Origin of the sequence: Pararhodobacter oceanensis (genome assembly GCF_003076755.1) — a bacterium.
Taxonomy (GTDB): Bacteria; Pseudomonadota; Alphaproteobacteria; order Rhodobacterales; family Rhodobacteraceae; genus Pararhodobacter; species Pararhodobacter oceanensis.
This window is the reverse complement of the sequence record NZ_QDKM01000008.1, coordinates 1-112,090: the sequence shown is the minus strand read 5'-3', so window position 1 is coordinate 112,090 and position 112,090 is coordinate 1. Positions and strand designations below refer to the sequence as shown.

Below are 112,090 nucleotides of genomic sequence, written 5' to 3'. Positions count from 1 at the left end.
GAAATGGCGATCGAGATTGTCGACCCGCACCCCGAGGCGTTCGATATCCTTGTAAAGCTCGGCGAGTTCCTTGCGGATTGCGCCCGCCTGTTCGCGCATACGCGCATCCTTGAGCACCGCGCGCATCGTGTTCAGCGTCGCCATGCAGGTGGTCGGCGAGACGATCCAGACCCGCGCCGAAAACCCCTCGCGCACGATCTCGGGGAAATTGGCATGCAACTCGGCATAGACCGCCTCGGAGGGCAGGAACATCAGCGCGCCATCAGCGGTCTCGCCCGGCAGGATGTATTTCTCGGAAATCGCGCGGATATGATGGCGCAATGCCGCGCGCATCTGGCGGCGGGCCTCGGCGGTTTCCGCGTCATTGGTTGCGTTGCGCAGCGCCTCATAGGGTTCGAGCGGGAATTTCGCATCAATCGCAATCGCGCCGGGCGGCTTCGGCAGATGCACCAGACAATCGGCGCGTTTGCCGTTCGATAGCGTCGCCTGCATGGTATAGGAATCCGACGGCAGGGCGCGCTGCACAATGTCATGCAGCTGGATCTCGCCAAAGGCACCGCGGGTCTGTTTGTTTGATAGAATGTCCTGCAAAGACAGAACGTTGCCCGAGAGCTTTTCGATATTCGCCTGCGCTTTGTCGATCGCCTCTAGCCGTGCATGCAGATCGCCGAGCGAGCGCGCGGTGCGCACCGCATTGCCCTGCAGCGATTGCGCCATCAGGTCGGACACATCGGCAAGACGCTTCTCGACCATCTGGATCATCTGGCCCTGCGCTTTCGCCTGCGCCTCCGAGACATGATGCAGCCCGCCCGAGAGATGCTGCTGCCCGTCGGAAAGCGCCTGCACCCGCTGGCCCAATTGGCCCATCTGCCATTGCAAGGGCTGCACCGCGCGGGCGGCTTTTAGCGAGGCGCTGAGCACCAGCAGCAGGATCACCAGCAGAACCGCCGCCGCAATACCGCCCAGAACCAGCGGATCGGTCAGGTCAATCTCGCCGCTCATCGCCGCCCGAACAGCTTTTCAATGTCGCTGAGTTTGAGTTCGACATAGGTGGGCCGCCCGTGGTTGCATTGGCCCGAAAGCGGCGTGACCTCCATTTCGCGCAGCAATGCGTTCATTTCCTCGCCGCGCATTTGCCGGCCCGAGCGGATCGAACCGTGGCAGGCGATCCGGCTGAGCACCGCGTCAATGCGCGAGGCCAGCGTGCCCGAATCGCCCTGATCGGCGAGTTCATCGAGGATATCGAGCACCAGTTTGCGCGCATCCACGGTGCCAAGTTCAGCGGGGGTTTCGCGCACCGCGACCGCGTCGCCGCCAAAGGCTTCGATCATCAGGCCAAGGTCAGCGAGCGCCTCGGCGTGATCCAACAGGCGCTGGGCATCGGCGGCGGAGAGCGGCACGATCTCGGGGATCAGTAGCGCCTGTGATTTGACGCCGGATTGCGCGATCTGGCGTTTGAGGCGCTCATAGACCAGCCGTTCATGGGCGGCGTGTTGGTCGACAATCACGATCCCGTCGGCGGTCTGGGCGATGATGTAATTCTCATGCACCTGCGCGCGCGCGGCACCCAAAGGCGCCTCGGTCGGGCCGCTTTCGGGCTCGATCCGCGCATAGGGGGCGGGGGCACCAAAGGGGGTTTGCGCATCGGCGAAGCCCTGCGGCTCGATCACCCCGTCGGCGTCATGGTGCGGGGGCTCGCCGGTCGGGGCTTGTGGCGCCTGCGCGGCATAGGCGCTTTGCACGGAATTAAAGCTGGGGCGGCTGGCGTAATCCATCTGCCAGATGCGCGGACCCGAGGGTTCGGGGCGCATCGCGCCGAGGGTCGCGGCGGCGACGGTGCCCGAAGCGCGGTGACCGGCCTCGGCCAGCGCGTGGCGGATGCCCGAGACCAAAAGCCCGCGCACAATGCCCGGATCGCGAAACCGCACCTCGGCTTTGGCGGGATGCACGTTGACGTCGACGAGTTCCGGATCGCAATCCAAGAACAGCGCGGCGGCGGGGTGGCGGTCGCGCGGCAGAACGTCGGAATAGGCCGCACGCAGCGCGCCGTGCAGCATCTTGTCACGCACCGGACGGCCGTTGACGAAGAGATATTGTGCCACCGAGGAGCCGCGCGAATAGGTCGGCAGGGCGGCATAGCCGGTTAGCTGCACGCCCTCGCGCTCGGTGTCGAGCCGCAGCGAATTGTCGGTGAACTCACGGCCCATGATCTGCGCCAGACGGGCCTCGAGCGCGTCGAATAATTCGCCCTGCTCGCTGTCGAGACTGAGCACCGCGCGACCGGTGTCGAGGTCGGTCAGGCTGAAGCCGACAAAGGGTTCGGCCATCGCCAGACGGCGCAGCACATCGGCAATCGCCAGCGCCTCGGCGCGGTCGGTGCGCATGAATTTGAGCCGCGCGGGGGTAGCGAAGAACAGGTCGCGCAATTCGACCACCGTGCCCGCATTCAAACCCGCTGGCCGGACGCCCTCCATCCGCCCTGCGGTCACTGCGATCTGCGCGCCATCGCCCGATTCGGTGCGGCTGGAGATGCTGAGCCGTCCGACCGCGCCCAAGGACGGCAGCGCCTCGCCGCGAAAGCCGAAGGTGTGGATGTTCAACAGGTCCGAGCCGTCGATTTTTGAGGTCGCATGGCGGCTCATCGCCAGCGGCAAATCCTCGGCGCTCATGCCGCAGCCGTCATCGGTAACGCGGATCAATGTCTTGCCGCCGCCTGCATAATCGACGCGGATGCGCGTGGCGCCGGCGTCGATTGCATTCTCGACCAGTTCCTTGACTGCCGAGGCTGGACGCTCGACGACCTCACCCGCCGCGATGCGGTTGGCGGCGCTTTCGTCCAATTGGCGAATCAGAGCGCGGGTTTGGCTTATCTTGGGGCGGGTGGCATGCATGCCACTAGGAATAGCATGTCACCCGCCCGGATTAAAGCGGTCACTCAAGCCCTTCGGGCTGTCCGACGACGACAAAATGCAGCGCTTCGGGCTGTGCCAGACGGGCGGCAACGCGCTGGATATCCTCGAGCGTAACCGCGCGCACCAGATCGTTGCGGATGTTCACATAGTCGAGTGGATAGTCCTGAAACTGCATCGACGCCATGATGTTGGCGATCGAGGCGTTGCCGTCAAATCGCAGCGCATAGGCGCCGGTCAGATAGGTTTGCGCGCGGTCCAGATCCTCTTGCGTAATGCCGCCATTCGCCAGCCATTCATACTGCGCGCGGACCAGTTCAATCGCTTCGGCGGCGCTGGCATTGGCGGTGGAGAAGCGCCCGACATAGCTGTCGCCAAAGCGCGACGAGGCCAGCGAGGTATAGATGCCGTAGGTCAGCCCGCGTTCCTCGCGGAGTTGGGTCATCAACCGCGAGCTGAACCCGCCGCCACCGAAGACGGTGTTGATCAGATAGGCGGCCATGAAATCATCATCGTCGTAATGCATGCCCGCATGGCCGAACTGGATCACCGATTGCGGGCCGGGGAAGTCGATCACGGTGATCCCCGGCTCGGCGTCAAAGGCTTGATATTCGGGCAATGTGGCGGTGGATTGCGGCAGTTGGTCAAGGATGCGGTCGGTGATCGCGCCCAGTTCGGCGGCGGTGATATCCCCCGCTGCGCCGACATAGGCCAGATCGCTGGTGAAGGCGGTCTGATGGGCGTGCAGGATCGCGTCGAGCGAGAGCGCGGCGACGGAATCGGCGGTGCCGTCGCTGGGCCGCGCATAGGGGTGACCGGCATAGCCCAAGGCGGCGAAATTATGCTGCGCGATGGTGTTGGGATCGCGCGCGTCGGATTCCAGCGAGGCGACCATCTGGCCGCGCACCCGCTCAAGGCTTTGCGACTCGAAATGCGGGTCGGTGAGAGCGAGAATCGCCAGATCAATGACCTGATCGCGGTTCTCGCTGAGCGCGCGGATCGACATCGAGACACTGTCACGACCGGCGGTGAAACTGACGCTCCCGGCCAGCGCTTCGAGCGCCGCGGCGTAGTCTTGCGCGTTCAGATCGCCCGCGCCCTCATTGAGCAAGGCGGTCATCAGCGAGACCGCGCCGGACTGGCCCTCGGGATCAATCGAGGCGCCGCCGGTGAAAATTACCTCAATCGAGACAAAGGGGATCGAGTGCTCCTCGACCAGCCAGGCCTCATGCCCCGAGGGCGAGGTGACCGGCGTGATATCGACGGCGGCAGCCAAGGGCGTGGCGATCGGGCCGGTGAGCATCAGCGCGAGCGCGGCGGTGTAAATCAGGCGAATCATGCGTCTTCTCCCATCAGCCAGCCGGTCACCGAAGAGCGGCGGTCGAGACTGCGTGCAGCATTGATAACATCCTCAGGCGTGACCGCTTGCAGCACATTGATCCAGTCGAGACTGTCCGCCAGCGTCAGCCCCACCGCGAGGTCCGAACCGATGGCATTGGCGCGGCGTCGGGCGTCGTCTTGCTGATAGATCGCCTCGGCGCGGATCTGCATCTGCACGCGCTCGAACTGCGCGTCATCGACGCCGTTTTCAATGAAATCCGCCAGCACCGCGTCAAGCGCATCCTCGGCGTCTTGCAGGGAGACACCGGGCACCGGCATCACCCCCAGCGAAAAGGTGCCATTGTCGAGCCCGTCGCCGTTATATCCGGCCCAAGCGGTCAGGGCGATTTCCTGATCATAGGTCAGGCTGCGTTCCAGCACCGAGGTTTGTGAGCTGCCGCCCAAGAGCACCGCAAGCACCTGATAGGCGGCGGCCTCGGATTGGTCGCCCGAGCGGCGGATCGGCGCCAGATATTGGCGGCTGACATAGGGGTTGCTGACCCGTTCGTCATGCATGATCACGCGGCGTTCGGCCAAATGCGGCGGCTCGGTGGCGCGGATGCGTTCCGGTGTTTCAACGGCGGCGGGGATCGGCCCGTAATGCTCATTGGCCAGCGCCAGCGCCTCTTCGGCCTCGACATCACCGGCGACGATCAGAATGGCGTTATTGGGCGCATAGAAGCGGCGGTAGAACTCGGTGGCGATCTCGCCGGTTAGCTCTTCCATCTCATGCCGCCAGCCGATGATCGGGCGCCCGTAGGGATGGTTTTGAAACAGCGCTGCGCGCAATTGCTCGCTGAACTGGCGGTGCGGATTGCTTTCCAGCGTCTGGCCGCGCTCGCGCAGGATCACGTCACGCTCGGGCCGCCATGATGAGCGGTCGAGGCGCAGATTGACCATCCGGTCGGCCTCCATCTGCATCATAAGACCCAGCCGGTCGGCGGCAACCCGTTGATGATAGGCGGTATAATCCCATGAGGTGAAGGCGTTGTCGCGCCCGCCATTGGCCTCAACCACCTGCGAGAATTCGCCCTCTTCCATGGTCTCGGTGGCTTTGAACATCAGGTGCTCAAGGTAATGCGCGATGCCCGATTGACCGGCGGGATCATCCGCAGCGCCGACGCGATACCAGACCATATGCACCACCACCGGCGCGCGGTGATCCTCGATCACCACCACCTCCATACCGTTGTCGAGGGTGAACATCTGCGGCTCTTCGGCCAGCGCGGGCAGCAGTCCGAATGCGACCAAAGTGAGCGCAGAGGCAAAGAGGCGAAGGGGATGGATCATGGCGGCGGGCTCCAGTCTATGACTGTAGCAGGTTTACCGCGATGCACGGCAACGACAAGCGGTTATGGCGCGCTTGTGATTGCCGCGTTGTGTTTCGCTCTGGTTTTGGCGGTTGTGGCCCGGCGCTTAGCGTCCCGGAGGCGGCGCCGAAGGGGTGCGCACACCGCGTTCCCGCCAGCGGCGTAGCTCTTCCTGCGGATCGAGGATCTGCTCGGCATAGGCTTGGCGGTAGACATTGGTGTTGAACATCCGCTCCAGCACCCGCGGGCTGTTGTTGCGGCGGAATTGCAGGTCCTCGGCGGCGAGCGTGGCGCGGATATCCTCGGTGGAGCCTGCGCGCGCGGCATAACGCACGAGACCGGCGTCAGCGGCGGGGATGCCGCCAGCCTCGGCCGAGACGCGCCCGCCAAGGGCGGCCACGGCCAGTGCGCGGGCGTCGGGGTCAACGCGGTTGCTGCCACCGGGTGTCGGGGTCGGCAACTCGCTGAAATTGGGCGGTGCCTCAAGCGGCGCGGTCGGCACGATGGAGAATTCATCGGGCGAATCGCCGGGCGAGGCGGCATTCATCAGGAACGGTCCTTCGCCGCTGCGCGAACAGGCGGTGAGGGCCAAGATGGTGAGCAGGGCAAAGGCACAGAGTCGAAAAATCGTCATCCCGGGTCCCGATAGGTCAGAGCTTGCCCCCGTGTTTAGCGCAACCCCGACCGATCGTCACGGGGGGTTTTGTCGCCCGAGGCAAGGATAAGCCCAAAGGCGCCGATAAATATCGCGATATCAGCGACATTGAACGCCCAAGGGTTGACCCAGCCGCAGCAGGTGACGTTGAGGAAATCCGCCACCGCGCCCCATGTGATACGGTCGATGGCATTGCCCAAGGCGCCGCCAGCCAGAAAGCCGAGCGCCAGTTGCATCAAGGGCCGCGCGCCTTCGCGGCGCACCCAGAACCAGACCCAGCCGGTGACGATGAGCGCCAGCGCCACCAGTGCCACCCGCAGCCAGACGGAATCGGCAGCAAAGAGGCCGAAGTTGACGCCTCTGTTCCATGCCATGGTGAGGTTGAGGTAGGGAGGCAGCACCTCGATATACATCACCTCGCGCAGGTTGAGCCCGACGACGACCGCCCATTTGAGCGCTTGGTCCAGCGCCAGAATGATCAACGTGGTGATGGTGGCGATGCGCATGTCAGTGTTTGAAATGGCGCATGCCGGTGAACACCATCGCGAGGCCTGCCTCATCGGCGGCGGCGATCACCTCATCGTCGCGCATCGAACCGCCGGGCTGGATCACCGCGACCGCACCCGCGCCCGCCGCTTCCATCAGCCCGTCGGCAAAGGGGAAGAAAGCGTCGGAGGCGACCACCGAGCCTTTGGTCAGAGGTTCGGGCAGGCCGAGGGCTTCGGCCATACGCTCGGCCTTTTTGGCGGCGATCAGGGCTGAGTCGAGGCGGCTCATCTGGCCCGCGCCGACGCCCACGGTGGCGCCGTCTTTGACATAGACGATGGCGTTGGATTTGACGTGTTTGGCGACGGTCCAAGCAAAGCGCATATCGGCGAGTTGCGCCTCAGACGGGGCCAGTTTGGTGGCGGTTTTCAGATCATCGACGCGGCCATTGTCCTTGTCTTGCACCAAAAACCCGCCTGCGACCTGCCGCACCGAGGTGATATCCGCTGCGGGATCGGCCAGCCCGTCGGTGATCAGAAGGCGCAGGTTTTTCTTGGTGGCGAAGACCTCGATGGCGTCGTCATCGGCGCCCGGTGCGATCACCACCTCGGTGAAGATCTTCACGATCTCTTCGGCGGTCGCGCGGTCAAGTGGTTGATTGAGCGCGATAATCCCGCCGAATGCCGAGGTGCGGTCGCAGTCAAAGGCGCGCTGGTAGGCGTCTTTCAGCGACGTGCCGAGCGCCACACCGCAAGGGTTGGCATGTTTGATGATCGCGCAGGCGGAGCCATTGGCGGGGTCGAATTCCGAGACCAGTTCAAAGGCGGCATCGGTGTCGTTGATATTGTTATACGACAATTCCTTGCCCTGAAGCTGGGTTGCCGTGGCGACACCGGCGCGGTTTGAGCCATCGGTGTAGAAGGCCGCCGACTGGTGCGGGTTCTCGCCGTAGCGCAGCCCCTGCGCCAAGGTGCCGGCAAAGACGCGGCGGCGCGGGGTGTCCTGCCCGATGGCGCCCGCCATCCAAGTGCTGACCGCCGCGTCATAGGCGCCGGTGCGCGCATAGGCGGTCTGTGCCAGCGTCTGGCGGAAGTGCAGCGTGGTTTGGCCGGCGTTGGCGTCGAGTTCAGCGAGGAGAGCGGCGTAATCCTCGGGGTCGGTGACCACCGAGACAAAGCCGTGGTTCTTAGCGGCGGCACGGATCATCGCGGGGCCGCCGATGTCGATATTTTCAATGGTTTCATCATAGCCCGCGCCGCGCGCCACCGTGGCCTCGAAGGGATAGAGGTTGACCACCAAGAGGTCGATCGCCTCGATCCCGTGGTCGCTCATTGCCGCCGTGTGGCCCGCATCATCGCGCAACGCCAAAAGCCCGCCGTGGACCATCGGGTGCAGGGTTTTGACCCGCCCGTCCATCATCTCGGGGAAACCGGTCAGCTCGGAGACATCGCGCACGCTCAGCCCCGCGTCGCGCAGCGCTTTGGCGGTGCCACCGGTCGAGACCAGATCGACGCCGCGCGCGGCTAGTGCCTGCCCCAATTCGATCAATCCGGTTTTGTCGGAGACCGACAGCAAAGCGCGTTTGAGGGGGGCGAGGTTGGTCATGGCGGGGTTCCTTGGGCGGTCCTTGGGGCGGCTTTCAGTCCGTGGCAATCACATTACGTGGCAGGGCCAGATCATCATCGCGGCCAATGTCACGGATCGCCAGCGGGGTATCCTGCGCCTTGGCCAGTGTCCAGTTGATCTGGCTCGACTCGTCCAAAATTGCCGCGCGGATGATGATTTGCTGACACGGGCGCGGCGCCAGACGGCCGCGCTCAAGGTAGACCGAAGGCTCCAGAGACATTCGCCCCGGCCCGTCAAAGCGGAATACCCAGATCTCGCCCGAGGGCAGCGCCACCGAGACCGCAGTGCCGTTCATATCCAGCGAGGGGTCAACCTCGGGGTGCAGATGGAAGCGCAGCGCATAGCTGATGCCGCGCAGCTTGCCCGCGTCGAGTAGCTGGTTGAGCTGTTTGACATGCGCCGGATCGCGGGCGACGAGGATATCCTCACCCAAGAGCACGCGCCCGTCATGGCCCAGATCAAGGTTGCGCACATGGGTCAGCCCGTGGGTCGCGACATAGCCGTCATGGCTCAGCAGCAGCGACGCGCCATCGCGCTCGTCAGAGCGGTTCAGGGTGACCAGTTTCGGCCCGTCCATGAGCGGCGCGCCGCCATCCTCGGGGCGCGAGGCCTTGCCAAAACGGGCCGAGGAATAGCCGTCGATCGACAGGGTGGAATGCGAGTTGGTGGCGCGTCCGGCCTTCTCCCACTCCGGCCCGAAGGGCAGGCCCGAGCCCGAGTTGACGATCAACGGGCGGCGGTTCGAGGTCAGCTCAAACGCCAGCATCGAGGCATGGGCGGCATGGGCCGAGGCGCCGGCGGGGGGCAGTGCGGTGTCGACAATCAGCGAGGTGCGCCCGCCTTCGAGCCGCGCATAGCCCATCGCCTCGGGGGCGCGTGGGGTCACCGGCACCTCGGCCGCCGAGAGCGCGTATTCCAGACGGCCCTCCAGCCCGCGCCCGCCGCCGTGGAACCGCGCCAGCCCGCCGTCGGCATGGCGCAGCACCCGCAGGCAGGGGGCGATGCGGGCGATGGCGGCACCGATCTCGGGCGGCACCGCAAGTTCGGCGTCGCGCAGGGCCAGTTGCGCCCAGACCAGCAGGGTCAGAACCTCGAGCAGGTCTTCGGGGTTGCGGCTGTGGATGCCGCCGTCTGCGCCGATATCGCGGGCGCAGGCCAAGGCCAGCGCCTCGGTCGCGGGTTTGCGGTGGCGCTCCATCTCGAGCAGCGAGAGTGCGGCATACAAAAGGCCGGTCAGCGCCTCGAAACGCGGCAATCCCGGGGCGGCGGCTTTCCAGCGTTTCGACAGGAATTTGGTCTGGCGGCCCAAGGCGGCAAAGAACGGGCGGTTGTCGTCGCCGTCGCGGGCCGAGGTCAGGAACAGCGCGTGCTGGATCCAGCGCAACATCCGGCGACCGGTGAGATCCGGCTCCCAGCCCGGCCCTTCGCCCATGCCAAAGCGCTCGATCCAGTCAAACACCCAGCCCTGCGCCGCCAGCCGCGCGCCGCGATCGCCGCAGGCGGCCATATGGTCGAGCCATGCAAACCCGTGCAATTCATTGGTGAAACCGCTTGATGGCGGGTCGATATCCCAAGGTTCATGGGTTTCGACCATATGGCCGGCGAGCAGGAAATTCCCCGCCGAGAGCTGTTTGCCGCGAGCGAAATGGCCGACTGTGCGCGGCTCGGGCATCGAGACAAAGCCGCCCGCTGCCGGTGCCGAACGCGCAGCACGCGCCGCAAGGCGATTGCCCCACCGCCGTTTGCGCGCTGTCCAGCCCTGCGTCATGCTCATGCCCGTGTTTTATGTCGCCTCGGCTGCAAGGGATAACGCCAAGCGGTGGCGCTGTCATCCCACCTGCGTCAGTCGCGGCGAAGTTGCGCCATATAGAAACCGTCGTTTCCGCCCTTCAGGTCCATCGGCAGGGTGCGCCAGCCGCCCTCGGGCGTGGCGCGGCCAAAGGGCAGGGCGGGGAGGTCAACGGTTCTCAGATCGGGGTGACGTTCCAGCGCAGCAGTGATCTGCGCCTCGCCCTCGTCGGGGAGCAAGGAGCAGGTGCAATAGACCAGCCGCCCGCCGGGTTTCAGCAGCGTGAGCGCGCGGTCGAGCATCTGCGCTTGCAGGGTCAAAAGCGGCTCTATGTCTGCGGGTTTGCGCACAAACGGCAGATCGGGGTGGCGGCGGATGGTGCCGGTGGCCGAGCAGGGCGCATCGAGGAGCACTGCGTCGAACAGGGTGTCGGGTTGGTATTCCAGAGCATCGGCGCAGATCACTTCGGCAGTCAGACCGGTGCGCGCGAGGTTCTGGTGCACACGCCGGAGCCGCCCCTCGGAGAGATCGAGCGCGGTGACCTCGGCGCCCGTGGACGCCAGTTGCATGGTCTTGCCGCCGGGTGCGGCGCAAAGATCGAGGATACGCTCACCGGCTTGCGCGGCCAAAAGCGTCGCGGGAAGGGCGGCGGCGGCGTCTTGCACCCACCAGTGACCAGCGTCGAAACCGGGGAGGGCGCTGACTTGCACGCCTTGCGGTAGGCGCAGGGAACCGTTGGGCAGCGTCTCGCCCTCGGGGACCTCGCTGGCACCGGATTTCAGCGTCAGATCAATCGGTGCGCCGGCGTGATGCGCGGCTTCCATCGCCGTGACCACATCTTCGCCATAGATCCCGCGCAAACGGCGGCGCAGCCAGCCGGGCAGGCGCTGGACCGGCAGATCCGCCCAGCCCTGATACTCGGAGGCGCGGCGCAGCACCGCATTGGCCATCCCCGCCAGTTTTGCGGCGCCACTGGCGTTCAGCGCGGTGACGGTGGCGTTGACCACACCGTGCGGCGCGGCGCCCTGATCCAGCATCTCGACCACTGCAACGCGCAGCGCGGCCATCACCGCGACGGGTGGTTCCTTGCGCAGATAGGGTTTCATCACCGTATCGGCGCGACCCAGATTGCGCAGCGTGGCGCTGGCAAGGCGCTGGGCGCGGGCACGCACGGCGGGGTCGATATGGGCCAGCCCCGATTCCGTCAGCATCTGCCCCTCGGCGATCACCGCCAGCACGAGGTCGGTGGCCAGCAGTCTGGGGTCGTCTTGGGCGGGCTTGGGGGGCATATCTGTCTCCGGTCGGGAAGCGAGGGAAGGTCCGGCCTTGTCGGATGGGCGCGCGGACCTTAGTTTGCGCCTATCCTATCGCCCGATGCGAGGAAAGAGTGATGACTGACGAAACCACCCCCACTACCGCCGCAACCCCCGCCGATCTGCCGCCCGCCGCGCAGCGCGCGCTGGCCGAAGCCGCCGAGCGCCGCGCCAAGGCCGAGGCCGAAGCGCAGGCGATGCCCACCGAGTTGGGCGGGCGTGACGGACCCGAGCCGGTGCGCTACGGCGATTGGGAGCGCAAGGGCATCGCGGTCGATTTCTGACCGCCGCCGGACGGTGGGGGCTTAGAGCCCCAGCACCGCCATCATATCGTATTCGCCCGCCTCACGGCCCTGCGCCCAGAGTGCGGCCTTCAGCGCGCCGCGGGCAAATACCGCGCGGTCGCTGGCGATATGGCGCAGGATCAACCGTTCGCCATCAGCGGCAAACATCACGTCATGCTCGCCGATGATATCGCCGCCGCGCACCACAGCAAAGCCGATGCTGCCTTTCTCGCGGGCGCCGGTGATCCCGTCGCGCGCGCGCACTGCGTGATCCTCCAGCGACACGCCGCGGCCTTCGGCAGCGGCCTCGCCCAGCATCAGCGCGGTGCCAGAGGGGGCGTCGACCTTGTGCCGGTGGTGGCCTTCGATGATTTCAATGTCGTAATCGCTGTCGAGCGCTTCGGCGACCTTACGGGTCAGCGCGGTCAAGAGGTTCACCCCGAGGCTCATGTTGCCTGCGCGCACGATCACGCCAGCCTGCGCGATCTCTTGCAGCTCGGCCAGATGCGCGGGCGTAAAGCCGGTGGTGCCGATGATATGCGCCACGCCCATCTGCGCGGCGGTGCGGGCCAGAGCCACGGTGGCGGCGGGGGCGGTGAAATCAATCACCGCCTGCGCGCCCTTGAGCACCTGCGCGGGATCCTCGCCGACGATCACACTGGTGGCGGTGCCGCCGAGCATCTCGCCCAGATCCTTGCCGACCCAGGCATGACCGGGCCGCTCGAGCGCGCCGCAGACGCGGGCTTTGTCGCTGGCATTGATCACCTCGACCAGCATCCGGCCCATCCGGCCTGATACGCCGTTTACTACGATGGCTAATGGCTCACTCATGGCAGTCCCCTTGATTTGTCCCTCTCCATAGCCGGTTCGTTGCCGGTGGAAAACCATCCGCGCGCAGGTCACAGTGGCTTGTGGATGGATTGCGGCGGGCGCGCTTATCACCTACATGGGAGGGATGAGTGCAAAACGTTTCAAATCCGGCTCCGGCCCCTCGCAACGCCAGCTTCGGGTGGCAGAAGTCATCCGTCACCGGCTGGCTGAAATCCTGATGCGTGACGAGATCCACAACGCCGATCTGGCGCGGATGTCGATCACCGTCTCCGAGGTGCGGATCAGCGCCGATCTGGGCTATGCGACGGCCTTTGTCATGCCGCTGGGCGGGCGCGATGCCGAGGCGGCGCTGTTGGCGCTGCGCAAGAACAAGACCGAGCTGCGCAAGCTGGTGGTCAAAGGGCTGGGGCTGCGGCTGGCGCCCGATCTGAAATTCGAGTTGGACAAGAGTTTCGACGCGATGGACAACGCCCGCCGGATGTTTGCCGATCCGCGTGTGCAGGCCGATATCAACGCCCCTGACCGCACAGACGACACCGCCGATGCCGCCGATGCGGATGACGCAGATGATTCGGCCAGCTAAGGCGCTGCGCCGGACCCTCGCGGGTCTTGCGCTTGCTCTGGCGGCGGGGCCGGTTATGGCCGCCTGTGAAACCACTGAATTCGAGGGCCAGCCCTTCACCGCTTGCACCGCGCGCGCCGGTGATGATCTGCGGCTGTTCCTCAATGATGCCGAAGGGCAGTTGCTGGGCAGTTTTGCGCGGGTCGAGGCGGCGCTGGAGCCGGACGCGCGGCATCTGGTCTTTGCGATGAATGCGGGGATGTTCCACCCTGACCGGCGCCCCGTTGGTCTGTATATCGAGGACCAGACCGAGGCGGCGGGGATTGTGACGCGTGAGGGGCCGGGGAACTTTGGCATGCTGCCGAACGGTGTGTTCTGCGTGCTGCCCGAGGGGTTTGCGGTGTTTGAAAGCCGCGCGTTCGCTGAAGCGCCGCCCGAGTGCCGCTTTGCCACCCAATCCGGCCCGATGCTGGTGATCGACGGCGCGTTGCACCCACGGTTTCTACCCGATTCCACCTCGCTGTTTTTGCGCAACGGTGTCGGGGTCAGCGCAGACGGGCAGCGCGCGGTCTTGGTGATTTCCGACGCGCCGGTGAGCTTTCATCATTTCGCGCGGTTTTTCCGCGATGCGCTGGGCCTGCCGCAGGCGCTCTATCTCGATGGCAATATCTCGCGGCTCTATGCGCCCGAGATTGGCCGTGAAGATTGGGGCTTTCCGATGGGGCCGATCATCGGATTGGTCGCCCCTGATAGCTAGGCTTTTGCTGCGCGGGGGTGTCAAACCAGCGCCGTGACCCTATGTTAGGACCAGAGGTGTCCATGCAGAAAATTCCGTTCGATAACAGCTATGCCCGCGATCTTGAGGGGCTATATCTGCCGTGGCAGGGCGCGAAAGCCCCCGATCCGGCGATGGTCTGGCTCAATGAGCCTTTGGCGGCGGAACTGGGGTTAAGCGCCGAGGATCTGCGCAGTCCCGAGGGGCTGGCGATGCTGAGTGGTGGCGAGATGCCCGAGGGCGCGGTGCCGCTGGCGATGGCCTATGCGGGGCATCAGTTCGGCGGGTTCTCGCCGCAGCTTGGCGACGGGCGCGCGCTCTTGGTCGGCGAGGTGATCGACGTGCACGGGCAGCGGCAGGATATCCATCTGAAGGGCTCGGGCAAGACGCCGTTCTCGCGCGGTGGCGACGGTAAGGCGGGGCTGGGGCCGGTGCTGCGCGAGGTGCTGATCGGCGAGGCGATGCAGGCGCTGGGCATTCCCACGACCCGCGCGCTGTCGGCGGTCACCACCGGCGAGAGGGTCTGGCGCGAGACACCGCTGACCGGTGCGGTGCTGGCGCGGGTGGCGAGCAGTCATCTGCGGGTCGGCACCTTCCAATTTTTCTATGCGCGACAAGAGGTTGAGCGTCTGCGCCGGTTGGCAGATTACGCCATCGCGCGGCATTATCCCGAGTTGACCGGGAAGGATGACCGCTATCTGGGGTTCTTTCATGCGGTGATCGCGCGGCAGATGTCACTGGTGGCGAAATGGATGTCGGTGGGGTTTATCCATGGGGTGATGAACACCGACAATTGCACGATTTCCGGCGAGACAATTGATTATGGCCCTTGTGCGTTTATGGACCGCTATCATCCCGACACGGTGTTTTCCTCGATTGATACGCAGGGTCGCTATGCCTACGGCAACCAACCCCTGCTGGCGCGGTGGAATCTGGCGCGGCTGGGTGAATGCCTGCTGCCGCTGATCGCGCCCGAAAACCCCGATGCGGCGATGCCCGAGGTGCAATCCGCACTGGAAAGCGCCGAGTCGCGCTATGAGGCACTCCGGCGCAAGAAGTTCGGCGCGAAACTGGGGGTCAGCGCGGCGGATGACGCGTTGATTGACGGGTTTCTGGATATGCTGACCGCGCAGAACGCCGATTTCACCCAGGCGTTTCGCCATTTGATGCAGGCGGCGGCGGGGGATGAGGCGCCCTTGGTGGCGCATCTCAACAGCGATCCGGCGCTGGTGGATTGGTTGGCGGCGTGGCGCGCGCAGCTTGATGCGCCCGAGAAAATGGCGCTGGTCAATCCGGTCTATATCCCGCGCAACCATAAGGTCGAAGAGGCGTTGGAGGCCGCGCAGGCGGGGGATCTGGCACCCTTTGGACGGTTGATGGCGGTGCTGGCCGATCCATACACCGAACGGGCGGGGCTTGAGGATTTCGCCGCGCCCGCGCCTGAAGGTGAAACGCAATATGTCACCTATTGCGGCACCTGACGCGGTGCCGCAAATCGTGTCGGCTCAGAGCACCTGCGCCACGGCCCGCGCCACCAGCGGGATGTTGCGCGGGGTGAGACCGGCCATGTTCAACCGCCCGCCGCCGACGATATAGACGCCGAATTCATTGCGCAGACGCTCGATTTGTTCGGGCGTGCCGCCCAAGAGCGAGAACATCCCGCGCTGGTCGGCGAGATAGCCGAAACGGTCGGAATCGCAGGTGTAGCGCAGCGCATCGGCCAGCGCGCGGCGCAGCCCGTTGATCCGGTCGCGCATTTCGGTCAACTCGGCCTCCCAATCGGCGCGCAGGGCGTCATCGGTGAGGATCGTCGAGACAATCCGCGCGCCGTGGTCTGGAGGAAAGCTGACCGAGGCGCGGTTGATCGCGGCCAGAGTGCCCTGCACCAAGGGTTTTTCGTCTTCAGGGCAGATCACCAGCGTCAGACCGGCGCGCTCGCGGTAGAGGCCGAAGTTTTTCGCCGCCGAGGCCGAGATGATCACATGATCCAGCGTCGTGCAGAGATGGCGCACACCCTGCGCGTCCTCTTCCAGCCCGAGGCCAAAACCCTGATAGGCGGTGTCGAGAAACGGTACCAGATTGCGGGATTTGAGGAAATCGGCCATGTCGCGCCAGCCGTCCATCGTCAGGTCGGCGCCGGTCGGGTTGTGGCAGCAGCCGTGCAGCAAGATCACGTCACCGGCCTTGGCCTGCGCCAGATCTTCCATCATGCCCGCGCGGTCCACGCCGCCGGTTTCGGCGTTGTAATAGCGGTAGGGCTGCCACGACAGGCCGACAACCTCGGCAATCGCGTTGTGGTTGGGCCAGGTCGGCGCCGAAATCCACACCGTGGCCTCGGGGTTGGCCTTGCGGATCAGCTCCATCGCGAGGCGCACCGAGCCGGTGCCGCCGGTCGCCGCCGCCGCGGCGATACGCGCAGGCGCTACGCTATCGCCGAGCAGCAAATCGGTCATCGCGTCGAGAAACGCAGGGTCGCCGGTCATTGCGGTGTAGACCTTGCTGTCTTGGGTATCGACCAGCTTTTGTTCGGCGGCTTTCACCGCGCGCATCACCGGCGTGATACCGGCTTCGTTTTTATACACGCCGACGCCGAGATCGGTTTTATCCTCGCGGGTGTCGGCGCGAAACAGTTGCGAGACGGCCAAGATCGGGTCCGTCTTGGCGGCGGGCAGTTGCTTGAACATGATGGTTCCTTACAGAAGCGGTTGTTTGAACACCTGATCTTTGATCAGCACACGTGAGTGGATTTCGGTGCGCACAGGCGAGAACCCCATGCGCTGGTATTGTGCCAGCGCGCGCGGGTGATCGAGGGTGCAGGTGTTGACGGTCATTTTCTGGATGCCTTCGCGGTCCCAGCCGGTCATGATTGCCGATTGCAGCAACCATTTGCCCAGCCCGCGCCCGACAGCCTCGGGGACCAGCCCGAAATAGGCCAGCTCGCAGGTGCCCTCTTCGCGCCAGTCGAGCACAAAGAACCCCTGCGGCCAGCCCGCGCCGATCAGCGTATAGAGCGCCACATCGGCATGTTGGATCCACGCGTTCAACTCTTCGCGCGGTGTGTTGTGGCGGTCGGTCCAAGCGTAATCGCGCCCGACCGCATCATAGAGCGAGAGGAAATACCACCACGGCGGCGTATCGGCGCGCACCAGCATCGCCTCGCGGCCCACCGGCAGGCTGGGCCAGCCAAAGCTGGGACGCTGGCGCATTTCGAGCCAGGTCACCCGGTAGTCGACTTTGTCGCCGGCCTTGAACGCGTGCATGTCAGCCCTTTTCGATTCTCAGATCCGGATACATGCCCCATTCGGTCCAGGAGCCGTCATAGACCGCGTGTTTGCGGTGGCCGATACGCTCGAGCGCGAGGCTGAGGACGCAGGCGGTGACGCCCGAGCCGCAGGTGGTGATCACCGGCCTGTCGAGATCGACACCGGCATTGGCGAACAATTCGCGCAGCGTATCGGTGTCTTTCATCGTCTGGTCGTCATTGAGCAGATCGCGGAAACACAGGTTTTTGGAGCCGGGGATGTGACCGGCGCGCAGACCGGCGCGGGGCTCGTCAACCTCACCGCGGAACCGCTCACCGGCGCGGGCGTCGAGGATTTGCCAATCGCCCAGCTTCGAGGCCGAGGCCACCTGAGAGACGTCTTTGACCATATGCGCCTGCCGCTGCACGGTGATATGGCGGTCGCGCACCATCGGCGGCAGGTCTTCGAGCATGCGGCCCTCGGCCTTCCACTTCGGCAACCCGCCGTCGAGCACCGCCACATCCTGCTTGCCCATTAGCTTGAACAGCCACCAGACCCGCGGCGCCGAGAACAACCCGCTGCTGTCATAGACCACCACTTGATGCCCGTCGCCGACACCCATGGCGCGCATCCGGCTGATGAATTTCTCGACCGGCGGCGCCATATGCGGCAGCGCCGAGCGCTGGTCGGAAATCTCGTCGATATCAAAGAACCGCGCGCCGGGGATATGGCCGTCATTATATTCGGCCAGCGCATCGCGACCGGCGTCGGGCATATGCCACGAGGCGTCGAGGATCCGCAGATCGGGATCGTTCAGATGGGCTGCCAGCCAGTCGGTGGAAACCAGCGTGCGGGGGTCATCACTCGCCATGCAGTCTTTCCTTTCATGCCTTTATAAACCGTTACCTGCCTGCCTGACAGGGCGCAACCCTGCCTTCCGCCTCGCGCCGATGCAGGGTAAGGAAACCGGATGCGACAGACACTCACAGAGATGTATGATTCCCGAGTTGCCACTGGCGACTTGCGCCCCGATGCCATGCAGCGCGCGATCCTGCCGCAGCTTGAAGAGCGCCGCGCGTTTCTTGAGCAGCCGGTGAAGCGTGGCCTCTTGGGCGGGTTGTTCAAGAAAGCGCCGGAGGGGCCGAAGGGGCTGTATCTCTGGGGCGGGGTCGGGCGCGGCAAATCCATGTTGATGGATCTGTTTGCCGCGCAGACTGATCTGGAGGCCAAGCGGCGGGTGCATTTCCATGCCTTCATGCAGGAAATCCACGCCGCGATGCATGAGGCGCGCAAATCCGGGGTGGATGATGCGCTGGCACCAGTGGCGGCGCAGGTGGCCTCGGAGGTGCGACTCTTGGCGTTCGACGAGATGCAGATCAACGATATCACCGATGCGATGATCGTCGGGCGGTTGTTCGAGATGCTGATCGACGCCGGTGTGATGATCGTCACCACCTCGAATCGCCCGCCCGAGGATCTGTATAAAGACGGGCTGAACCGCGCCCTTTTCCTGCCGTTCATTGATTTTCTCAATGAGCGCATGGAGGTGGTCGAGTTGAAATCCGAGACCGATTACCGCCAGCACCGGCTCAGCGAGGCGCAGGTGTTTTTCCATCCCGCCGATGCCGAGGCGCGGCGCGCGATTGACGCGCTGTGGGTGGAGCTGACCGGCGGCGACAAGGGCACGCCTTTGGTGTTGGAGGTGCAAAGCCGCAAGGTGGAGGTTCCGCTGCATCACAACGGTGTGGCGCGGGCGGGATTTTGGGATCTCTGCGGGCGTCCGCTTGGCCCCGCCGATTATCTGGCGCTGGCTGGGGCGGTGCGGGTGTTGATCCTTGAGGGCATCCCGCGGCTGTCGTCGACCAATTACAACGAAGCCAAGCGCTTTGTGACGCTGGTTGATGCGCTCTATGAGGGCAATGTGCGGCTGATCGCCAGCGCCGCGGATCAGCCAGAGCGGCTGTATATGGAGGGCGCAGGCGCGTTTGAGTTTGAGCGCACCGCTAGCCGTTTGCGCGAGATGCAGGGCGCGGATTGGGGCGCGGAATAGACGCCGCCGGTGTGGGTTACGCCTCGGCCCGCCGTTCGATAGTGAGAAAGCGCAGCAGCCGTCCGTCGCCAGAGGGCTTCGTGCCACCGGGTTTGGCGCGCTGCTGCAGGATTTTCGCGGCGCGGCTGGGGCGGTTTGCGCGCTCGGCTTCGGCGTAACGCTTGGCGCGCTGGGCCGATCCGGCGTGGCCGTGGTCAAGGGGGTGTTTGCTCATTGCAGGTCTCCTTGCGTTGGGCGAGCGTCCCGAGAAGGAACGCTCTGCCACCCCGCGATGATACACGTATTTGGCGAAAAAGTCACGCGGCCAGCGCGGTGCTCTGGCGGGTTGCCAGCACTTCCGCGACCATGTGCTCAAAGCTGGTCGGGGTGAAATCCGGCAGGAGTTGCGCCAATCGTGTGCCCGAGAGCTCATGCGGTGTCTCATAAAGATAGCGCATTTCGCGCAGCTCGCGGGCCATCTCCCACAGCGGCGCGGCAAGGGTGAAAATCCACCACGGCATGTGGGTGATCTTCAGCGGTGTGCCGGTTTGGCGGGTGATCTCTTGCGCCAGGTCCTCGGTGGAAAATGTCAGCCCCGCCAGGGGGATATCGTTGAAAGCGGGCAGATCGGCGCGCTTTTCCGCCAACATCACCGCCGCGCGCGCCATATCGGGCAGCCAGGCATGGGCGCGCTTGATTGTAGGGTCGCCCATGGTGGTGATCTCGCCTTTGGCAAAGCCGCGCAGATAGGTCATATCGACATGCGAATCGCCCACCTCGGGGGCCAGAAAATCACCGGCGCGCAGCAGGATCGTCTGCACCCCCTCGGCGGCGGCATCGCGATACATGCCCTCGATCTGGCTGCGGATTTCGCCCTTGCGGCTGCAGGGCGCATGCGGGGTATGTTCCGACCAAGGGGCGGATTGCGCGCCGTAGACATAGACATTGCCGGGAAACAAAATGGTCGCGCCCGAGGCTTTGGCGGCTGTGATCACATCGCGGGTGAGCGCGGGCAGGATGCCTTCCCAATCGTGGTAATTGGGCGGGTTCATCCCGTTGACGATGACATCGCAGCCCTGGGCGGCGGTGCTCATATCGGTGCCGCGTTTATAGGCGCGGGTCTGCCAGCCAGCGGCGTGGAAGGCGGCGGTGAAATGGCGTCCGATCTTGCCGGAGGCGCCGAGGATGAGAGCGGTCTGTGCCATGGTGTCTGGTCCTTTGTTCAACATGGCCCAACTATCTGCCAAACGTGACGGCATAGGTATTGCCTAAATCTAACGCTCTGCTATTCATATTTGAATGATGAAAGCCGCCCCAGACTGGACCCTCTTGCAAGCCTTTCTCGCTGTGGCCGATGCCGGGTCGCTGTCGGCGGCGGCGCGGGCCACGCGGCAGAGCCAGCCAACGATGGGGCGCCATATCAAACAGCTTGAGGCGCAACTGGGTATCGCCTTGTTTCGCCGCATTCCCAGCGGGCTGGAGCCGACCGAAGCGGCGCTGCCCCTGGTCGAAGTGGCGCGCAGCATGGCCGAGAATGCGGCGCGGCTGACGCGGATGGCTGAGGGGCGCCAAGAGGGGCTGCGCGGCACCGTGCGGATCACCGCCTCGCGCATTCTGTCGCAATACACCCTGCCGCCGATCCTCGCCCGATTGCGCATTGCCGAGCCGGAGATCCAGATCGAACTGGTGCCCTCGGACACCTCCGAGAACCTGCTGTTTCGCGAGGCGGATATCGCGCTGCGCATGTATCGGCCCGAGCAATTGGACATCATCGCCCGCCATATCGCCGATCTGCCAATCGGGCTTTATGCGGCGAAATCCTATCTGCAGCGGCGCGGCACACCGCGCAGCGCCGAGGATCTGATCGACCATGATTTCATCGGCTATGACCGCGACGAGCGGATGTTGCGGATGATGCGGGCAATGGGGTTCGAGGTGAGCCGCGATTTCTTTGCGCTGCGCTGCGACGACCAAACGGTCTATTGGGAGCTCACCCGCGCCGGTTGCGGCATCGGCGGCTCGCAGGTGACGGTTGCCGAGGATGATCCGCTACTGGAGCGTGTGCTGCCCGATCTGGAACTGCCCGCGCTGCCACTCTGGCTGGCCGCGCCGCAAGCCCTGCGCAGCAATCCGCGCATCCGGCGGGTGTGGGATTTTCTGGCCGAGGCGCTGGGCGATTGAGCCGCACACAGCCCGTATCGCGCCCTCGCCGCCAACCCGCTGGCCCCGCGGGTAATCTTGACCACAGGGCAGTGACGCGCTAGGCGCGCAGGAGCATCCGAAAAACAAGGGAGTCCCCGGTGGCCAATCCTTCTATTCTTATCCTTGCAGGCGACGGTATCGGCCCCGAGGTCATGTCCGAAGTCAAAAAGATCATCAGCTGGTTTGGTGACAATCGCGGCCTGCATTTCGACCTGTCCGAGGATCTGGTCGGCGGCTGCGCCTATGACGCGCATGGCACGCCCCTGCACGACGACACCATGGCCAAAGCGCAAGAGGTCGACGCGGTTCTCTTGGGCGCCGTCGGTGGCCCGAAATATGACGCGCTGGATTTCAGCCTGAAGCCCGAGCGCGGCCTCCTGCGTCTGCGCAAGGAAATGGACCTGTTCTCGAACCTGCGTCCGGCGCAGTGTTTTGACGCGCTGGCCGATTTCTCCAGCCTGAAGAAAGACATCGTCGCCGGTCTTGATATCATGATCGTGCGCGAATTGACCTCGGGCGTGTATTTCGGCGAGCCGCGCGGTATTCATACCGAAGGCAACGAGCGCGTCGGCATCAACACCCAGCGCTACACCGAATCCGAGATTGCCCGCGTGGCGCGTTCGGCGTTTGAACTGGCCCGCAAGCGCGGCAATAAGGTCTGCTCGATGGAGAAGGCCAATGTGATGGAATCGGGCATTCTGTGGCGCGACGTGGTGACCGAAATCCACGCCAAGGAATACCCCGACGTAGAACTGTCGCATATGTATGCCGACAATGGCGCCATGCAATTGGTGCGCAATCCCAAGCAGTTCGACGTGATCGTCACCGACAACCTGTTCGGCGATCTGCTGTCCGATGCCGCCGCAATGCTGACCGGTAGCCTCGGCATGCTGCCCTCGGCCTCGCTTGGTGCGCCGATGGCCAATGGCCGCCCGAAGGCGCTCTATGAGCCGGTGCATGGTTCGGCGCCGGATATCGCCGGTCAGGGCAAGGCGAACCCGATCGCCTGCATCCTGTCGTTCGCGATGGCGCTGCGCTATTCCTTTGATCTGGGCACCGAGGCCGATCAATTGGAAGCGGCGGTCGAGAAGGTGCTGGCCGATGGGCTGCGCACCGGCGATCTGATGGGGCCGGACGGTGGCACGCCGGTGTCTACCAGCGAGATGGGCGACGCGATCATCGCCGCGCTGGCCGCCTGATCCGCCTAAGCGTTTACGCCAAATGAAACCCCGGTCTGCCGTGATGGCGGGCCGGGGTTTTTTGCTGCGCGTTATGGTGAAGTGGTTTGGTGATCTGCGGATTTGCCCCTAGGCTGGGTGCCTTGAATGTCTCTATTTTTGACAAAGGATATCCCATGCGTATTTTCGCTTTGCTTATTTCCACCATTCTTGGCCTCGCTGTTACGCTTCCGGCGCAGGCGCAGGTGGCCAATCCCCGCGATGCCATCCCGCCGATGATCGCCGCCGTCGAAGCCCGCGACGCCAATGCGATTGCCGCGCTCTATACCGAGGATGCGATTATTCTGGGCGCCGGTCGGCCGGTGGTGGCGGGGCGCGAGGCGATCCGCGATTCATGGATCCAGAGCTTTGCCGGTGGCTATAGCGTGCTTGAGGTCGGGCGACCGCGCACCGAGCGGGGCGCGGACCGGGCGTTGATGGTGTTTCTGTGGCAGGCAACAATTCAGCCCGAAGGCGGCGAGGCGCAGCAGGTAGTCGGGCGCTCGATGCTCTATTTCACCCGCGTGGAGGGCGGCTGGCTGATCTCGGCGGATATGTGGCAACCGGCGGGATAAGCGCCGGCTGCCGGTGCGTTATGGGCGCTCGATGGCGATGGCGGTGCCTTCACCGCCGCCGATGCAGATCGCCGCGACGCCGCGCTTGAGGCCGCGGTTTTCCAGCGCGTGCAGCAAGGTGACGATGATCCGCGCCCCCGAGGCGCCGATGGGATGACCCAGTGCGCAGGCGCCGCCGTTCACATTCATTTTCTCGCGCGGGATGTTCATCTCGTGCATGAAGGCCATCGGCACCACGGCAAAGGCCTCATTGACCTCCCATAGATCGACGTCATCAACCGACCAGCCCAGCCGGTCCAAGAGCGATTTCGCCGCTGGCACCGGCGCGGTGGTGAACCAGCCGGGCGCCTGCGCAAAGGAGGCATGGCCGCGGACAATCGCGCGCACCGGTGCACCGGCGGCCTCGGCGGCACTGCGCGAGGCCATGATCAGCGCCGCCGCCCCGTCCGAAATCGACGAGGCATTGGCCGCGGTCACCGTGCCATCCTTGCGAAATGCCGGACGCAGGGTGGGGATTTTCGCGGGCTGCGCCTTGCCGGGCTGCTCATCGGCGCCCACCGTCACCTCGCCTTTGCGGGTGCTGACGGTCACCGCCGCGATCTCGCCCTCAAAGGCGCCATTGGCCTGCGCCGAGAGCGCATTGGTCAGCGAGCCGCCCGCGTATTCATCCTGCGCTTCGCGGGTGAACTGGTAGTGATCAGCGCAATCCTCGGCGAAACTGCCCATCAGACGGCCCTTGTCATAGGCGTCTTCGAGCCCATCGAGGAACATATGATCCATCACCTGCCCATGCCCGATGCGCGCGCCGCCACGCATTTTCGGCAGCAGATAGGGCGATTGCGTCATGCTCTCCATCCCGCCCGCGACCATCACGCCGGTGGCGCCCAAGGCGATCTGGTCATGGGCGATCATCGCCGCTTTCATCCCCGAGCCGCACATTTTATTTAGCGTGGTCGCCGGAACATTGGCGCCGAGACCGGCGTTGAACCCTGCCTGCCGCGCCGGTGCCTGCCCTTGTCCAGCGGGCAGCACGCAACCCATCAACACCTCTTCGATCAGATCGGGCGAGATGCCGGCGCTCTCGATGGCGGCAAAAATCGCCCGCCCGCCCAATTCGGCGGCGCTGACATCGGTGAAAACGCCTTGGAACGCTCCCATCGGAGTCCGTGTCGCACCGATGATCACAACGTCATTCATGGTGTTCTCCTTTGGTCATGAACCATTTAGAAAGATTTAGCGGGTAGTATCGCCCGATAGTAGCCCGAAAACGGAGAATGACGTGAATATCACAACTCGCACAACAACGCAGGGACTGATCATCACCGTTCATGACACACGGGTCGACGCTGCCGTTGCCATCGAATTCAAGGAAGCGGTGCGCACCGAAGCGGCGGGCGGAACCGGTAAGGTCATCCTTGATCTGTCGCAGGTGACTTTCCTTGACAGCAGCGGCCTTGGCGCCGTTGTCGCAATTATGAAACTGCTTGGCAAGGAGCGTCCGCTGGAACTGGCTGGGCTGACCCCGCCGGTGGCCAAGGTCTTCCGGCTGACGCGGATGGACAGCGTCTTTACCATTCATGACAGCCTGCCCGACAACCTGAAGGCGGTGGGATAATGACAGCGCCCAGCCCCCCGGAACCTGCCGGATCGGGTGCGCCGGATGGCAACACCCCGATGGACCCGCCCAGCCTCGGCAAGATTTTTGCCGGCCGCTTTACCTCTGGCGATATGGCCACGCGCCGTGTGCTGGCGCGGGTGAAGCAGGGATTGACCAAGGCCGGGCTCGGCGAAGAAGACCTCGCGACGGTTGAACTGATCCTCGCCGAGGCGCTGAACAATGTTGTTGAACACGCCTATGCCGATGCGCCCGGCCCGGTGGAATTATCGGTGGCGCTGCAAAGCTATGGGTTGTCCTGTTCGATCATTGATAGCGGGCGCCCGATGCCCTCGGATGATGCGCCCAATCCTGATCTGCCGGTGATCGACCCGCCGATTGAAATCCCTGAGGGTGGGTTTGGCTGGCATATCATCCGCTGCCTGACCCGCGATCTGGAGTATCGACGCGACGGGATGCAAAACCGCCTGTCGATGACCGTCCCGCTGGAGGATCTGGAGCGCTAGGCTGGGGTGGCCGCGATGGGCTGAGTGCCGCCGCAATGGCTGCGCGTGCTCTACGTAGATGACTCTATGCGGCGCGCGGTGCAGACCTGCGCGGTGGGGCGATCAGTTCAGATCGACCTGAAGCGGGTAAAACCCGTCTTCGAAATCGCCGAACAACTCGGGCAGATCGGGATGATCCACCGGCTCGCCGGTCTCATCAGCGATCAGGTTTTGTTCGGACACATAGGCGACATAATAGCTGTTATCATTCTCGGCGAGCAGATGATAAAACGGCTGGTCCTTGCTGGGACGGCTGTCCTCGGGGATGGCGTCATACCATTCTTCGGAATTGGCAAAGATCGCATCCACGTCAAACACCACACCACGAAACGGATGCTTACGGTGGCGCACGACCTGCCCGAGCTGAAATTTTGCCAGTGAGGTAAGCATCATCTGTCCCATGCCTCGTTGTAACGCAACTCTGTGCGCCGCGTCCATACAATGACCGCGCGGGAGTTGGAAACAGTGTGGTGAAAATAGGCACAACAAAGGCATGATTGTGGCGATAAAGCGTCAAATCAGGTGGCCACCCGCGGGTTCGGGCAAGAAACACCGACACGTGAGAGCAAACCCGTTCCCACGAAGGTGAATTTCGGCTAGAAAGAAAAAAAACGACAAAAAACGGCAAAAAATGTCTGAGGCAGATTATGAGCAGCGTTCTCCGTTTCCTGGTGGTCGCGATATTATTGGCGTCCTGTGGCGGACGCGAATATTCGGCGCCCCGCAATCTTGACGACGCCTGCGCGCTTTCGCGTGAGCGTCCGGCCTATATGCGCGCGATGCGCGACACCGAGAGGCGCTGGTCGGTGCCCGTGCCGGTGCAAATGGCGATTATCCATGCCGAAAGCCGGTTCCGCGGCGATGCCCGCACCCCGCACCGCTATGCGCTGGGGGTGATTCCGATGGGTCGCCAATCCTCGGCCTATGGCTATTCGCAGGCGCTGGATGGCACTTGGGAGGAATACCAAGAGCAAACCCGCAGCCGCCGCGCCCGCCGTGATGATATTGACGACGCCACGGATTTCATCGGCTGGTATGCGCGCGAATCCTATGAGCGCAACAACATCCTGCCCACCGATGCGCGCAATCTTTACCTGGCCTATCACGAGGGGCAGGCCGGTTACCGGCGCGGCAGTTATAATGGCAAACCGTGGTTGGTGGCGCTGTCATCGCGGGTGGCGCAGCGCGCGCAGATGTATGACGAGCAATTGCGCTCTTGCGGGCGGCGCTAGGCCGCCCCGCGATTTCATACTTTAGCGGTCATTGACCATGCCGCGGCGCTGCAACTCGCTATCGAGGCTGAACAGCCGCGAGGCCAGCGACATGCCGGTCTGCAATGTGCCAAGGATCACCGTGGTTTCGCCGCCGCTGTCGTCGGTCACCACCCATTGGCGCAATTCGGTCGGTCCGGCGCTGAACACCAGACGGATATTGCCGTATTCCGGATGCTCGGGATCCTGCGCGACGACATTGGTGGTCGGCCCGTCCTCGAAATGGCGCACCACCATCCGGTCGCGCCCCAGGTCAACTCGGTTGCCAAGGATCAGCCCAAGCGGCGTGCGGTTCAAGGGATAGACCGCGGGGCCGGTGTTCGAGCGCGCATCAAAGATATTCACCGAGCCCGCGGTGGCCAGCACCAAAGTCGGATCGGGGGCGTCATATTCAAAGCGGATGCGCCCGGGCCGCTGGATCATCAGCCGTCCAGTGGACAGGCTGCCATCCGGGTTCACTTGGGTGAAATCGGCCTGCGCGGTGCGGAACGCATTAAAATACCGCGAGATTTCCGCAAGCGGGATCGGCTCGGCGGTCAGCGCGGCGGGCGAGAAGGCGGCAGCAGCGGCCGCCATGGTCAGGAATAAACGGCGTTTCATAGCAGACTACCTAGCGCGGTGAGGTGCCTCTTGCACCCCTCATTGCGATCACGGCGCAACACAAGGTTGCGAGACGAAAAAACCCGCCCGCACCAGAGGATGCGGACGGGCTCATCAGGGCGTTACAGACCCTACGACGCGCATTTACTGCGGCGCTTGGGTCTTGCGGATATAGGGCAGCGGAATGTCCAGCTTGCCGAATTTCGCCTGCGCATCCTCGGTCGACATCGACAGCGCGACGATCAGATCGTCACCCGGGCGCCAATCGGCGGGGGTGGCAAAGGGCTGGCCATCGGTCTGGCGCACCGCGTCAAGCGCGCGCATGATTTCGTCAAAGTTGCGGCCCACGCTCATCGGGTAGATCAGCATCACGCGGATTTTCTTGTCCGGCCCGATGATAAAGGTGGTGCGCACGGTGGCGGTGTCGGCAGGAGTGCGACCGTCGGGCAGATAGGCCTCGGCGGGCAGCATGTCATAGAGTTTGGCGATCTTCAGATCTTCGTCGGCGATGATCGGAAAGCTCATCTCGGTGCCGCCATAGGTTTTGACGTCTTCCATCCACTTGTGGTGGTCTTCGACGCCATCAACCGAAATCCCGGCCAGCTTGGTGTTCCGCTTGGCGAATTCTTCGGTCAGCTTGGTGGCTGCCGAAAACTCGGTGGTGCAGACCGGCGTAAAGTCTTTAGGGTGGCTGAACAGCACCACATAACCGTCGCCGATATAGTCATGAAAATTGATCGTGCCCTTGGTGGTTTCGGCGGTGAAATCCGGGGCGATAGAGTTGATACGTAGGCTCATGGCGTCCTCTTCTTGCTGGAATTGCATGCGTCTAAAACCGATATAGTCAGTGGTCGGCGGTTTGGTAACCCCTCCCCTTGCCCTTGTCTTGGTGGAGTGACAGTGTGACGCGAAATTATTCGTTTCAGGGAGATTGGTATGCAGGACAAACGCAGTTTTTACATCAACGGCGCATGGGTTGCACCGCTAGACGGCACCGATTTCGAGGTCATCGATCCTTCCACCGAAGAGCCCTGCGCGGTGATTTCACTGGGTGGTCAAGCAGATACCGATGCCGCCGTTGCCGCCGCCAAAGCCGCGCTGCATGATTTCATGTATGCCGACCCTGCCGAGCGTCTGGCTTTGGTCAAGCGCATTCTTGAGGTCTATAACGCCCGCGCCGAGGAAATGGGCGCCGCGATCTCGATGGAAATGGGCGCGCCGATTGATATGGCGAAGGCCAGTCAGGCGGGCACCGGCACATGGCATATCCAGAATTTCATCCGCGCATTTGACGAGGTGGAATTCATCGCCCCGCTGTCGGAGAAATCGCCGAACGACCGGATCATCAAAGAAGCGGTGGGCGTCTGCGCGCTGATCACGCCGTGGAACTGGCCGATGAATCAGGTCACGCTGAAGGTGATCCCCGCGCTGCTGGCGGGCTGCACGATGGTGTTGAAGCCGTCGGAAATTGCGCCGCTTTCGTCGATGGTCTTTGCCGATATCCTGCATGAAGCGGGGGTTCCGGCGGGCGTGTTCAACATGGTGAACGGCGACGGTGTGGGCGTTGGCACGCAGCTTTCGGGGCATGAAGACGTCGATATGGTCAGCTTCACCGGCTCGACCCGCGCTGGCACCGCGATCTCGAAGAATGCCGCATCGACGCTGAAAAAGGTGCATCTGGAGCTGGGCGGCAAAGGTGCGAATATCATCTATGCCGACGCCGACGAGAAGGCGGTGGTGCGTGGTGCGCGCCATTGCTTCAACAACACCGGCCAGTCGTGCAACGCGCCGACGCGGATGCTGGTCGAGCGGTCGATCTATGACAAAGCCGTGGAAACCGCCGTCGCGACAGCCGAGAAAACCAAGGTCGGCAGCGCCCATGAGGCGGGCAATCATATCGGGCCGGTGGTCTCGCAAGCGCAGTTCGACAAGATCCAGGGGCTGATTCAGGTCGGGATTGATGAGGGTGCCAAGCTGGTCGCCGGTGGCGTCGGGCGGCCTGACGGGCTGAACCGTGGCTATTATGTGCGTCCGACGGTCTTTGCCGATGTGAACAACGACATGACCATCGCGCGCGAGGAAATCTTTGGGCCGGTGCTGTCGATCATCCCCTTTGATACCGAGGAAGAGGCGCTGCGCATTGCCAATGACACGCCTTACGGGCTGACCAACTATGTGCAATCGCAAGACGGCGCCAAGCTGAACCGTGCGGCGCGGATGCTGCGCTCGGGCATGGTCGAGATGAACGGCACCTCGCGCGGGCGCGGCTCGCCCTTTGGCGGGATGAAAGCCTCGGGTCAGGGACGCGAAGGCGGGGTTTGGGGCATTGAAGACTTCCTCGAAGTCAAAGCCGTCTCGGGCTGGTCGAACGATCACGACTGACGCCGGCGCCACTGATCAACGACAACGCGCGCCGCTTGAATTTGCGGCGCGCCTGCATTTGGAACCTGTTAATCCCAAGGGTGACACCATGTCTTATGCCTATGATACCAACAACATTTTCGCCAAAATCCTGCGCGGCGAAATCCCCTGTAACAAGGTTCTGGAGACCGAGCATTCGCTGGCGTTCCATGACGTGCGCCCGCAGGCACCGCACCATATTCTGGTGATCCCCAAGGGCCCCTATGTGACCTTTGACCATTTCGCGCTGGAAGCCAGCGACGCCGAGCGCGCCGACTACGTGGCGGCGATCGGGCAGGTTTGTAAGGATCTGGGCGTGCAGCCGGGCGAGGGCGGGAATGGCTACAGGGTGATCTCGAACGCGGGCAATGACGGCGTGCAAGAGGTGCCGCATCTGCATGTGCATATCATGGCGGGCCGGATGCTGGGCCGGATGCTCGAGCGCGCGCCCGAGTAACCGGCCAAGCCCTGTTCGCCGGCGCGTCAGGTCAATCGAAGCGCGAGCGGCGCCAGCGGCAACCCGTCAAACCGCGCCTGCCAGGTCTCGCCAGCGGCAATCGGCAGCGCCTGCGTTAAGGTGCCGGTGCTGATGATCGCGCCGACGGGCAGCGGCGGGCAGGTGCTGAGGCCGAGCAAATGCCGCAGCACCGCCAGCGGCCCGCTGCCCAAAAGGTTGCTGGCCTGCCCCTCGTCGCGCAACTCACCATCGCAGAGAAGCGCGACCTTGAACCGCGTCAGCACCTCGGCCCAATCGGCGCTAACCGGCACAAATTCACCAAGCGCCAGTGCCCCGTGCATCGCGCCCGAGGCCACCGAATCCGCTGCGGTGATACGCCAGTCGGGGTAGATGGAATGCACCAGTTCGAACCCCGGCGCGATCGCCTCGACACAGGCCAGCAGCTCGGCGTCCTCCATCGAGGCAAAGGGTTTCGCGCCCAGTCTCAGCACGATTTCCGGCTCGATCAGCGGCTCCATAAAACGGCTGATATCCGCCGGATCCGTGGCCAGTGTGTTGTCGAACACCGGCCCGTGCACCGGCGCTTTGATGCCAAAGCGTGACCAGATTTGCGTGTTGGTAAAGCCGACCTTAACACCGATCTCACGCGCTCCACTGGCCACGCGCTTTGCGGTCAGGGCGCGCTGCACCTCATAACCGTTGGCCAGATCAAACCCCGTATCATCATCCGAGAACGGCTTGATTTGGCGCTTCTCGGCAAAGGCCTGCGCCAGTTTTTCGGCGGCGTCTTGCACTGTGGTCACTTTAATTCTCCTGCATTTTCAGCGCCATATCCAGCATACGGCAGGCGAAACCCCATTCATTGTCATACCAGCCAAAGACCCGCAGCATGCCGCCGGTGGTGACCCGCGTTTCCGGCAGTGCCATCACGATACTTTCGGGGCGGGCGCGCAGATCCGAGGAGACCAAGGGTTTCGCGGTCCAGCCGATCACTCCGCCCGCCTTTTGCAGGACCGCGTTGACCTCGGCCGCGGTCACCGTCCTTTTCGGCAACACGCAAAGATCCACCGCCGAGACGCTGGCCGTCGGCACGCGCACCGCCGCGCATTCGATCCGTCCCTCCAGCGACGGCAGCACGCGGCCCATCAATACCCCCGCCGAGGTCGTCGTCGGCACCATCGACAGCGCCGCTGCACGGTTGCGCGCCAGATCATGGCCGCGCGGCGCATCAATCGTCGGCTGGCTGCCGGTGTAGCAGTGGATCGTGGTCATCCAGCCCGCCTTGATGCCGATCGCGTCGTCCAACAGCCGCGCCAGCGGGGCCAGCGCGTTGGTCGTGCAGGAGGCGTTCGAGACTATGCGGTGCTCTGGCTCCAAAAGCTCCTCATTTGCGCCCATCACCAGCGTGATATCCGCCGCATCCGAGGGGCCCGAGATCAGCGCGCGGCGCGCACCTGCCTGCAGCCCGCGCTCGGCGGCGGCGCGGTCGTCGGTCTTGCCGGTGCACTCCATCACCAGATCGACACCGGCCAGATCCAGCTCGGAAATATCCGCCGTATGGGTCAGCAGAATGCGCCGCCCGCCGACGAAAAGAGCGCCATCCCGCGCCTCTACCCCGCCCTCTAGCGGGCCGAAAACACTGTCATATTCCAGCAAATAGGCGCAGGTCTCGGCGGGCGCGATGTCATTAATCGCCACCACCTCGATCTGCGGCCAGTCGCCGCGCAGCCAAGCGCGCAGCACTGTCCGCCCAATTCGCCCGAATCCGTCAATCATCACCCGCATGATATGCCCACCTTCGTTTTCGCGACGATAGAGCGGCGGCCCGGCAGGTTAAAGCGCAACTTCCAGCGCCAACCCACGCGCGCGGGCCAATTCGACGGTTTTTGCCGCCACCGCGATGTCCTGCAACCCGACGCCGGTGCCGTCAAACAGGGTGATCTGCGCGTCACTGGTGCGGCCCTGTGCGGCGCCGGTGATCACCGCGCCTAGGGGCGTGATGTCGCCCGCAGAAATCAACCCCGCGGCCGCCGCATGTTGCGCCTCGCCCAGCGTCAAGGATTGGGCCACCTCATCGGTGAATACGGCGGCGCGCGCGAGGATTTGCGGATCGACCTCCTGTTTGCCGATCGTATCGGTGCCCATACAGGCCAGATGCGTGCCCACGCTGACATGCGCCGATGCCAGCGAGAATTCAGGCGCCGAGGTGATGGTGATGATCACATCCGCCTCGACCATCCGCTCCAACGGCACCGCCTCGAAGGGCAGGCCCAGCTCTTCGGCGACGGTCGCCAGTTGCGGCAACATCTCGGGGTGGTAATTCCAGGCAATCACCCGCTCGAACTGCCGCACCTTGGCCGCAGCGCGCAGTTGAAACACCGCCTGATGCCCCGCGCCGACCATGCCCAGCACCCGTGCATCCTTGCGCGCCAACCGGTCAATCGACACCGCCGAGGCCGCCGCCGTGCGCAGCGCGGTCAACAGGTTGCCGCCCACCGCCGCTTGCAGGATTCCGCTCTCGGGATCGAAGAGGAACACGGTCGATTGATGGTTAATCACCCCCCGCGCCGCATTGCCCGGAAAATACCCACCCGCCTTGACGCCCAACGCCCCACCGGCGCGGTCGAGCCCGGATTTGAACCCGTATTGCCGCCCCTCGCCCAGAGCCTCGCGCACCACCGGAAAGTTATAGGCATCCAGCGTGGCCATCGCCGCGAACACTGCCTCGACCGCGGCAAAGGCGTCCTCCGCCGTCAACAAACCGGCAATCATGTGTTCAGGAACCACAAACATCGGCGCCCCTTTCATCTGTCCAAAAATATCCTCGGGGGTGAATTGCCGCAGGCAAGAGGGGGCAGATAGCCCCCTCACCTTTGGTCAATAGGCCTTGCCGCGGGCCGAGACCGGCCAGACCGTCTCGACCACCCCGCCGCGCACACCGACATACCAGTCGTGGACATTGGCCGTCGGGTCGCAGTGACCGGGGATCAGCCGCAGTTTGTCATTGACCTTGAGCACGCCCGAAGGGTCCGCCACCACCCCGTGTTCATCCGAGCATTTGACGTATTCCACATCGGTGCGGCCAAAAATCACCGGCAGCCCGCTGTCGATACTCTGTGCCTTCAGCCCCGCGTCAACGATGGCTTTATCGGCCTTCGCGTGGCTCATCACCGAGGTCAGGATGAAAAACGCATTCTCCCATTCGCCTGCATCGATCCGCTTGCCGTCTTGGTCCAGAATGCGCCCGTAATCGGCATCCATGAAGGCGTAGGAGCCGCATTGCAATTCGTTGTAAACGCCTGAATTGGCCTCGAAATAATAGGATCCCGTGCCCCCGCCCGAGACCAGATCGGTTTCGATCCCCTCGGCCTTCAGCGCATCAATCGCGTGGCTGACCTGCGCCACCGCGGCGTCGATTTTCGCCTTTCGGTCGTCAAAACTGTCCATATGCTGCATCGCGCCCTGATAGGCCTGAATGCCGCGGTAGGTCAGATTCTCCGCCGTGCGCAGGGCCTTGGCGATCTCGACCACCGCTTCGGTGGTGGTCACACCGCAACGCCCGGCGCCGCAGTCGATCTCGATGAACACATCCAGTTCGGTGCCACGTTTCTGCGCCGCTGCCGAGAGATCGGCGACATTGGCCACGTCATCGACACAGACAATCACCTCGCCGCCGCTGATTTTCGGCAGTCGCGCCAGGCGGTCGATTTTGGCCGGATCGCGCACCTGATTGGAGACCAATATCTCTTTGATCCCGGCGCGCGCGAAGACTTCCGCCTCCGAGACCTTTTGGCAGCACACGCCGACCGCGCCGCCCAACTCCATCTGCAATTTCAGCACATCGACGGATTTGTGCATCTTGCCATGGGCGCGGTGGCGCATGTTATGGGCTTTGGCGTAATCGCCCATTTTCTTGATGTTGCGCTCCAGCGCGTCCAGATCCAGCACCAGACAGGGGGTCTGGATATCGGCCTCACGCATCCCCGGTTTGGCGGGGATGTCATAGCCGACTTCATAAGCATCTAGGTTAATATGAGCACTCATGGCGCGGTCCTTATTGCCAGGGCAGCCTGTCGAGATCGACATTGCCGCCGGTGATGATGATGCCGACGCGCTGGCCGGCAAAGAGGTCAGGGTTTTTCAGAATCGTTGCCAGAGGCACGGCGCTGGACGGCTCCATCACGATCCGCAGCCGTTTCCAGATCAGCTTCATCGCATCGATAATCTCGGGTTCCGACGCCGTCAGAATATCGCTGACATGGGATTGCACGAAATGCCATGTCAGATCTTTGAGCGGCACTTTCAGCCCGTCGGCGATGGTCTCGGGTGCGTCGTCGGCGATGATATGACCGGCGCGAAAGCTGCGCGCGGCATCATCGGCCTGATCGGGCTCGGCGGCGTAGATTTTAGTGTTTGGCGCGATGTTCGACAGCGTCAAACAGGTGCCCGAGATCATCCCGCCGCCGCCAATCGGTGCGATCACCGCGTCCAGATCCGGCACTTGGCTATTCAGTTCCAGCGCGCAGGTGCCCTGACCGGCGATCACCCGCGGATCATTGTAGGGATGGACAAAATCACCGCCGGTCTCGGCCTGCACTTTGGCGAAAGTCTCTTCACGCGCAGAGGTCGAGGGGGCGCATTCGGTGATCTTGCCTCCATAGCGCCGCACGGTGTCCTTTTTCGCTTGCGGGGCGGTGCTTGGCATCACCACATGACAGGGAATGCCGCGCCGCATCGCCGCGTAACTCAAGCAAGACGCGTGATTGCCCGAGGAATGGGTTGCCACACCGCGCGCCGCCTGTGCTTCGCTCAAACCAAACACCGCGTTGGAGGCGCCGCGCACTTTGAACGCGCCCGGTTCTTGCAGGTTCTCGCATTTGAAAAACAACTCCGCCCCGGTCAGCGCATTCAGGTAATCGGACTGCAACACCGGCGTGCGGCGGATATGTGGTTTGATCCGCGCCTCGGCGGCCAGAACATCGTCAAAGCTCGGGATATACACCGGAATGTTCCTTCATCTTGCCCAAAATACTCAATAATCTCTAGGCGGTCGTGCGGTAATAGTCCTGCGCCGCCGCCACACCCGAGCCCAGCGTGATCGGCCAACCCAGATCCGCCATCACCATTTCCGCGGTGGCCAGACCAGACAGCATCATCACATCCGACAGCATCCCCAGATGCCCGATGCGGAACACTTTCCCCGCGACCTCGCCGAGGCCGACGCCAAAGGCGACGCCGTATTTCTCGGCGGCAAGCTGCACCACGGCGGTGCCATCAAACCCCTCGGGCGCGACCACGGCAGTGACGGTGTCGGAATAGAGGTCCGGCGATGTCGCGCAGAGCGTCAGCCCCCAGGCTGCCACCGCGCGGCGCACCCCCTCGGCGAGACGGTGGTGGCGGGCGAACACCGCCTCGATGCCTTCGTCTTCCAGCAGGGTGATCGCATGGGCCAGTCCGTTGATCAGCCCGACCGGCGGCGTATAGGGGTAGGCGCCAGCGGCGTAGCCCTTTTGCTGGTCGCGCAGGTCGAAATAGGTGCGCGGCAGGTCGGCGTTTTCCATAGCGGTCAAGGCCTTGGGCGACATGCCAACAATCGCCAGACCGGCGGGCAGCATAAAGCCCTTTTGGCTGCCCGCGACGGCGATATCGACGCCCCAAGCGGTGAACTCAAAGGGCATTGAGGCGATGGAACTCACGCCGTCGACCATCAAGAGGGCCGGATGCCCCGCCGCGTCCAGCGCTTTGCGCAGTCCTGCGATGTCGGATTTCACGCCGGTCGCGGTCTCGTTGTGGGTGGCAAGAACCGCTTTGATTTTGTGGGTGCTGTCGGCCTTCAGCGCCGCTTCGATCCGTGCCAAAGGGGCGCCCTCACCCCAAGGGGTTTCAAGGATCTCGACAGTCAAACCGTGGCGCTGGCACATGTCGATCCAGCGGTGGCTGAACATGCCGAACCGCGCGGCCAGCACCCTGTCGCCCGCGTTCAGCGTGTTGGTGATCGCGGTTTCCCAGCCGCCGGTGCCGGTGGCGGGCAGCAGGAACACCTCGCCCGTCTCCATTTTCAGCACCCGCTGAACGCCGGCGATGGCGGGGCGCAGCATCTTGGCAAAGGCCGGTGAGCGGTGGTCGATGGTCGCCACATCGCAGGCTTTGCGGATCGAATCGGGCATATTCGTCGGGCCGGGGATAAAAACCGGATTTTGAGCGGGCATGATGCACTCCTGTCTGTGTTGGGAGTAGATTAGGCCGCGCGCAGGTACTTCTCAATTTTTTTGAAATTGTTTTTCATAAACAGTGTTTTCATGTATTATATAGCAAAGGCAACCATCTAGAGTTTTTCACAGAATAAAACGGTTTTTAGTAAAGGCGGAAGATATGGCGCAGACACCCAAACGCGGACGGCCCCGCGCGTTTCATGACAAGACCGAGCAAAACACCGTGCGGGCGCTGGATCGGGCGATGGTGCTGCTGCAATCCTTGGCGCAATCGGACGGGATGACACTGAGCGAGCTGGCGCAATCCGAGGGCGAATCACCCGCCACCGTCTACCGCGTGTTGATCACTCTGGCGCAGCACCAGATGGTGGAGCTCGATCCTGTCGGGCAGATCTGGCACGTCGGCGCGGGCACATTTCGCGCCGGCACCGCGTTCTTGCGGCGCACCAATGTGGTCGAGCGCGCGCGGGCGCCGATGCAGGCTCTGATGCGCGCCACCGGCGAAACCGCCAATCTGGGGATCGCGCAGGATGGCGAGGTGCTGTTTCTCACGCAGGTCGAGACGCAAAGCGCGATCCGTGCGTTTTTCCCGCCGGGCACGCGCAGCCCGATGCATGCCTCGGGGATCGGGAAGGCGCTGCTGGCGTGGTTTCCGGCGGAGCGGGTCGCGGCATTGGCGCGTGGTGGCGCGCTGGCGGGGTTCACACCGGCGACGATCACCGCAATCGACGCGTTGCAAGCAGATCTGGCGCTGACGCGGGCGCGGGGGTTTGCGCTGGATGACGAAGAACGCGCGCCGGGCATGCGCTGCGTCGCGGCGCCGATCTTCAACGAACACGGCGAGGCGATTGCCGGTGTCTCGGTCTCGGGGCCGGTGTTTCGCGTTGGACCGGAGGCTGTGCCCGAGATCGGCGCGCAGGTTTCACAGGCCGCCGCAGCGATCACCGAGGCGATCGGCGGGCAGCGTCGCGGGGCGTGATTTTACGGGGTGAAAATTCGGCGTTGACATAGTTGAGTGAATTAGTCAGAAATGATGAAACAGCCTAACAGGACAGTCAGAGGTCACGTCATGAGCTATTCATCGCAAGCCGATTTCACCCGCAACCAGCCGGCGCAGATCACCGCGTTGCCGACCCATGTCGCGCGCGATTTGATGGAGGGCGGCACGCAGGCGCGTATCGAACTGGACGGCAAGATTTACGACCTGCGGATCACGCGGGCCGGAAAGCTGATTTTAACCAAGTAAATCAGTGATTTGATCTATGTGTCCGGGGTGATGAACCGCTGCCCGTAGCGGGCGAAAATCACCGTCAGGACGATCCGCGCGATATGGTGGATCGAGACATAGACCGCGCTCACATGCAGCGACAGGGCGACCAGCGACATCTCGCTGACGCCGCCCGGCGCGAAGGCGAGAATGATCGCCGAGACCGGCTCTCCGACCGGCGTTGTCAGCAGCAAAGCCACGCCAAGCGCTATCAGCAGCAAGAGCGACACATTCAGCGTCGACAACAGCCCCGCCAATCCGGCCTGCGCCTTGGTAAACCCTGCGAGGCGCACGCCGAGCGAGGTGCCCATCACCCATTGCGTGACCAAGATCGACCAGCCCGGCGGCGCGGCTTCGGTCAGGCCGGTGGCATGGGCCAAGCCGCTGAGCAATAGCGGGCCCGAGAGCATCGCCGCCGGCATGCCTAGCTTGGCGGCGATGAACCAGCCACTGCCCGCCAACGCCACCATCACCACGACATCAAGTGCGGTCAGCGGCGCGCCCGTGCCCAGAACCATACCTGCGGAACTGCCCACCGCATGGCCCTCGGCAATGGAAAAGCCGATGGGAATCATCACGATACAGAGGATCAGCCGCAGGAATTGCAGCATGATCAACAGCGGCATATCCGCGCCCGCCTTCTCGCCCATATCCAGTGATTCGATAAACCCGCCGGGCATCGCGGCGTAATAGGCGGTCGGCGGCGAGAGCTTGCCAACGCGGCGAAACAGCCCGTAGCCAAGCGCATGGGCCAGCGGAATGAACAGCACCAGCGCCGCCATGGTCACCCACCACTGCCGCGCTTGGGTCAGGAAATCTGCCGGAAACCCCGCGCCAATAGCCACGCCGATCACCGGCACCAGCACGAAGCGCCATTTTTGCGGCACCGCGGGGCGCTGGCCAAAGACCCTGAGCCCCAGCATCGGCGCAACCGCTGTCGCCACCATGCTGCCCAAAAGCACCGCCAGCGGCAATCCGGCTGCCATCGCCAGCAGGCCACCCGCGCCGCCAAGGGCAAAGGTCGCAATGATCACCCGCAGCGGTATGCCTGCGGTGAGTTGGCTCAGGCCGCGCATTGCCATGGTTACATTTGCCCGCCTGCGATCTCGATGGTCTGGCCGTTGATGCTGCCCGAGGCGGGATTGCACAGCCAATCGGCGGCAGTCGCCACCTCATCGGCGGTGATCAGCCGCTTGTGACGGTTGGTTTTCACCATCATCGCCCGCGCCTGTTCGGTCGGAATACCCGCCCGATCCGAGATAGACTGGGTGTTGCGGGTGACGATATCGGTGTCGACATAGCCGGGGCAGATCGCGTTAAAGGTCAGGCCCGAGCCGATATATTCCTCGGACAAACCGCGCATCAGCCCGATCATCCCGTGTTTCGAAGCGGTATAGGCGGGCGCGCCCTTGAGCCCTTTGAGACCGGCGATCGAGGCGACAAAGATCACCCGTCCCCAATTCTCGGCCAGCATCCCGCCCAGCGTTTCGCGCGCGGTCAGATAGGCGCCGTCGAGATTGATCGCCATCATATTGCGCCAGAAGGCCATATCCATTTTGGCCATGGATTTACCCTCGGCGATGCCGGCATTGGCGACGCAGATGGTGATCGGCCCGCGCGCGGCAATCGCCTCGGCGCAGCCTTTCACCACGCTGGCCTCATCGGCAACATCCATCACCAGCGCGTGCAGCCCCTCGGTCTGTGCTGCCGCCGCCTCGAGCACATCGGCGCGGCGGCCGGTGATCGTGACCTGCGCGCCATTCGCCGCAAGGTTCTGCGCGATCGCCAGCCCGATGCCGGTGCCGCCGCCGGTGACCAAAGCGTGACGCCCGTGATGCATGTTGCCCATAGAATTCTCTTCCCTGTGACCGATGCGCGCGTGTTTTTCTCGCGCTGCCTATAGTGGCGCAGGTTAGACCTGCTTTGTGCCCCTGCCTAGCGGCTAGACGGCTGACGTTGCGACGCCGCGCAATGGCTTAGCCGCGCGCGGGGTCTGCCGGATACGTGCCGAGGATTTTCACCGAATTGGTGAAATAGGACAGCTCATCCATCGCCAATTGCACATTGGGGTCCTCGGGATGCCCCTCGATATCGGAATAAAACTGCGTCGCGGTAAACGAGCCGTTGACCATATAGCTTTCGAGTTTGGTCATATTGACGCCGTTGGTCGCAAAGCCGCCCATCGCCTTATAAAGCGCGGCGGGAATGTTGCGCACTTCAAAGATGAAGGTGGTCAGCATCATATGCTCGCCGCGTCGCCGCGTATCGGGTTCGGGGGCCATGATCAGGAAGCGCGTGGTGTTATGGCCGTGATCCTCGATGTCACCGGCCAGCACCTCAAGCCCGTAGATCTCCGCCGCCAGTTCACTGGCCAACACGCCCTGCGACTTGTCAGGATGGGTTTTCAGCTCGGCGGCGGCACCGGCGCTATCTGCGGCGGCTTCGGCGGTAATCCCGTGCTGGTTCAAGAAGTTACGCGCCTGCGGCAGCAGCACCAGATGGGCGCGCACATGTTTGATATCCGCAAGTTTACTGCCCGGCAGACCCATCAGCGCGATCCGCACCCGCACGAAGGCCTCATCGACGATATGCAGCCCGCTTTCCGGCAGCAGCCGATGGATATCGGCGACGCGCCCGTAGGTGGAGTTTTCCACCGGCAGCATCGCCAGATCGGCGCGGCCCTCATTCACCGCGTCGATCACCTCGTCAAAGGTGCGGCAGGGCAGGGCCTCCATATCGGGGCGCGCGTTGATACAGGCTTCATGCGAATAGGCGCCGAGTTCCCCTTGGAAGGCAATGCGATTGGTCATTTGGTCCTCTTTTCGCTGGCCAAGCCCCGGTTTTGGAACCCGTTCGGCACTATACGTCGTTTCGTCGCGGTAACTATCGCTTGAATTCGTCAAGGGGAAGCGGGTAGAAGAGCCTGAATTCTGCTTAGGCACGGGACGCGACATGTTCGATACCATGGTTCTTACCAAAGTTGTGGCAGCACTCTGCGCGACTCTTCTGTTTTTCCTCGTTGGCAAATGGGCCGCCGAGACGATTTATTTGCCCGCGCATGGCGATCACCATGCGGCGGTCTATCCGATCATCGAAGAAGATGATGGCGCGGATGCGGTCGAGGTTGTCGAAGAAGCGGTCGACGTGATGGCGCTTTATGCCGAGGCCGATGCCGCGGCGGGCGAAGGCCTGTGGCGCAACTGCCGCGCTTGCCACTCGCTCGAAGAGGGCCAGAACGGCACCGGCCCGACGCTGCACGGCGTTGTCGGTCGCCCGATCGACGGGGTTGACGGGTTCAACTATTCCGGCGCGTTGCTGGCACTTGGCGACACCTGGACGGTGGAAGCGCTCGATACCTTCCTTGAGAACCCGCGCGAGGCCGCGCCCGGCACCCGCATGAGCTATCGCGGGCTGAGCAGCATCGACGATCGTCTCAACCTGATCGCCTATCTGGAAGCCGCGTCGCAGTAATAGCATCGCAGGATCTGCCAATTAGGGGCCGTCGCCGCAAGCGACCGGCCCCTTTTGCTTATCAAGGCGCCATTTCGGCCCCGCTCACGCAATCGCCACTTGAACCCTGTGATCGGGTGCACTTAGCTGTGTGCATGCTATCCGACCCAAAGAAGTCGGACGAAAAACAGGAGTAGCCGATGACAAGCGATGCCCAAGCAAGTGTTCTGCGCCACAACCCTGCCGCCGTGCTGTCAGGGTGTCTTGCCGGGGCTGCATTGGCGCTGGCCGCTGTCGGGGTGGCGAGTCCTGCACAGGGGCAAGAGCTGGCCTCGATGATCAATGCGCATGGCTATTCCTTTTACGGTGATCTGAGCTATGCGCCGGATTTCCCGCATTACCGTTATGTGAACCCCGATGCGCCGCAGGGTGGCGAATATTCCGAATGGGCGCCGGGCACCTTTGATTCGATGAATCCGTTCACGCGGCGCGGGCGGCCGGGGCGTTATTCCTCGTCGATGTATGAGAGCCTGTTGGAAATGGGCGGACCCTTTGGCGATTCCGCACCGGCGGATGCTTACGGCGAGTATTACTGCCTGCTCTGCGAGACGCTGGAATATCCCGAATCAAAGGATTGGGTGATTTTCCATCTGCGCGAGGGGATCACCTTTTCGGATGGCACGCCGTTGACCGCGCATGACGTGGTGTTTTCGCATGATCTGATTTTGGAACAAGGCCTGCCCAGCTATGCCGAGGCCGTGCGCCAGCGGGTGATCAGCGCCGAGGCGCTTGACGATCTGACCGTGCGCTTTGAATTCGCGCCGGATATCTCGCGGCGGAACCTGATTGATCAGGTGGGCTATCAATCGATTTTCTCGCAGGCTTGGTATGAGGAAACCGGCGCGCGGCTCGACGAATCGCGGTTGGAGATTTCGCCCGGTTCCGGCCCCTATATGCTGGACAGCTACGAGATCAACCGCCGCATCACCTATCGCCGCAACCCTGATTACTGGGGCAACGACCTGCCGCAAATGCGGGGGCGGCATAACTTTGATACCATCCGCGTAGAGTATTTCGGCGATGATGCCGCCGCCTTCGAGGCGTTCAAAACCGGCGAATACACCTTCCGCGCCGAGGGTAATTCGCGGCAATGGGCGATTGGCTATGACTTCCCCGCTGTCACCCGTGGCGATGTGGTGCGCGAGGAAATCCCCGTTGGCACGCCGCCCACGCCGACCGGTTTCATCTTCAATCTGGGGCAGGAGCATCTGCAGGACCGCCGTGTCCGCGAGGCGATCTCCTTGGCCTATAATTTTGAATGGACCAACCAGCAGCTGCAATACGGGCTGATGGCGCAGCGCTATTCCTATAGCCAAGGCACGCGGCTTGAGGCGCAGGGCGTGCCCGAGGGCGATGAATTGGCGCTGCTGGAATCGCTGGGTGATCTGGTGCCCGCGGAAATCCTGACCGAGCCGGCGCTGACTGCGCATAGCTCTTCGGCCGAGCGGCTGCGCGACCGGCGCAACCTGCGCCGCGCCAATCGCCTGCTGGAAGCGGCAGGCTGGGTGGTCGGCGATGACGGTGTGCGCCGCAACGCCGAGGGCGAGGTGCTGCGCATCGAGTTTCCCTTTGCCTCGTCAGGCTCGGCGACGCTGGAGGCGATCCTCGAGACCTTCGTGCAAAACCTGCAAGCATTGGGCATCGACGCGCAGAACCAACGCATTGATCCCGCTCAATATACCGAACGCCGCCGTGACCGCGATTATGATATGATCTTTGATCAATATGTCGCCTTTATCGACACCGGCACCGGCCTGCACCAGCGCTTTGGCTCCGAGGCGGCGGAGTATTCGCTGTTCAATCCCGCTGGTCTGGCCAGCCCCTTGGTCGACCGGATTATTGATATTTCCCTTGTCGCCGAAAGCCCCGAAGAGCGCGACACCGCCCTGCGCGCCCTTGACCGCGTGCTGCGCTGGGAGCGGATCATGGTGCCGGTCTGGTTCAGCGACAGCGAATGGGTCGCCTATTGGGACATCTATGATCACCCCGAAGAGTTCCCGCAGTTTTCCTCGGGCGCGATGGATTGGTGGTGGTTCGATCAAGAGAGCGCCGATGCGTTGCGCGCCTCAGGGGCGCTTCGGTAACCACGCATGAGTGCCTATATTCTCAGACGGCTGCTGCTGGTGATTCCCACGCTGATCGGCGTGATGATCATCAACTTCACGCTGGTGCAATTCGTCCCCGGCGGCCCGATTGAACAGATCATCGCCGGAATGGAAGGCCAGGGCGATGTGACGCGCGGCTTTTCCGGCGCCGGTGATGACGTGGCGGCAGGCGGTGGCGGTAATGACCGCTACACCGGCGCCCGCGGCTTGCCGCCCGAGTTCATCGAGCAGTTAGAGCGCGAATTCGGTTTTGACAAACCGCCGCTCGAGCGGTTTTTCGACCTGATGTGGAACTACATGCGGTTCGATTTCGGCGACAGTTATTTCCGCTCGATCTCGGTGATTGATCTGGTGATCGAGAAAATGCCGGTGTCGATCTCGCTGGGCCTGTGGTCGACGCTGATCGCCTATATGATCTCGATCCCCTTGGGCATCCGCAAGGCGGTGCGCGACGGCTCGCCCTTTGATACCTGGACCTCCGGCGTGATCATTGTCGGCTATGCGATCCCCGGGTTTCTGTTTGCGATCCTGCTGTTGGTGCTCTTTGCCGGTGGCTCCTATTGGCAGGTGTTTCCGGCGCGGGGCCTGACCTCCGAGGCGGATGTCTGGAATGAATTGTCTCTATTTGGCAAGGTGTTGGATTATTTCCACCATATCGCCCTGCCGACGATTGCCTTAACCATTTCCAGCTTTGCGACACTCACCTTGTTGACCAAAAACAGCTTTCTCGATGAGTTGCGCAAACACTATGTGATGACCGCCCGCGCCAAAGGGCTGGTCGAGCGCCGCGTCCTTTACGGCCATGTGTTCCGCAACGCCATGTTGATCGTGATCGCGGGGTTTCCGGCGGTGTTCATCGGTGCGTTTTTCGGCGGCTCGCTGATCATCGAAACGGTGTTCTCGCTCGACGGCTTGGGGCGGTTGTTCTTTGAGGCGGCGGTGGCGCGGGACTATCCGGTGATCTTTGGTACTTTGTTCATCTTTACCCTTTTGGGGCTGATCATCGGCATCATATCAGATCTGATGTATGTCTGGATCGACCCCCGCATCGACTTTGAAACGCGAGAGAATTGAGCATGTTACGCCTCTCCCCGCTCAATCGCCGCCGCTGGCAGAATTTCCGTGCCAACCGCCGTGCCTATTACTCGCTGTTCATTTTTCTGGCGCTCTATGTGGTGTCGCTGTTCGCGGAATTGATCGCCAATGACGTGCCGATCATGGTGCGGTATCGCGGCGAGACGCAGTTCCCGATTGTGCAATTCTACCCCGAAACGGCTTACGGCGGCGAGTTTCGCACGCAGGCGGATTACCGCATCGAAGAGGTGCAATGCCTGATCCAGACCGGCGGGATTGAGCTGTGTCTCGACGATCCGATCGAGGTGATGCGCGAGGCCAGTGAGCTGGGCACCGTCGAGGGCGAGCCGATTGAGGCTGGCTGGATGCTTTGGCCGCCGATCCCCTATTCCTTTGATACGATCAACAATTTGGGCGGTCCCGCGCCCTCGGCCCCCGACGCGGACCATTGGCTGGGCACTGATGATACGGCGCGCGACGTGCTGGCGCGGGTGATCTACGGGTTCCGCCTGTCGGTGACCTTTGCCTTTGTCGTGGTCGCCGCCGCCTCGGTGATCGGCATCGCGGCGGGCGCGGTGCAGGGTTTTTTCGGCGGTATCGTCGATCTGTTTGCGCAGCGATTGATCGAATTATGGGGCTCGGTGCCCTCGCTCTATGTGATCATCATCGTCGCCGCGATCATCCCGATGAATTTCTGGCTGCTTGTGGTGTTGATGGTGATGTTCTCATGGACCGCGCTGGTCGGCGTGGTGCGCGCCGAATTCCTGCGCGCGCGCAATTTCGAATACGTCCGCGCCGCCCGCGCCTTGGGCGTCTCGAACGCGCGGATCATGTTCCGCCATGTTCTGCCCAATGCGATGGTCGCCACCGTGACCCTGCTGCCCTTCATTGTCACCGGCGCGATTGCCGGACTGGCGACGCTGGATTTCCTCGGTTTCGGCCTGCCGTCCTCCTCGCCCTCCTTGGGGGAGTTAACCCTGCAGGCGAAAAAGCACCTGCAAGCGACATGGCTCGGTTTCTCGGCGTTTTTCACCTTTGCCATCATGCTCAGCCTGTTGGTGTTCATTTTTGAGGGCGTGCGAGACGCCTTCGATCCGCGAAAGACCTTTCGATGAGCCTGCTGTCGGTTAATAATCTGTCGGTCACTTTCCGGCAGGGCGCGACGCTCACCCATGCAGTGCGCGGCGTATCGTTCGAGGTGAGGGCGGGTGAAACCGTGGCCTTGGTGGGCGAATCCGGCTCGGGCAAATCGGTCACCGCACTCTCCACCGTCGGGCTTTTGACCGATGCGGCGCAGATCGAGGGATCGGTGCGCTTTGAGGGCGCCGAGATGGTCGGCGCCGATCAGGCCGAGTTGCGGCGGGTGCGCGGCAATGACATCAGCTTTATTTTCCAAGAGCCGATGACTTCGCTCAACCCGCTGCATACGGTCGAGCGCCAGATCACCGAGGCTTTGACCCTGCATCAGGGGTTGTCTGGTGAGCCGGCCCGCGCCCGCGCGCTCGAGTTGATGAACAAAGTCGGCATTCGCGACGCCGAAACGCGGCTTTCGGCCTATCCGCACCAACTCTCGGGCGGGCAGCGCCAGCGGGTGATGATCGCGATGGCCTTGGCGAACGGGCCGAAATTACTGGTCGCGGATGAGCCGACAACGGCGCTGGATGTGACGATTCAGGCGCAAATCCTTGAGCTTCTGGCCGATCTGAAGCGCGCCGAAGGCATGTCGATGCTGTTCATCACCCATGATCTGAACATCGTGCGCCGCGTTGCCGACCGTGTGTGTGTGATGCAAAACGGCGAGATTGTCGAACAGGGGCCGACCGAGCGCGTGTTCACCGCGCCCGAGCACCCCTATACCCGCAAGCTGCTGGAAGCCGAGCCGCAGGGGCAACCCAGTCCGGTGCCAACGGGTGCCGAAACCGTGTTGCAAAGCGATGGGCTGCGGGTCTGGTTCCCGATCCAGCGCGGATTTTTACGCCGCACGGTGGGGCATATCAAGGCGGTGAATGACGCTGAATTGACCCTGCGGGCGGGGGAAACCTTGGGCGTGGTGGGCGAATCCGGCTCGGGGAAAACCACGCTGGCGCTGGCCCTCATGCGGTTGATTTCCTCGCAGGGGCGGATCGAATTCGACGGCCGCGATATCTCTGGCTTGCGCTCCAAAGCGCTGCGCCCTCTGCGCCGCGAGATGCAGGTCGTATTTCAGGACCCGTTCGGCAGTCTGAGCCCGCGGATGACCATCGAGGAAATCATCGCCGAAGGGTTGGGTGTGCACGGCGTTCCCACGGGGCGTGCGCCGCGTGATGCGGTGGCGGATATCATGGTCGAGGTCGGGCTCGATCCGGCGACAATGGACCGCTATCCGCATGAGTTTTCCGGCGGCCAGCGCCAGCGGATCGCGATTGCGCGGGCGATGATATTGCAGCCCAAGCTGGTGGTTCTGGATGAGCCGACCTCTGCGCTGGATATGACCGTGCAGGTGCAGATCGTCGAACTGCTGCGCAACCTGCAAAAGCGCCACGGGTTGGCCTATGTGTTCATCAGCCATGACCTGCGCGTGGTGCGGGCAATGTCGCATCAAATCATGGTGTTACGCCAAGGCGATGTGCTGGAATACGGACCGGCAGAGCAGGTGTTCGACGCGCCGCAACATGAGTATACCAGCGCCCTTCTGGCGGCGGCATTTGACCTCAAAACCATCGGCCGCAGCGAGAGCTAAAGGGGAATGCGTTGAAAATCCTCTTCGTGCATCAGAACTTTCCGGGGCAGTTTTTGCACCTTGCGCCGGCGCTGGTGGAACGTGGCCATGAGGTGACGGCGCTGACCGATGAGAGCAACACGCGCAAATCACCGATCACCACATTTCGTTACCGCAAGCCCGAGCCACGCCCCGATCCCGCCGTCGCACGGCTGGGCACCACCTATGCCGAGATGACCAATCGGGCGCATCGCGCGGCGCGGGCGGCGGTGGTGCTGCGCGACCAGCACGGCTATGAGCCGGATGTGATTTTCGGCCATGGCGGCTGGGGCGAGACGCTGTTTCTGCGCGAGGTCTGGCCCGATGCGCGGCTGCTGGTTTACGCCGAGCTTTACTTTGCGCCGCGCGGGTTGGATGTCGGTTTTGATCCCGAGTTTGGCAAAGCGGGGGACGGTAAAGCGTTTTCGGTGGTCGCGCGGCAGGGGCATCAGGCGCTGATGATGACGCAGGCCGATGCGGCGCTGTCGCCGACCGAGTTTCAGGCGGATACATTTCCGGACATCTTCCGCGATAAAATATCGATTATCCATGACGGGATTGACACCGCGCGGCTGGCGCCGAACCCGCTGGCCAGTGTCACCCTGCCGTCGGGCGTCCGGTTCGATGCGGGTGACGAGGTGTTAACCTTCATCAACCGCAATCTCGAGCCCTACCGTGGCTATCATTCCTTTATGCGCGCGCTTCCTGCAGTGATGCGGGCGCGGCCCAATGCGCAGGTGGTGATCATCGGTGGCGATGACGTCAGCTACGGTGCGCGGCCCAGCGAGGGGATGACCTGGAAAGAGGTGTTTCTGGATGAGGTGCGCGACCGGATCGACCTGAACCGCGTGCATTTCACCGGCAAAGTGCCCTATGCGGTGTTTGTCGGCTTGATGCAGGTGACGCGGGTGCATTGCTATCTGACGGTGCCATTTGTGCTGTCGTGGTCGATGCTCGAGGCGATGAGCGCGGGCGCATTGGTGGTTGGTTCGCGCACGGCGCCGGTGGAGGAATTGATCACCGACGGGGTTAACGGGCGTCTCGCGGATTTCTTTGACACGGATAATCTGGCCGAAACCCTGGTGGATTCACTGGCCCGGCCCGAGGCGTTTGAGGCGCTCCGGCAAGAGGCACGGGCGCATATCATCGAAAATTACGACCTGCAGAACATCTGCTTGCCGCGGCTAATTGCCTTTGTCGAAGGGCGGCTTTAGGCGCGCCACTTAAGGCAATCACCGCACCAGTAGATCGGCATGAAGCGCGCCGGCGGCGTTGATCGTGTTGAGAATGTCGATCATATCGCGCGGCCCGACGCCAAGCGCGTTCAGGCCGGCGACGACTTCGGCGAGCGTGGTGCCGCCGCGCACTTCGGCCAGGCTGATGCCGGGATCATTGTCGATCGCCGCATCGGTGCGCGGCACCACAATGGTTTCACCCGCACTGAACGGATTGGGCTGCACTGCAAGCGGTGTTTCCTCGACCCGCAGGGTGAGCCCGCCCTGCGCCACCGCGACGCGGCTGATGCGCACCTCTTCGCCCATGACAATCGTGCCTGAGCGTTGGTCAATCACCACCCGCGCGCGGGAACCGGGGGCGACGACAAGGTTTTCGATGCGGCTGAGCGCATGGGCGGCGCTGGCGGTGCGGGTGGCGGCGATATCCACGACCACGGTGCCCGAATCCTGCATGGCGGCGACGGCGCGGCCGAAATGCCCGTTGACCGCCTGCTCAATGCGCAAGGCGGTGGTGAAATCGGCCTGTCTGAGCGCCAGTCTGACCTGCGACAGGCTGGCGAGGGTGAATTCGACCTCGCGCTCGACCCTTGCGCCGCCGGGGATCGAGCCTGAGGTCGGCACGCCGTGCACCACCTCGGCGGCCTCGCCACGTGCGGCCACGCCGCCCGCGATCACCGAACCCTGTGCGACCGCGTAAATCTGCCCGTCGGCGCCGTTCAGCGGGGTCATCACCAAAGTGCCGCCAAACAGGCTGTCGGCGTCGCCGATGGCCGAGACCGTCACATCCACCCTTGAGCCTGTGCGCGCGAAGGGCGGCAAGGTGCCGGTGACCAGCACCGCGGCGACATTGCGCGGGCGGAACTGTTCGCCGGTGACATTGACGCCCAAACGCTCGAGGATATTGGCCATAATATCCTCGGTGAAGGGCGCATTGCGGATCCCGTCGCCGGTGCCGTCCAGCCCGACCACCAGCCCGTAGCCGATCAGGTCATTGCCGCGCACGCCGTCAAATTCGACCAGATCCTTAAGCCGGACCTGCGCCTGCGCCAGCGAGGTGACCAGCACCAGAGCGCAGGTCAAAAACAGGCGCAGGATCATCGCAGATACTCCGTCAGCGACAGGCGCGAGGTGCGCGCGGTCACCGTATAGAGCGTTTCCAACTGCACCCGCGTTTGTTCCAGCTGCATTGCGGCCTCATAGGGATCGACGCCGATCATCCCCTGCCGCGCGCTGGTCAGCGCGTCGCGCTCGGTGGTGAATTGCACGGCCTGCGCATCGAGCCGCGCCTGTTCATCGCCGAGCCCGGCCTGCATGCCGGTGAGGGCGGGGCCAGCATCGATCAGGGCGAGCGCGCCCTGTCTGGCCAGATCCTGACGCGCGTCTTGGTCGATGGCGAGCGTATCATCAGCAAGCAGCGCCGCGATCACCAAGCCAGAGAGCGCCGCGCGGATCGGCGTGTCGGCGGCGGTGGGCAGACGTGCGGCATCGCCGGAATCCGCGCTGGTTTTGGCGCCCGGGCCCGCCTCGCTGCCTTGGTAGAAACTGGTGTCGAACAGCTCTCCGGCATCATGGAACGCTTTGTTCACCTCGGCGACAATTGCATCGGCGGTGGTCAGGGCGCCGACGCGCGCAGAGATTTCGCTCATGATTTGCGCCGCGGGCACCAAGGGCGCGCGGTCGGTGGCGGTGCCGGAAAAGGCCGTCTGGCCGGCAACACTCAGCGACAGCGCCGAGACCGCACTGCCAAGCGCATGGCTCGCGCTGGTGCCCAGACTGCGCAGCATATCCTCTGGCGCGCCGGAGTTCGGCGAGAGCAGTAATTTGCTGGAAATATCGCTGCGCGCAGCCTCCAATTGGCCCATAGCATTTTGCATCGCATCCACCCGCAGCGCCGTGGATTTGCTGCTTTGGGTGAAGGACTCGATACGAGCCAGCCGGGTCTCTATCGCGGCGAGCGGAGCGATATCGCCTTGCAAATGGCGCTGCGGGTTGGCGGTTTGACCGGTGGTCAACTCTTGCCCGAGGCGTGCCATATCGCTGCGCAGCGCCACGCCTTGGCGTTGCAATTGATAGGGGAGGGTTAGGGAGCCGAGGGAAAACCAGGACATAGTTAAATCTCCAACAAGCGGCGCAGCATGGCGTCGGCGGTGCTGATCACTTGTGCATTGGCCGCATAGGCCTGTTCGATCTGCAGCAAGCGCTGCATTTCCGCATCCGTATCAACGCCTTGGGCCAACATTTGCTCGGTCAATTCGCTGGCATGGGTGGCGCTATGGGTGGCGGTAACTTCGAATTGGTGGCGGTGCTGTGAGGTTTCTGCCGAAAAACTGCCCAAAGTATTGGCAAAATTCTGCTGCGCCGAACCGGGGGCGGGCGCGATCGAGCGCTCGAGCGCGTCGATCAGATTGTGGATCTGGCTGGCGTCGCCGACCGCGCCGGGCGTCGCTGCGGCGCCAAGCCCGTCACGCACACGCCATAGCTCGTTATGTCCGTCGGGCAGAACCAGATCGTTCACCGAAACCCGTGCGGCGAGGCCGACAGGGGCCGGGGTGGTCAGCGCGGCACCGGCATCGGTGAACAAGCCGGGCGCTCCGGCGGTGAGGGTCGGATCGGTGGCAGGGTCATCAAAGCGCGAGATCAGATCGCCGGCCAGCAAATCGAGATCATTCTGGGCGCGCACCCCGTCCTCATCGCGGATGGCGAAATTCGCGGCCAGACGGCCACCCTTGAAGGCGCCGTTCGGTCCGGTGTCGACGGGATGCCCGTTCACCGTCAGCCCCGAAAGACCGGTGGCGACCGTTTGTCCGGCGCTCATCGTCGAGGCGGCGGAAAAACCCAGTTTCTGCGGTTCGAGATCAAGCAGCAATTGCCCGCCCGCGGTGTAGAGGGTGACACGCCCGTTATCGCGCGGGTATTCGCGGATCGGCACGATTTCGGACAGGGTTGAAATTATCGCCTGACGCTCATCCTCGAGCCCCAGCGTCGATTGCCCGGCGGCGCGGGTTTTGACAATCGAGGCGTTCAGCGTGTCGATCTGCGCCAGACCGGCATTCAGCGTCTCGACATCACGGGCGATGGCAGCATCGGCATTGCCGCGCTGTACCTGCACCGAGGCGCTGATCCCATTGAGTTTGGCGGCAAGCTGGCTGGCGCTGGTGACGACGGCGGACAGGCGGCTGTCGAGATCGGGGCGGTCGCTGGCCTCGACCAGGGCGCTGTCAAACCCCGCCAGCGCTTGCGACAGCCCCGCGCCCGGCTGGCCGATCTGCGCCTCAAAGCTCTGCCAGAAACCGGCGCGGGCGGAACTGGCCTGCGATCCGGCCTGTGCGGCGCGGGTCAGGTCCAGAAGAATGGGATCGACCCGCCGCGTGACACCGGCAATCCGCACCCCTTGGCCGACGCCGCCCAGCGAGGAGGCGCTCAGCTCAAGTTGCCGCGCGGCGTAGCCTTCGGTCATCGCATTGGCCACATTTGACGAGACGACCTGCACCGCGCGGGCCGATGCGGTCAGGCCGGATGCGGCATTATATAGGGCGCTGGAGATACTCATCGCAGCCTCCGTTCAGGGTTAGCGTTTGATATTGGTGGTTTCTTGCAGCATCTCGTCGACCGTCTGGATCACCTTGGCGTTCGATGAATAGGCGCGTTGGGTCTGGATCATATTGGTCAGCTCTGCCGCGACGTCGGTGGTCGATTCCTCACGGGCAAAGCCGGCAATCTCGCCGGTCGGCCCGTCGCCCGCATCCCAAAGGAACATCGAGCCGCTATCGGGCGAGACGCGATACGCCTGATTGTCGAGCGCCTGCAGGCCGTTCGGGTTGGGCACATCGACCAGCGGGATCTGCGCGATGGTGCGGATCAGGCCGGAATCGTAATAGGCGTTGACGTAGCCATTGGGATCGACCTGCACACCGGCCAGCGATTGCACGGGGGAGCCGTCACGGTCGATCGAGACCGGCACGAAGTTATCCGCCATCTGGGTGATGCCGTCGGCGTCATTGGGCATGCCGATATTCATCGCGATATCCTGCCCGTCGATGGTCACGGTGAATTCGCCGGTGGCCGGATCATAGGGGCCTCCGGGGTTGGTGCCCGACGGGGTGACCGACGAGATCCGTCCGGCATTCGGTGGCGTATCGTCGAAGGTTACGATGTATTCACCCAAAGGCATGCCGGTTTTCGGATCAGTGACCGTAGCCTCCCATTCATTCGAAGCGCCGGTCAACGGAGGCACCGGCTCGACCGGCTTAAACTCCATGTTGAGCGTTTCTGTGGTGCCCATCGGGGTGTAATACTCCATCGAAACGTTTTGCGGAGAGGCATTGGCACCGAGATGGGTGCTGGTTGAGGGCAGGTTGGCTCGCACGGTGACCCGCGTGGTCGGGTCCGAGGCGAATTGGTTGGAATTGATCCGGATCGGCTCCAACCCGCCGATAGTATCGCGGGCGAAAGTGCCGATGGTGCCATCGGAATTCGCCGGCCAGCCCAAGAGCACCATGCCTGCGGGATTGCGCAGCATGCCGTCGGCATCGGGGCGGAACGAGCCGGTCGACATCAGCATCAACGGAAGATTGGTGTCGCCCGAGTTCAGCGCCGTGCTGGTGGTTACCGGCAAAAAGCCGCGCCCGCTGACCGCGAGATCCGTGGCGTTGGAGCTGCCGGTCACCGCGCCGCGTTCATCCACCAGTCGTGTCGTCGACGCGCGCACGCCACCGGCAATATAGGGGCCGTAATGCGAGCCCGAGACGACCATCGAATCAAATGAGGCGACGACCCGTTTATAGCCGATGGTGCCGGTATTCGCGATATTGTCAGAGATCGCCGACAAACGCGTGGCGTTCGCGTTCAGCCCCGAAATACCGGCATTGAACGAGGAATAAAGTGTGGACATGGCGTTAGCCTTTCGTGCTGATGCGAAACGATTGGGGCGAGTTTGACCGAAGGGCGTTAATGGCTGACTAACGGCGCTCGATTTACCCGCATTCAGTTCCTGAGCAGGATCAGTTCCAGACGGTTGTTGCGCACCGCCATCGGGTTTGACACCGCCGGACGCCGGTCGGCATGGCCGGTGACACGGGCGACGCGGGCCGGATCAAACCCCGACTCGCCGAGCATCCGCCGCACCTGATCTGCGCGCGCTGAGGATAGCGCCCAACGCGGATCGCTGGCCTGCACGACGGTATAGCTGCGGGTATGGCCCTCAATCGCCAGATCATTGACAACAATCGAGAAAACCTGCGTGAGGATCGAGCTGATCTGGCGCATGACCGCTGTCGGCTCATCGCTGTCACCGTCGAATAGCGGCATGCCCGGCAGGTCGAAGAGTTCCAGCACCAGCCCCTCGTCGGTCTGGCGGGTGATGATGTGGCGCAGCGCCTGATCAAGCACCGGGCTTTCACCGCCCAAACCGCTGAGCTGCTGGGTGACATTTTCAAATGATTCCGCCTCGGCCTGCATGTCGCTGTCCGCGTCGGCATCGGTGGTCGGGGGCGATTCGGGGCCCAATTGATCGCGCCGTTCAATGTCGGTGCCGCCGAACATCCCGTCCCCGCCCGAAGAAATCCGGTGCACCGGTATCGACGGATTGAAGTAATCCGCCAGCCCGCGGCGTTGCGATTCGGTTGTTGCGCCCAGCAGCCACATCATCAGGAAAAACGCCATCATCGCGGTGACGAAGTCTGCGTATGCAACCTTCCATGCGCCACCGTGGTGGCCGCTGCTTTTGACGATCTTTTTGCGCTTGATGATCACTGGCGCGACATTCGGTTGTCGGCTCATTCCCTCACCCTTTCGGTTCACCCGACTGCCGGTCTAGCAGCGAGAAGTGAATCCGACGTTAAGCGCTTTACGGGGTCAGGAGGGTGCGGCCAGTGTTGGTCAAAAGGTAGACTTCGGTGCCATGCGTGGTGCTTTCCACCACAATCGCGGTCAGTGGCCCGCCAAAGGCCGCGCCGCTGTCGATATTGACGCGGTTGCCGTAGTGGCGCGGCTCGGGCACCGGCGTATGGCCGTGAATGACCAGCCAGGGATGCGGGTCGGTATAGTCGTGGAAGGGTTTGCGGATCCAGCAGAGGTCGGCTTCGGTCTGGTCTTGCAGCGCGCGCTCGGGGCGGATGCCGGCATGGACATAGAGCACCGGCCCGCGGCGGTGATAGAGCGGCGCGTCAAGCAGGAAGCTGCGGTGTTCATTGGGGATTTTCTCGCGCGCTTCGGTCTGGATATCGGCAATCGGGCGGCCCTCGGAGAGGTCGATCCCGTATTCTGCCAGCGTCGTGCTGCCCCCGATGTTCTGGTGCAGGTAGTCCAGCCCCTCACGCAGCACCGGATCGCGGTAGCCATCGGGGAAGCGCGCAAACATCGTGTCGTGATTGCCGCGCAGCACGATCCAGGGCTTGCCGGCGATCTGCCCGGCGAGGAGCGTCTCGATCACCCCGCGCGAGTTCGGGCCGCGGTCGACGAGATCCCCGAGATGCAGCACCGGCGCTTCGGCGTCGCCGGTGCGGGCGCGGTCGGCCTCGATCCGCTTGTGGGCGAGGTGGAGCAGGTCGAGATGTCCGTGGATATCGCCGATCGCGTAGCTGCGCATGTCTGGGGTCCGCCTGTGGGTTGCCGGTTCGGGGCAGGTTAGCCAAGCGCGGACGTGGGGGCAATCGGATGGCGGAGTTTTGCCCCGCGCGGAGTCAAGGCGCAGCCGCCGCGCATCGTCCCATTTACGCGGCAGGTGATTTTCTGTGGAAAATCGCCGAGAGCGGGGACCGCCCCCGGGGCTGGCGATTTGGCTGGGGTTGGTGCTCCGCTTGAATGTTGGGAGTGGAGCGCACCAAAAAACGCGCCGCTTTAGCGTCGGGTCGCCATCCCGCGGTATGGCTTTGTCATCGTTGGATATTTGCCCTGTGCGGAATCAAGGCGTTAGCCGCCGCACATCGCCAGACCGCCCACGGGGCTGGCGATATGGCTAGGGTTGGCGCTCCGCTTGGAAGTTGGAAGTGGAACGCACCATAAAGTGCACCGCTTCCACGTCCGGTCGCCATCCCGCGGTCTGGCGATGTGCTCTGTTGCGCGACATGGCTAGGTCAGGAGCAATGGCGATGTGCGGCTCGCCCAATAAGAAAAGGGAGGCCGAAGCCTCCCCTTGAACTCAGTAGCGGTAATGCTCGGGCTTGAACGGACCCTCGGGCGTGACCCCGATATAGGCGGCCTGTTCGGGCGCGAGTTCGGTCAGCTTGGCGCCAACCTTCGCCAGATGCAGCCGCGCGACCTTTTCATCCAGATGCTTGGGCAAGATATAGACACCGGGCGCATAGTCGTCCGGCTTGGTGAACAGCTCGATCTGCGCCAGCACCTGATTGGTGAAGCTCGCCGACATCACAAAGCTGGGGTGGCCGGTGGCGTTGCCGAGGTTCAACAGGCGGCCTTGCGACAAGAGGATCATGCGATTGCCCGAGGGCATCTCGATCATATCCACCTGATCCTTGACGTTGGTCCATTTGTGGTTCTTCAGCGCCGCGACCTGAATTTCATTGTCGAAATGGCCGATGTTGCCGACGATCGCCATATCCTTCATCTGGCGCATATGCTCGATGCGGATCACGTCCTTATTGCCGGTGGTGGTGATGAAGATATCCGCCTCACCGGCGACATCCTCAAGCCGCACCACTTCGAATCCGTCCATTGCGGCTTGCAGGGCGCAGATCGGGTCGATCTCGGTGACTTTCACACGGGCACCGGCCCCGGCCAAAGACGCCGCCGAGCCTTTGCCGACATCGCCGTAACCGCAGACAACGGCGACCTTACCGGCCATCATCGTGTCGGTGGCGCGGCGGATACCGTCGACCAGCGATTCCTTACAGCCGTATTTATTGTCGAATTTCGACTTGGTGACGGAATCGTTGACGTTGATCGCGGGGAAGGGCAGCTGGCCGTTTTTGTGCAGCTCATAGAGCCGGTGCACGCCGGTGGTGGTTTCCTCGGAGACACCGATGATCGCGTCGCGGGTCTTGGTGAACCAGCCGGGGCTTTGCGCCATGCGCTTTCTGATCTGCGCGAAGATCGCCTCTTCCTCTTCCGAGGTGGGCACCGCGATCAGATCATCCTCACCGGCCTCAACCCGAGCACCGAGAAGGACATAGAGCGTCGCGTCGCCGCCATCATCGAGGATCATATTGGCGCCGATGCCGTCTGCATTCTCGGCAAACTGGAACGAGCGGTCGAGGTAGTCCCAATGTTCGACCAGCGACTGGCCCTTGATCGCGAAGACCGGCGTGCCACCGGCGGCAATCGCGGCGGCGGCGTGGTCTTGGGTCGAGAAGATATTGCACGAGGCCCAGCGGACATCCGCGCCCAGAGAGACCAGCGTCTCAATCAGCACCGCGGTTTGGATGGTCATATGCAGAGAGCCGACGATCCGCGCGCCTTTCAGCGGCTTCGAGGTGCCGAATTCCTCGCGGCAGGCCATCAGGCCGGGCATTTCGGTTTCCGCGATATCCAATTCCTTGCGGCCAAAATCGGCAAGGGAGATATCTTTAACTACATAATCCGCCGACATCGCGGGCTCCTGTTGATACAAATATTTGACCGTGGGATACCATTGCCACCCCTTTGCGGCAATAGAGCGCTACGGGCGTGCCGCAAGGTCGGTGATACGGCACGAAAAAATGGCGGTCGGACCCTAAGCCCGCCGCCACCCGTCGATATATCCCTGCAAGTTGCCAAACAGGTTCGTTAACTGAGCTTTCAGCCCTGCGCCGCTACTGGCTTGTGGGCCTCGGTCAGGCTCTCGCTGCGCTCGGCGTGAGCGTCGCGCGGGGCCTTCAGGGCCACATGGTCGGCCTTTGTGCGCGAATGGGTCAGGGTTGCAACGCGGATCGTTGAGCTGAGAATTCCAAACATAGCCGTCCTCCAGTGTTGAGTTGATGCGCTCTCTATCGCGCAACCCGGCCATATTCGCGAGTCTGTATTGTTTTTGCGCTGTAAGCGGTGCTAACATTCACCATGGATTGGCGCTCTATCCCCTCACTTGCGGCGCTGCGTGCTTTCGATGCTTTGGCGCGCCATGGCAGCCTGTCGGCGGCGGCGCGCGAGCTGAATGTCACCCATGCCGCCGTCTCGCAGCATCTGCGCGCCCTTGAGGCTGACTTTGGCGAGGTGCTGGCGCGGCGCGAGGGGCAGGGGATGCAGCTGACCGAGGCGGGGCATGAACTGGCGATTGCGCTGGGCGAAGGCTTTGCGCGTATCGCCGATGGGGTGAGCGCGCTGCGCGACCGCAACGCGGTGCGACCGGTGGTGGTGGCGCTGACCCCGTCCTTTGCCGAGGCCTGGTTGATGCCGCGGATGGGCGGGTTCTGGGCCGCGCATCCCGAGATCGAAGTGCGGCTTGTTCCCGGTGTCACTTTGACCGATTTCCGCCGCGACGGCATTGACGTGGCGATCCGCTTTGGTGGCGGTGACTGGCCGGGGCTGCAGGCCGAACCCTTGGCCCTGAGCGCGTTTGTCGTGGTCGCGGCGCCGCATTTCACCAAGGCGCGAGACCTCAAGGGGTTATTGAAACTGACCGGACAGGATTGGTTTTTCTCGGGCGCTTCCTCGGAACAGCAAATCTGGGGCAAGGCAATCGGGGTTGATTTCAAAGCCATTGGCGCGCGCGAGATGGCCAATAACGGGCTGGTCGCCAGCGCGGTGCGCGCCGGATTGGGCGTGTCTTTGCAGGCGAAAACGCTGGTCGCGCCGGATCTGGCCTCGGGGCAGCTGATCTCACTACATGAGGGCGATCCCGAGGGGCTGGGCTATTACCTTGTCACCCGTCCCGACGGGCTGTCGCATTCCGCGCGGCTGTTCGTGCGTTGGCTGCGGCGGCTGGCGAAGGCCTGAGTTGCCTTTGGCCTCGGGCGGGTTCTAGTCGTGGCTCAAGCGCGGCAGAAAGATCGCAAAGATCCCCAGCGCGGGCAGGAAAGCGCAGAGCTGATAGACGAAATCAATCCCGTAGATATCGCCCAGCACCCCCAGCCCCGCCGCCGCCATGCCGCCAATGCCAAAGGCCATGCCAAAGAACACACCGGCGATCAGCCCGACGCGCCCCGGCACCAGCTCTTGCGCGAAGACGATGATCGCGGGGAAGGCCGAGGAGAGAATCACGCCGATGAACACGGTCATCACGCCGGTCCAGAACAGATCAACATGCGGCAGTGCCAGCGAGAAGGGCAGCACCCCGAGGATCGACACCCAGATCACCGCGCGGGTGCCGATACGGTCGCCGACAAGCCCGCCGATGATCACCCCCGCCGCCGAGGAGGCGAGGAACAGGAACAGCATGAGCTGCGCGGCTTGGGTGCCCAACTCAAAGCGCTCGATCAGGAAAAACGTGTAATAGGCGCTGATGCTGGCGAGATAGGCGTTCTTGGTGAACACCAGAATTGCCAGCAGCGAGATGGTGATGACAATCCGCCGCCGCGGCAATCCATTGCCGGTAACGGGGGCAGCCTTGCGTTTGTTGCGCTCTTGATTGGCATACCAGCGGCCAACCTGCGACAGGATCGTCATGCCGATCATCGCCAGCACCGCAAACCACGCGACCGAGGGGCGGCCCAGAGGCACCACGATAAAGGCCGCGAGCAATGGCCCCGCCGCATGACCAGCATTGCCGCCGACCTGAAACAGTGATTGCGCGGTGCCGAACCGCCGCCCGGCAGCGGCGCGCGCCACGCGGCTGGCCTCGGGGTGGAACACCGCCGAGCCGATGCCGATCAGCGCCGCGCCGGCCAAGAGCAGCGGATAGTTCGGCGCTTTCGCCAGCAGCAACAGACCCAGCATCGTGCTGCCCATGCCGAGGGTCAGCGACTGCGGAAACGGGCGTTTGTCGGTGATCACGCCGACCAGTGGCTGCAACACCGAGGCGGTGCCCATAAAGGCCAACGACATCAGCCCGATCTGGGTGAAGCTCAGCCCGAACTCATCGCGCATCACCGGATAGCTGGCCGACAGCACCGATTGCATCACATCATTGATGAAATGACACAGCGCGATCGCCAGAATGACGGTATAATGGGTGCGCAGCGGGTTGGCGGCGCCGGCATTGGGTGCTGCGGCAAATGCTGCGTCAGGGGTGGGCGTGGATTGCACGGTCATCGGGCGATCTTTCACATGTTCAGCGGCTGATTGCCTCAAGCTTACCGAAACTGTCAAGCGGGTGCACTGGCAATCATTCCCCGCAGGCTGCGAGACGCGACAAAATTGCAGCGTTTATTCGCCCACGGCGCGGTGGCGGGGCCGGAAAACCGCGATATATGGTTGAGCCGTTAGGGCGAGTGTGCGACATATTCTAAAAGGGCGGTAATATGAGGATGACCCGTTGAAACGCGCGAAAACCGGATGGTGGGCGCTTGCGGGAGCGACCGGGCAGCAATGGGCGGGGCGCAGCACAGATGCCGCGCGCCGGATGATGCTGGCTGTCGTCGCGGGAACACTTGTCGCCACCTCTGTTGCCAGTATTCCCTCCCCCGCCACGGCGCTGGAGCGGATGACTCTGACCGCGCCGGGCGCGCCCGAGGATCTGATCGAAACGCTGCGTCTGAGTTCGCTGCTGTTGGTCTCGCGCGATGAAGGGCATGTCGATTCCGGCAGCCTGATGGCCACCGCGCGGGCGGAATACGGGCGGTTGATCCCGCTGCTTTACGATCACGGCTATTACGCGCCGACGATCTCGGTGCTGATCGACGGGCGCGAAGCCTCGGAAATCTCGCCACTCTCGACGCCTGCGCAGATTGACCGTGTTGAGGTGATTGTCACCACCGGCCCGCTGTTCACCTTTGGCCGTGTCGAGATTGATCCGCTGGCCCCGGATACCGTGTTGCCCGAGGGGTTTGCCAGCGGTCAACCTGCGCGCAGCACCATGGTCCGCGCGGCGCTGGCCGAGGCGCTGGATGCCTGGCGCGGGCTGGGCCATGCGCAGGCCGATGTGCAGGTGCAGGATGTCGTCGCCAATCACAACACCGCCGAGCTGAACGTGCGGCTGGCACTGGCGCCGGGGCCGAGGCTGCGCTTTGGCGCGGTGGTGCCGCAGGGCAATGAGCGCACCCGCAGCAACCGGATCATCGCCATTGCCGGGCTGCCGCGCGGCGAGACCCATGACCCCGAGGCGATGGACGAGGGGCAAACGCGGCTGCGTGACACCGGCGCCTTTTCGAGCGTGGTGCTGCGCACCGCCGAACGCGCCAATCCCGATGGCAGCATCGACATTGAGGCGCAGGTGGTTGAAGCGCCGCCGCGGCGGCTGGGCTTTGGCGTCGAATATGACAGCGAATCCGGCGTGCAGCTGACCGGCTTCTGGCTGCACCGCAATTTCCTTGGCGGCGCCGAGCGTCTGCGGCTTGAGGCCTCGATCGACGGGATCGCCGCGCGCACTGGTGGTTTGGGCGTGACGCTGGATGCGCGCTATACCCGCCCAGCGACGATCAACCGCGACACCGATCTTGAGTTGGGCACCCGCGTCATGCGGCTGGATGAGCGCGACTATATGGCCGATGCGTTCGAGGCCGACGCCGCTTTGGTGCGCCGCTTTGGTGACAATCTTCTGGCCAGCGGCGGGGTGCAGCTGCGCTATGAACGCGCCGAGTATGGCGGGACAAGTTCGAACTTCGGCACGCTGGGGCTGCCGCTCTCGCTGACCTATGACAGCCGCGACACGCCGCTGAACGCCACCGAGGGGCATTACCTGTCGGCGACGATCATGCCCTATTTCGGCTTTGGCCAGACCGAGCATGGCGCGCGGCTGCGGTTTGATGCGCGCAGCTATGCCGATTTCGGCAGCGAAGGCCGCGTGGTGCTGGCCGGTCGCGCGCAGGTCGGGGCGATTGTCGGCAGTGCGCTGGATGCCACGCCGCGCGGCTTCCTGTTTTACTCGGGCGGCGGCGGCACCGTGCGCGGCCTGCCGTTCCAGTCGCTGGGCGTGGCCGGGCCACCAGCCTCGGGCGGGCGCGGCTTGGTGACCGCCTCGGGCGAATTGCGTGTGCGGGTCAATGACAGCCTGACGCTGGCGACATTTGCCGATGCGGGCTGGGTCTCGGCGGGGCCGTTGCGGGGCGCCTCGGACTGGCAGGCGGGCGGCGGCGTCGGGCTGCGCTATGACACGCCGATCGGGCCTCTGCGGCTGGATCTGGCGACGCCCCTGCGCCGCAATGCCAGCGCTTTGGGTAGCAGTTCCTATCAAATCTATCTTGGAATCGGTCAGGCATTTTGATGCGCATGCCAAGACCGTCTCCGCTGATGCGGACCGGGGCCGAGGTTGCCCGCCGATCCCGCAGGCCGGAGTGGTCGCTTTGGCGTTTCTGGGTGCCATTGGTGCTGATTGCGGCGCTGCTGCTTGGCGGTCCTGCGCTCTCGAACGAAGAAGACGAGGGGCTGCTGGCGCGGACCCTGCAGAACCTTCTGTCGGACGCCGGACGCGAGGTGATCATCCGCGGGTTTGAGGGCGCGCTGTCGTCGCGGGCGACGATGCGCGAGCTTTCGATTGCCGATGATGACGGGGTCTGGATCACCCTCTCGGATGTGGTGATCGACTGGAACCGCGCCGCGCTGTTCGAAGGGCGCGTCTCGGTCAATGAACTCAGCGCCGCGACCATCGACCTGTTTCGTCTGCCCAGCACCAGCAGCGCCAGCAACCTGCCCAGTGCGACCGCGCGTGAGCCGTTTTCGCTGCCGGAACTGCCGGTCTCGGTGCGCATCGGCGAAGTCGGCGCGGAACGGGTGCGGATCGACGCGGCGGTGATGGGGCAGGCGGCGGAAATCTCGTTGCAGGGCGAGGCGCTTTTGGCCGGCGGGCAGGGCGACGCGCGCTTCGAGGCGCGCCGTGTCGACGGGCAAGAGGGCGTCTTTGCCTTCGAGGGCGATTTCGACAATGCGACGCGGTTTCTGGATTTGAACCTTGAGTTGAGCGAGGGGCAGGGCGGCATCGCGGCCACCATTCTGGGCATCCCCGAACAGCCCGCGCTGGGGCTTTCGGTGCAGGGCGCGGGGCCGCTGACCACCTTTTCGGCGGATATCGAACTGGCCACCGATGGCGTGCCACGGGTGACCGGAGAATTCGCGGCCATCGACGCGGCGGCTGACGACTCCCCGATCGACGGGGCGGGGTTCGCGCTGGATCTCTCGGGTGATCTGCGGCCGCTGTTGTCGCGGGAATTGCATCCGTTCTTTGGCAATAACAGCCAGTTGCGCGCCAGTGGCCAGCGCAGCGACTCCGGTGAGGTCTCGCTGCCCGAACTCAGCATCAGCACCGAATCCATGAGCCTGAACGGCGCCGCCTCCTTTGCTGCCAGCGGGCTACCGCAACTGGTCCGGCTGACCGCCGCCATCGAGACCCCCGATGGCGAGCCGGTGCTGCTGCCGGGCACTTCGGGCGTGGGCTATATCACCCGCGCGACGCTGCGCATTGACCATGATGCCGAGCGCTCGCGCGATTGGCGGCTGCGCGGCGAGATCGACGAATTGGCGCTGCCGGAACTGCTGGTGGGCAGCGCGCTGATGGATGCACGCGGGCGTCTGAACGCCACCAGCACCGAGCCGCCGGATGCCGATTACAGCCCGCTGCCGGTGTTCGAGGGCGTGTTCGAATTCGCCGCGCGCGAGATCACCGCGCAGGATGCGGGGGTGCAAAGCGCCATCGGCTCCGAGCTTTTTGGCCTTGCCAGCATCGCTTGGCCCGGCCCCGAGGAGCCGATCGAACTGACCGGTCTCGCGCTGGAAGGGCAGAGCCTGTCGCTGACCGCATACGGGGCTATCGACGGGCTGGATTTTGACGGTTTCGTTGAGTTTTCCGCCCCCGATCTGGCGCGGTTCTCGGGTCTGGCGGGGCGCGCGCTGGGCGGCGCGGCTCTGGTCACCGCACAGGGGCAGGTGAACCCTTTGACCGGCGCGCTGGACCTTGAGGCCGATCTGACCACCAACAATCTGACGCTGGATATCGATGAAGCGGATTCGATGTTGGCGGGGGAGTCGCGGATGTCGCTGTCGCTGCGCCGTGACACCGAGGGCACCGCTTTGCGCGCCTTCACGCTGCGCGCGGGGACTGTCGAGGCCAGCGCGCAGGGTGAGTTGCGCCCCGGTGCCGTCGATCTGCAGGCGCGGCTGGCGGCGCTGGATCTGGCGCAGATGGGCGCGGGCTATGGCGGGCGGCTGGCGCTGGATGTGGCGCTGCAAACCGAGGTGGTGCCAGATTCCGAGCCGCAAGCGCAGCCAGCGCAAAGCGAAAATCTGGGGCAACGGCTGCGGTTCGACGGGTCGGCGGTGGACCTGCAACTGGCCGATCTGCCCGCCGGTGACATCATCAGCGGCATCTTCAGCGGCGCGACACGGTTGCACGGCGATCTTCTGTTGCACGGCGATCAGGCGGATATCACCGCGTTCACGGTGGCGGGGCCACGTGTGGAACTGACCGGCGCAGGCCGCTGGTCCGAGACCGATCCCGATCTGACCGTGGACCTGCAGCGGCTGGATCTGGCGGCGCTGGGCGAGGCGGGATCGGGCGCGCTGTCGGGTGAATTGCGGCTGACCGGCGCGGACGGCGGCGCGCGGCGGGTGGTGCTCGGGCTTGGCGGTGAGGGGCGGTTGCGCACCGGCAATGCCCAGATCGACGGGCTGCTCACCGAGGGGATGGACCTGAGCGCGGATGCCACGATTGCCGCCGATGGCGCGGTGCGGATCGACAGCGCGGGGCTTGCGGCGACCGGTCTGCAGGTCGATGCGACCGGCCTGCAATCGGCGGATGGCGCGACGCGGCTGGCGATTGAAGGGCGGCTCGACAATCTGGGCCGCGTGGTCGCGGGGATGAGCGGCGCGGTGGTGCTGAACGCCGATGTCGAGCGGCAGGTCGGGGATGATGGCTATGAGGTTCAGGCCGATCTCACCGGCCCCTCGGCGCTGGCTTTGCGCACCCGTGGCCGCATCGGCGATGACCTCGCGCTGGCGCTGGTCCTGCAGGGGCAATTGCAGGGCGCGCTGATCAACCCGCTGATCGAGCCGTCGAATGTGCAGGGGCTGATCCGGCTGACCGGTGCTGTTGAAGGGCCGCCCTCGATCGAGGCGCTGCGCCTGTCGGTGGCGCTGGAGGACGGGCGGTTTTTGCAGCCCAATGCGGCGATCGCATTTGAGGGGATCAACGGCGAGGCGCAGATCAACGGGCTGGACGCACAGGTCAATCTCTCCGGCCTGTCGCGGCAGGGCGGGCGCGGCACGATTGCGGGCGCGATCTCGCTGCGCGGCGATCAGCAGGCGGATCTGACGGTCAGTGTCGAGGATTTCACCGTGCGCCAGCCGAGCCTCTTTGATGCGCTGGTCTCGGGCAGCGTCTCGGTGGTCGGGCCGCTGTCCAATGGCGCCTTGGTGCGCGGTGATGTGCTGGTCGAAGAGGCGGAAATCCGCATCCCCAACTCACCGCTGGCCCGCGCCGGTTTCGGCCTGCAGGGGTTGCGCCACATCGGCGAGAGCGCGGCCAGCCGCCAGACCCGCACCGCCGCAGGTATTGCCTCGGGCACGCGAAACGGGCGTGCGCCGATCCCGCTGCGGCTGGATCTGACGATGCGTGCGCCGGGGCGGGTGTTTGTGCGCGGGCGCGGGCTGGATGCGGAAATGGGCGGCACACTGCGGCTGGGCGGCACCCTGAGTGATGTCGTGCCCTCGGGCAGTTTCGGGCTGATCCGCGGGCGGCTGGACCTGCTGGGCAACCGCTTTAACCTGACCGATGGTTCGGCCAGTATGATCGGGGATTTCATGCCCATCGTCAGTCTGGTGGCGACCACGGAATCCGACGGGGTGACCACCAGCGTGATGCTCTCGGGCCCCGCCAACGAGCCTGAAATCAGCTTCAATTCGGTGCCTGAACTGCCGCAGGATGAAGTGCTGGCGCGGCTGGTGTTCCGCCGCTCGCTGACCACTTTGTCGCCGTTTCAGGCCGCGCAACTGGCGCTCTCGGTGGCGACGCTGACCGGACGCGCCGAGAACTCGATCCTTGACCGCACACGGCAGGCGATGGGGCTGGATGATCTGGATTTCACCGTTGATGACGAGGGCAATACCGCGGTGCGCGCCGGTCGCTATATCGGCGAAGAGGTCTATACCGATCTCAGCGTTGACAGCACCGGACGCAGCGAAGTGACGATCAATCTGGACCTGACGCCGAATGTCACCCTGCGCGGGCGGGTTGATACCGACGGCCGCTCGGGCGTCGGTATCTTCTTCGAGCGGGACTATTAAAGCGCCGGTTACGCGTTCGGTTTGCTCAGAGCGCGGCGCAGCGCGGGCCGCTGTTTGAGCCGGTCGAAATAGGCCAGAAGCTGCGGCTCGGTGATTTCGAACTTCGCCGCTTTCGCCCAGATCAGACAATGGGTGAGCACGATATCGGCGATGGTGAACTCATCTCCGGCGACAAACTCGGCATCCCCCATCCGCGCCACCAGCCGCGCCTGATTGCGCGAGAATTCCCATCTCAGCGAATCCTTGACCGCGCCGACGCGCTTGTCTTCGGGCAGGATGAAACTATGCCGCGCGCCGGTCCAGAGCACCGCGTCGAATTCATCGAGCAGGCAATGCAGCAGCGAATCCTGCCGCGCGCGCTCGATGGTGCCGGCGGGGGCGGTGAAACGCCCGTGCGCATCGGCGAGATACTGGATGATCGCGGTGGAATCGCTGATCGGCTCACCATCCACCAGCAGCACCGGAACCTTGCCGCTGGGGTAATGCTCGGTCACATCCGGCGCATGCGGTTTCACCGGCACATGGGTGTAGCTCAGGCCCAGCTCTTCCAGCATCCAAAGCGGACGCGCGGCGCGGGTCTGGGCGGCACCGATCAGCGTATAATTCGGTTCGGTCATCATCGTCTCCCTGTCTTTATCACCGCATCAAGCCACGCAGAGCGCAGCGGTGCAAGCGGTGATGACAGGCAGGGGGCGGGTGTGGCTCAGCGGCGTCCGGCCATCCGCGACAGGCGGATCAGCGCGCGTTCGGCCAAAGCGCGGGTTGGCGCGCGGGTGGAAGAGCGCAGCGCCAGATCGGTGGCGGTCAGATCGCGCAAAGCATCCTCGACCCGTGGCAGCGACCAGTTCTGCGCCTGCCGCAACAGCCGGTCGCGGCGCTGGCCAAACACCGGCGGACGCAGCGCGCCGATGGCCTGTTGCGGGCCGCGCGGATCGCTGACCAGCGCGTGCAGCAGTTTGAAATGCCGCGCCGCACCGATGCAGACCGCGACCGGCTGCACGCCCTGCGCGGCCAGCCGTCCAAGGATCGGCGCCAGATCGCCCATCCGCCCCTCGGCCATGGCGTTGAGGATATCGTCGATCTCGGCCTCGGCGCTTTGTGGCGCCAGCATGGCGATCTCGTCCGGGCTCAGCGGCGTGTCATCGCCGATCTTATAGAGCGCAATACGGGTCAGGGTCTGGCGAAAATCACCGGGTTCCAGTGTCATCGCCAAAGCGCCGAGATCGCGCATCGCGTCTTGTGACAGGTTGGTTAATCCCTCGGCGGTGAGCATCTGTTCGATCTCGGCCCGGCCCGGCGGATCGTCATAGACCGCCAGCACCAGCGCGCGGCGGTCGGCTTCAAAAAGTTTGCGCAGTTTCGAAGTTTTTTTAAGCGCGCCAGCGGTGGCGACGATCATCGCGTCGCCCTCGGCCCAATCCTCGAGCGCGGTTTTCAGCGCGTCAAACGCGTGTTCATTGGCCTCGTCGATGACCACTGCGCGGGGGCCGGGGAAGAACCCTTGCGCGCGCGCCGCATCCAGCGCCGCCGCCGGATCTTTGCGCAGATCACTGCCCGGCATGCGGGTCAGGCGCATTTCCGATTCGGCTTGCGGCCCGACATGCGCCGCCACCAGTTTCGCGCGGCGCTCGGCCACACGCATGGCATCGGCGCCGTAAATCAGGATCGCGGGCACCTTGGGATCGGGTTTGCTGAGGAACCCGACGGCATCGCGGGGCGAGAGTTTCATGCCGGTATCGGTTTCATGTCGGGCTGAGGCCCGGTTCGGTATAAAGCCGCGTCGCCAGCGCCTCGGCGAGCAGACGCATCAGGCGCAATTCGGCGTCCTCTTTGGCGGTGAGCGTCGCCAATTGCGTGCTGGTCGTCGAATAGGTGGTGTTGTTGCGGATGTCGCCCGAGGCCACTTCGGCGCCGCTGTCCAGAGCGGTGACGGAAAACTCAAGCGTGCCAAAGACTTGTATCCGCGTGTCGCCAAGGTTTTGCACCGCGCCACCGCCGATTTCTTCGGTGGTGATGCTATAGGAAAGCGCATAGCGCGTGGCGGTCGGGCGGCCGAGAATATCCTCAAAGGCGGTGACAAACTGGAAATCATTGCGCGTGACCGGATCTTCCAGACGGATCGCGCCGCGCAGGGCGCGGCCTTGTCCCTGCGGGCCATAGACGGGCCGGAACCCGCAGCCTGCGGTGAGCGCCAGAACGCCCAACCCGGCCAAGAATCCCCGCCTATTCGTCAATCCCCGTCGCTCAGATAACCACATTCACGATCCGCCCCGGCACCACGATGATCTTTTTCGGCGTGGCCCCCGCAAGCGCCCGCGTCACAGCTTCGTCGGAGAGCGCGATTTTTTCAACCTCTTCCTTGCTGGCATCCAGTGCGACGGCGATCTCGGCCTTGCGCTTGCCGTTGATCTGCACCGGCAAGGTGACAGTGTCATCGACCAGAAACGCAGGGTCGGCCTTGGGCCATGCGGCCTCGGTCACCAACCCGTCGCCGCCCAACTGATGCCAGAGGTCTTCGGCCAGATGCGGCACCATCGGCGCCATCAATTGCGCCAACACCCGCGCCGCCTCTTTCTGCATTCGTGCCGAGGCTTTGGATTTCGACAGGGTGTTCGAGAACTCATAGAGTTTCGCAATCGCCTTGTTGAAGGCGAATCCCTCGATCATCGTGGTGACCTCATCGACGGCGCGGTGCATGGCGCGGGTCAGGTCGGCGTCATCGCCCGGCGCATCGGCAGGCATCGCCGCGATCCGCTCGCCCATCGCCCAGACACGGGACAGATGCTTGAAGGTCGCCTCGGCGCCCGAGCTGGTCCATTCGACATCGCGCTCGGGCGGGCTGTCGGACATCACGAACCAGCGCGCGGTATCGGCGCCGAACTGCTCGATGATATTGACCGGATCGACGACGTTTTTCTTCGATTTCGACATTTTCACCGAAGAGGTGGTCTCGACCGCCTCGCCGGTGGCGATGAGTTTGCCGTCCTCGACATCCTCGGGCAGATGATAGATCGGCCGCCCGCGCTCATCCTTGGTTTTGTAGATCTCATGCGTGACCATGCCTTGGGTAAACAGCGCGTCAAAGGGCTCGACGGCGCTGGCGGGCAGATGGCCGGTTTTATGCATCGCGCGGGCAAAGAACCGCGAATAGAGAAGGTGCAGAATCGCATGCTCGATACCGCCGATATATTGATCGACGTTCATCCAGTATTCAGCCTCGGCGGGATCGGTGGGGGTCGCGGCATGGGGGGCGGTGAAACGGGCGTAATACCACGAGGAATCGACGAAAGTATCCATCGTGTCGGTCTCGCGCCGCGCCTCCTTGCCGCAGGCGGGGCAGGCGCAGTTGCGCCAGGTCGGGTGCCGGTCCAGCGGGTTGCCGGGTTTGTCAAAGCTGACATCCTCGGGCAGGCGGATCGGCAGGTTTTCCTTTTTCTCGGGCACCACTCCGCAAGCGTCGCAATGCACAACCGGAATCGGGCAGCCCCAATAGCGCTGACGGCTTAGGCCCCAGTCGCGCAGGCGGTATTTCTCTTGCCCGACGCCGAGATCATGCGCCTCGAAATAGTCAATCGTGGCGTCGATCGCCTCTTGGCTGGTCGCTTTGGTGACGCCGGCGAAATGGTCGATGAAATCGACGGTCTCGGATTTCGGCGGCACCAAGGCCTCGTTTTCCACCTCGACCTCTTGGCCGGGCAGATAGAAGGCGTTGCGCACCGGCAGCCCGTATTTGCGGGCGAAATCAAGGTCGCGCTGGTCATGGGCGGGGACGCCAAAGACCGCGCCGGTGCCGTAATCCATCAACACAAAGTTGGCGACCCAGACCGGCAGCTCCTGATCAGGATGGATCGGGTGGCGCACGGTGATGCCGGTGTCGATGCCTTTTTTCTCGGCCTTCTCCATCGCCGCTTCGGTGGTGTCCATCTTGCGGGCGGCGGCGATAAAGGCGGCGAGTTCGGCGTTATCCTCGGCCAGAGCGCGCGAGACCGGATGTTCGGGCGAGATCGCCACGAAGCTGGCGCCGTGCATGGTGTCGGGGCGGGTCGAATAGCAGATGATCGGCGCTTCGCCATCGGTGCGGCGGAACGGAATGTCGATGCCGCGTGATTTGCCGATCCAGTTTTCCTGCATCAGGCGCACTTTGGCGGGCCAATGCTCCAGCGTATCGAGCGCTGCCAGCAGTTCCTCGGAGTACTCGGAGATCTTAAAGAACCATTGGGTCAGCTCGCGCTTTTCGACCTCAGCGCCCGAGCGCCAGCCCTTGCCGTCGATCACCTGCTCGTTGGCCAGCACGGTCATATCGACCGGATCCCAGTTCACCACCGCGTTCTTGCGGTAGACCAGACCGGATTTCAGCATATCGAGGAACATCGCCTGCTGCTGGCCGTAATACTCGGGGTCGCAGGTGGCGAATTCGCGGCTCCAGTCAATCGACAGGCCGAGGGGCTTCATCTGGCCCTTCATCACTTCGATATTGTTATAGGTCCAGGTCGCCGGATGACCGCCCTCCTGCATCGCCGCGTTCTCGGCGGGCATGCCGAAGGCGTCCCAGCCCATCGGGTGCAAGACGCTGAAACCCTGCGCTTTTTTATAGCGCGCGACGACATCGCCCATGGTGTAGTTGCGCACATGGCCCATATGGATGCGCCCCGAGGGATAGGGGAACATCTCGAGCACGTAATACTTGGGCCGCGAGGGATCGACCTTGGCCAGAAAGCATCCGGCGGTGTCCCAAGCTGTCTGCCAGCGGGGTTCGATGGTCTGCGGCTGGTAGCGGGCGTCGGATGGGCCTGGCATGGGATGTATCCTGAATTGAATTGGATATGAAAAAACCGGGCCACGGGGCCCGGCAATGTCTTACTATTGCAGCGCCGAGGGGTCCAGCCCGCCGCAAACGAGTTGCAGGGCGATTCTGCGGGCGGCACGCAGGGCGATTCGCATGGCGCGCGCCGTGAGCTGTTACAGCCCCAACTCGCGGATACGGATTTGCCGCGCGCGGGTCAGGATCGCATTCTCGACCGCGCGCACCGTCTCGGCGCTGGCCGGACCGCCGCGCGTGACCAGCGCAACATTGAGTGAGCGCGCATCAAGGGCGGCATCGCTCACCGCAATCGTGGCGCGGTAGGGGCGTCCGCCGCCCGGCGGGGTGCCGAAGCCGGTGGTGATCACGCCCGAGAAGGGGTCGACCGTTTCCACCGGCAGGAAGTCCAAAACCTCCAGCGAGGCGGTCCAGATATAGCGGTTGACGGTCAGCACCGTCGAGGGATCCTCGCGATTGGCAAACAGGCTCAGCACCGAACCGGTGATCCCTGACTCGGCCTGCTGCTGTTCCAGCGCATAGGCGTTCGATGCCTCCTGCGAGGCGGCGCGGTCGCCACCAAAGAAACTTCTCCCGCCACATCCAGAAAGAACCAATGTCGCGCTCAGCGCCACGATGATTGCCGTCGCCGGTTTTGCCGCCATTTGCTGCTCCCGTCCAAGCCGAAAAATGCCACGCATAAATAATGTATAAGGGATTTGCCCTATGCGCATGTATAGATGCCGTATCTAAACGAGGGGCGGGGATCGAACAAGCGGTTTGCACATGGGTCATGCGGGCCGCGCGCAAACACCCGCGCATTGGCACTGGCTGAGGCGAAAACGGCGGCAAAGCGGGGAGTTCGGGCGGTTGCGGCAGGGGCGGGGTGGTTGCGTGGCAAATCTGCACCACAAACAGCCAGAGTTCAGGGGGCCGTGGTCTCGTTGTTGCAAAGCCCCTGCAAAAACGAGAAATAGGGTCAACCCAACTTACTGACGAGCTGGGCTTCGATTTTTTAGTCTACGAGGGAAACCATGAAAAAAATTCTCCTTGCAACGACCGCTCTGGCTCTGTCGGCAGGTCTGGCAAATGCACAAGCAGTGACCATCAGCGGCGAAGGCCGCATGGGTATCGTTGGTATGAACACTGGCGGCGGCTGGACTTGGTCGCAGGAAAACCGTCTGCAGTTCAACTTTAACGTTGCTGTAGAATCCGACCACGGCCTGACGTTCGGCGCATGGTCGCGCGCACGCATCAACACCATGTCGACGGGTGTGTTTTCTGAATCGCGCGTTTGGGTTGAGTCGAACGGCCTGCGCCTGACCTTCGGTAACGTTGACGGTGCTATCCGTGGTGCGGGCACTGCATTCGGTTACGCTGGCGGCTGTTCTGTTGGTTATGTCGGTGGCAACCTCTGCGGAGACACCGCTGGTTTGGTTACCTATCCGGGCGTGACTCAGGGTCAGAATTCGACCGGCAATCTTGCAACCACACGTACTCGCATCGACTATTCGATGGGCGATACTCGCGTTGCAATTTCGCATGACCGTGTCGGTGCGACCGAAGTTGGTGCACGCACTTCCTTTGACGCCTTCACTGTTGCAGCAGGCTACACCACCTCGGGCACCGGCATCTGGACCGTTTCGGGCCACTACAATGGTGGCGCATGGGGCGTTGGCGCTTTGGTTGCACACGACAGCACTGCAACCAACTGGCAGCTCAGCGGCTCGGTTGCTCTCGGCGGTGGTGACCTCTATGCATATGTCGGTCGCGTTGCTGCAGCTCCCGGCAACACCCGTGCATATGGCCTGAGCTACGGCTACGGCTTGGGTGGCGGCGCCGTCTTGACCGCTGGCTACGAAGCAGTTGGCACCGATCGCTCCGCCACCATTGGCGTCGCATTCGGCTTCTAATTAGCCCACTGGTTAATTTGCGGAGAGCGGGCTTAGGCCCGCTCTTTTGCATTTCTGGACTGTGCAATTCCCTGAAGGCTTCGGCGAGAGATCGCGCAGTCACGCGCATTTTCATTCCTCGCCACCACACCCCATGGTAAATCGTCCACAGACTCAGGTTGGATGATGTATGCGCAGTTTACTGATGGCCCTTTCCGTGACGCTGGCGAGCCCTGCACTGGCCGATGTTACGCATTCCATCGACGCGCGGTTTGGCGTTGCCTATCAGTCCGATCCAAACTCCCCGAATGGCCGCGTCCAGACGCTCTATCAGGGGCGCTATACCTCGACCTATACGCACCGCGCCGACAACGGCCTGCAGTTCCGCTTTGAATTGGGCGTTGAGGTCGGCAATTTCGAGCCGCGCCGCCCCACCGCGCTGGCGCCGAATGCCTCCATTGGGGTGCAGTTCGACTGAACCCGCCTGCATCCTGGCTGATCCCTTCCCTTTTCGCGCGGTCTGTGGCTTTCTGCGGCAGATTTGAAAGGAGGGGCCATGACGCTTGCCACTATCACCGAACGCCTGCGCGCCGCCGAGGCTGAGGCCGGACGCGCGCCCGACTCGGTCACCCTGATCGCCGTATCCAAGGTGCAATCCGAGGACCGCGTGCGCGCCGTGTTGCAGCAAGGGCAGCGGATTTTTGGCGAGAACCGTGTGCAAGAGGCGCAGACCCGTTGGCCGGAGTTCCAGCAGGAATTCGAAGATATCTCGCTGCATCTGATCGGCCCGTTGCAAACCAACAAAGCCCGCGCTGCGGTCGAGATGTTTGACGCGATCCATTCGGTAGACCGCCCGCGTCTGGCCAATACCCTTGCGCGGCTGGCACAGGAGCGCGGCGCCTGTCCTGATCTCTTTGTGCAGGTCAACACTGGTGCCGAGCCTCAAAAAGCCGGTGTGCTGCCCGAGGATGCCGATGCGATGATCGCGCAGATGCGCGGGATGGATCTGCCGGTGATCGGCGCCATGTGCATCCCCCCCGCCGGTGAGGACTCGGCGCCGCATTTTCAGATGCTGGCGCAGATTGCCGAGCGCAACGGCCTAACCGGTCTCTCGATGGGCATGTCGGATGACTTCGAGACCGCCGTGGCGCTGGGCGCGACCCATGTACGGGTGGGTTCGGCGATATTCGGCGCGCGCGAGGGCTGAGGCGGGTTAGGGGGCGTTGCCCCCTCGGCCTGCGGCCTCACCCCCAGGATATTTTTGGACAGATGAGCGGGTCAGCCGCGCACGATCACGCGGCTGCGGGCGGTCAGGCGCGCGATGATCCACAGAAGATCGGCGCGTGAGAATGCGATGCAACCGGCGGTGGGATGGCCGGGGCGCCGCCATGTGTGGAGAAAGATCGCCGAGCCTTTGTGCGGCTCTGCCGGCGTGTTCCAATCGGTGGTCAGGATCAGATCATATTGCGGATCGGCGCGGCGCAGCACCTCGTGGCTGGCTTTGAATGGCGCGCGGACGTGCTGGTTATAGGCCGGATCATTGGGCGCGTCGCACCATAGATCCCGCGGGGTGATCGGGCGGGCATGACGCGGCAGCAGATGCGCGGGGATACGGTCGGGGCGAAACCAGAGGCCGGTGATCCGATGGGTGCCGGTAGGGGTGGCGCCATCGCCCTCGCGTTTATCGTGGATGATCCCGCCGCGCCCCACGGTGCAGGGCAGGCGCCGTTTTTGAAACAGCACACCGGTGGGGGTCAGCAGCAGGTCATCGCGGGTCACAGCAGATGCCCGGATTTCGCCGCTTTGGTGGCCAGATAGGCGGCGTTTTCTTCCGTCAGCCCGACTTTCAGCGGCACCCGCTCGGTGACTTTGATGCCGCCGCTCTCCAGCATCGCCTGTTTCTTCGGGTTGTTGGTCAAGAGCCGCACCTGTTCAAAGCCAAGCCGCCGCAGCAGTTCCGCACCGAGTCGGAAGTCGCGCTCGTCATCCTCAAACCCCAGTCGATGGTTGGCCTCGACGGTGTCAAAGCCTTGGTCTTGCAGCGAATAGGCGCGCATTTTATTGGCCAGCCCTATGCCGCGCCCCTCTTGGTTGAGGTAGAGCAAAACGCCCGCCCCCTCGGTCTGCATCGCCGAGAGCGCGGCGTGGAGTTGCGGGCCGCAGTCGCATTTCAACGAGCCCAGCACATCGCCGGTGAAACAAGCCGAATGCAGGCGTGCCAGCACCGGCGAATCGCGCATCGGGCGGCCGATCTCGATGGCGTAATGCTCGATGCCGCCGTCTTGCGGACGAAACACATGCAGGCGCCCGACACCGGCCAGTTGCATCGGCAGGCGCGCGGCGACAACCGGATCAAGGCGGGTCTCGGGGGCCTCGGTCTCACCGGCAGTGAGGCTTGTGAGGCCGTCCAAGCCGTGCGCCGCAGGCAGGGGCACCAGCACCGCCGCGGGCAGGAGTTGCGCGGATTTCACCAGCCGGATCGCGGCGCGGTGCAGGCCCGCATCGCCCTCACGCTGCGAGGTCAGCGGGCCTTTCATCGGATGGGTCAGGTCTTCGGCGGGATCGGCGAGTGCTTCGATCCAGCCGACACCGGCCTCGGCGGGCAGGACCACGCGGGACAGATCGCCGTCATAGACCCGCGCTTTGAGCGTCTGCGCGCGATGTGCGGTCAGCACCACCACCACCGTGCCGAAGCCGCGCATCGCTGCGAGCCGCGCCTCATCGAGGGTTTCGCTGGCGGCGACCAAAGCGGCATCCGTACCGTCGGTCAGGACCACCGGCAGGCCCATGCGCAGGTCGGCGCGGGCGCGATTGAGGCGTTCGAGGGGGCTGGGCGAGAGCAAGATCACGTCCTTGGCTGAAACATTTGCCCCTTGGATGTAAGATAGCTGGGGGCAAATTGAAACATAGCACCGCGTTTTGACACGTCCGCGTGAGAAAACCCGCCTGTTCTTGAAGGATCATGCCCGAAGCGTCACCTATGAGAGGAAGAACACGGCTAATCGAGGAGCGATAAGATGTCGAAACTGAACAAGATTCTGTTGGTCGACGATGACGACGACCTGCGCGACGCGCTGGCCGAGCAGCTGGTCTCGACCGAGGAGTTCGACACTTTCGAGGCCGATAGCGGCGCCTCGGCGATGGAGCGGGTGCGCGACGAGCAATATGATCTGGTGATTCTGGATGTCGGCCTGCCCGACACCGATGGCCGCGAGCTGTGTAAGCGGATGCGTAAAGCAGGGGTGAAATGCCCGGTGCTGATGCTGACCGGCCACGATTCGGATGCCGATACGATCCTTGGGCTGGAATCGGGTGCCAATGATTATGTCACCAAACCGTTCAAATTCCCGGTGCTGCTGGCCCGTATTCGCGCGCAGTTGCGCCAGCACGAGCAATCCGAGAACGCGATTTTCCAGCTGGGCGACTATCAGTTCAAACCGGCGCAAAAAATGCTGATCGACGGCAATGACCGTAAGATCCGCCTGACCGAGAAAGAGACTAATATCCTCAAGTTCCTCTATCGCGCGCCGGAGGGTCTGGCCCCGCGCGAGGTGCTGCTGCATGAGGTCTGGGGCTATAACGCCGGTGTCACCACCCATACGCTGGAAACCCATATCTACCGGCTGCGCCAGAAGATCGAGCCCGACCCGTCGAGCGCGCGGCTTTTGGTAACCGAACCGGGCGGTTACCGGTTGGTGCCGTAACATCACAGGGGGCGCGGCGTTTGCCTGCAGGCAAGGTTTTGCGTGTTGAGGCGTGCGCCCCACTAGATGTTGGTGAAATGGCATATATCCGCCTAATTACTCCGGGTTTTGCAACCTGAGGTTCTTTTTTGTTGCACAGGTGAATTTAATTTGGCTTACTCGTCGGTGGTCGGGATGGTTAGTCACCGGCCACTCCTTGTAAGACTTCGCCCCGATGGCATTTTGCCGCCGGGGCTTTCTTTTGGCCGCCGCCGTGATCTGTTATGTGAGGGCAGTGCCGCGCAGAACTGACGCGTCGGCGCAGAAATTTACAGGAGCAATCATGGCGTTCACGCTGGTCACATGGAACATCAATTCGGTCAGGCTGCGCGCGGGGCTGGTGGAGAAATTGCTCACCGAAGAGGCGCCGGATGTGCTTTGTCTGCAAGAGTGCAAAAGTCCGGTGGAGCTGATGCCCGCCGAGGCCTTCGCGGCTTTGGGCTATACGCATTTCGTTGCGCGCGGGCAAAAGGGCTATAACGGCGTGGCGATCATCTCGCGGCTGCCGATGCGTGACGCGGGCCATATTGACTGGTGCGCCAAGGGCGACGCGCGCCATGTCGCCGGCGAGTTGGAAAACGGCGTGGTGATCCACAATATGTATGTGCCAGCGGGCGGCGATGTGGCCGATCGTGAGGTGAACGAGAAATTCGGCCATAAGCTGGATTTTGTCGCCGAGATGCGCGACCGGTTCCGCGAGAGCCTGCCGGAGAAATCGATTCTGGTCGGCGATCTGAACATCGCGCCGCGCGAGGATGACGTCTGGAGCCATAAGAAGCTGCTGAAAGTGGTCTCGCATACGCCGATCGAGGTCGAGGCCTATCACGAGGCGCAGGAGGCGGGGAAATGGGTGGATATCACCCGTCAGGATATCCCCGAGGGGCAGCTTTATAGCTGGTGGTCCTACCGTGCCAAAGATTGGGACGGGGCCGATAAGGGGCGCCGGTTGGATCATATCTGGGCGAGTGGCGATATCGCGGCTGCGGGGCATAGCTCGCGGATTCTGCGTGCGGCGCGGGGCTGGGAGAAGCCGAGCGACCATGCGCCGGTGTTCGCGCGGTTTGATCTGTAAGCGAAGAGGGGGCGCTGCCCCCACCGCCTGCGGCGGCTCCCCCGGGATATTTATCGACAGATGACGTCGGGGGTTTTGCGCCATGGCGGAACTGGCGCGGGGTGAAAACCGCGCTCCTTGCGCCGAATACGCGGGCAAACCAGAGCGCAGCGACGCTTGCCCCTTGGCGTCAGGGCTTTGTGCCCTCATATAACGGGCAACACGCTGCGACATATGAATTGCAAGAGGACCGCCATGCTGGGTAATTTTGACCAAACCGCCACCCCGACCGCCAATGCTGCCGAGTGGATCAAGGACACCAATGAAGCGAGCTTCATGGCCGATGTGGTCGAAGCAAGCCAGCAGGTGCCGGTGATTGTCGATTTCTGGGCGCCCTGGTGTGGGCCTTGCAAGACGCTGGGTCCGGCGCTGGAGGCGGCGGTGACGGCGGCGAAAGGCAAGGTGCGGATGGTCAAGATCAACGTTGACGAGAACCAGGCACTGGCCGGGCAGATGCGGGTGCAGTCGATCCCCACGGTCTATGCCTTCCATGAGGGGCGTCCGGTTGACGCCTTTCAGGGCGCGCTGGCCCCGTCCGAGATCAAGGCCTTCGTCGACAAGCTGGCAGCGCAGGCCGATGACGGCGGGCTGGAGGCGGCGCTGGAAGAGGCCGACGCGATGCTCGCGGAAGGGGCCGCGACCGATGCCGCCGAAGTGTTTGCCGCGATCCTTGGCGAAGAGCCCGAGAATGCCGCCGCGCTTGGCGGTCTGGCGCGGGCGCATATCGCCATCGGCACGCTGGATCAGGCCGAGGCGCTCTTGGCCAATGCCCCCGCTGCAATCGCCAAGGCCCCCGAGTTGGACGCCGCGCGCGCGCAGCTAGAACTGGCGCGTCAGGCCTCCGAGGCCGGTCCGGTGGAGGAGCTGCGCACAGCGCTCGAGGCCGAGCCCGACAGCCATCAATTGCGCTTTGATCTGGCCAATGCACTGCATGCCAGCGGCGACGTTGAGGGCGCGATTGATCTGCTGCTGGACCTGTTCCGCCGCGACCGTGAGTGGAACGACGCCGCCGCCAAGGCGCAGTTGTTCACCATCTTCGACGCGCTGCAGCCCACCGACCCGCTGGCCCAGAAAGGCCGTCGCCGTCTGTCGTCGATGATCTTTGCCTAAGCCGGGCTTTGACTGGCCCCTCGGACGACCTATGTCAGCATCATGTTGAACACCAAAGACCTGCCCGAGACGCTTGCGCTGTTCCCCTTGCCGGGGGCGCTGTTGCTGCCGCGCTCGAAACTGCCGCTGCATATTTTCGAGCCGCGCTATCTGACGATGCTCGAGGACTGTTTGAAAACCGGCGCGCGGATGATCGGGATGATCCAGCCGCGCGCCGTGCCCGCAGGTGAGGCGCAGCGGTTGCACAGTATCGGTTGCGCGGGGCGGGTGACCTCGTTTTCCGAAACCGAGGACGGGCGCTATATGATCACCTTGACCGGCGTGTCGCGATTTCGTCTGATCGGCGCGCTGCGCCACGGCGAACAGCCCTACCGCGTCGGACAGGTTGACTGGGCAGGTTTCCAACGCGACCTGCGGTTGCCGGAAAGCGATCCGCAGATGGACCGCCCCGAGTTTCTGGAACTGCTAAGGCGCTATTTCGAAGCCTCGTCACTGTCGACGGAATGGAGCGATCTGAAGGAAGCCGAGGATGAATTGTTGATCAACGCGCTATCGATGCTTTGCCCGTTCAGCCCTGAGGAGCGGCAGGCTCTGTTGGAAGCACCATCGTTGACCACCCGCCGCGAGACGCTTGTGGCGCTGATGGAATTCGCGCTCTGTGGTTCGGGTGGATCGCTGGGGGAGACCATGCAATGACTGACACGACAGGCAATCCCGATCCGGTGAAAGCGCAGCGCCATATGCTCGAGCGGCTGGTCTGTCCGGTGACGCAGGGCCAGTTGCGCTATGATGCCGAGGCGCAGGAATTGATCTCACGCGTGGCGCATCTGGCGTTTCCGATCCGTGGCGGTATACCGATCATGCTGGCCTCCGAGGCGCGCGAATTGGACTGAAGGCAAGGGTGAGGTGCGGAGATGTCGTTGCTGAGAGTGTCGATGATGTTGGCCGGATTGGCGGTTCTGGCGGGCTGTGCGACGCCGTTGGAGCAATGTCTTTACGCCGCCGAGCGGGACCAGCGCGAGATCAGCCGCGAGCTTGATGAGCGCCGCGGCAATCTGCAGCGCGGTTTCCGCATCGAGCGGGTGCTGACGCCGGTGATGGAGAGCGGGTTTTGCGTCAACGCCGAGGGTGTTCTCGAGCCCTGTATGCGCTGGGAGCATGAGACGCGCGAGACCCATCACCGGATCAACCCCGAGTTGGAAGCCGAGCGTATCGCCCTCTTGGAGCGGCAGTTGGCCCGCGAGGACGGGCGCGTTGCGCAAGCCGCTGCCACCTGCCGCGCGACCTATCCGGCGGAGTGACGGGACCACCTGCGGCACAAAGCTGCGCGCGCCGGAAAAGCCCTGCGCAGAGGGTGCTAGGCAGGCGCGCTGCAATGCGCTAACACCGGATATCGAAACCCATAAGCCGGATGGCATGACCCCGCCCAACCCCGCCCCTTTGATCGCCTCCAGCCGCCTGCCCGTGCATGAGGCGACCTATCGCCGGTTGCGCGACATGATGCTGTTTGGCGAGTTGGCGCCGGGGCAGAAGGTGACACTGCAGGGGGTGACGCAGGCGCTGGGTGCGGGGATGACTCCGGTGCGCGAGGCGATCCGCCGGTTGACCGCCGAGGGCGCGCTGACCCTACATGAAAACCGCCGTATCTCGGTGCCGGTGCTGACCGCCGCGCAGGTGGACGAACTGGCCTTTGCGCGGCTGATGCTGGAACCTGATCTGGCCGAGCGGGCTTTGGCGCGACTGGATGCGGGTGCGATTGACCGGCTGGCGATGATCGACGCGGGCATCGACCGCGCCATCGCTGCCGGTGATGTGCAGGGCTATCTGGCCGGCAACCATCTGTTCCATTTCACCATCTATGAGGCCGCGCAGGCCGAGATCCTGCTGTCGGTGACGCATTCGCTCTGGCTGCGCTCTGGTCCGTCGCTGCGGGTGGTGGTGGAAGAGGGCGGCTCGGTGGGCCCTGATCTGCACAAGGGCGCGCTGGATGCGATGCGGCGCGGCGATGCGGTGGATCTGCGCGCGGCGATTGACGCGGATATCAGGCAGGGGCTGGACCGTGTGCGCGACAGTTTGCTGGCGCCTGTGCCGTAGATTTGGTGCGGCGGGCCGCTGGTAGAGCAGCCCGCCCTAGTCTCAGGCCGCACCCGCCTCGGGTTGCACCGCCATGCGGTTGAGCGCGAGGATCACAAGGATCATGGCGACACCGGCGATCTCATACCACAGGTTCGGCCAGAACACCGCGACCACGCCGGGCAGCAAGAGCGCGCGTTGCCACAGAGCCATCGGCGCAAACAGGAAGCCTTCGAGCAGCGCCGCAAAGCCGATCAGCGCGACAATGGCGATGAACCCGGCCCAGATCACCTCGGGCAGCGGGCCGCCGAGAATGATCGCGTCGTTATAGACCATGAACAGCGGGATCAGATACAGGCCCTTGGCGTATTTCCACGCTTGCACACTGGTCTCCATTGGTTTCGATCCGGCAATCGCCGCCCCCGCAAACCCCGCCAAAGCCACCGGCGGGGTGACGTTGCTGTCCTGCGAATACCAGAACACCACCAGATGCGCGACGAGGATCGGCAGGCCGAACTCATTGGTCAGGGCGGGGCCGACCAGAATGATCAGCACGATATATGACGCCGTCACCGGCAGCCCCATGCCCAGCACCAAAGACGCCAGCAGCACCAGCACCAGCGCCAAGAGCAGGTTGCCGTTCGAGAAGGCCAGCATCATTGCGCTGAACTTCAGCCCCAAGCCGGTGAGGCCGACGACGCCGACAATGATCCCGGCCACCGCACAGGCCACGGTCACCGCCACCGCATTGCGCGCGCCCAGTTCCAACGCCTGCAGGGTTTTGATCAGCCCCGAGACGCATAGGGTTTTCAGCGCGTCCAGCGAGGGGCCGGAGGTGGCCCAGATCCACAACGCCCGCGCAACCGCAGCACCGGCAATCGAGAGCACCGCATAGAACCCCACCCGCATTGGCGAGAAACCGGCGACCAGCAGGAACACCAGCGCAAAGAGCGGCAGCAGGTAATGCCAACCCTCGGCCAGCACCTTGCGGGTGCGCGGCAGATCAGCGGCGTCCATGCCGGTCATGCCCTGTTTCACCGCCGCGATGTGGACCAGTAGGTAGACCGCGCCGAAATACAGCACCGCCGGAAAGATCGAGATCAGCACGATATCGATATAGGGCATCTGGGTGAATTCGGACATCAGGAAGGCGCCCGCGCCCATCAAGGGCGGCATGATCTGCCCGCCGGTCGAAGCCGCGGCCTCGATCCCGCCCGCCTGTGCGGGGCGGTAGCCGAGTTTCTTCATCAGGGGGATGGTAAAGGCGCCGGTGGTGACGACGTTGGCGATGGCCGAGCCCGAGATACTGCCCATCCCCGCCGAGGCGATCACCGCTGCTTTCGCCGGTCCACCGCGCTGGCGGCCGGTGGTGGCATAAGCCAAATCGATAAAGAACTTGCCCGCGCCGGTCACTTCCAGCACCGCGCCGAACAGCACGAAGACAAAGATAAACGTGGCGGCGACGCCCAGAGGGATGCCGAAAATCCCCTCGGCGCCCAGCGTCAACTGGCTGGCCACACGGTCGAGGGAATAGCCGCGGTGGTTCATGATGCCGGGCATGAAATCCGCCAGAAACGGTAGTTCGCCGCGACGGCCAGAGAAGGCATAGGCGATGAACAGCCCCGCGATGATGGTCATCGACAGGCCGACGGCGCGGCGCGCGGCCTCAAGCACCAACAGCGTGGTGATGATCCCCACCGCGATGTCGATATCGCGCGGAAAGATCGAATTGGCGATCACGTCGATATTGCTCGGCACCCAGTAGAACACCAGCATGCCGCCGATGATCAGCGGCGCGTCGATCAACCAGCCGATCACCCCGCGCGGTTTGCTCTGGCCGGTGACCGGATAGATCAGGAAGCATAGCACCAGAATAAACCCGAGGTGACGCGGGCGCAGGTCAAACAGTGCGGGCGAGAAGCCGGGGATCTGCAGCCCGCCGGCGACGCCCATTTGATAGGCGGATAACAGAATGCCGACGACGCTGATCGCCATCATGATCAGCCAGTGTTGCGGGGCTTTGGGCGCGTCTTCTGGGGTCATGGGGCGATATCCGGTTGCAGCGCGATGCGAACACGAGCGCGTTCGGCAAGCTGGGTCAATGAAATTTCAATGGCCTCGGTGCGCAGGCGGTGGTTCACCGCCGGACCTCCGGGCCGCAAGATATAGGCGTTGCCGGGCACGGGCTCATCAAGATCTTCGATCCAATAGCCGCCCATCCCGTCCGAGACCTGCCGCCCGCGGCCTGGAATATGGTCCAGACCGGCGGCGAAATCCGGCAGATGCGAGCGCACCAGCACCATCACACCGTCGCGGTTTTCATAGCAATCCTCGACTTCGAAACCCTGCACGGAATGATTCCACAGGATGCACCATCCGGCGCCCTGCGCCACCTCGGTGCTGGCCAGAGCCGCGCCGTTGCTGGCGTCGCTGATCGTCAACTGGCCGGCAAAGCCAGTGCTGGCAGATGCCAAATTCAGACTAAAAAACAGCCAGAGGGCGGCGCACCGCCCCCTGAAAAATCTGTGGTCACCCATGCCGCGTTACGGGCGCAGGCGATCGGGCACAGTGGCGCCGACTTCTTCAAAGTAGCGGATCGCGCCGGGGTGCAGCGGGATCGGCGTGGCCGAGAGGGTGAACTCGACGGTGGTCTGGTTCGCCGCCGGATGCACCGCCTGAAGATCGGCGATATTGGTGAACATCGCGTTGGCGATCTCATAGGCCAGATCGTCGGACATCTCGGAGGAGACGGCCAGAACGTTGGGCACGCCCAGAACCGTGGTATCGGCGTCGACCCCGTCATAGGTGCCACCGGCCAGCGAGGTGCGGGCAAAGATCGGGTTCGCGGCCATCGCGGCTTCGATCTCGGCGTCGCTGAGCTGGATCAGGCGGATCGACTGGGTGGTGGCGAGGTTGAGGATCGAGGAGGTCGGCGCGCCGACGCTCCAGAAACCGACGTCGATATCGCCATTGGCCAGCGCGTCCGCGGTTTCGTTGAAGTTCAGCCGCTGCTCGTCGATATCGTCATAGCTGATGCCATTGGCTTCGAGGATCGCATTGGCGTTGATCTCGGTGCCCGAGCCCGGTGCGCCGACCGACACGCGGTGGCCCGCCAGATCAGCCAGCGAGGTGATGCCGCTGTCTTCCAGCGTCACGATCTGGATCATATTGGCATACATCGACGCCAGACCGCGGATCATTTCCAGCTGCTGGCCCTCGAAACGGCCGGTGCCGGTCTGTGCCTGCTGCACGGTGTCGGCCAGGCCCAGCGCCAGATCGGCGTCGCCAGTGGCGATCAGGCCCATGTTCTCAACCGAAGCGCCGGTGACTTCGGCGGTCGCCGAATAGCCCTCGACATGGTTGTTGATGATCTCGGCCAATCCGCCGCCCATCGGGTAGTAGACGCCGCCGGTGCCGCCGGTGGCGATCGATAGCTGTGACTGTGCCAGAACCGGCGCGGCGGTCAGGGCCAGCGCGGCGGCCAAAAGGGGTGTATGTTTCATCGCAAAAAGCCTCCCAGTTTTTGTCTCTGCGCGCCAGTTAGACCACTGAATTTGCCCTGCGGCAAGTGACTCCGCAACGGCAGCACCGGCTGGAATTCCCTTTGACGCGGATTCGGATCGGCGTAACCTGTGATGCAGGCACATGTGGCAATTTGCCGGAGGCTGTGATGTCGGACTATGTTCTGCCCTTCGCCCGTATCGACCATAGCGCGCTGGCCGAGGTCGGCGGCAAGGGCGCCAATCTGGGCGAAATGGCGCGCGCCGGTTTTCCGGTGCCGGACGGGTTTTGCGTCACCACGCGGGCCTACCGCGCCTATGTCGCACCGGTGGAGGCGCAGGTTTATGCGATGCTGGAAGGGCTTGATCCGGCCGATCTGTCAGCGCTGCGCAGGGCGGGGCAACAGGTGCGCGATCTGTTGGCGCAGCAGCCCCTGCCCGAGGAGGTGGTGCAGGCGCTGACCGAGGCGTGGCAGGACTGGCCACCGGATCAGGCCTTTGCCGTGCGCTCTTCGGCCACCGCCGAGGATCTGCCGACCGCCTCATTCGCCGGGCAGCAGGACACCTATCTCAATGTTATCGGGTTGCAGGCGCTGACCGAACAAACCCGCCAGTGTTTCATCTCGCTGTTCACCGACCGCGCGGTTCTCTACCGCATGCAAAACGGTTTTGCCCATGCGCAGGTGGCGCTCTCTGTGGTGGTGCAACAGATGGTGCTGCCGGAACTCTCGGGTATTCTGTTCACCGCCGATCCGATCAGCGAGAACCGGCATGTCACCTCGATTGACGCGAGTTTCGGGCTTGGCGAAGCACTGGTCTCGGGGCTGGTGAGCGCCGATCTTTACAAGGTCGACAAGCGCAGCGGCGCGATTGTCAGCCGCGAGATAGCGCGCAAGAAACTGGCGATACTGCCGCTGGCAGAGGGCGGGACCGAACAAGTTGATCTGCCCGAGGCGCAACAGACAGCTGCCGCGTTGAGTGACACGCAGATCACCGCGCTCTCGGCGCTCGGCGCGCAGATCGAGGGGCACTACGGCCAGCCGCAGGATATCGAATGGGCGATTGCGGGGGGCGAGATTTTCATCACCCAGTCGCGCCCGATCACCTCGCTCTATCCAATGCCGCAGATTGCGCTCGATGATGACAGTCTGCATGTGTTTCTGAGCCTCTCGCATCTGCAGGTGATGACCGATGCGATGCCACCGATGGCGATTTCGCTCTGGCGGTATTTCCCGTCGATCGGGTTGAATGCGCAGGGCGAGAGCCGCTATGCGCAGGATATCGGCGGGCGGGTCTATGCCGATCTTAGCCCGATTCTGCGGCATCCTTTGGGGCGGCGGATCCTGACCACCTTTATGGGCGTCGCCGATCAACTGGCGCAGGCGGCGCTGAAAGAGCAGGTGCAGCGGCCCGAGTTTCTGGCGCAGGGCGAGCGCTATAATCCGCTGCGGCTGGTGTTTCTGCTCCGGCATTACGCGCGGCGGATTCCGTGGTTCATTTTCTTTGGCAAAACCGCGGGCGAAGTGGCCAAGGTCGACGGGTTGATGCGCGACTATGTTGATCAGGTGGCCTTGGATCTGCGCGCGCCCGACCTCGATCCGGCGCAGCGGTTCGAGCGCGCCTTGGCGGCGCTGCGCGGGTTGCCGCCGGCCTTTGGCGCTTGGGCGCCGCAGATGGTTGCGGGGATCCTGTCGCAACGCTGGCTGCACCGGCTTGCGGGGGCGCAGAATGCCGATCTGGTCGCCGATATCGAGCGCGGCGTGGTCGGCAATGTGGTGACCGATATGAACCTTGCCATCGGCGATCTGGCCGATGCCGCGCGCGGTTCTGAGGAGGTGTTCGCGCATCTGTCGCGGGTGCCCGAGGGCGTGTCTCTCGACGGGGTGGCGCAGGTCGCGGGCGGGCCGGAGTTTTTGGCCAAATGGCAGGCGTTCTTGCAGAGATATGGTGCGCGTGGCCCCTCCGAGATCGACATCAGCCGCCCGCGTTGGCATGAGGACAGCGGCTCGCTGTTGCAGATGGTGCTGGGCATGACGCAGCACAGCGAGGCGGGGGCGCACCGCAGGCATTATGACGCGCTGACCGAGGCCGGACTTCGCGCCGCACAGGCACTGCCCGCGCGGGTGCCGTGGTATAAACGGGCACTGGTGCGGCGGCTGACCGGTAATTCGCGCGATCTGATGCCCCTGCGCGAGCATCATAAATTCATGATGATCATGGTGCTGGATGAGGTCAAAACCGTCCTTCTGGAGATCGCCGCCGATCTGAGCCAGCGCGGGGTTCTGGCGCAGCCCGAGGATATCTGGTTCCTGCAGGCCGGTGATCTGCGCGATGCACTTGCGGGGCCGACCGCCGATCTGCGCGCATTGGTTTCGCAGCGCCGCGCGGATTTCGCGCATTACGCCCGCAAAGCCCCGCCACGGGTGATCACCAGCGAAGGCGAGCATCCACGCCCCAATCTGGTGGTTGAGGGCGCGCCCGACGGTGCTATGATCGGCAGCGCGGTGTCATCAGGCATCTATGAGGGGATCGCCCGCGTGGTGCGCGATCCGGGCCGCGAAACGCTTGCGCCGGGCGAGATATTGGTGGCGCCCTTCACCGATCCGGGCTGGACGCCGCTGTTTGTCAACGCCAGCGCGCTGGTCACCGAGGTCGGTGGGCTGATGACCCATGGCTCGGTGGTGGCGCGCGAATACGGGATTCCGGCAGTGGTCGGCGTGCCCGAGGCCACCGCATTGATCAAAACCGGCGACCGGCTGCGGATCAACGGCGATGCCGGATATGTGGAGATTTTGCCATAGGGCGCCGGACCTTGGGCGCTTTGCGCTGGCCCGGTCAGTTCACCGAATGCTCGACGCCGCGGAACAGGCGCACCGCTTGCAGGAACAGCGGCACCGGTGATTCCGTGGCCAGCACCACATCATCGGGCTGGATATGAAACCGCCGCGCGGCAAAGAGGCCGTTGGCGCTGGTCAGATCAAAGGTGAACACAACCTGCGCTTTGCGCGGCGCGGGGCCGGTCTCACGCACCAGCGATTCGGGATAATCGCGCAGGATCAACACCCCCTGCAGATCAGCGCGCGAATCGTTCAGCCCGCCCATCGACGAGAGCGCATCCAGCGCGGTGATCTCTTCGCGCTCGAAAAACACCACTTGTTCGCGGCCCGTGGCGCCCAGCGCGATATAGCTGCGGCGGTCTTCCTCGACCAAGATCCGGTCGCCGCCACGCAGCTGGATGTCATGCGCGGGATCGGAGAACAGTTTGCGGGCAGGGATCGCATAGGCCTGACCGGCGCGGTTCAGCCGCACCAAAGGATTGCGCAGCGCGGTGCTGATACCGCCGGATTCGGCCAGCACGCTGAGGATCGTCGGGCTGATCTCGGGCAGTTCAACGCGGCCGGGGCGGGCGACGCCGGTGACCACATCGATGGTATTGCGCGCGCCCGGCACAACGCTGAGCTGGACCTGCCCGTCGGGCACAATCGGCGCCATCAGGCTCTGGATCTCGCGACGCGCCTGTTCGGCGGTCAGGCCGGAGATGCGCAGCTCGCCGACATAGGGAATAAACACCTTTCCCGAGGCAGAAACGGGAATGCGCGACATATCCACCGAGCGCTGGGCTTCGGTGGTCAGTAGCGAATCAGGTTGGCTGTCCCAAACCGAGAGCGACACCAGATCACCGGCGCGGATGATCCGTGCGCTGGGCGCGGCGCCGGTGGTGATCCAGCGCTGGCGCGGCTCGGCGTTGGCGGCGGGCCAGAGCGCGATCTCGGAGAGCGTATCGCGAGTGACCTCAACCACCTGCACCTCGGAATCCGGCGCATCGGTGCCGCGCAAGACTTCGCTTTGCAGGGCGGCCCCGCGTGGCATCGTGCAACCGGCGATCACCAGCGGCAAAAGCAGCGCCATCAGCATCGCGCGCAGGCCGGCACGCATCTCGGGGAGCTGCGGCAATCGCGGAGCTGTCAGCCCGGTGGCCGTCACAAAAGCGTGGCGCATTTGGATCAATTTTGCGCCTCCTTCTTATGCGGTTCAGGCTCGGGTCGCGTTTCATCAGCGGCGGAGACTATAGCGCTTCATGGACACCGGCAAGCCTCCCGCATAGGTTTAGTTTGCAGCCTAGGGGGCAGCAGTTAACAACCGGCAAACAGCGCTGCGGACAGGAAAAATGCGCCCATGGCGAGGGGGCTATGCAAGGCGCCTGCTGCCCTCTAGCCTGCCAAGGAACAGCGAGGGATGATGGGACAGCGATACGCCGCAGATGTGATTGTCGTCGGGGCCGGACTGGCGGGGCTGGTCGCGGCCAATGAGGCCTGCGCAAGGGGCCTCAAGGTGCTGATGCTGGATCAAGAGGGCGCGCAGAGCCTTGGCGGGCAGGCGTGCTGGTCGCTGGGCGGTTTGTTCATGGTCGACACGCCCGAGCAACGCCGGATGAAAATCCGCGACAGCCAAGCGCTGGCACTGGGTGACTGGCTCGGCTCGGCGCAATTTGACGGGCCGCAGGACAAATGGCCGGCGCGGGTGGCTGAAGCCTATGTCGATTTCGCCTCGGGCGAGATGCGGGCGTGGCTGGCGGGGCTGGGCATGCGCTGGTTTCCGGTGGTCGGCTGGGCCGAGCGTGGTGGCGAGATGGCGCATCGGCACGGCAATTCGGTGCCACGGTTTCATATCACTTGGGGCACCGGCCCCGGCGTCTTGGCGCCCTTTTTGCGGCTGGCGCGGCAGCATGAGGCCAATGGCTTGCTGCAATTCGCCTTCCGCCACCGTGCCACCACGCTTTCCGTTGAGGGCGGGCGAGTGGCCGGCGTGACGGGCGAGGTATTGGAGCCGACAAAGGTGGCGCGCGGTGAAGCCTCGAGCCGCGTGGTGACGGGCGACTTCAGCGCCACGGCATCGGCGGTGATTGTCACCTCGGGCGGGATCGGCGGCGATCTGGAGAAGGTGCGCCGTGCCTGGCCGAAGGAACGTCTCGGCCCGCCGCCTGCGCGGATGATCTCGGGCGTCCCGGCGCATGTCGACGGCGATATGATTGATGTCGCCTGCGCGGCGGGCGCAGCAACGATCAACACCGACCGCATGTGGCATTACACCGAAGGCATCCGCAACTGGGCGCCGATCTGGCCCGCACATGGTATTCGCATCCTGCCCGGACCCTCGTCACTGTGGTTCGACGCTTTGGGCAACCGGCTGGAGGCGCCCTATCTGCCCGGTTTTGACACGCTGGGCACGCTCAAACGCATTCTGGCGACAGGGTATGACTATTCGTGGTTTATCCTGACGCAGGCGATCATCAAAAAGGAATTCGCTCTCTCGGGCAGCGAGCAGAATCCCGATTTGACCTCGGGCAGTTGGCGCGAAGTGCTCAAGGCGCGGCTCGGTGCGGGCGGCAAGGCGGCGGCGCCGGTTGAAGCGTTCAAGGAGCATGGCGCGGATTTCGTCGTGGCAGAGACCTTGGAGGAGCTGGTCGCGGGGATGAATGCGCTGGGCGAGATGCCCTTGGATCTTGAGCGGCTGCGCCTTCAGATCGAGGCGCGCGACCGGCAGCTCGACAACCCGTTTGCCAAGGATGCGCAGATCGCCGCCATTCGCGGGGCGCGGCAGTATCGCGGCGACCGGCTGATCCGCACCGCCAAACCGCACCGCATACTTGACCCGAAGGCCGGACCGCTAGTCGCCGTGCGCCTGTCGATCCTGACCCGCAAAACGCTGGGCGGGCTGCATACCGATCTGGGTGGCGCGGTGCTTGATGCCGAGGGCTATCCGATCGAGGGGTTGTTCGCGGCGGGCGAATGTGCCGGATTTGGTGGCGGCGGTTATCACGGGTATAATGCGCTGGAAGGCACGTTTTTGGGTGGCTGCATCTTCTCGGGGCGCAATGCCGGACGGGCGGCGGCGGGATAAGGGAAGAATGGGGCATTCTGCCCCCTCTTGCGCGCGGCGCAATTCACCCCCTGAGGATATTTACCGACAGATGAGGAGCACGGATATGCCAGACGGACCGATCAAAGCCTGCGTGTTTGACGCTTACGGCACCCTGTTTGATGTGGGCGCGGCGGCACGGATTGCCGCAGGCGAACCGGGGGCGGAAGGCTGGGCGGCGCTCTGGCCGCAACTGGCGGCGGATTGGCGCAAGAAGCAGTTGGAATACACATGGCTGCGGGCGGTGACCGGCGCGCATGTGGATTTCTGGCAGGTGACGCAGGACGGGCTCGATTGGGCGCTGGAGGCGGCGGGGCTGGAGGATGCGGCCCTACGCGCGCGGCTCTTGGCGCTTTACTGGGAGTTGCCCGCGTTTCCCGAGGTGCCGCAGATGCTGGGCGCGCTGCAGGCGCAGGGGCAGCGGCTGGCAATCCTGTCGAATGGCTCGCCGGGCATGTTGGAAGGGGCGGTGGGGTCGGCAGCTCTGCAAGGAGTGTTCGAAGCACTGTTGTCGGTTGAGGATGTCGGCGTGTTCAAGCCGCACGCGTCGGTTTACGGGCTGGTCGGGCAGCAAATGGGTCTGGCGCCGCGCGAGGTGCTCTTCGTTTCGTCAAACGGCTGGGATGTGTGCTCGGCGGCGGCCTATGGGTTCGCCACCGCCTGGGTGAACCGCGACACCGCGCCGGTTGACCGGCTACACGGCAGACCGGCGCAGATCCTGTCCGATCTCACGGGGCTGCCGGCGCTGCTGGCGGGGCTATCGGACGGCAGTGCTTAACCTGTAAAATTTGCGCTGGATGCATCGCACTTTCGCGCCTAGAGTGCCGGAATGAGCGATATTCTCGACAGCCGGTATTCATGGACGCGACTGGCGCTGACGCTGGGCATTGCCACCGTTGGCAACGCCGGCATGTGGTCGATCATTGTGATCATGCCCGAGGTGCAAAGCGAGTTCGGCGTTGGCCGCGGCGATGCCTCCTTGCCCTATACGGTGACGATGATCTGCTTTGCGCTGGGCAATCTGGTGATCGGCAGTGCGGTGGACCGTTTCGGCGTGGCGCGGGCGCTGGCGGCGGCGGCGCTGCTGTCCTCGCTGGGCTATGTGCTGGCGTCGCTGAGCGGCTCGATCCTGATGCTGTCACTGGCGCAGGGGATCGTCGGGCTGGGCACGGCGGCGTTCTTTGGGCCGCTGATGGCCGATATCTCGCTCTGGTTCCGGCGCAAACGCGGCATCGCGGTGGCGGTGGCGGCCAGCGGGAACTATCTGGCGGGCGCCATCTGGCCGTTTTTGCTGGCCGGAGTGCTGGCCGATCAGGGCTGGCGCGCAGTCTATCTGACGCTCGCGGTGCTGGTCAGCGCGTTGGTGGTGCCCGCGACGGTGCTGTTGCGTCGCCGCCTGCCCGCCAGCAGCCTGACCGCCGCGGCGCAATCGACATTTTCGGCGCCGCGCGTGCTGCCCTTCTCGCCGCGCGCGCTGATGTGGATACTCGCCGCGGCGGGAGTCGCCTGCTGCGTGGCGATGTCGATGCCGCAGGTGCATATCGTCGCGTTTTGTGTCGACCTTGGCTATGGGCCAGCGGTCGGTGCCGAGATGCTCTCGGTGATGCTGCTGGGCGGCGTCGCCTCACGGCTGATCTCGGGGATGATCGCCGACAAGTTGGGCGGTATTCCGACGCTGTTGTTGGGATCGGTCGGGCAGATGATCGCACTGGCGCTGTATTTGCCATCAGAGGGGGCGGCGACGCTCTATCTGGTCAGCCTGATCTTCGGCCTGACCCAAGGCGGGATCGTGCCCGCCTATACGATCATTGTGCGCGAGTATATGCCCGCCAAAGAGGCCGGTGCGCGGGTCGGTTTCGTGCTGATGGCGACGATCCTTGGCATGGCGCTGGGCGGTTGGTTGAGCGGGGTGATCTATGACATGACCGGCTCGTATCAACTGGCGCTGGTCAATGGCATCATCTGGAATGGGGGTAATATCGCGATCATGCTGGTGTTGCTGCTGGCCGGACGCCCCAAGCGCGGGCGCGGCGCGGCGGCGCAGGCTTGAGCCGCAGCCCGCGTTAGCGGGCAAGAACGGGGGACGGATTGGAGCAGGTTTCGGATCACAGCGGGACCCGGATGGGCTTGGCGACCATTGGTGTGGTCTTTGCCTCGGCCTGTTTTGGCTTTGTACCGGTGTTTGCGCGCACCCTGACCGACGCGGGAATGGCGCCGCATGCGGTGGCCTTCTACCGGTACGTGCTGGCGGTCTCGGTGATGTTGCCCTTGGTCTGGCGCTGGCGAGCGCAGTGGCGCGTGCTGATCTGGGGCGCAGGTGCGGGCGCGATGATGGGCGTCGGCTGGGTCAGCTTTGTGCGCGCCGTCGAGGTGGTGCCGGTGTCGACCGCAGGCGTGATCTATATGACCTATCCGGTGTTTACCCTGCTGTTCTCATGGCTGCTGTTTCGCGAGGTGCCCAAACCCCGCAGCATCCTTGCGGCGCTGGTCATTGTCGGCGCGGCGGCGCTGGTCACCACCCCGAGCGCGGTGGACCCCGAGCATATTCCGGCGCTGCTGATGTCGCTGGGCGCGCCCGCAGGTTTTGGCGTCGGGATTGCGGTTCTGGTGCACCGGATGGTCCGCGTGCCGCCCTTTGTGCGTATCGGCACGGTGTCGAGCGGCTCGGTGCTGGGGTTATTGCCGCTGATCCTGACGACGGAACCCGCGGCGTTGTTTCCGGCGGATGGCGCGGGCTGGTTGATGGTGCTGGGCATCGGCTTTGTCTCGGCGCTGATCCCGCAGCTGATCTATACGATCAGCTCGCCGATTGTCGGCACCGCGCGCACGGCGATGGCCGGCAGTATCGAACTGCCGGTGATGTTCGCCATCGGCTGGTTCTTTTACGGCGAGGCCCTGCAACCGGTGCATGCGCTGGCGCTGGCCTTGGTGGTCGGGGCGATCCTGATCACGCCGACGCGGCGGGCGCGCAGCGTGGCGGCAACCCTGCGCAAGTGATGCGGCGCTGCCCTATCGTTGGTGCATGACCTCGACGCCCAGAATGGTGGGCAGATGGCGGGCGATCTCGGTCCATGTGTCGCCCTCATCCCTTGAGGCAAAGAGCGAGCCGGTGTTGGTGCCAAAATACACCCCCGCCTGCGCCGCCTGATCGGTGGCCATCGCCTGCCGCAAGACGGTGAAAAAGCAGTTCTCACCGGGCAGGCCTTGGCGCAGATCCTGCCATGTCTGCCCGCCATCGCGCGAGCGCCAGACCGCGGCGCTGGCATCGGGGGGAAAGCGGCCCTGCATATCCCCGTTCAGGGGCAGCACCCAAAGTGTCTGCGGATCATGCGGATGCACGGCAATCGGAAAGCCGAACTTCGAGGGCAGCCCCTGCGCGATGTCATCCCAAGAGCGCCCGCCATCCTTGGACCGAAACACGCCCTCGTGGTTCTGCTGATACAATAGATCGCCCGCCGCCTGATCCGCGCGCACGATATTATGCACGCAATGGCCGACTTCATGGCCGCATTCGCCAAGGGTCGGGGCGTCCTGCGCCTGCGCGGCGCTGGCAGCGTTCGAGCGGCGGTTGCGGCGGTCCCATGTGGCGCCGCCGTCCTCGGTGGCAAAGACCCCCGCCGCCGATATCCCGACCCAGAGTTTTTGCGGATCATCGGGCACGCCGACAATCGAATGCAGCACCAGCCCCGCCCCGCCGGGTTGCCAGCCATCCGCCGAAGGATGGTCGCTGAGCCCCTGCACCTTGGCCCAAGTCTGGCCGCGATCCGTGCTGGCCAGTAGCGCCGCCGGTTTGGTGCCGAGATAGAGCGTGTCATGCTCGAACCCGAGGCTCCAGACGCCGGTGATCTGCCCCTTATAGGGCGCATCCGGCGATGGCCCATGGCCCAGCATCTTGGCGAATTCCGCGTCTTGGGCGAGGAATGCGTCGATCTCGCCATTGGCCAGCAGCGACAGCTCCCATGTCGCGCCCCCATCGGTCGAGCGCCAGACCCCCGAGCCGTTCCATTCTCCGCCCGCGGCGGCCCAGATATCGCCGGTGGCAGGGTCGCCGATGACATGGTTGCAGGGCCAGCCCTCACAAAGCGGACCGCTGAGCGCCCAATCGCGCCGCGCCGCGTCCGAGCGCAGGATAAACACGCCCTTGGTGGTTCCAATCAGCACTGAAATCCGCTCTGACATCGGCCCGCCCTCTGTGATGGAGAGACAAACTTACCATGAAAACCTGTCTGCAGGATGTATTTTCTTGCAGCCTGTCATCGCCGGAGGGATGTCGCGCGGGGATAAATCTTGACAGGTGGTGAGGAGGCTTCAATATGAACACTGAATCATAAGTCAGGAAGACCCATGGCCGACGTCCCGCCCAACCGGCGCTCGCCCCCGCATCCGCGCACCCGACGCGGCAAGGATACCCGCGCAGGCCTATTGCGCGCCGCCGAAGCGGTGATCGGCGAGATCGGCTATGCGGCCTCGTCGATCGCCGATATCACCCGCAAGGCCGGCATCGCGCAGGGCACCTTTTATATCTATTTCCAAAGCAAAGACGAGGTGTTTCGCGAATTGGTCGTCGAAATGGGCCGGTTGACCCGTGGGTTCCTGACCGAAGCCGTTGCCGATGCGCCCGACCGTCTGACCGCCGAGCGGCGCGGTTTGCGCGCGTTTCTCGCCTTCGTGGCCGAGCGCCCGACGCTTTACAACATCGTCACCGAGGCGCGGTTTGTCGCCCCCGATGCCTACCGCGACTATTACACGGTCTTCGCGCGGGGCTATGCGCAGAACCTCTCGGCCGCCGCCAAAGAAGGCGAAATCCGCAGTGGCAGCGCCGAGGTGCGGGCCTGGGCGCTGATGGGCATGGCGATCACGCTGGGCGAGCGTTTTGCGATCTGGGAAACGGGGATTGACCTCGATATGGTTGTCGATGAAGTCTTCGATATGCTTGAACGTGGATTGAGACCATGAACACCGCGATCCTTGGCTGCGAGGCCTGACCATGGGCTTGGTTCCCGATCTTGCGGCGCAGCGAGCCCAGCTGAGCCCCGACGCGCTGGCCTTTACCGACTATGAGAGCGGCGAGACATGGGATTTTGCGCGGGTCAACGCCGAGGCCAGCCGGATCGCCGCCACCCTGTTGCAACATGTGGATGCGGGCGCGCGGGTGGCGATCCTGTGCCAGAACCGGCCCGAGTTCTTCGTCATTCTTTTCGCCTGTCAAAAGGCTGGTTTGATCCTTGCACCGCTGAATTGGCGCCAGCCCGCCGCCGAGTTGCAACCCGTGGTCGCCAGCATCAATTGTTCGCTGGTTCTGCATGACGATAGCTTCAGCGCCGAGGCCGCTGCGCTGGGCCTGCCCAGTCTTAGCCTCAATGACCTGAGCGCGCAGGCCGCGTCGGCGGTGCCGCTGCCGATCCGCGCAATTGACGCCGAGGCGGTCTGGTATGTGCTGTTTACCTCGGGCACCACCGGCACGCCCAAAGCGGTGATCCAGACCGCGCGGATGGTGACGGCCAATGCGATGAATATCGCGCAAAACATGGGGCTTCTGGCGCAGGACCGGACGGTGAATTTCCTGCCCTTGTTCCACACCGCGGGGATCAATCTGTTCACCATGCCGCTGTTTCTATGGGGCGGCGCGTCACTGGTGCTGCGCAGTTTTGATGCCGAGACCCTGCTGGCGCTGATCAAGGACCGTGCGATCACCCAGTTTTTCGGCGTGCCGGCGATCTATCAGGAACTGGCGAAATTGCCGCTGGAGGGGGCGCATCTGGATGAGTTGCGCGGCTGGGCCTGCGGGGGCGCGGCGCTGCCCGAGGCGCTGATCGCGCATTTTGCTGCCAAGGGCGCGGTGATCTGCAACGGCTTCGGGATGACCGAGACCGGCCCCACTGGTTTCCTGATCGACGCGGCCGCGGCGCTGACCAGGATCGGCTCGGTCGGCAAGCCGCAGATGATGACCGAAGCGCGCCTGCAAGGCGTAGAGGATGGCATGTCCGGCACCGGCGAATTACTGCTGCGCGGGCCGACGGTCACGCCCGGCTATCTGGACAACCCGCTGGCGACTGAGGCGGCCTTTACCGAGGACGGATGGCTGCGCTCGGGCGATGTCGCGACGCGCGATGAGGATGGATATTACCGCATCGTCGACCGGATCAAGGATATGTATATTTCGGGCGGCGAGAATGTGTTTCCCGCCGAGGTCGAGCGCGTGTTGATCACCCATCCGCAGATCGCCGAGGCCGCCGTGATCGGCGTGCCTGACGCGAAATGGGGCGAATCCGGCATCGGGTTCTTGGTCCCGAAAAGCGGTGAGGCGCTGGACCAAGCCGCGCTTTGCGACTGGCTGCGCGCCCGGATCGCCGCCTATAAAATCCCGCGCGAGTTTCGCATTGTCGAGGCCTTCCCGCGCACCCCGGCTGGCAAGGTGCGCAAGCCCGAACTGCGCAAGCTCGTGCCATGACGCAGCGCGAGTGGTGCCCGACACAGGCGGAGTTCGACGCTTTCGCGCGGATTTCGGGCGATGACAATCCGATCCATGTCGACCCCGCCTTCAGCGCAACCTCGGCTTTCGGGCGCACGGTCAGCCACGGCATGCTGATCTACGCCAAACTCTGGGCGATGCTGTGCGAGGCCTATCCCGCGCGCGCGCATACTGGTCAGGAGATGATGTTTCCCAACCCCGCCTTTGCCGGTGAGCCGCTGATCCTGACGCTGGCCGAGGAGGATAGCGGCATCACTATGACCGCCGCCCGCCGCAGTGATGGCGCGGTCTGTTTCACCGGTCGCGCGGTCTTGGCGGAGGATGCGGCATGAAGATCGGAGATTTCGCCAGTTGCACGCGGATCTACTCCGCTGCCGATATCGCAAGTTTTGCTGCTTTGGCGTCGGGCGGGCGGCTGGAACAGGTGCCCGAGCCGCTGATCGGGGCGCTGTTTTCCTATCTTTTGGGCGTGGAACTACCCGGATATGGGACCAATTACCTCAAGCAAAGTCTGAATTTCCATCATCCCGCGCCCTTGGATACGCCGCTGACCGCGCGGGTCGAGATCACCCGCTTGCGGCCTGAGAAACATCTGGCCGATCTAGCCACCACGTGCCGCCTACCCGATGGCACGCTGATCTGCGAGGGGCGCGCTTTGGTGCGGGTGCTGGACGTCTCTAGCCCCGCATAAACGCGGTGATTGCCGCGGCGACTGCGTCGGGCGCCTCCAAGATCGGCGAATGGCCCGTTCCTGCGATAATCCGGCTTTGCCCCTGAGGCGCGGTCTGCGCCAGCCAAGCGCCGGTCTCGGGGGGATACACTCGGCTTTTGGCGCCGTGCAGCGCCAGCAAGGGCACCGGGAGACGGGCGATATCGGCGCGCAGGTCGGCTTGGGTCAGATCATGCCAGAAACAGGCCATCGCCTCGGCGTCATTGTCGCGAATACGGGCCTCGATCTCGGGCCTTAATGCCGGATCTGGGGCGGCAAACATCCCCTGCGCGATGGCCTGTGAGGCGGCGGGCCAATGGTGCTTGAACCGCTCGGCGGCCAGCGCGGGGCGGTCGCTGTCTTGCCCCAGCATCGCATAGGGCCAATCCGGCTGCGGCAGCGGGCAGGGCGACATATCAACCGATACCATCCGCGCCACGCCCGCGCCGCCCGTCGCCAGATAGCGCCAGCCGATCAGCGCGCCCAAGGACCAGCCGACCAGCGTGGCATCCCGCAGCCCTTCGTCGCGGATCAGATCGCCGAGCATCTGCACCCCGCCCGCCACGCTAGGCGCATAGCCACTGGTTTGCCCATGCGCGGGCAGGTCGGGCGCGAGGCTGCAGGCCTCCAGCCGCGCCGCCACCGGCTGCCAGATATCGCCGCTCATCGTCCAGCCGTGCAACAGGATCACCGGCGGACCATCGCCCCAGCGATGCAGGAAAACCGGCATAGTTAACGCGTGCCCCGCAGGCGTCCGACAATGCCGGTGGGGAAGAAATACACCGACAGGATGAACAGCACACCGAGCCACAGCAGCCAGCGGTCGGGGCTCAGGAGATCAGGGACCAGGGGCAGCGCCGAGGTCGCCTCGGACATGCCGCCCATCAGCGATTTCAGGTAGTTCTGCGCCAGCACAAAGATCGCCGTGCCGACCACCGCGCCATACATCGTTCCCATGCCGCCAATGACCACGATCAACAGGATATCCAGCATGATCTCCATGCCCAGCGTCGTGGAGGGGCCGACATAGCGCAGCCAGATCGCAAAGATCGACCCCGCCAGCGCCGCGATCACCGCCGAGAGGCAGGTTGCCATGGCGCGGTAATAGACCACGCGGTAACCGATGGCCTCGGCGCGAAAGGCGTTCTCGCGGATCGCCAGCAAGACGCGGCCGAAGGGCGAATTCACGATCCTGAGCATCAGCAGGAACAAGATCAGACAGCCGAAGAAAACCACATAGTAGTTGATCAGCTTGCCGGAAATCCGCTGCCCCAAGACACGCTCGTCAAGCGGGCGGAAGGCGGGGGTCAGCTCGCGCGGGATGCGGATATTCATCCCGTCCTCGCCGCCGGTGAAGCCCGAAAGCTGGCTGACCAGCACTGCAAAGGCCGAGGCCACCGCCAGCGTGATCATCGCAAAGAAGATCGCCCGCACCCTAAGCGACAGTAGCGCGGTCAGCAGCGCCAACAGGCCCGCCGCCACGGCTCCGGCGAGGATGCCGAGCGCCAGCGCGCTGTAGCTGGTGCCCATCCGGTCCATGGCAATCGCCACGCCGTAAGCGCCCATGCCAAAGAACATCGTATGTGCAAAGCTGACGATGCCGCCATAGCCGAGCAACAGGTCATAACTGGCGACCAGCACGATAAACACGCAGATCCGCGCGGCGGTCTCCAAGGACCGCGAACCGGGGAAGAGGAAGGGCGCGAAGGCCAGCGAAATCAGGATAATCAGCAAGACCACGGCGAGGATCCAGCTTTTGGGGCCGTCGCCCGACAGGATACGGTTCATCATTGTCCTGCCCTCACCCTTTGGCCTTGACGACGGGCACCATACCCATCGGCCGCCACATCAGGATCGCCACCATCAGCGCGATATTCGACACCAGCGCCAGTTTCGGCTCCAGAAAGGCGATGTAGTTCTGCATCAATCCAACGGTCAGCGCGCCGATGAAACAGCCTTCGACGCTGCCCAGTCCGCCGATGATCACCACCACGAAGACAAGGATCATGATCTCGTTGCCCATATGCGCGGTGATCACCTCTTGGTAGAGCGCCCACATCACCCCGCCGAGCCCCGCCAGCGCGGAACCGGCGATGAACACACCGACAAACACGCGGGTGATATTATAGCCCAGCGCCTGCACCATCTCGGGGTTGTCGACACCGGCGCGCACGATCAGCCCCAGTTTGGTGCGCCGCAGCACCGCGCGCATCGCCAGAAACAGCACCAGACCCACAGCCACAGCGAGCAGGCGGTACTTCTCCAGCGTGGCACCGGCGAAAGTAATCGCGCCTTTCAGGGTTTCAGGGCGCAGAATGACGATCTCTTGACCACCCCAAAGCACATAGATCATCTGCTCGGCGACGATCAGTCCGCCCATGGTGACGAGTATTTGCTTGAGGTGCGAGCCGTAGACCGGTCGCACAATCGCACGCTCGAACCCCCAGCCGATGGCGCCCGTCACCACCATCGCCGCCAACACCGCTGCCGAAATCGCCAGCAGGTTCAAGAACAACGACGGAGCGCCGGTCATCGAGGACAGCATCAACAGCACCGTGGTGCCGACAAAAGCGCCAAAGGAGATAAACGCGCCGTGGCCGAAGTTGATCACATCCATCAACCCGAAAACCAAGGTCATCCCCGAGGCGATGACGAAAATCATCATCCCCATCGCCAGCCCTGATACGGTCAGTGTCAGCCATGACGAGGTTTGCGGAATCGCGAAATAACCCGCGACGATCAGCACCGGCACCAAGAGCACCGGCAGCCACGGCTTGAGCCGCTCGGACAGCGGCAAATGGGTGATAGTCGGGGCGTGTTGGGGCGCGTTTTGCGGGGCCTGTTGGGGTGCGGGGCTCATGTCGTTTCCATTTTCAAACCCATCAGACGCTCCATTAAGGCAGCGTCCGAGGACAATTCGGCCATTGTGCCGGTCCAGATGATCTTGCCGTCATCCATCACCGCAGCGGTGTCGCCCAAGGCGCGGGCCAGTGAGAAATTCTGCTCGACCATCAGGATCGACGCGCCGCGCGCTTTCAGGTCTTTGAGCGCCCGCGCCAGCGTGGCGACAATCGCTGGCGCCAGCCCTTTGGAGGGCTCGTCGATCAAATAAAGCGCGCGGTCTTCGACCACGGCGCGGGCGATCGAGAGCATTTGTTTCTGCCCGCCCGAAAGATTGCCTGCGGTGCTGTGCAGAAAGGTTTTCAACGCCGGAAACGCGCCGAACACCCAATCCATCCGCTCAGGAGACGGGCGGCCCGCGAGGGCGGCGAGATGCAGGTTTTCCTCGACTGTGAGATCCGAGAAAATCCCCATATCCTCGGGCACAAAACCGATGCCTTTGCGGGCAATCTGCGAGGGGGTCAGCCCGTCAATCCGCGTGCCATCCAGCGTAATTTCACCGGCGCGCGGGGTCCAGAGCCCCATGATCGTGCGCATCGTCGAGGTCTTGCCCGCGCCGTTGCGGCCCAAGAGCATGGTGACCCCGCCGCGCGGCACCTCAAGGTCGATCCCGTGCAGGATGTGATATTGCGCGATGTCGGTTTTGACGCCCTTGAGCGTGAGGATCGGGTCAGACATCAGTGAGTTCCTTGCCCAGATAGGCCTCTTGCACGATATCCGAGGCCATCACTTCGGCGGGGGCGCCATCGGCCACCAAAGCGCCGTTGTGCAGCACCATAATGCGGTCGGCGAGCGAGCGGATCACATCCATCTTGTGCTCGACCAGCAGAACGGTGGCTTCGGGATCGGCTTTGATACCGGCGATCAGATCAAGGATCACCGGCGCCTCTTCGACCGACATGCCGGCGGTGGGTTCGTCAAACATAAACACCTTGGGTTTCAGTGCGATCAGGGCGGCAACCTCGAGCTTGCGCTGGTCGCCGTGGCTGAGCGCCGAGACGGTTTGATCGGCCAGATGCGTCAGCCGCACCTGTTCGAGCACCTGCGCCGCCTGCTCGGTCAGATCGCGGTGGCTTTGCGCCATGGTAAACAGGTTAAAACCGCGCCGTGCGCGGGCCTGCACCACCAGCCGCACGTTCTCGAGCACGGTCAGGCGCGGAAACAGATTGGTCAGCTGGAACGCGCGGCCAAGTCCGGCATGGGTGCGGGCCGAGACGGTGAAACGGGTGATATCTTGGCCTAGCAGCTCGACCCGTCCTGCGGTGGGGCTGAGCTGGCCCGAGATCAGGTTGAAATAGGTGGTTTTACCGGCGCCGTTGGGGCCGACAATGGCGGTCAATTCGCCGGGGCGGAAGGCGCAGCTGACCCGGTCGACCGCGACATGGCCGCCGAAACGGATGGTCAGATCCTTGGTGACCAAAGAGGGCTGTGACATGCGGGTTCCTGAGGGCTTGCGCAACGGCGGGCCGGTCGCGCGTTGTAGCGCGGCGGGAGCCTCCGGCGGGGATATTTTTGGACAGATGAGGGGGCAGGGCGCGCGGGTTGGGCCCGGCGCCCTGCCTTGGGTGGATCAGCCGTTGTTGCGGATCGGGATGGTCATTTCATCCGGAGTGATCTCGCGCACAAGGTCGGGGATCGCCCATTCGACGTCATCCTCGACACGGATGCGGAAGTGATACATCGACTGCATCGCCTGATGGTCCTCGGGGCGGAACCACATCTCGCCCTTCGGGGTCTCGAAATGCATGCCTTCCATCGCCGCGATCAGCTCTTCGGTGTCGGTTGAGCCGCCGGTGGCGCGCAGGGCTTCGACCACGGCAATACCAGCCGCCATGCCGCCTGCGGTGAAGAAGTCGGGCGGGGTGCCAAAGCGCTCCATATGCTGCTCAACCAGCCAGTCGTTAACCGGATTTTGCGGGATCTCATAATAGTAATAGGTCGCGCCCTCCATGCCGGGGTAGTCGCGGTAGCCGACCAGCGCGGGCAGGATGTTGCCACCGGTGGCCATCTGGATGCCGTAGCGGCTGGGATCCATTGCCTGAATGCGGCCCATCGGATTGCCACCACCGGCCCAGATTACGAACAGGCGGCGGTCGCCCTCGTGCTCTTGCAGCGCGTTAAAGATACGCTCGGCTGCGGCGGTGAAATCGGTGGTGTCGGTGGGCACATATTCTTCGTGCACCAATGTCGCGGGCGTGTCGGCCAGCGCCTCGCGGAAGGCGGCGATGCCGTCACGGCCAAAGGCATAATCCTGCGCCAGCGTGGCAACCACGACGCCCTCTTGACCCAGTGCCAGCGCGTTCGAGATCGCATCCTGGCTGGAGTTGCGGCCAGTGCGGAAGATGTAGCGGTTCCAGCCGCTGCCGGTGATCGAATCGGCCACCGCGGGTTCCACCAGCAGAATACGCTCGTATTCCTCGGCCACGGGCAACATCGCCAGCGCGACGCCCGAGCTGGTCGGTCCGACGGCAATCGCGGCGTCGTCATCACCGAAGGCTTCGGCAAGCAAGGCGCGCCCCAGATCGGGCCGCAACTGGCTGTCCTTTTCGATCACAACCAGTTGGTTTCCATCGATTTCCATCGTGCCATCGGTGGCATATTCCAGACCCATCATCAGGCCGGTCTGGCTTTGCGCCGCATAGGCTTCGAGCGCGCCGGTGCGGTCATAGATATGGGCGATGCGGATTTCGTCGGCCAGCGCGGGTGCGGTGGCCAGCGCCGCAAGGGCAGCGGTCAGATATAATCTCATGAGGTCCTCCCAGGCTCGTGCAAACATGAACACTGAGTCATGTTTCATGCGAAGCGTGCCTTCGAAAATTGCCTGTGTCAAGAAATTTGGCGGAAGGAGGCGGCGAAAGCCTGTGGGGATTGAGGGATCAGGGTTTGCGCGGACGCAGCGGTGCGCGGCTGCGGTCGTTGCTGGCGGCGGCGGCCTTTTGTGCCAGCGCGATGAAAAGCGCGCGCTCGGCCTCGGTGAGCCCGTCGAGGATCGAAGGTTGCAGCGCCGCAACCTCGGGCGTGATGCGATGCAGCAGCGCATTGCCCTCGGGCGTCAGCGAGACTTGCCGCGCGCGCCTGTCGCGAGCGTTGATGCTGCGCGCCACCAGCCCCTTGGTGCTGAGCCGGTCGATCACCCCGCCAATGGTCACCCGGTCATATGCGATCAACCCCGCCAGCGTTGCCTGATCAATGCCGGGGTTGACCTGCAGCGCAGAGAGTGCGGCGAATTGCACCGGAGTCAGGTCCAGTTGCAGTGCTGCCATCCGGTCTTGAAAGATCGAGGTGGAAATCTGGTTCAGCCGCCGGATCAGATAGCCGGGCATCTGGTGGAACTGGGTTTGGCTGTGGGTGTCGCTATCGGGCATGGCAATAGGATAGCCGGTGCGGGGGAATTGACAAGTATACTTATTATACGCATGCTGCCTATATACCCAAGGGGAGGCGACTCGTATGACGCAACTGGGAACGCTGGAGGATCTGCCACAAGATTACCGCGAGGCGATGACCGCTGCCGGTGTCGCGCCGCTCTGGCCGATGATGCGCAATGTCCTGCCGCATGGGCAGCCGAAGCCGATCACCCAGCCGGGTTATTGGGCCTATGACGCGCTGCGGCCGCTGTTGTTGCGCGCCGGTGAGTTGAGCCCGGTGGAGAAGGCCGAGCGGCGGGTGCTGGTGCTCTCGGATCCCGGGCGCGGGGCGGGGGCGATGCAGGCCACCGCGAGCCTCTATCTGGGGATGCAACTGCTGCTGCCCGGCGAGACCGCGCCTGCGCATAAGCATACACCTTCAGCGGTGCGCATCGTGGTCGAGGGCGCGGGCGGCTATACCGTGGTCGATGGTGAAAAGCTGCCGATGGAAGAGGGAGATCTGGTAATGACTCCCGGTGGCGATTGGCATGATCATGGCCATGATGGCGAGGCGCCGGTGGTCTGGCTCGATGTGCTGGACCTGCCGCTGTTTTATTATCTTGAGGGCTCTTATGCCATTGAAGGCCCCTTGCAGGCGGCGCGCAATCGCCCCGATGCGGCGCAGGTCGAGTATCAATCCGCCGGGCTGGTGCCCTCGCGCAGCCGCCAGCAAGCGCGGCGCTACCCGATGGTACGTTTCCCTTGGCAGCGAACCGAATCGGCTTTGCGGGCGCTGGCCGAATACGGCGGCGATGCGCTGGCCGAGGTGGATTACGTGAACCCCGAAACCGGTGAGGACGTGTTGCCGACGATGGGATTTACCGCGATGATGCTGGCCGCGGGGCAGGGCGAGAGCCCGCCGCAACGCTCAAGCTCGGCGGCGTTCCACGTGATCAAGGGGCGCGGTCGCAGCACGATTGATGGCAAGGTGATTGAATGGGGGCCGAAGGATACGTTTACCGCTGCGCCCTTCGCGACGATCGACCACCATGCCGATGACGAAAGCTTTTTGGTGCGCGCGCATGACCGCCCGCTGCAGATGAAACTAGGTTACTACGAGGAACGCACAAGATGACCGCAACCCTGTTCGACACCCCTGATTTCCCCAGCATTCCGGTGCAGGGCGAGGCGGCGGAATATCCCGTTGTGCGCATCTTCTGCGTCGGCCGGAACTATGCCGCCCATGCCATCGAAATGGGGATGGAGGTGGATCGCGACGCGCCGTTCTACTTCACCAAGACCCCGACCCATGCGCTGCCCTCGGGGGCCACTCTGCCCTATCCGCCGGGCACCGAGAGTTTTCACTATGAAATGGAACTGGCGCTGGTCATTGGCCGCGAGGTGTTTCGCGCCGACCGCGACGCGGCGGCGGCGGCGATCTATGCTTATGGCTGCGCCTTGGATATGACGCGCCGCGATTTGCAGCAGGCGGCGCGGGTCAAGCAGCGGCCATGGGATACTGGCAAGGATGTCGAGGGTTCGGCGGTTTTCGCACCGTTGACCAAGGCTGAGACCTTCGGCGAGGTTGGTCCGCAGGCGATCACTCTGGCGGTGAACGGCAAGACCAAGCAGAACGCGACATTGGCGGATATGATCCATGGTTGCGTGGAAGTGGTGATGGATCTGTCGAAATACTACCATCTGCGCCCCGGCGATGTGATCATGACCGGCACGCCCGAAGGGGTCGGCGCGGTGGTGGCCGGTGATGCGATCACCGGTGCGATTGACGGTTTGGCGCCGATCTCGCTGAATATCGGCGAGGCGGAATAAATATGCGGTTTCACGGCTATTTCCGCTCGTCTTCGTCCTATCGCTGCCGGATTGCCTTTAACCTCAAGGGTCTGGAGTATGAGTTTGTGCCGGTCCATCTGGTGCGCGGTGGCGGCGAGCAACGCAGTGAGGCTTACCGCGCATTAAACCCGCAAGGTCTGGTGCCGACACTTGAGGTCGGCGGGCAGGCGCTGACCCAATCGCCTGCGATCCTTGAGTGGTTGGAAGAGGCGCATCCTGAACCGGCGTTGCTCCCCCGCGATCCGATGGAACGCGCGGCGGTGCGGGCCTTTTGCGCGGTGATCGCCTGCGAGATCCACCCGCTGCAAAACCTGCGCGTGTTGCAATATCTTGGCGGCGAATTCGCGCAGGAGCAAAGCGGCAAGGAGGCATGGTGCCAACGTTGGATCGGCGATGGATTGGCGGCCTGTGAAGCGCTTCTGGCCAACCGTCCGGCCAGCGCTTTTGCCTTTGGCGATGCACCCGGCATGGCCGAGGTCTATCTGATGCCGCAGGTCTATTCGGCGCAGCGTTTCAAAGTGGATATGTCGGCGATGCCGCGGCTCAACGCCATTGTCGCCGCCTGCGAGGCGCTACCCGCCTTCGCGCAGGCCCATCCCGCCCAGCAACCCGATGCGGAATAGCGGATGAGCATAAACCGCGTGGTCATTGCCGGTGGCGGGATCGGAGGGCTGGCGACAGCGATCGGGTTGGCGCAAAAGGGCATCGCCTCTCTGGTGCTGGAAAAGGCATCAACGCTTGGCGAGATCGGCGCGGGCATCCAGTTGGGCCCGAATGCCTTCCATGCCTTTGACTATCTGGGCGTCGGCGATCAGGCGCGGGCGATGGCGGTCTATATCGACAACCTGCGGCTGATGGATGCGCTCTCGGGTGCAGAGGTCACCCGCATCCCGCTGGATGAGGCCTTTCGCGCGCGGTTCAACAATCCCTATGCGGTGGTGCACCGCGGCGAGCTGCACGGGGTGCTTCTGAAGGCCTGTATCGCGCATCCTTTGGTTGAGCTGCGCACCAATGCCGCAGTGGCAGGCTATGCGCAGGGTGGCAATGGCGTCGAGGCGGTGCTGCAAGACGGTGAGCGGGTGGCGGGCAGCCTGTTGATCGGTGCGGACGGGCTGTGGTCAAAGGTGCGCGCGCAGATGCTTGGCGACGGTGCGCCGCGGGTTTCCGGCCACACCACTTATCGCAGCGTGATCGCGCGTGAGGATATGCCCGAGGATCTGCGCTGGAATGATGCGACGCTCTGGGCCGGTCCGAAATGCCATATTGTCCATTATCCGCTCTCGGGCGGGCAGAGTTTCAATCTGGTGGTGACCTATCACAATGATGCCGCCGCGCCGGTGGCCGGACTGCCGGTCTCGCATGCCGAGGTCGCGCAGGGGTTCGAGCATGTGCATCCAAGGGCGCGGCAGATCATCGAGCGCGGGCAGGATTGGAAGCTCTGGGTGCTTTGCGACCGTGATCCGGTGATGGATTGGGTGGATGGACGGGTGGCTTTGCTGGGTGATGCGGCGCATCCGCAGCTTCAGTATTTCGCGCAGGGTGCCTGTATGGCGCTGGAGGATGCGGTGGCGCTGGCGCATTGCCTTGACGGGGCGGCGGATAAGGCGGCGGCGCTGGTTGCTTACAACGATTTACGGGTGCTGCGGGCGGCGCGCATCCAGTTGCAGTCGCGCGCCATCGGCGAACATATTTATCACCCCGCAGGCGCACATGCGGCCTTGCGCAACAAAGTCATGTCTTCTCGCAGCGCCGAACAATGGTATGACCAAGTGGCATGGCTGTATGGATCAACAGGAATCGCCGGGGCTGTCTCAACAGAAACCTTGCAATTGCATTGATCGCCGGTAAAGATTGACCGATCGGTCGTGAATAAAATGTTGGCAGTATAGTGCGGCCTATGCAAGAGTTTGCACAATAGTGCTTGCAATGAGTCTTTGGGAGGAGACAGCATGACTGGAAACACCTTGAAAACCGTATTTATGGGCGCGACTGCCGCCGTGGCGCTGACCGCGGGGGCGGCCTCGGCGCAAGAGGTGACGCTGCGGCTGCACCAGTTCCTGCCCGCGCAGGCCAATGTGCCGCGGCTGGTGCTGGATGTCTGGGCCGATAATGTCGAGCGCGATTCGGGTGGCAGGATCGAGATCGAGCGCTATCACGCGATGGCGCTGGGCGGCACCCCGCCGGAATTGATGGACCAGATGCTCGACGGGATTGCCGATATCATCTGGACGGTGAACGGCTATACGCCGGGCCGCTATCCGCAGACCGAAGTCTTTGAACTGCCGTTCTTTGTCGCCGATGCCCGCGCCGCTTCGTCCGCGCTCTGGCAGATGTATGACGAGCATATGCGCGAGGATTTTGCCGGTGTGCATATGCTCGGGGCATGGGTCCATGGGCCGGGCATGTTCCACACCAGCACGCCGGTCAGCGTGCCCGCCGATCTGCAGGGGATGAAAATCCGTGGCGGCTCGCGGATGGTTAACGACCTGCTGACGCTGGTCGGCGCCGAGCCTGTCGGCCTGCCGGTGACCGGCATTCCCGAGGCGCTGTCGCGTGGTGTGATCGACGGCACCACCATTCCATGGGAAGTGACCGGTTCGCTGCGGGTGCAGGAGCTGGTCGAGAACCACACCGAAATGGAAGGCACCGGCCTTTACACGCTGACTTTCTCGTTTGCGATGAATCAGGATGTCTATGACGGGCTGCCCGCCGATCTGCAGGAAGTGATCGACAACAACTCGGGTCTCGAGTTCTCGATCTTTGCAGGCGGCACGCAGGCAGACGCCGATGCCCCGGCCCGCGCAGCAGCGGTCGAGCGTGGCAATACCATCGTCACCGTCAGCAATGAAGACGCCGAGCAATGGGCCGAGGTGGTGCAGCCGATCTATGCAAGCTGGGTCGCCGATATGGACAGCCGCGGCCTCGACGGTCAGGCGCTGATTGATCAAGCCCGCGATCTTATGGCGGACTACGAGTCAACGCACTGATACCAAACGGACAATGATCCAATGTAACCAGTAAATAAAAATTGGGCGCGGTAGGCATACCGTGCCCTTTTTTGTCTCCGATTTCCTGTCAAATCCAAAGGACCCCTTTATGCTGCGCAGACCCATTCCGATGACGATTGCCTTGGCCGCCATGTTCGGCACCGCCCTGGCAACAACTGCAACCGCGCAGGATGTGACCCTGCGTTTGCATCAGTTCCTGCCCGCGCAGGCCAATGTTCCGGCGCAGGTTCTCGATGTCTGGGCCGACCGGATCGAAGCCGAATCCGAGGGGCGCATCGACATCGAGCGCTATCCCGCCATGCAGTTGGGCGGCACCCCGCCGGAACTGATGGATCAGGTGCTCGACGGCATCGCCGATATCGTCTGGACAGTGAACGGCTTTACGCCCGGGCGTTTCCCGCGCACCGAGGTGTTTGAACTGCCGTTCTTTGTCAGTGACGCCCGCGCCGCCTCCTATGCCTATTGGACCCTCTACGAAGAAGAGATGGCCGAGACCGATTTCGCCGATGTGCATCTCTTGGGCGCATGGGTGCACGGGCCGGGGATGATCCACTCCAGCTCACCGGTCAGCACCCCCGCCGACCTGCAGGGGATGAAAATCCGCGGTGGTTCGCGCACGGTGAATGAACTCCTGACCCGTCTCGGCGCCGAGCCTGTCGGCATGCCGGTGACGATGATCCCCGAAACCCTGACGCGCGGGGTGATCGACGGCACCACCATTCCTTGGGAGGTGACCACCGCGCTGCGGGTTTCGGAGCTGGTCGAGAACCACACCGAATTCGAGGGGCCGGCGCTCTATACGCTGACCTTCACGCTGGCGATGAACCAAGACGTCTATGACGATATGCCCGAGGATCTGCGGGCGATCATCGACCGCAACTCGGGGCTCGATTTCTCGGTCTTCGCCGGCGGTGTACAATCCGATGCCGATGGGCCGGCGCGGCAGATCGCGGTGGATCGCGGCAACAATATCATCACCGTGGCCGAGGCCGATCTTGGCCCTTGGCATGAGGCGGTCGAGCCGATTTATGATGCCTGGATCGCGGATCTCGAAGGGCAGGGGATCGACGCGCAGGCGCTGGTTGACCGCACCCGCGAATTGATGGCCGAATACGAGGCGATGCAATAATCCGCGCCAAACGCATTTCGCGGCGGGGCAACCTGCCGCGAAACCCATGATAACAAGAGGCCGGACCCGACGATCCGGACAGGCGACAATGTTCAAAGCGATACACAAGCTCTTTCAGGGTGTAGCCTGGATTATGGCGGTCATCGGCGGGATTGTCCTGACGGCGATGGTCTTCATGCTCTGCATCTCGATTGTCGGACGCACAATCACCTCGATCCTGCATTCCGATTTCATGCAGGCGAATATGCCCGGAGTGGCGGAGTGGATGATCAACACCGGCGTCGGGCCGATTTTCGGCGATTATGAGTTTCTGGTCGCCGGTATGGCCTTCATCATCTTTGCCTTTCTCGGCTGGTGCCAGATCACCGGCGGCCATGCGACGGTGGATATCTTTACCTCGGGGCTGAGCGACCGCAATCGAAGGTATCTGATGATGGTCACCGAGATCCTGCTGGCAGCGGCTTTGGTGCTGATCGCGGTGCAATTATATGAGGGGATGTCGACCCAGATGCGGCGCCGCTCGACCACCTTCCTGTTGCAATATCCGGTCTGGTGGAACTATGCGATTGCCTTGGTTCCGGCGGTGATCTCGGCGGTGATCGGGGTTTATATGGCGCTGGTGCGCAGCATCGAGGCGCTGACCAACCGCTCGCTGGTTTTGACCGAAGGAGCGGAGCATTGAGCAATCTGGAAATCGGAATCGCGTCCTTTCCGGCGCTCTTGCTGCTTATTTTCCTGCGTGTCCCGATCGGTCTGGCGATGTTTATCATCGGCTACGTCGGCTACTGGATCGTCACCGGCGACACCCGCATGCCGATGGCGCGGCTAAAAAGCGCGGCCTATTCGACTTTTGCCAGCGAATCCCTCGCGGTGGTGCCGATGTTCCTGCTGATGGGCTATTTCGCCACCCTCGGCGGGATGAGTAAGGCGTTGTTCAAAGCCGCTGAGTCCTTCGTCGGGCATCGCAAAGGCGGGGTTGGCATTGCGGCGATTGCCTCCTGCGCAGGTTTCGGCGCGATCTGCGGCTCGTCACTGGCAACCGCCGCGACCATGGGCCGTGTGGCGCTGCCGGAGATGAAGCGTTTCGGCTACCACGGCGGCATCTCGACCGCGGCGCTGGCGGCGGGTGGCACCTTGGGCATCCTGATCCCGCCTTCGGTGGTCTTGGTGATCTATGCGATTCTGGCCGAGCAAAACATCGCCAAACTCTTTCTGGCGGCAGTGGCGCCCGGCGTTTTGGCGGCGATTGGCTATATGATCGCGCTGTCTATCTATGTGCATCTCTACCCCGAGCGCGCCGGTGTCGGTGACCGCGTGCCGTGGAGCGAGCGGCTGCGGTTGGTGGTCAATATCTGGCCGGTCATGCTGGTGTTTCTGGCCGTGGTCGGCGGCATCTACGGCGGCATCTTCACCCCGACCGAAGGCTCGGCGGTCGGCGCGCTGGGCACCGGCTTGATCGCGCTGTTCAACGGCGGGCTGAATTTCCGCTCGATGCTAGAGTCCTTTACCTCGACCGGCCGCGCCACCGCGATGATCTTTTTCATCGTCTTTGGCGCGGCCTTCTACAACAGTTTTCTGGCGCTGACCCAAGTGCCGCAAACCTTGTCGGATTGGGTCGCCAATCTGGGCTGGTCGCCGATTGCGGTGCTGGTGCTGATCTTGGTGATCTACATGCTGCTCGGCTGCGTGATGGACAGCCTGTCGATGATCTTGCTCACCGTGCCGATCTTTTTCCCGATGATGATGGCGCTCGATTTCGGCATGTCAGCCGAACATGTGGCGATCTGGTTCGGGATCTTGGTGCTGATCGTGGTCGAGACCGGATTGATCACCCCGCCGGTAGGGATGAATCTGTTCATCATCAACGCGATGGACCGCGAAACGCCGATGATCGAGACCTATAAAGCGGTGATCTTTTTCGTCCTCTCGGACATCGTGCGGGTGGCGATTCTGGTCGCCTTCCCAGTGATCACGCTGTTCCTGATCTAGCGGGGCTGCGGGGTTACAGCGCAAAGGGCCGCGCCCTCTCAGGGTCGGGCGCGGCCTGGGGTGCCCCCGTGCCAAACAGACCAGCGAAAGTAGAGGTGTGAAGACAACCTAAGAACGGCTATCGGAAACCTGTAAGTCATTGTTTTCATTTAGGCGCATTTCGCATTCGGCGGCCAAAACGGCTATTTCACACCTTAACGATGGCCATTGGAGCCCTCACATGATTTCTCGGCGCAATAAAAAAAGGCCGCCCGAAGGGCGGCCATAAAGACGACGATAGAATAGTACTGTTCTACACTTGGAATTTCGACGGAAGCTCGCTGCGGCGAAAGATCCGAACGCCAACCTCCCCTGCGAGTAAATAAGGCTTTGCACCGGCAGCTTTCATCTGTGATTTCAACTCTCGTTTGCCGATACCCAACGCATCCGCGATCAAGGTCTCATTGGTAAACTCCGCCAGAAACGCGTCGACATCTTCACGACGGAACCGGTGAAACACATGCTTGCCACACCTGGAATTCACCGCAGTCGGCGTCATCAGACCTCGATCGACAAATTCCCACCCTGACCGAGCCGGAACACGAAGGCTTGCGAATGCGTCTTGCGGTGAAAGATGCGTCATATTTTCTGACCTGCCCCCCATGGGTCCCTCACTCATAACGAGAGTTTGCAGGTTTGGTTTTGATAGTTTGGGGTTCCGGATTGGGCAAGCGCGGTGGGCGCGGAGCCCTCAAATTGCTCAAGCGCCTGCCGCGCTTGCTTTGGCGTTTGGTTTCCGAGCGATGAGTGTGGCCTGATGGTGTTGTAGTCGTAGCGCCAGAGGGCCAGCTTCCGTCGCGCATCGTCCAGAGTGTCGAAGATCTCCTCGTTCAGCAGCTCATCGCGCAGGCTACCATTGAACGACTCGATGAAGGCGTTCTGCTGCGGCTTGCCAGGATCGATGTAATGCCATGGAACGGCGTTCTGGTCGGCCCATCGCAGAATGGCCCGACTGGTGAACTCGGTCCCCCCCTCTCGGCAGATCTGCTTTGCAAATCGCCTGCCGGGCAACGGTTGTCGCTGACAATACAAGCGGGCTTCCCGT

108 protein-coding genes and 1 pseudogene (1 of these 109 cut by a window edge) are annotated in these 112,090 nt (G+C 63.6%); 51 read left to right on the top strand and 58 right to left on the bottom strand.

Features of this window, described 5'->3' with window-relative positions; translation table 11 throughout:
- The 9 genes from DDE20_RS15525 to DDE20_RS15485 all read right to left on the bottom strand — a co-directional run.
- A protein-coding gene (locus DDE20_RS15525; protein WP_116559438.1) for a DNA recombination protein RmuC crosses the window boundary here: on the bottom strand, nucleotides 1-1,002 show its 5' portion. Its footprint begins 138 nt before the window's first position; only the first 1,002 of its 1,140 coding nucleotides appear in the window; it begins with the start codon at nucleotides 1,000-1,002; its stop codon lies beyond the left edge, outside the window.
- Nucleotides 999-2,891 carry a DNA mismatch repair endonuclease MutL gene (gene mutL / locus DDE20_RS15520; protein ID WP_116559437.1) on the bottom strand — a complete coding sequence of 631 codons (1,893 nt, stop codon included), beginning with the start codon at nucleotides 2,889-2,891 and terminating at the stop codon, nucleotides 999-1,001. Before mutL ends, DDE20_RS15525 begins: the two co-directional genes overlap by 4 nt.
- Before the next feature lie 40 nt (nucleotides 2,892-2,931).
- Entirely contained in the window at nucleotides 2,932-4,248 is a 1,317-nt protein-coding gene (locus DDE20_RS15515; RefSeq protein ID WP_116559436.1) for a M16 family metallopeptidase, read from the bottom strand.
- On the bottom strand, nucleotides 4,245-5,579 hold the full coding sequence (locus DDE20_RS15510; RefSeq protein ID WP_116559435.1) for a M16 family metallopeptidase: 1,335 nt from the start codon (nucleotides 5,577-5,579) through the stop codon (nucleotides 4,245-4,247). Before DDE20_RS15510 ends, DDE20_RS15515 begins: the two co-directional genes overlap by 4 nt.
- A 126-nt stretch (nucleotides 5,580-5,705) precedes the next feature.
- The gene (locus DDE20_RS15505; RefSeq protein WP_116559434.1) at nucleotides 5,706-6,233 is read right to left on the bottom strand and encodes a DUF3035 domain-containing protein; all 528 of its coding nucleotides are present in this window, start codon (nucleotides 6,231-6,233) and stop codon (nucleotides 5,706-5,708) included.
- Between the two features lie 35 nt (nucleotides 6,234-6,268).
- On the bottom strand, nucleotides 6,269-6,760 hold the full coding sequence (gene lspA / locus DDE20_RS15500; protein WP_116559433.1) for a signal peptidase II: 492 nt from the start codon (nucleotides 6,758-6,760) through the stop codon (nucleotides 6,269-6,271).
- Between the two features lies 1 nt (nucleotide 6,761).
- Entirely contained in the window at nucleotides 6,762-8,345 is a 1,584-nt protein-coding gene (gene purH, locus DDE20_RS15495; protein ID WP_116559432.1) for a bifunctional phosphoribosylaminoimidazolecarboxamide formyltransferase/IMP cyclohydrolase, read from the bottom strand.
- Nucleotides 8,346-8,379: 34 nt separating this feature from the next.
- Nucleotides 8,380-10,140, bottom strand: a complete 1,761-nt coding sequence (locus DDE20_RS15490) for a heparinase II/III family protein (protein WP_116559431.1) — start codon at nucleotides 10,138-10,140, stop codon at nucleotides 8,380-8,382.
- Nucleotides 10,141-10,208: 68 nt separating this feature from the next.
- Nucleotides 10,209-11,444 (bottom strand): RsmB/NOP family class I SAM-dependent RNA methyltransferase, encoded by a 1,236-nt coding sequence (locus DDE20_RS15485; RefSeq protein WP_116559430.1) that lies wholly within the window; start codon nucleotides 11,442-11,444, stop codon nucleotides 10,209-10,211.
- Between the two features lie 101 nt (nucleotides 11,445-11,545).
- Here DDE20_RS15485 and DDE20_RS15480 point away from each other — a divergent pair, with 101 nt between their 5' ends.
- Nucleotides 11,546-11,752 (top strand): DUF1674 domain-containing protein, encoded by a 207-nt coding sequence (locus DDE20_RS15480; protein WP_116559429.1) that lies wholly within the window; start codon nucleotides 11,546-11,548, stop codon nucleotides 11,750-11,752.
- Nucleotides 11,753-11,773: 21 nt separating this feature from the next.
- On the opposite strand, the gene dapB is transcribed toward DDE20_RS15480, so the two are convergent.
- Complete coding sequence (gene dapB, locus DDE20_RS15475) at nucleotides 11,774-12,583, bottom strand: 4-hydroxy-tetrahydrodipicolinate reductase (RefSeq protein ID WP_116559428.1); 810 nt, start codon at nucleotides 12,581-12,583, stop codon at nucleotides 11,774-11,776.
- A 124-nt stretch (nucleotides 12,584-12,707) separates the two neighbouring features.
- Here dapB and rbfA point away from each other — a divergent pair, with 124 nt between their 5' ends.
- From rbfA to DDE20_RS15460, 3 genes are all read left to right on the top strand, one after another.
- Nucleotides 12,708-13,166, top strand: a complete 459-nt coding sequence (gene rbfA, locus DDE20_RS15470; RefSeq protein WP_205961686.1) for a 30S ribosome-binding factor RbfA — start codon at nucleotides 12,708-12,710, stop codon at nucleotides 13,164-13,166.
- The gene (locus DDE20_RS15465; RefSeq protein ID WP_116559449.1) at nucleotides 13,150-13,902 is read left to right on the top strand and encodes a phosphodiester glycosidase family protein; all 753 of its coding nucleotides are present in this window, start codon (nucleotides 13,150-13,152) and stop codon (nucleotides 13,900-13,902) included. Before rbfA ends, DDE20_RS15465 begins: the two co-directional genes overlap by 17 nt.
- 62 nt (nucleotides 13,903-13,964) lie before the next feature.
- Nucleotides 13,965-15,401 carry a protein adenylyltransferase SelO gene (locus DDE20_RS15460; protein WP_116559426.1) on the top strand — a complete coding sequence of 479 codons (1,437 nt, stop codon included), beginning with the start codon at nucleotides 13,965-13,967 and terminating at the stop codon, nucleotides 15,399-15,401.
- Between the two features lie 24 nt (nucleotides 15,402-15,425).
- On the opposite strand, the gene DDE20_RS15455 is transcribed toward DDE20_RS15460, so the two are convergent.
- From DDE20_RS15455 to sseA, 3 genes are read right to left on the bottom strand one after another with little or no spacing between them, the layout of a single operon-like run.
- Complete coding sequence (locus DDE20_RS15455; protein WP_116559425.1) at nucleotides 15,426-16,604, bottom strand: amino acid aminotransferase; 1,179 nt, start codon at nucleotides 16,602-16,604, stop codon at nucleotides 15,426-15,428.
- 9 nt (nucleotides 16,605-16,613) lie between these two features.
- Nucleotides 16,614-17,180, bottom strand: a complete 567-nt coding sequence (locus tag DDE20_RS15450; RefSeq protein WP_116559424.1) for a GNAT family N-acetyltransferase — start codon at nucleotides 17,178-17,180, stop codon at nucleotides 16,614-16,616.
- Between the two features lies 1 nt (nucleotide 17,181).
- Nucleotides 17,182-18,033, bottom strand: coding sequence for a 3-mercaptopyruvate sulfurtransferase (gene sseA, locus DDE20_RS15445; RefSeq protein ID WP_116559423.1), 852 nt, complete (start codon nucleotides 18,031-18,033; stop codon nucleotides 17,182-17,184).
- A 99-nt stretch (nucleotides 18,034-18,132) separates the two neighbouring features.
- Here sseA and zapE point away from each other — a divergent pair, with 99 nt between their 5' ends.
- Nucleotides 18,133-19,212, top strand: coding sequence for a cell division protein ZapE (gene zapE, locus DDE20_RS15440; protein WP_116559422.1), 1,080 nt, complete (start codon nucleotides 18,133-18,135; stop codon nucleotides 19,210-19,212).
- 16 nt (nucleotides 19,213-19,228) lie between these two features.
- Here zapE and DDE20_RS15435 read toward each other — a convergent pair whose 3' ends face one another.
- Nucleotides 19,229-19,426, bottom strand: a complete 198-nt coding sequence (locus tag DDE20_RS15435; RefSeq protein WP_116559421.1) for a hypothetical protein — start codon at nucleotides 19,424-19,426, stop codon at nucleotides 19,229-19,231.
- An 82-nt stretch (nucleotides 19,427-19,508) separates the two neighbouring features.
- The gene (locus DDE20_RS15430) at nucleotides 19,509-20,396 is read right to left on the bottom strand and encodes an NAD-dependent epimerase/dehydratase family protein (RefSeq protein WP_116559420.1); all 888 of its coding nucleotides are present in this window, start codon (nucleotides 20,394-20,396) and stop codon (nucleotides 19,509-19,511) included.
- Between the two features lie 94 nt (nucleotides 20,397-20,490).
- Here DDE20_RS15430 and DDE20_RS15425 point away from each other — a divergent pair, with 94 nt between their 5' ends.
- From DDE20_RS15425 to DDE20_RS15415, 3 genes are all read left to right on the top strand, one after another.
- Nucleotides 20,491-21,372, top strand: a complete 882-nt coding sequence (locus DDE20_RS15425; RefSeq protein WP_116559419.1) for a LysR family transcriptional regulator — start codon at nucleotides 20,491-20,493, stop codon at nucleotides 21,370-21,372.
- Between the two features lie 119 nt (nucleotides 21,373-21,491).
- Nucleotides 21,492-22,592, top strand: a complete 1,101-nt coding sequence (gene leuB / locus DDE20_RS15420) for a 3-isopropylmalate dehydrogenase (protein ID WP_116559418.1) — start codon at nucleotides 21,492-21,494, stop codon at nucleotides 22,590-22,592.
- Nucleotides 22,593-22,747: 155 nt separating this feature from the next.
- Nucleotides 22,748-23,185, top strand: a complete 438-nt coding sequence (locus DDE20_RS15415; RefSeq protein WP_116559417.1) for a YybH family protein — start codon at nucleotides 22,748-22,750, stop codon at nucleotides 23,183-23,185.
- An 18-nt stretch (nucleotides 23,186-23,203) separates the two neighbouring features.
- Here the strand turns inward: DDE20_RS15415 and DDE20_RS15410 are convergent, their stop codons facing one another.
- Nucleotides 23,204-24,382, bottom strand: a complete 1,179-nt coding sequence (locus tag DDE20_RS15410; RefSeq protein ID WP_116559416.1) for an acetyl-CoA C-acyltransferase — start codon at nucleotides 24,380-24,382, stop codon at nucleotides 23,204-23,206.
- A gap of 82 nt (nucleotides 24,383-24,464) precedes the next feature.
- Between DDE20_RS15410 and DDE20_RS15405 the strand changes: the two genes are divergently transcribed.
- Entirely contained in the window at nucleotides 24,465-24,800 is a 336-nt protein-coding gene (locus DDE20_RS15405; RefSeq protein WP_116559415.1) for an STAS domain-containing protein, read from the top strand.
- Complete coding sequence (locus DDE20_RS15400; protein WP_116559414.1) at nucleotides 24,800-25,306, top strand: ATP-binding protein; 507 nt, start codon at nucleotides 24,800-24,802, stop codon at nucleotides 25,304-25,306. Before DDE20_RS15405 ends, DDE20_RS15400 begins: the two co-directional genes overlap by 1 nt.
- 102 nt (nucleotides 25,307-25,408) lie before the next feature.
- Here the strand turns inward: DDE20_RS15400 and hspQ are convergent, their stop codons facing one another.
- Nucleotides 25,409-25,735 carry a heat shock protein HspQ gene (hspQ, locus tag DDE20_RS15395; protein WP_116559448.1) on the bottom strand — a complete coding sequence of 109 codons (327 nt, stop codon included), beginning with the start codon at nucleotides 25,733-25,735 and terminating at the stop codon, nucleotides 25,409-25,411.
- Nucleotides 25,736-25,992: 257 nt separating this feature from the next.
- Here hspQ and DDE20_RS15390 point away from each other — a divergent pair, with 257 nt between their 5' ends.
- The gene (locus tag DDE20_RS15390) at nucleotides 25,993-26,577 is read left to right on the top strand and encodes a transglycosylase SLT domain-containing protein (RefSeq protein WP_116559413.1); all 585 of its coding nucleotides are present in this window, start codon (nucleotides 25,993-25,995) and stop codon (nucleotides 26,575-26,577) included.
- 21 nt (nucleotides 26,578-26,598) lie between these two features.
- Here the strand turns inward: DDE20_RS15390 and DDE20_RS15385 are convergent, their stop codons facing one another.
- Both DDE20_RS15385 and DDE20_RS15380 read right to left on the bottom strand, forming a co-directional pair.
- The gene (locus tag DDE20_RS15385) at nucleotides 26,599-27,216 is read right to left on the bottom strand and encodes a LolA family protein (protein WP_116559412.1); all 618 of its coding nucleotides are present in this window, start codon (nucleotides 27,214-27,216) and stop codon (nucleotides 26,599-26,601) included.
- 144 nt (nucleotides 27,217-27,360) lie between these two features.
- Entirely contained in the window at nucleotides 27,361-28,014 is a 654-nt protein-coding gene (locus tag DDE20_RS15380; RefSeq protein WP_116559411.1) for a peroxiredoxin, read from the bottom strand.
- 138 nt (nucleotides 28,015-28,152) lie between these two features.
- On the opposite strand from DDE20_RS15380, the gene DDE20_RS15375 reads away from it, so the two are divergent.
- Nucleotides 28,153-29,598, top strand: a complete 1,446-nt coding sequence (locus tag DDE20_RS15375) for an aldehyde dehydrogenase family protein (protein WP_116559410.1) — start codon at nucleotides 28,153-28,155, stop codon at nucleotides 29,596-29,598.
- A gap of 88 nt (nucleotides 29,599-29,686) precedes the next feature.
- A complete protein-coding gene (locus tag DDE20_RS15370; protein WP_116559409.1) occupies nucleotides 29,687-30,073 on the top strand; it encodes a histidine triad nucleotide-binding protein in 387 nt (128 codons plus the stop codon).
- Nucleotides 30,074-30,099: 26 nt separating this feature from the next.
- Here the strand turns inward: DDE20_RS15370 and DDE20_RS15365 are convergent, their stop codons facing one another.
- The 6 genes from DDE20_RS15365 to bhcA form a co-directional block, all read right to left on the bottom strand.
- Nucleotides 30,100-30,876, bottom strand: a complete 777-nt coding sequence (locus tag DDE20_RS15365) for a 2-keto-4-pentenoate hydratase (RefSeq protein WP_116559408.1) — start codon at nucleotides 30,874-30,876, stop codon at nucleotides 30,100-30,102.
- 1 nt (nucleotide 30,877) lies between these two features.
- Complete coding sequence (locus DDE20_RS15360) at nucleotides 30,878-31,858, bottom strand: type I glyceraldehyde-3-phosphate dehydrogenase (RefSeq protein WP_116559407.1); 981 nt, start codon at nucleotides 31,856-31,858, stop codon at nucleotides 30,878-30,880.
- A gap of 48 nt (nucleotides 31,859-31,906) precedes the next feature.
- A complete protein-coding gene (gene bhcD / locus DDE20_RS15355) occupies nucleotides 31,907-32,866 on the bottom strand; it encodes an iminosuccinate reductase BhcD (protein WP_116559447.1) in 960 nt (319 codons plus the stop codon).
- An 84-nt stretch (nucleotides 32,867-32,950) separates the two neighbouring features.
- Entirely contained in the window at nucleotides 32,951-34,117 is a 1,167-nt protein-coding gene (gene bhcC, locus DDE20_RS15350) for a 3-hydroxy-D-aspartate aldolase BhcC (RefSeq protein WP_116559406.1), read from the bottom strand.
- A 10-nt stretch (nucleotides 34,118-34,127) separates the two neighbouring features.
- Nucleotides 34,128-35,075 carry a beta-hydroxyaspartate dehydratase BhcB gene (gene bhcB, locus DDE20_RS15345; RefSeq protein ID WP_116559405.1) on the bottom strand — a complete coding sequence of 316 codons (948 nt, stop codon included), beginning with the start codon at nucleotides 35,073-35,075 and terminating at the stop codon, nucleotides 34,128-34,130.
- Nucleotides 35,076-35,115: 40 nt separating this feature from the next.
- Nucleotides 35,116-36,282 (bottom strand): L-aspartate--glyoxylate aminotransferase BhcA, encoded by a 1,167-nt coding sequence (gene bhcA / locus DDE20_RS15340; protein WP_116559404.1) that lies wholly within the window; start codon nucleotides 36,280-36,282, stop codon nucleotides 35,116-35,118.
- A gap of 163 nt (nucleotides 36,283-36,445) precedes the next feature.
- Between bhcA and bhcR the strand changes: the two genes are divergently transcribed.
- A complete protein-coding gene (gene bhcR, locus DDE20_RS15335; RefSeq protein ID WP_116559403.1) occupies nucleotides 36,446-37,264 on the top strand; it encodes an HTH-type transcriptional regulator BhcR in 819 nt (272 codons plus the stop codon).
- Nucleotides 37,265-37,354: 90 nt separating this feature from the next.
- The gene (hemP, locus tag DDE20_RS15330) at nucleotides 37,355-37,531 is read left to right on the top strand and encodes a hemin uptake protein HemP (protein ID WP_116559402.1); all 177 of its coding nucleotides are present in this window, start codon (nucleotides 37,355-37,357) and stop codon (nucleotides 37,529-37,531) included.
- 14 nt (nucleotides 37,532-37,545) lie between these two features.
- Here hemP and DDE20_RS15325 read toward each other — a convergent pair whose 3' ends face one another.
- From DDE20_RS15325 to DDE20_RS15315, 3 genes are all read right to left on the bottom strand, one after another.
- Nucleotides 37,546-38,634, bottom strand: a complete 1,089-nt coding sequence (locus tag DDE20_RS15325) for an AbrB family transcriptional regulator (RefSeq protein ID WP_116559401.1) — start codon at nucleotides 38,632-38,634, stop codon at nucleotides 37,546-37,548.
- Between the two features lie 2 nt (nucleotides 38,635-38,636).
- Nucleotides 38,637-39,392: an SDR family NAD(P)-dependent oxidoreductase gene (locus DDE20_RS15320; protein ID WP_116559446.1), complete on the bottom strand. Its 756-nt coding sequence runs from the start codon at nucleotides 39,390-39,392 to the stop codon at nucleotides 38,637-38,639.
- 136 nt (nucleotides 39,393-39,528) lie between these two features.
- Nucleotides 39,529-40,362 (bottom strand): prephenate dehydratase, encoded by an 834-nt coding sequence (locus DDE20_RS15315; RefSeq protein WP_116559400.1) that lies wholly within the window; start codon nucleotides 40,360-40,362, stop codon nucleotides 39,529-39,531.
- 142 nt (nucleotides 40,363-40,504) lie between these two features.
- Here DDE20_RS15315 and DDE20_RS15310 point away from each other — a divergent pair, with 142 nt between their 5' ends.
- From DDE20_RS15310 to DDE20_RS15285, 6 genes are all read left to right on the top strand, one after another.
- The gene (locus DDE20_RS15310) at nucleotides 40,505-41,023 is read left to right on the top strand and encodes a c-type cytochrome (protein WP_116559399.1); all 519 of its coding nucleotides are present in this window, start codon (nucleotides 40,505-40,507) and stop codon (nucleotides 41,021-41,023) included.
- A gap of 179 nt (nucleotides 41,024-41,202) precedes the next feature.
- Nucleotides 41,203-43,146 carry an extracellular solute-binding protein gene (locus DDE20_RS15305; RefSeq protein ID WP_116559398.1) on the top strand — a complete coding sequence of 648 codons (1,944 nt, stop codon included), beginning with the start codon at nucleotides 41,203-41,205 and terminating at the stop codon, nucleotides 43,144-43,146.
- A 6-nt stretch (nucleotides 43,147-43,152) separates the two neighbouring features.
- Nucleotides 43,153-44,241, top strand: a complete 1,089-nt coding sequence (locus DDE20_RS15300) for a microcin C ABC transporter permease YejB (protein WP_116559397.1) — start codon at nucleotides 43,153-43,155, stop codon at nucleotides 44,239-44,241.
- Nucleotides 44,242-44,243: 2 nt separating this feature from the next.
- Nucleotides 44,244-45,356 (top strand): ABC transporter permease, encoded by a 1,113-nt coding sequence (locus DDE20_RS15295; protein WP_116559396.1) that lies wholly within the window; start codon nucleotides 44,244-44,246, stop codon nucleotides 45,354-45,356.
- Nucleotides 45,353-46,960: an ABC transporter ATP-binding protein gene (locus DDE20_RS15290; protein WP_116559395.1), complete on the top strand. Its 1,608-nt coding sequence runs from the start codon at nucleotides 45,353-45,355 to the stop codon at nucleotides 46,958-46,960. The genes DDE20_RS15295 and DDE20_RS15290 overlap by 4 nt, the downstream gene beginning before the upstream one ends.
- Before the next feature lie 11 nt (nucleotides 46,961-46,971).
- Nucleotides 46,972-48,192: a glycosyltransferase gene (locus tag DDE20_RS15285; protein WP_116559394.1), complete on the top strand. Its 1,221-nt coding sequence runs from the start codon at nucleotides 46,972-46,974 to the stop codon at nucleotides 48,190-48,192.
- An 18-nt stretch (nucleotides 48,193-48,210) separates the two neighbouring features.
- On the opposite strand, the gene DDE20_RS15280 is transcribed toward DDE20_RS15285, so the two are convergent.
- The 8 genes from DDE20_RS15280 to DDE20_RS19050 form a co-directional block, all read right to left on the bottom strand.
- Nucleotides 48,211-49,311, bottom strand: a complete 1,101-nt coding sequence (locus DDE20_RS15280) for a flagellar basal body P-ring protein FlgI (protein ID WP_116559393.1) — start codon at nucleotides 49,309-49,311, stop codon at nucleotides 48,211-48,213.
- Entirely contained in the window at nucleotides 49,308-50,321 is a 1,014-nt protein-coding gene (locus tag DDE20_RS15275; RefSeq protein ID WP_116559392.1) for a flagellin, read from the bottom strand. The genes DDE20_RS15280 and DDE20_RS15275 overlap by 4 nt, the downstream gene beginning before the upstream one ends.
- Before the next feature lie 2 nt (nucleotides 50,322-50,323).
- On the bottom strand, nucleotides 50,324-51,763 hold the full coding sequence (gene flgK, locus DDE20_RS15270) for a flagellar hook-associated protein FlgK (protein WP_116559391.1): 1,440 nt from the start codon (nucleotides 51,761-51,763) through the stop codon (nucleotides 50,324-50,326).
- Between the two features lie 18 nt (nucleotides 51,764-51,781).
- Nucleotides 51,782-53,104, bottom strand: a complete 1,323-nt coding sequence (locus tag DDE20_RS15265; RefSeq protein WP_116559390.1) for a flagellar hook protein FlgE — start codon at nucleotides 53,102-53,104, stop codon at nucleotides 51,782-51,784.
- Nucleotides 53,105-53,196: 92 nt separating this feature from the next.
- The gene (locus DDE20_RS15260; protein ID WP_116559389.1) at nucleotides 53,197-53,991 is read right to left on the bottom strand and encodes a flagellar motor protein MotB; all 795 of its coding nucleotides are present in this window, start codon (nucleotides 53,989-53,991) and stop codon (nucleotides 53,197-53,199) included.
- A 67-nt stretch (nucleotides 53,992-54,058) separates the two neighbouring features.
- The gene (locus tag DDE20_RS15255) at nucleotides 54,059-54,799 is read right to left on the bottom strand and encodes a metallophosphoesterase (protein ID WP_116559388.1); all 741 of its coding nucleotides are present in this window, start codon (nucleotides 54,797-54,799) and stop codon (nucleotides 54,059-54,061) included.
- Nucleotides 54,800-55,351: 552 nt separating this feature from the next.
- The gene (ahcY, locus tag DDE20_RS15250) at nucleotides 55,352-56,758 is read right to left on the bottom strand and encodes an adenosylhomocysteinase (protein ID WP_116559387.1); all 1,407 of its coding nucleotides are present in this window, start codon (nucleotides 56,756-56,758) and stop codon (nucleotides 55,352-55,354) included.
- 188 nt (nucleotides 56,759-56,946) lie between these two features.
- Nucleotides 56,947-57,102: a hypothetical protein gene (locus tag DDE20_RS19050; protein ID WP_165814535.1), complete on the bottom strand. Its 156-nt coding sequence runs from the start codon at nucleotides 57,100-57,102 to the stop codon at nucleotides 56,947-56,949.
- Between the two features lie 102 nt (nucleotides 57,103-57,204).
- Between DDE20_RS19050 and DDE20_RS15245 the strand changes: the two genes are divergently transcribed.
- Nucleotides 57,205-58,080, top strand: a complete 876-nt coding sequence (locus tag DDE20_RS15245) for a LysR family transcriptional regulator (protein WP_116559386.1) — start codon at nucleotides 57,205-57,207, stop codon at nucleotides 58,078-58,080.
- Nucleotides 58,081-58,104: 24 nt separating this feature from the next.
- On the opposite strand, the gene DDE20_RS15240 is transcribed toward DDE20_RS15245, so the two are convergent.
- Nucleotides 58,105-59,334, bottom strand: a complete 1,230-nt coding sequence (locus DDE20_RS15240; protein ID WP_116559385.1) for an MFS transporter — start codon at nucleotides 59,332-59,334, stop codon at nucleotides 58,105-58,107.
- Nucleotides 59,335-59,557: 223 nt separating this feature from the next.
- On the opposite strand from DDE20_RS15240, the gene DDE20_RS15235 reads away from it, so the two are divergent.
- Nucleotides 59,558-61,444, top strand: a complete 1,887-nt coding sequence (locus DDE20_RS15235) for an autotransporter assembly complex protein TamA (protein WP_116559384.1) — start codon at nucleotides 59,558-59,560, stop codon at nucleotides 61,442-61,444.
- 2,411 nt (nucleotides 61,445-63,855) lie between these two features.
- Nucleotides 63,856-65,454 carry a translocation/assembly module TamB domain-containing protein gene (locus tag DDE20_RS19405; protein WP_420812372.1) on the top strand — a complete coding sequence of 533 codons (1,599 nt, stop codon included), beginning with the start codon at nucleotides 63,856-63,858 and terminating at the stop codon, nucleotides 65,452-65,454.
- 8 nt (nucleotides 65,455-65,462) lie between these two features.
- Here the strand turns inward: DDE20_RS19405 and DDE20_RS15225 are convergent, their stop codons facing one another.
- From DDE20_RS15225 to DDE20_RS15205, 5 genes are all read right to left on the bottom strand, one after another.
- Nucleotides 65,463-66,071, bottom strand: coding sequence for a glutathione S-transferase family protein (locus DDE20_RS15225; RefSeq protein WP_116559445.1), 609 nt, complete (start codon nucleotides 66,069-66,071; stop codon nucleotides 65,463-65,465).
- A gap of 86 nt (nucleotides 66,072-66,157) precedes the next feature.
- A complete protein-coding gene (gene holA / locus DDE20_RS15220; RefSeq protein ID WP_116559382.1) occupies nucleotides 66,158-67,183 on the bottom strand; it encodes a DNA polymerase III subunit delta in 1,026 nt (341 codons plus the stop codon).
- Nucleotides 67,184-67,196: 13 nt separating this feature from the next.
- Entirely contained in the window at nucleotides 67,197-67,712 is a 516-nt protein-coding gene (locus DDE20_RS15215; protein WP_116559381.1) for a twin-arginine translocation signal domain-containing protein, read from the bottom strand.
- Nucleotides 67,699-70,251 carry a leucine--tRNA ligase gene (gene leuS / locus DDE20_RS15210; protein ID WP_116559380.1) on the bottom strand — a complete coding sequence of 851 codons (2,553 nt, stop codon included), beginning with the start codon at nucleotides 70,249-70,251 and terminating at the stop codon, nucleotides 67,699-67,701. Before leuS ends, DDE20_RS15215 begins: the two co-directional genes overlap by 14 nt.
- Nucleotides 70,252-70,413: 162 nt before the next feature.
- A complete protein-coding gene (locus DDE20_RS15205) occupies nucleotides 70,414-70,917 on the bottom strand; it encodes a DUF3576 domain-containing protein (RefSeq protein ID WP_116559379.1) in 504 nt (167 codons plus the stop codon).
- A gap of 369 nt (nucleotides 70,918-71,286) precedes the next feature.
- Between DDE20_RS15205 and DDE20_RS15200 the strand changes: the two genes are divergently transcribed.
- The 3 genes from DDE20_RS15200 to DDE20_RS15190 all read left to right on the top strand — a co-directional run bounded on the left by DDE20_RS15200 (nucleotide 71,287) and on the right by DDE20_RS15190 (nucleotide 73,351).
- Nucleotides 71,287-72,165: a porin gene (locus tag DDE20_RS15200; RefSeq protein ID WP_116559378.1), complete on the top strand. Its 879-nt coding sequence runs from the start codon at nucleotides 71,287-71,289 to the stop codon at nucleotides 72,163-72,165.
- Nucleotides 72,166-72,334: 169 nt separating this feature from the next.
- Nucleotides 72,335-72,622, top strand: a complete 288-nt coding sequence (locus tag DDE20_RS15195) for a hypothetical protein (protein ID WP_116559377.1) — start codon at nucleotides 72,335-72,337, stop codon at nucleotides 72,620-72,622.
- Between the two features lie 78 nt (nucleotides 72,623-72,700).
- Complete coding sequence (locus tag DDE20_RS15190) at nucleotides 72,701-73,351, top strand: YggS family pyridoxal phosphate-dependent enzyme (protein WP_116559376.1); 651 nt, start codon at nucleotides 72,701-72,703, stop codon at nucleotides 73,349-73,351.
- Nucleotides 73,352-73,422: 71 nt separating this feature from the next.
- Here the strand turns inward: DDE20_RS15190 and DDE20_RS15185 are convergent, their stop codons facing one another.
- Nucleotides 73,423-73,923 carry a L,D-transpeptidase family protein gene (locus tag DDE20_RS15185; RefSeq protein ID WP_116559375.1) on the bottom strand — a complete coding sequence of 167 codons (501 nt, stop codon included), beginning with the start codon at nucleotides 73,921-73,923 and terminating at the stop codon, nucleotides 73,423-73,425.
- Nucleotides 73,920-74,990, bottom strand: a complete 1,071-nt coding sequence (gene ribA, locus DDE20_RS15180) for a GTP cyclohydrolase II (RefSeq protein WP_116559444.1) — start codon at nucleotides 74,988-74,990, stop codon at nucleotides 73,920-73,922. Before ribA ends, DDE20_RS15185 begins: the two co-directional genes overlap by 4 nt.
- A 171-nt stretch (nucleotides 74,991-75,161) precedes the next feature.
- Between ribA and DDE20_RS15175 the strand changes: the two genes are divergently transcribed.
- From DDE20_RS15175 to DDE20_RS15145, 7 genes are all read left to right on the top strand, one after another.
- Nucleotides 75,162-75,848 (top strand): response regulator transcription factor, encoded by a 687-nt coding sequence (locus DDE20_RS15175; protein ID WP_116559374.1) that lies wholly within the window; start codon nucleotides 75,162-75,164, stop codon nucleotides 75,846-75,848.
- A 322-nt stretch (nucleotides 75,849-76,170) separates the two neighbouring features.
- Nucleotides 76,171-76,959, top strand: coding sequence for an exodeoxyribonuclease III (locus DDE20_RS15170; protein ID WP_116559373.1), 789 nt, complete (start codon nucleotides 76,171-76,173; stop codon nucleotides 76,957-76,959).
- A 234-nt stretch (nucleotides 76,960-77,193) separates the two neighbouring features.
- Nucleotides 77,194-78,108 (top strand): thioredoxin, encoded by a 915-nt coding sequence (gene trxA / locus DDE20_RS15165; RefSeq protein WP_116559372.1) that lies wholly within the window; start codon nucleotides 77,194-77,196, stop codon nucleotides 78,106-78,108.
- A 42-nt stretch (nucleotides 78,109-78,150) separates the two neighbouring features.
- Nucleotides 78,151-78,804 (top strand): LON peptidase substrate-binding domain-containing protein, encoded by a 654-nt coding sequence (locus DDE20_RS15160; RefSeq protein ID WP_116559371.1) that lies wholly within the window; start codon nucleotides 78,151-78,153, stop codon nucleotides 78,802-78,804.
- Nucleotides 78,801-79,001, top strand: coding sequence for a Trm112 family protein (locus tag DDE20_RS15155; RefSeq protein WP_116559370.1), 201 nt, complete (start codon nucleotides 78,801-78,803; stop codon nucleotides 78,999-79,001). Before DDE20_RS15160 ends, DDE20_RS15155 begins: the two co-directional genes overlap by 4 nt.
- Nucleotides 79,002-79,022: 21 nt before the next feature.
- The gene (locus DDE20_RS15150) at nucleotides 79,023-79,409 is read left to right on the top strand and encodes a hypothetical protein (protein WP_133240361.1); all 387 of its coding nucleotides are present in this window, start codon (nucleotides 79,023-79,025) and stop codon (nucleotides 79,407-79,409) included.
- Nucleotides 79,410-79,524: 115 nt separating this feature from the next.
- Nucleotides 79,525-80,202 (top strand): GntR family transcriptional regulator, encoded by a 678-nt coding sequence (locus tag DDE20_RS15145; RefSeq protein ID WP_116559368.1) that lies wholly within the window; start codon nucleotides 79,525-79,527, stop codon nucleotides 80,200-80,202.
- A 42-nt stretch (nucleotides 80,203-80,244) separates the two neighbouring features.
- Here the strand turns inward: DDE20_RS15145 and DDE20_RS15140 are convergent, their stop codons facing one another.
- From DDE20_RS15140 to DDE20_RS15130, 3 genes are all read right to left on the bottom strand, one after another.
- Nucleotides 80,245-82,224 (bottom strand): TRAP transporter permease, encoded by a 1,980-nt coding sequence (locus DDE20_RS15140; protein ID WP_116559367.1) that lies wholly within the window; start codon nucleotides 82,222-82,224, stop codon nucleotides 80,245-80,247.
- Nucleotides 82,221-82,655 (bottom strand): DUF1850 domain-containing protein, encoded by a 435-nt coding sequence (locus DDE20_RS15135; protein ID WP_240608115.1) that lies wholly within the window; start codon nucleotides 82,653-82,655, stop codon nucleotides 82,221-82,223. The genes DDE20_RS15140 and DDE20_RS15135 overlap by 4 nt, the downstream gene beginning before the upstream one ends.
- A gap of 69 nt (nucleotides 82,656-82,724) precedes the next feature.
- Nucleotides 82,725-83,684 carry a TAXI family TRAP transporter solute-binding subunit gene (locus DDE20_RS15130; protein ID WP_116559365.1) on the bottom strand — a complete coding sequence of 320 codons (960 nt, stop codon included), beginning with the start codon at nucleotides 83,682-83,684 and terminating at the stop codon, nucleotides 82,725-82,727.
- 167 nt (nucleotides 83,685-83,851) lie between these two features.
- Between DDE20_RS15130 and DDE20_RS15125 the strand changes: the two genes are divergently transcribed.
- Entirely contained in the window at nucleotides 83,852-86,482 is a 2,631-nt protein-coding gene (locus DDE20_RS15125) for a phosphoenolpyruvate synthase (RefSeq protein ID WP_116559364.1), read from the top strand.
- Between the two features lie 34 nt (nucleotides 86,483-86,516).
- Here DDE20_RS15125 and DDE20_RS15120 read toward each other — a convergent pair whose 3' ends face one another.
- The gene (locus DDE20_RS15120) at nucleotides 86,517-87,680 is read right to left on the bottom strand and encodes a polysaccharide biosynthesis/export family protein (RefSeq protein ID WP_116559363.1); all 1,164 of its coding nucleotides are present in this window, start codon (nucleotides 87,678-87,680) and stop codon (nucleotides 86,517-86,519) included.
- 240 nt (nucleotides 87,681-87,920) lie between these two features.
- Here DDE20_RS15120 and DDE20_RS15115 point away from each other — a divergent pair, with 240 nt between their 5' ends.
- The 4 genes from DDE20_RS15115 (at nucleotide 87,921) to DDE20_RS15100 (ending at nucleotide 92,597) form a co-directional block, all read left to right on the top strand.
- Entirely contained in the window at nucleotides 87,921-89,582 is a 1,662-nt protein-coding gene (locus DDE20_RS15115) for an FAD-binding dehydrogenase (RefSeq protein WP_116559443.1), read from the top strand.
- 85 nt (nucleotides 89,583-89,667) lie between these two features.
- A complete protein-coding gene (locus DDE20_RS15110; protein WP_116559362.1) occupies nucleotides 89,668-90,378 on the top strand; it encodes a haloacid dehalogenase type II in 711 nt (236 codons plus the stop codon).
- Nucleotides 90,379-90,429: 51 nt separating this feature from the next.
- Nucleotides 90,430-91,650: an MFS transporter gene (locus DDE20_RS15105; protein ID WP_116559361.1), complete on the top strand. Its 1,221-nt coding sequence runs from the start codon at nucleotides 90,430-90,432 to the stop codon at nucleotides 91,648-91,650.
- A 71-nt stretch (nucleotides 91,651-91,721) separates the two neighbouring features.
- Nucleotides 91,722-92,597: a DMT family transporter gene (locus DDE20_RS15100; protein WP_116559360.1), complete on the top strand. Its 876-nt coding sequence runs from the start codon at nucleotides 91,722-91,724 to the stop codon at nucleotides 92,595-92,597.
- Between the two features lie 12 nt (nucleotides 92,598-92,609).
- Here DDE20_RS15100 and DDE20_RS15095 read toward each other — a convergent pair whose 3' ends face one another.
- Nucleotides 92,610-93,779: a WD40/YVTN/BNR-like repeat-containing protein gene (locus tag DDE20_RS15095; RefSeq protein ID WP_116559359.1), complete on the bottom strand. Its 1,170-nt coding sequence runs from the start codon at nucleotides 93,777-93,779 to the stop codon at nucleotides 92,610-92,612.
- 165 nt (nucleotides 93,780-93,944) lie between these two features.
- Between DDE20_RS15095 and DDE20_RS15090 the strand changes: the two genes are divergently transcribed.
- From DDE20_RS15090 to DDE20_RS15075, 4 genes are read left to right on the top strand one after another with little or no spacing between them, the layout of a single operon-like run.
- Nucleotides 93,945-94,556: a TetR/AcrR family transcriptional regulator gene (locus DDE20_RS15090; protein WP_116559358.1), complete on the top strand. Its 612-nt coding sequence runs from the start codon at nucleotides 93,945-93,947 to the stop codon at nucleotides 94,554-94,556.
- Between the two features lie 31 nt (nucleotides 94,557-94,587).
- The gene (locus DDE20_RS15085) at nucleotides 94,588-96,051 is read left to right on the top strand and encodes a class I adenylate-forming enzyme family protein (RefSeq protein ID WP_116559357.1); all 1,464 of its coding nucleotides are present in this window, start codon (nucleotides 94,588-94,590) and stop codon (nucleotides 96,049-96,051) included.
- A complete protein-coding gene (locus DDE20_RS15080; RefSeq protein ID WP_116559356.1) occupies nucleotides 96,048-96,404 on the top strand; it encodes a MaoC family dehydratase in 357 nt (118 codons plus the stop codon). The genes DDE20_RS15085 and DDE20_RS15080 overlap by 4 nt, the downstream gene beginning before the upstream one ends.
- Nucleotides 96,401-96,763 (top strand): hotdog family protein, encoded by a 363-nt coding sequence (locus tag DDE20_RS15075; RefSeq protein WP_116559355.1) that lies wholly within the window; start codon nucleotides 96,401-96,403, stop codon nucleotides 96,761-96,763. Before DDE20_RS15080 ends, DDE20_RS15075 begins: the two co-directional genes overlap by 4 nt.
- On the opposite strand, the gene DDE20_RS15070 is transcribed toward DDE20_RS15075, so the two are convergent.
- The 7 genes from DDE20_RS15070 to DDE20_RS15040 all read right to left on the bottom strand — a co-directional run bounded on the left by DDE20_RS15070 (nucleotide 96,750) and on the right by DDE20_RS15040 (nucleotide 103,047).
- On the bottom strand, nucleotides 96,750-97,511 hold the full coding sequence (locus DDE20_RS15070; protein WP_116559354.1) for an alpha/beta fold hydrolase: 762 nt from the start codon (nucleotides 97,509-97,511) through the stop codon (nucleotides 96,750-96,752). The two genes, DDE20_RS15075 and DDE20_RS15070, sit on opposite strands and share 14 nt — an antisense overlap.
- A 2-nt stretch (nucleotides 97,512-97,513) precedes the next feature.
- Nucleotides 97,514-98,572: a branched-chain amino acid ABC transporter permease gene (locus tag DDE20_RS15065; protein ID WP_116559353.1), complete on the bottom strand. Its 1,059-nt coding sequence runs from the start codon at nucleotides 98,570-98,572 to the stop codon at nucleotides 97,514-97,516.
- Nucleotides 98,573-98,582: 10 nt separating this feature from the next.
- Nucleotides 98,583-99,641 carry a branched-chain amino acid ABC transporter permease gene (locus DDE20_RS15060; RefSeq protein WP_116559352.1) on the bottom strand — a complete coding sequence of 353 codons (1,059 nt, stop codon included), beginning with the start codon at nucleotides 99,639-99,641 and terminating at the stop codon, nucleotides 98,583-98,585.
- Entirely contained in the window at nucleotides 99,638-100,360 is a 723-nt protein-coding gene (locus tag DDE20_RS15055; protein WP_116559351.1) for an ABC transporter ATP-binding protein, read from the bottom strand. Before DDE20_RS15055 ends, DDE20_RS15060 begins: the two co-directional genes overlap by 4 nt.
- A complete protein-coding gene (locus DDE20_RS15050) occupies nucleotides 100,353-101,117 on the bottom strand; it encodes an ABC transporter ATP-binding protein (RefSeq protein WP_116559350.1) in 765 nt (254 codons plus the stop codon). The genes DDE20_RS15055 and DDE20_RS15050 overlap by 8 nt, the downstream gene beginning before the upstream one ends.
- 135 nt (nucleotides 101,118-101,252) lie before the next feature.
- Nucleotides 101,253-102,431 (bottom strand): substrate-binding domain-containing protein, encoded by a 1,179-nt coding sequence (locus DDE20_RS15045; protein ID WP_116559442.1) that lies wholly within the window; start codon nucleotides 102,429-102,431, stop codon nucleotides 101,253-101,255.
- A 127-nt stretch (nucleotides 102,432-102,558) separates the two neighbouring features.
- Nucleotides 102,559-103,047: a MarR family winged helix-turn-helix transcriptional regulator gene (locus tag DDE20_RS15040; protein WP_240608110.1), complete on the bottom strand. Its 489-nt coding sequence runs from the start codon at nucleotides 103,045-103,047 to the stop codon at nucleotides 102,559-102,561.
- Nucleotides 103,048-103,132: 85 nt separating this feature from the next.
- Between DDE20_RS15040 and DDE20_RS15035 the strand changes: the two genes are divergently transcribed.
- From DDE20_RS15035 to DDE20_RS15000, 8 genes are all read left to right on the top strand, one after another.
- Nucleotides 103,133-104,164 carry a cupin domain-containing protein gene (locus DDE20_RS15035; RefSeq protein WP_116559349.1) on the top strand — a complete coding sequence of 344 codons (1,032 nt, stop codon included), beginning with the start codon at nucleotides 103,133-103,135 and terminating at the stop codon, nucleotides 104,162-104,164.
- A complete protein-coding gene (locus DDE20_RS15030) occupies nucleotides 104,161-104,859 on the top strand; it encodes a fumarylacetoacetate hydrolase family protein (RefSeq protein WP_116559348.1) in 699 nt (232 codons plus the stop codon). Before DDE20_RS15035 ends, DDE20_RS15030 begins: the two co-directional genes overlap by 4 nt.
- Before the next feature lie 2 nt (nucleotides 104,860-104,861).
- Complete coding sequence (gene maiA, locus DDE20_RS15025) at nucleotides 104,862-105,503, top strand: maleylacetoacetate isomerase (protein ID WP_116559347.1); 642 nt, start codon at nucleotides 104,862-104,864, stop codon at nucleotides 105,501-105,503.
- Nucleotides 105,504-105,506: 3 nt separating this feature from the next.
- Nucleotides 105,507-106,718 carry a 3-hydroxybenzoate 6-monooxygenase gene (locus tag DDE20_RS15020; RefSeq protein WP_116559346.1) on the top strand — a complete coding sequence of 404 codons (1,212 nt, stop codon included), beginning with the start codon at nucleotides 105,507-105,509 and terminating at the stop codon, nucleotides 106,716-106,718.
- A gap of 111 nt (nucleotides 106,719-106,829) precedes the next feature.
- The gene (locus DDE20_RS15015) at nucleotides 106,830-107,867 is read left to right on the top strand and encodes a TRAP transporter substrate-binding protein (RefSeq protein ID WP_116559345.1); all 1,038 of its coding nucleotides are present in this window, start codon (nucleotides 106,830-106,832) and stop codon (nucleotides 107,865-107,867) included.
- A gap of 109 nt (nucleotides 107,868-107,976) precedes the next feature.
- The gene (locus tag DDE20_RS15010) at nucleotides 107,977-109,017 is read left to right on the top strand and encodes a TRAP transporter substrate-binding protein (RefSeq protein WP_116559344.1); all 1,041 of its coding nucleotides are present in this window, start codon (nucleotides 107,977-107,979) and stop codon (nucleotides 109,015-109,017) included.
- Between the two features lie 88 nt (nucleotides 109,018-109,105).
- Nucleotides 109,106-109,699, top strand: a complete 594-nt coding sequence (locus tag DDE20_RS15005; RefSeq protein ID WP_240608107.1) for a TRAP transporter small permease — start codon at nucleotides 109,106-109,108, stop codon at nucleotides 109,697-109,699.
- A complete protein-coding gene (locus DDE20_RS15000; RefSeq protein WP_116559343.1) occupies nucleotides 109,696-111,006 on the top strand; it encodes a TRAP transporter large permease in 1,311 nt (436 codons plus the stop codon). The genes DDE20_RS15005 and DDE20_RS15000 overlap by 4 nt, the downstream gene beginning before the upstream one ends.
- A 292-nt stretch (nucleotides 111,007-111,298) precedes the next feature.
- Here the strand turns inward: DDE20_RS15000 and DDE20_RS14995 are convergent, their stop codons facing one another.
- Together DDE20_RS14995 and DDE20_RS14990 are read right to left on the bottom strand one after the other, a co-directional pair.
- Complete coding sequence (locus tag DDE20_RS14995) at nucleotides 111,299-111,628, bottom strand: hypothetical protein (protein ID WP_133240359.1); 330 nt, start codon at nucleotides 111,626-111,628, stop codon at nucleotides 111,299-111,301.
- Nucleotides 111,629-111,660: 32 nt separating this feature from the next.
- Nucleotides 111,661-112,090 (bottom strand): annotated as a pseudogene (locus DDE20_RS14990) (integrase core domain-containing protein); the annotation flags it as partial.

Bases quoted from the DNA above. Each gene is read 5' to 3' on its own strand.
- mutL (WP_116559437.1), bottom strand. From the start codon at position 2,891: ATGCATGCCACCCGCCCCAAGATAAGCCAAACCCGCGCTCTGATTCGC.
- DDE20_RS15515 (WP_116559436.1), bottom strand. From the start codon at position 4,248: ATGATTCGCCTGATTTACACCGCCGCGCTCGCGCTGATGCTCACCGGC.
- DDE20_RS15510 (WP_116559435.1), bottom strand. From the start codon at position 5,579: ATGATCCATCCCCTTCGCCTCTTTGCCTCTGCGCTCACTTTGGTCGCA.
- DDE20_RS15505 (WP_116559434.1), bottom strand. From the start codon at position 6,233: ATGACGATTTTTCGACTCTGTGCCTTTGCCCTGCTCACCATCTTGGCC.
- lspA (WP_116559433.1), bottom strand. From the start codon at position 6,760: ATGCGCATCGCCACCATCACCACGTTGATCATTCTGGCGCTGGACCAA.
- purH (WP_116559432.1), bottom strand. From the start codon at position 8,345: ATGACCAACCTCGCCCCCCTCAAACGCGCTTTGCTGTCGGTCTCCGAC.
- DDE20_RS15490 (WP_116559431.1), bottom strand. From the start codon at position 10,140: ATGAGCATGACGCAGGGCTGGACAGCGCGCAAACGGCGGTGGGGCAAT.
- DDE20_RS15485 (WP_116559430.1), bottom strand. From the start codon at position 11,444: ATGCCCCCCAAGCCCGCCCAAGACGACCCCAGACTGCTGGCCACCGAC.
- DDE20_RS15480 (WP_116559429.1), top strand. From the start codon at position 11,546: ATGACTGACGAAACCACCCCCACTACCGCCGCAACCCCCGCCGATCTG.
- dapB (WP_116559428.1), bottom strand. From the start codon at position 12,583: ATGAGTGAGCCATTAGCCATCGTAGTAAACGGCGTATCAGGCCGGATG.
- rbfA (WP_205961686.1), top strand. From the start codon at position 12,708: ATGAGTGCAAAACGTTTCAAATCCGGCTCCGGCCCCTCGCAACGCCAG.
- DDE20_RS15465 (WP_116559449.1), top strand. From the start codon at position 13,150: ATGATTCGGCCAGCTAAGGCGCTGCGCCGGACCCTCGCGGGTCTTGCG.
- DDE20_RS15460 (WP_116559426.1), top strand. From the start codon at position 13,965: ATGCAGAAAATTCCGTTCGATAACAGCTATGCCCGCGATCTTGAGGGG.
- DDE20_RS15455 (WP_116559425.1), bottom strand. From the start codon at position 16,604: ATGTTCAAGCAACTGCCCGCCGCCAAGACGGACCCGATCTTGGCCGTC.
- DDE20_RS15450 (WP_116559424.1), bottom strand. From the start codon at position 17,180: ATGCACGCGTTCAAGGCCGGCGACAAAGTCGACTACCGGGTGACCTGG.
- sseA (WP_116559423.1), bottom strand. From the start codon at position 18,033: ATGGCGAGTGATGACCCCCGCACGCTGGTTTCCACCGACTGGCTGGCA.
- zapE (WP_116559422.1), top strand. From the start codon at position 18,133: ATGCGACAGACACTCACAGAGATGTATGATTCCCGAGTTGCCACTGGC.
- DDE20_RS15435 (WP_116559421.1), bottom strand. From the start codon at position 19,426: ATGAGCAAACACCCCCTTGACCACGGCCACGCCGGATCGGCCCAGCGC.
- DDE20_RS15430 (WP_116559420.1), bottom strand. From the start codon at position 20,396: ATGGCACAGACCGCTCTCATCCTCGGCGCCTCCGGCAAGATCGGACGC.
- DDE20_RS15425 (WP_116559419.1), top strand. From the start codon at position 20,491: ATGATGAAAGCCGCCCCAGACTGGACCCTCTTGCAAGCCTTTCTCGCT.
- DDE20_RS15415 (WP_116559417.1), top strand. From the start codon at position 22,748: ATGCGTATTTTCGCTTTGCTTATTTCCACCATTCTTGGCCTCGCTGTT.
- DDE20_RS15410 (WP_116559416.1), bottom strand. From the start codon at position 24,382: ATGAATGACGTTGTGATCATCGGTGCGACACGGACTCCGATGGGAGCG.
- DDE20_RS15400 (WP_116559414.1), top strand. From the start codon at position 24,800: ATGACAGCGCCCAGCCCCCCGGAACCTGCCGGATCGGGTGCGCCGGAT.
- hspQ (WP_116559448.1), bottom strand. From the start codon at position 25,735: ATGCTTACCTCACTGGCAAAATTTCAGCTCGGGCAGGTCGTGCGCCAC.
- DDE20_RS15390 (WP_116559413.1), top strand. From the start codon at position 25,993: ATGAGCAGCGTTCTCCGTTTCCTGGTGGTCGCGATATTATTGGCGTCC.
- DDE20_RS15385 (WP_116559412.1), bottom strand. From the start codon at position 27,216: ATGAAACGCCGTTTATTCCTGACCATGGCGGCCGCTGCTGCCGCCTTC.
- DDE20_RS15380 (WP_116559411.1), bottom strand. From the start codon at position 28,014: ATGAGCCTACGTATCAACTCTATCGCCCCGGATTTCACCGCCGAAACC.
- DDE20_RS15375 (WP_116559410.1), top strand. From the start codon at position 28,153: ATGCAGGACAAACGCAGTTTTTACATCAACGGCGCATGGGTTGCACCG.
- DDE20_RS15370 (WP_116559409.1), top strand. From the start codon at position 29,687: ATGTCTTATGCCTATGATACCAACAACATTTTCGCCAAAATCCTGCGC.
- DDE20_RS15360 (WP_116559407.1), bottom strand. From the start codon at position 31,858: ATGCGGGTGATGATTGACGGATTCGGGCGAATTGGGCGGACAGTGCTG.
- bhcD (WP_116559447.1), bottom strand. From the start codon at position 32,866: ATGTTTGTGGTTCCTGAACACATGATTGCCGGTTTGTTGACGGCGGAG.
- bhcC (WP_116559406.1), bottom strand. From the start codon at position 34,117: ATGAGTGCTCATATTAACCTAGATGCTTATGAAGTCGGCTATGACATC.
- bhcA (WP_116559404.1), bottom strand. From the start codon at position 36,282: ATGCCCGCTCAAAATCCGGTTTTTATCCCCGGCCCGACGAATATGCCC.
- bhcR (WP_116559403.1), top strand. From the start codon at position 36,446: ATGGCGCAGACACCCAAACGCGGACGGCCCCGCGCGTTTCATGACAAG.
- hemP (WP_116559402.1), top strand. From the start codon at position 37,355: ATGAGCTATTCATCGCAAGCCGATTTCACCCGCAACCAGCCGGCGCAG.
- DDE20_RS15325 (WP_116559401.1), bottom strand. From the start codon at position 38,634: ATGGCAATGCGCGGCCTGAGCCAACTCACCGCAGGCATACCGCTGCGG.
- DDE20_RS15320 (WP_116559446.1), bottom strand. From the start codon at position 39,392: ATGCATCACGGGCGTCACGCTTTGGTCACCGGCGGCGGCACCGGCATC.
- DDE20_RS15315 (WP_116559400.1), bottom strand. From the start codon at position 40,362: ATGACCAATCGCATTGCCTTCCAAGGGGAACTCGGCGCCTATTCGCAT.
- DDE20_RS15310 (WP_116559399.1), top strand. From the start codon at position 40,505: ATGTTCGATACCATGGTTCTTACCAAAGTTGTGGCAGCACTCTGCGCG.
- DDE20_RS15305 (WP_116559398.1), top strand. From the start codon at position 41,203: ATGACAAGCGATGCCCAAGCAAGTGTTCTGCGCCACAACCCTGCCGCC.
- DDE20_RS15300 (WP_116559397.1), top strand. From the start codon at position 43,153: ATGAGTGCCTATATTCTCAGACGGCTGCTGCTGGTGATTCCCACGCTG.
- DDE20_RS15295 (WP_116559396.1), top strand. From the start codon at position 44,244: ATGTTACGCCTCTCCCCGCTCAATCGCCGCCGCTGGCAGAATTTCCGT.
- DDE20_RS15290 (WP_116559395.1), top strand. From the start codon at position 45,353: ATGAGCCTGCTGTCGGTTAATAATCTGTCGGTCACTTTCCGGCAGGGC.
- DDE20_RS15280 (WP_116559393.1), bottom strand. From the start codon at position 49,311: ATGATCCTGCGCCTGTTTTTGACCTGCGCTCTGGTGCTGGTCACCTCG.
- DDE20_RS15275 (WP_116559392.1), bottom strand. From the start codon at position 50,321: ATGTCCTGGTTTTCCCTCGGCTCCCTAACCCTCCCCTATCAATTGCAA.
- flgK (WP_116559391.1), bottom strand. From the start codon at position 51,763: ATGAGTATCTCCAGCGCCCTATATAATGCCGCATCCGGCCTGACCGCA.
- DDE20_RS15265 (WP_116559390.1), bottom strand. From the start codon at position 53,104: ATGTCCACACTTTATTCCTCGTTCAATGCCGGTATTTCGGGGCTGAAC.
- DDE20_RS15260 (WP_116559389.1), bottom strand. From the start codon at position 53,991: ATGAGCCGACAACCGAATGTCGCGCCAGTGATCATCAAGCGCAAAAAG.
- DDE20_RS15255 (WP_116559388.1), bottom strand. From the start codon at position 54,799: ATGCGCAGCTACGCGATCGGCGATATCCACGGACATCTCGACCTGCTC.
- ahcY (WP_116559387.1), bottom strand. From the start codon at position 56,758: ATGTCGGCGGATTATGTAGTTAAAGATATCTCCCTTGCCGATTTTGGC.
- DDE20_RS19050 (WP_165814535.1), bottom strand. From the start codon at position 57,102: ATGTTTGGAATTCTCAGCTCAACGATCCGCGTTGCAACCCTGACCCAT.
- DDE20_RS15245 (WP_116559386.1), top strand. From the start codon at position 57,205: ATGGATTGGCGCTCTATCCCCTCACTTGCGGCGCTGCGTGCTTTCGAT.
- DDE20_RS15240 (WP_116559385.1), bottom strand. From the start codon at position 59,334: ATGACCGTGCAATCCACGCCCACCCCTGACGCAGCATTTGCCGCAGCA.
- DDE20_RS19405 (WP_420812372.1), top strand. From the start codon at position 63,856: ATGGACCTGAGCGCGGATGCCACGATTGCCGCCGATGGCGCGGTGCGG.
- DDE20_RS15225 (WP_116559445.1), bottom strand. From the start codon at position 66,071: ATGACCGAACCGAATTATACGCTGATCGGTGCCGCCCAGACCCGCGCC.
- holA (WP_116559382.1), bottom strand. From the start codon at position 67,183: ATGAAACTCTCGCCCCGCGATGCCGTCGGGTTCCTCAGCAAACCCGAT.
- DDE20_RS15215 (WP_116559381.1), bottom strand. From the start codon at position 67,712: ATGTGGTTATCTGAGCGACGGGGATTGACGAATAGGCGGGGATTCTTG.
- leuS (WP_116559380.1), bottom strand. From the start codon at position 70,251: ATGCCAGGCCCATCCGACGCCCGCTACCAGCCGCAGACCATCGAACCC.
- DDE20_RS15205 (WP_116559379.1), bottom strand. From the start codon at position 70,917: ATGGCGGCAAAACCGGCGACGGCAATCATCGTGGCGCTGAGCGCGACA.
- DDE20_RS15200 (WP_116559378.1), top strand. From the start codon at position 71,287: ATGAAAAAAATTCTCCTTGCAACGACCGCTCTGGCTCTGTCGGCAGGT.
- DDE20_RS15195 (WP_116559377.1), top strand. From the start codon at position 72,335: ATGCGCAGTTTACTGATGGCCCTTTCCGTGACGCTGGCGAGCCCTGCA.
- DDE20_RS15190 (WP_116559376.1), top strand. From the start codon at position 72,701: ATGACGCTTGCCACTATCACCGAACGCCTGCGCGCCGCCGAGGCTGAG.
- DDE20_RS15175 (WP_116559374.1), top strand. From the start codon at position 75,162: ATGTCGAAACTGAACAAGATTCTGTTGGTCGACGATGACGACGACCTG.
- DDE20_RS15170 (WP_116559373.1), top strand. From the start codon at position 76,171: ATGGCGTTCACGCTGGTCACATGGAACATCAATTCGGTCAGGCTGCGC.
- trxA (WP_116559372.1), top strand. From the start codon at position 77,194: ATGCTGGGTAATTTTGACCAAACCGCCACCCCGACCGCCAATGCTGCC.
- DDE20_RS15160 (WP_116559371.1), top strand. From the start codon at position 78,151: ATGTTGAACACCAAAGACCTGCCCGAGACGCTTGCGCTGTTCCCCTTG.
- DDE20_RS15155 (WP_116559370.1), top strand. From the start codon at position 78,801: ATGACTGACACGACAGGCAATCCCGATCCGGTGAAAGCGCAGCGCCAT.
- DDE20_RS15150 (WP_133240361.1), top strand. From the start codon at position 79,023: ATGTCGTTGCTGAGAGTGTCGATGATGTTGGCCGGATTGGCGGTTCTG.
- DDE20_RS15145 (WP_116559368.1), top strand. From the start codon at position 79,525: ATGACCCCGCCCAACCCCGCCCCTTTGATCGCCTCCAGCCGCCTGCCC.
- DDE20_RS15140 (WP_116559367.1), bottom strand. From the start codon at position 82,224: ATGACCCCAGAAGACGCGCCCAAAGCCCCGCAACACTGGCTGATCATG.
- DDE20_RS15130 (WP_116559365.1), bottom strand. From the start codon at position 83,684: ATGAAACATACACCCCTTTTGGCCGCCGCGCTGGCCCTGACCGCCGCG.
- DDE20_RS15125 (WP_116559364.1), top strand. From the start codon at position 83,852: ATGTCGGACTATGTTCTGCCCTTCGCCCGTATCGACCATAGCGCGCTG.
- DDE20_RS15120 (WP_116559363.1), bottom strand. From the start codon at position 87,680: ATGCGCCACGCTTTTGTGACGGCCACCGGGCTGACAGCTCCGCGATTG.
- DDE20_RS15115 (WP_116559443.1), top strand. From the start codon at position 87,921: ATGGGACAGCGATACGCCGCAGATGTGATTGTCGTCGGGGCCGGACTG.
- DDE20_RS15110 (WP_116559362.1), top strand. From the start codon at position 89,668: ATGCCAGACGGACCGATCAAAGCCTGCGTGTTTGACGCTTACGGCACC.
- DDE20_RS15105 (WP_116559361.1), top strand. From the start codon at position 90,430: ATGAGCGATATTCTCGACAGCCGGTATTCATGGACGCGACTGGCGCTG.
- DDE20_RS15100 (WP_116559360.1), top strand. From the start codon at position 91,722: ATGGGCTTGGCGACCATTGGTGTGGTCTTTGCCTCGGCCTGTTTTGGC.
- DDE20_RS15095 (WP_116559359.1), bottom strand. From the start codon at position 93,779: ATGTCAGAGCGGATTTCAGTGCTGATTGGAACCACCAAGGGCGTGTTT.
- DDE20_RS15090 (WP_116559358.1), top strand. From the start codon at position 93,945: ATGGCCGACGTCCCGCCCAACCGGCGCTCGCCCCCGCATCCGCGCACC.
- DDE20_RS15085 (WP_116559357.1), top strand. From the start codon at position 94,588: ATGGGCTTGGTTCCCGATCTTGCGGCGCAGCGAGCCCAGCTGAGCCCC.
- DDE20_RS15080 (WP_116559356.1), top strand. From the start codon at position 96,048: ATGACGCAGCGCGAGTGGTGCCCGACACAGGCGGAGTTCGACGCTTTC.
- DDE20_RS15075 (WP_116559355.1), top strand. From the start codon at position 96,401: ATGAAGATCGGAGATTTCGCCAGTTGCACGCGGATCTACTCCGCTGCC.
- DDE20_RS15070 (WP_116559354.1), bottom strand. From the start codon at position 97,511: ATGCCGGTTTTCCTGCATCGCTGGGGCGATGGTCCGCCGGTGATCCTG.
- DDE20_RS15065 (WP_116559353.1), bottom strand. From the start codon at position 98,572: ATGATGAACCGTATCCTGTCGGGCGACGGCCCCAAAAGCTGGATCCTC.
- DDE20_RS15060 (WP_116559352.1), bottom strand. From the start codon at position 99,641: ATGAGCCCCGCACCCCAACAGGCCCCGCAAAACGCGCCCCAACACGCC.
- DDE20_RS15055 (WP_116559351.1), bottom strand. From the start codon at position 100,360: ATGTCTGACCCGATCCTCACGCTCAAGGGCGTCAAAACCGACATCGCG.
- DDE20_RS15050 (WP_116559350.1), bottom strand. From the start codon at position 101,117: ATGTCACAGCCCTCTTTGGTCACCAAGGATCTGACCATCCGTTTCGGC.
- DDE20_RS15045 (WP_116559442.1), bottom strand. From the start codon at position 102,431: ATGAGATTATATCTGACCGCTGCCCTTGCGGCGCTGGCCACCGCACCC.
- DDE20_RS15040 (WP_240608110.1), bottom strand. From the start codon at position 103,047: ATGCCCGATAGCGACACCCACAGCCAAACCCAGTTCCACCAGATGCCC.
- DDE20_RS15035 (WP_116559349.1), top strand. From the start codon at position 103,133: ATGACGCAACTGGGAACGCTGGAGGATCTGCCACAAGATTACCGCGAG.
- DDE20_RS15030 (WP_116559348.1), top strand. From the start codon at position 104,161: ATGACCGCAACCCTGTTCGACACCCCTGATTTCCCCAGCATTCCGGTG.
- maiA (WP_116559347.1), top strand. From the start codon at position 104,862: ATGCGGTTTCACGGCTATTTCCGCTCGTCTTCGTCCTATCGCTGCCGG.
- DDE20_RS15020 (WP_116559346.1), top strand. From the start codon at position 105,507: ATGAGCATAAACCGCGTGGTCATTGCCGGTGGCGGGATCGGAGGGCTG.
- DDE20_RS15015 (WP_116559345.1), top strand. From the start codon at position 106,830: ATGACTGGAAACACCTTGAAAACCGTATTTATGGGCGCGACTGCCGCC.
- DDE20_RS15010 (WP_116559344.1), top strand. From the start codon at position 107,977: ATGCTGCGCAGACCCATTCCGATGACGATTGCCTTGGCCGCCATGTTC.
- DDE20_RS15005 (WP_240608107.1), top strand. From the start codon at position 109,106: ATGTTCAAAGCGATACACAAGCTCTTTCAGGGTGTAGCCTGGATTATG.
- DDE20_RS14995 (WP_133240359.1), bottom strand. From the start codon at position 111,628: ATGACGCATCTTTCACCGCAAGACGCATTCGCAAGCCTTCGTGTTCCG.